The organism is Streptomyces sp. NPDC111516, from assembly GCF_055635345.1.
In genome coordinates, this window is sequence record NZ_JBVKBV010000003.1 from 224,465 (window position 1) to 339,807 (window position 115,343).

A 115,343-nucleotide genomic window follows, 5' to 3' on the forward strand; every position below is an offset into this window, starting at 1 on the left:
CAGCCGCACCGAGCGCGCACCGCACCGACCACACGCAGAAGGCCCGGTGTCTCCGAGGAGATACCGGGCCTTCTGCTGTCACTGTGGGGCTAACAGGATTTGAACCTGTGGCCTCATCCTTATCAGGGATGCGCTCTAACCAACTGAGCTATAGCCCCGCCGCGCTGCGCGCTGACTTCTGAAGATTAGCGCACGTCGGGGCCAGTCCCAAAATCGATACTCCGTGCCCTACTCGTCCTCGGCCAGCGTGAGCTCGACGCCGCCCACGAAACCTGCCGACAGGTTGTAGATGAAGGAGCCCAGCGTCGCCAGCGCGGTCGCCAGCACCACGTCGATCACCGCGATGACCGAGGTGAAGATGAGGACCCGCGGAAGCGACAGGAACGACTGGAGATCGAAGCCGCCGCTGTCGTTCGAACCGGTGGCCTCGCTGATCGTGCCGCCCACGGTCTCGAAGACGCCCATCGCGTCCATCACCATCCACAGCACCGCCGCCGCCACCACCGTGCAGATACCGAGCGCGATGGAGAGCAGGAAGCTCACCTTCATCACCGACCACGGGTCGGCCTTGGCCACCCGCAGACGGGCCTTGCGGGTACGCGGAGTCGTCCGCGCCCCCGTCCGCGGCAGCCGGGCCGCCTGCGCGGCGCCGGCGCCCTGCGCACCGCCCTGCGTGCCGTGCGGCCGGCCGCCCTGGGTCCCGCCCGCGGGCGAGGGGTACGCCTGCGGCGGGTGGTAGGGCCCGCTCGCCTGCCCCGCTGCGGGCTCGCGCTCACCGGGCAACGGCCCGGTCGCGTAACCCTCGTACTGGGGCTGAGGCCCCCGGGTGTCCGTCACAGTGCCCCCTTGGGAGTCCGTGGCAGGGCCACGGGCACCGTTCGCTCCAGCTCCGGAAGCGGCCGAACCGGCGCCCGTGGCTCCACTCACGCTCTACTCCTCGTGCTCCCCAGCCGAAGGCGAAGTGCCTTCGGCATTACCCTCGACCGTGCTCTCTGCAGCACCCGCCACCGCGGCCTCGGCGTCCTCGGACCCCTCGACCTCTTCGGCCTCACGACCGGCTTCGGCGTTGCGGGCGATACCTACGACGGCATCGCGCTTGCCCAGATTGATCAGTTGGACGCCCATGGTGTCACGGCCCGTCTCCCTGACTTCATTGACTCTCGTACGAATCACACCGCCGCCGAGCGTGATGGCGAGGATCTCATCCGTCTCCTCGACCACCAGCGCGCCGACCAGCGAGCCCCGGTCCTCCACGATCTTGGCGGCCTTGATGCCCAGGCCGCCACGGCCCTGAACCCGGTACTCGTCGACGGGAGTCCGCTTCGCGTACCCGCCGTCGGTGGCAGTGAACACGAACGTACCCGGCCGGACAACATTCATCGAGAGCAGTTCGTCGCCTTCACGGAAACTCATGCCCTTGACGCCCGACGTGGCACGGCCCATCGGGCGCAGCGCCTCGTCCGTCGCCGTGAACCTGATCGACTGGGCCTTCTTGCTGATGAGCAGCAGATCGTCCTCGGCCGACACCAACTCCGCACCGATCAGCTCGTCATCGGAGCCGTCCGCCGTCTCCCGCAGGTTGATCGCGATGACGCCACCGGAACGCGGCGAGTCGTAGTCCTTCAACGCGGTCTTCTTCACGAGGCCGCCCTGCGTGGCCAGGATCAGATACGGCGCGGCCTCGTAGTCGCGGATCGCCAGAATCTGGGCGATCCGCTCGTCCGGCTGGAAGGCCAGCAGGTTGGCGACGTGCTGACCACGGGCGTCACGGCCGGCATCCGGGAGCTCGTACGCCTTCGCCCGGTACACCCGGCCCTTGTTCGTGAAGAACAGCAGCCAGTGGTGCGTCGTCGACACGAAGAAGTGGTCGACGATGTCGTCTTCCTTGAGCTTCGTACCGCGCACGCCCTTGCCGCCGCGCTTCTGCGAGCGGTAGTCGTCCGTCTTCGTACGCTTCACATAGCCGCCGCGCGAGATCGTGACGACGATGTCCTCCTCGGCGATCAGGTCCTCGATGGACATGTCACCGTCGAAGGGCACCAGCTTGGAACGCCGGTCGTCGCCGAACTTCTCGACGATCGCCGCCAGTTCCTCGCTGACGATCTGCCGCTGCCGCTCCGGCGACACCAGGATCGCGTTGTACTCGTTGATCTTCGCCTGGAGCTCGTCGTGCTCGGCCGTGATCTTCTGGTGCTCCAGCGCGGCCAGCCGGCGCAGCTGCATCTCCAGGATCGCGTTCGCCTGGATCTCGTCGATCTCCAGCAGGCCCATCAGGCCCTCGCGCGCCACCTCGACCGTCTGGCTGCGCCGGATGAGGGCGATGACCTCGTCGATCGCGTCCAGCGCCTTGAGCAGACCACGCAGAATGTGCGCCCGCTCCTCCGCCTTGCGCAGACGGAACCTCGTACGCCGGACGATGACCTCGATCTGGTGCGTCACCCAGTGCCGGATGAACGCGTCGATCGACAGGGTCCGCGGCACACCGTCGACCAGCGCCAGCATGTTGGCGCCGAAATTGGTCTGCAGATCGGTGTGCTTGTACAGGTTGTTCAGAACGACCTTGGCGACCGCGTCCCGCTTCAGCACGACCACCAGACGCTGACCCGTACGCGACGAGGTCTCGTCACGGACGTCCGCGATCCCGCCGATCTTGCCGTCCTTCACCAGGTCGGCGATCTTCTGCGCCAGGTTGTCCGGGTTGGTCTGGTACGGAAGCTCCGTCACGACCAGGCACTGCCGGTTCTGGATCTCCTCGACCGCGACGACCGCACGCATCGTGATCGAGCCACGGCCGGTGCGGTACGCCTCCTCGATGCCCTTGCGGCCCACGACGAGCGCACCCGTCGGGAAGTCCGGACCCTTGATCCGCTCGATCAGCGCGTCCAGCAGCTCCTCGTGCGAGGCCTCCGGGTGCTCCAGGTACCACTGCGCACCCTCCGCGACCTCACGCAGGTTGTGCGGCGGAATGTTGGTCGCCATACCGACCGCGATGCCCGCGGAACCGTTGACCAGCAGGTTCGGGAAGCGCGCCGGCAGGACCGTCGGTTCCTGGTTGCGGCCGTCGTAGTTGTCCTGGAAGTCGACGGTCTCCTCGTCGATGTCCCGGACCATCTCCATGGACTGCGGCATCATCTTGCACTCGGTGTACCGCATGGCGGCGGCCGGGTCGTTGCCCGGAGAACCGAAGTTGCCGTTGGAGTCCACCAGCGGCATGCGCATCGACCACGGCTGTGCCAGTCGCACCAGTGCGTCGTAGATCGACGAGTCACCGTGCGGGTGATACGTACCCATGACGTCACCGACGACACGGGCACACTTGTAGAAGCCCTTCTCGGGCCGGTAACCGCCGTCGTACATCGCGTACAGCACCCGGCGGTGGACGGGCTTGAGACCGTCCCGCACGTCCGGCAGCGCACGCGAGACGATCACGGACATCGCGTAGTCGAGGTAGGAGCGCTGCATCTCCGTCTCGAGCCCCACGGGCTCGACACGCATGCCCACACCGGCGGCGGATTCCTCTTCAGGTGTTACAGGGGTGTTCTCGTCGGCCATTGCTGGTCAAAGTCCTTTCGAGCGGCGGCTTGCTGGTACGGCCGACTCAGATGTCGAGGAAGCGGACGTCCTTGGCGTTGCGCTGGATGAACGAGCGCCGCGCCTCGACGTCCTCGCCCATCAGCACCGAGAAGAGGTCATCGGCCTGCGCCGCGTCGTCCAGCGTGACCTGGCCGAGGACCCGGTGGTCGACGTCCATCGTGGTGACGCGCAGCTCCTCGGCGTTCATCTCGCCGAGACCCTTGAAGCGCTGGATCGAGTCTTCCTTGATCCGCTTGCCGTTCTGCTTGCCGAGCTCGACCAGGGCGTCGCGCTCGCGGTCCGAGTACGCGTACTCGAAGTCGTCCCGGCCCCACTTGATCTTGTAGAGCGGGGGGCGGGAAAGGTACACGTGCCCGGCCTCGACCAGCGGACGCATGAAACGGAAGAGGAACGTGAGCAGCAGGGTGTTGATGTGCTGACCGTCGACATCGGCGTCCGCCATCAGAATGATCTTGTGATAGCGGAGCTTCTCGATGTCGAAGTCCTCGTGGACCCCGGTACCGAAGGCCGAGATCAGCGCCTGGACCTCGGTGTTCTGCAGGATCTTGTCGACCCGGGCCTTCTCGACGTTCAGGATCTTGCCCCGGATCGGCAGGATCGCCTGGTACATCGGATTACGGCCGGACTTCGCCGAACCACCGGCGGAGTCCCCCTCGACGATGAAGATCTCGCACTTCGTCGGATCGTTGGACTGGCAGTCGCTCAGCTTGCCCGGCAGCGAGGCGCTCTCCAGGAGCCCCTTGCGACGGGTGAGATCACGCGCCTTGCGGGCCGCGACACGGGCCGTGGCCGCCGCGATGCCCTTGCGGATGATGTCGGCAGCCTCGTTCGGGTTCCGGTCGAACCAGTCCGTGAGGTGCTCGTGGACCACCTTCTGGACGAAGGTCTTCGCCTCCGTGTTGCCCAGCTTGGTCTTCGTCTGACCCTCGAACTGCGGCTCGCCCAGCTTCACCGAGATGATCGCCGTCAGACCCTCACGGATGTCGTCACCGGTGAGGTTGTCGTCCTTCTCGCGCAGCAGCTTCTTGTCCCGCGCGTACTTGTTGACCAGCGTCGTCAGCGCCGCGCGGAAACCCTCCTCGTGCGTACCGCCCTCATGCGTGTGGATCGTGTTGGCGAAGGAGTAGACACCCTCGCTGTACTGCGTGTTCCACTGCATGGCGATCTCGGCCGAGAGGAGACGCTCCTTGTCCTCGGCCTCGATGTCGATCACCGACTGGTGAATGACATCGCCCTTGCGGGAGTTGAGGTACTTCACGAAGTCGACGATGCCGCCGTCGTAGTGGTACGTGACCGTACGGGCCTGCTCCTCCTCGGCGACCTCGGCCACCTCGGCGACATCCGCACCCGCCGTCGCCTTCGCCGACTCACGCTCGTCGGTGAGCCTGATCGTCAGACCCTTGTTGAGGAACGCCATCTCCTGGAAGCGGCGCGACAGGGTCTCGAAGGAGTACTCGGTGGTCTCGAAGATGTCCCCGTCGGCCCAGAACGTGACCGTCGTACCCGACTCATCGGTGGCCTCGTTACGGGCCAGCGGAGCGGTCGGCACACCCAGCTTGTAGTCCTGGGTCCAGCGGTACCCGTCCCGGCTGACCTCGACGGAGACACGCGAGGACAGCGCGTTCACCACGGAGACACCGACACCGTGCAGACCACCGGAGACGGCGTAGCCGCCGCCGCCGAACTTGCCGCCGGCGTGCAGGACGGTCAGCACGACCTCGACGGCCGGCTTCTTCTCCGACGGCACGATGTCGACCGGGATACCCCGGCCGTTGTCGATCACACGGACCCCGCCGTCGGCGAGGATCGTGACGTCGATCGTGTCCGCGTGCCCTGCCAGGGCCTCGTCGACCGAGTTGTCGACGACCTCGTACACGAGGTGGTGGAGGCCCCGCTCACCGGTCGAGCCGATGTACATGCCAGGTCGCTTGCGGACCGCGTCCAGGCCCTCGAGGACGGTGATCGCGCTGGCGTCGTACGAGGGGGTGACCTCGCCGGAAACGGATGCCTCGGCCGAGGCGATCACCTCGCCGCTCTCACCGGGTGTAGACGGAATGTTCTCGTTGGGGTTGCCGGAATCGGCCACGAAGCGCCCTTTCTGGCACAGCACAGGCCGTTCTCCGGACAGTCGGGAGCGGCTGCGTCGTTCGGCTTGTATCGACGACTCCCGCAGCGGTGCGGGATTATTCACCAGTCTACCGGTAGCGCCGACACTAATGGGGGTTTGCCGGTACCTGAGTACGCATGTGCCGCCCTGGATGAGCGCCTGACGACTCCCCATATTCAGGACGGGCCCCCAAGAGGCTCACGCGGGCATTGAGCGCTTCGGCCTGTCAACCTTTCGCTACCGTGAGGGACGCCCCGCTCCCCCCGTACGGCTTCAACCGCCGCATACCCGCACAACACGGACGCGACGGACGGCATCACCGAGAAGACGGCACAGCACCCCGATCACCTCCCGAATACGCCCCCACACCCCTGAGGAACGCGAAAAAGCCCAGCTCAGACGCTCTCAGCCATATGTATCGCCAGGACCGGTACTCCCCGGCGCCCGCAGCGGGCCGAACCTGCGCTGCGGCCCCCCGGGCCCCAACACCTTGATCAACCGCACCGTGCCGTGCCCCAGATCCGCATTCAGCCGGGCCACCAGCTGCGGCGCCAGCAACCGCAGCTGCGTCGCCCACGCCGTCGAATCGCACTGCACTGTCAGCACCCGCTCGTCCGGATCCTCGTCGTACCGCAACGGGACACAGTGATTCGCCAGATCCTCACCCACGATCTGCGGCCAACGACCCATCACCCCACCCACCGCCGCAGGCGTCTCCCAGCCGTGCTCAGTGATCAGACGATTGATCGCAGCACCCAACGGCAGCGGATCCCGCCCATCCGCCCGCGCCCCCGAACGCAGCCCACCACCCCGCCTGGCCTGCTTCTTCTGCTGCGCCGCAGCACCACGCGCCCGCGCCTGCTCCTTCGCCGCACGCAACGCCACCCGCGCCAGATCCACCCCCGACGGCTCCGGCTGCTTCCCCTCCACCGGCCGCCCCTGCGTCGGCTCCCCAGGAACACCGGTGGTCCCGGACACCTCACCACGGCCGCTCACAGCCGCTCCACCTCACCCGCGGACACCGCATACCGCGCCCCCGCCAGAACCCCCGGAACATCGTCGTCCACCGCTGCCGTCACCAGCACCTGCTCACCCGGCGCCACCAACTCCGCCAACCGCTCACGACGACGCGCATCCAGCTCCGCGAAGACATCGTCCAGCACCAGCACCGGCTCATTGCCCTCGCTGCGCAGCAGATCGTACGAAGCCAGTCTCAGCGCCAACGCAAACGACCAGGACTCACCATGGCTCGCGTACCCCTTGGCCGGCATTCCCCGCAGCCCCAGCAGCAGATCGTCACGGTGCGGACCGACCAACGTCACACCCCGCTCGATCTCCTGCTTACGGACCTCCGCCAAGGCCGCGATCAGCTGCTCGTACAGCTCCTCACGCGTACGCGCCGAATCCACACCCGCACCGACCGAACTGCGGTACTCCAACGCCACCGGACCACCCCCCGGAGCCACATCCCCATACGCCTTGTCGGCCAACGGCTGCAACGCGGCAATCAGATCCAGCCGCTGCGCCAGCAGCTCCGCACCCACCCGGCCCAGATGCTGGTCCCACACATCGAGCGTGGACAGATCCATCGACCGGCCACCGTGCCTGCGCGCCATCGCCGCCGACTTCAGCAAGGTGTTGCGCTGCTTCAGCACGCGCTCGTAGTCCGAACGCACCCCCGCCATACGCGGCGAACGCGCCGTGATCAGCTCGTCGAGAAAACGCCGACGCTCCCCGGGGTCCCCCTTGACCAGCGCCAGATCCTCCGGCGCGAACAGCACCGTACGTATGATCCCCAGCACATCACGGGGCTTGACCTGGGACGATCTATTGATCCGGGCCCGATTGGCCTTGCCCGGATTGAGCTCCAGCTCGATCAGCTGCGAACGCTCGCCCTGCATGACAGCGGCCCTGACGACAGCCCGGTCCGCCCCCATCCGCACCAGCGGCGCGTCGGAGGAGACCCGATGGCTGCCCAGCGTCGCGAGGTAGCCGACGGCCTCCACCAGATTCGTCTTGCCCTGCCCATTGGCCCCCACGAAAGCGGTGACGCCCGGATCGAGAGGTACCTCGACCCGGGCGTACGAGCGGAAGTCGGCCAGCGAGAGATGCGTGACATGCATGGTGTACGCCGACCTTCCCGGCTTCCTGCTCCGTGCTCCGTGGTGCGGGTCGGACATGGCGGCCCGGCCCACTCCTCGTTGCGGTTACTTCGTGTTCTGCTTCTTGCTGATCAACTTCTTGTTGATCTACTTCTTGTTCTCCACCGCGTGGCCACCGAACTGGTTGCGCAGCGCGGCGATCATCTTCATCTGCGGGGAATCGTCCTGCCGCGAGGCGAAACGCGCGAAGAGCGACGCCGTGATCGCGGGCAGCGGCACCGCGTTGTCGATCGCGGCCTCCACCGTCCAGCGGCCCTCACCGGAGTCGGCGGCGAAGCCACGGAGCTTGTCGAGGTGCTCGTCGTCGTCCAGCGCGTTGACCGCCAGGTCGAGCAGCCAGGAACGGATGACCGTGCCCTCCTGCCACGAGCGGAAGACCTCGCGCACATCGGTGACGGAGTCGACCTTCTCCAGCAGCTCCCAGCCCTCGGCGTAGGCCTGCATCATGGCGTACTCGATGCCGTTGTGGACCATCTTCGCGAAGTGACCGGCGCCGACCTTGCCCGCGTGGACGGAACCGAAGTCGCCCTCGGGCTTCAGCGCGTCGAAGACGGGCTGGACCTTCGCCACGTTCTCGGCGTCGCCGCCGTACATCAGCGCGTAGCCGTTCTCCAGGCCCCAGACACCGCCGGAGACGCCGCAGTCCACGAAGCCGATGCCCTTGATGCCCAGCTCGACCGCGTGCTTCTCGTCGTCCGTCCAGCGGGAATTCCCGCCGTCCACGACGATGTCGCCGGGCGAGAGGAGACCGGCCAGCTCGTCGATGGTGGCCTGGGTCGGGGCGCCGGCCGGCACCATCACCCAGACGACCCGGGGGCCCTTCAGCTTGCCCACGAGCTCTTCGAGGCTGTGGACATCGGAGACGTCCGGGTTGCGGTCGTAACCGATGACGGTGTGGCCTGCGCGGCGGATGCGCTCGCGCATGTTGCCGCCCATCTTGCCGAGGCCGACGAGACCGAGCTCCATCAGAGATTCCTTAAGCGTTGTGCCGATTCGTACCCAAGGCCGAGCCTACGCCCGGCCGGGGACAGATCGACGGGCATGCTCGGCGCTGAGCGTGCCCGTCGGAAGCTGTCCATACGGGACCGATGGCCGGATCAGCCGGAAAGGCGGACCGGCATGATCAGGTACTTGTACGCCTCATCCGCGTCGGCGTCCACGGCCGGGCGACCGCTGAGCAGCGCGGGCTTGGTGGACGTCGTGAAGGAGAGCTGGGCGACCGGGGAGTCGATCGCGCTCAGCCCGTCCAGCAGGAAGGTCGGGTTGAAGGCGATCGAGATGTCGTCGCCCTCCAGCACCGCCTCGACCCTCTCCACAGCCTGTGCGTCGTCACTGGAACCCGCCTCCAGGATCAGCACACCCTGCTCGAAGCTGAGCCGCACCGGGGTGTTCCGCTCGGCAACGAGGGCCACACGCTTGACGGCCTCGACGAACGGAGCGGTCTCGATGACCGCGACCGAGTTGAACTCGGTCGGGAACAGCGTGCGGTACTTCGGCAGATCGCCTTCGAGCAGCCGCGTGGTCGTACGCCGGCCCGCTCCCTCGAAACCGATCAGGCCCTCACCGGCACCCGAGCCGGACAGCGCCAGCGTCACCGTGTCACCGCTGGTCAGGGCCTTTGCGGTGTCCAGCAGGGTCTTGGCGGGCACCAGCGCGACAGCCGACGCATCCGGGTTCTCCGGCTTCCAGAGGAACTCGCGGACCGCGAAGCGGTAGCGGTCGGTGGAGGCCAGGGTGACGGTCTCGCCCTCGATCTCGATCCGCACACCGGTCAGGACCGGCAGCGTGTCGTCACGGCCCGCGGCGATGGCGACCTGCGCGGCGGCAGAGGCGAAGACCTCACCGGGAACCGTGCCGGTCGCGGTCGGCATCTCGGGCAGCGCCGGGTACTCCTCCACAGGAAGGGTGTGGAGTGTGAATCGTGAGGAGCCGCAGACCACGGTCGCCCGTACACCGTCTGTGGAAATCTCCACCGGGCGGTTGGGAAGGGCGCGGCAGATGTCGGCGAGCAGCCGGCCGGAGACCAGCACCGTGCCGTCCTCCTCGACCTCCGCGTCCACCGAGACCCGGGCCGAGACCTCGTAGTCGAAGCTGGAGAAGCTGAGGGCGCCGTCCTCAGCCTTCAACAGAAGGCCTGCAAGAACGGGCGCCGGCGGACGGGCCGGGAGGCTACGGGCCACCCAGGCCACAGCCTCCGCGAGTACATCGCGCTCCACCCGGATCTTCACCGGAACCGCCTCCTGCTGTTGCTCGCTCGCCCTGCTGGCCTTCGTCGTCCGATCGCGTCTCTCGCCGATGACAGCGGGAGGACGCCGGGGACCAGTCTGACGTACGGCACCGACACTCGGTGCTGCTCGGGGTCAAGTCGCGACAAGAGGCTCGGAGCGCCTCGGCCCCGAGTTGTGCACAGGCCCCACTTCGAAGCGGATTCCGGGCTAACTATAGGTGGCAGTAGTAGTAGGGCCTGTGGAAACGGTGGATAACGTCGTTTTCGCAGGTCAGGCCCAGTTTTTTGTCCACCGACCCTGTGGGTGGCACCGGTGGACAACCCGGTGCTTCTGTGGACGGACGAAAGTTCTGCACACCCGGTACACAGGACAAGTGGGTTTCTCCCCAGGGCTGTCCCCAGCTTTACCCAGGTTCCCCACAGCCCAACCGACCCTCTCGGTGTGACGCCTTTCACTCGGCGCAGTGAAAGGCGTCGTTGCGTTGCCGAACAGTGGACAGGCATGTGGAGAAGCCCGATCAAGCTGGGGACAACACGGCCCGTGCTGTGGGCCACCGGTGGACAACATCATCGGCTCCCTGTGGACAAAGATTTTGTCCACAGGCTGTGGATCGCTGTTGACCACAAATCCCCAGGCCTTTGACCTGGCCTGATGGAGTATCGGCAGTCGCCCCTGTGGAAGCAATATGGAACAACTTCTGGGTCCCCAGGCTGTGGAGGAGAAAATCTCCCCAGATCTGTGGAGAACAGACGCCCAGCGGCATGTATTCGAACACCGCGACCACCCCGGAGCCGCGGAGTCCGGCTTCGGAGCGGCTTCCGAGCGGGTTTCGCAACGGTCTCGGAGGGGCTGGACGGACTCCGGACCGGCTTCGGCGGACCTCGGAGGGGCTTCGGCGCGGGGCTCCGGACAGCGAAGAAGGGCGCCCGCGGAACCCGGTGAAGGTTCCGCAGGCGCCCTTCCGACGCGTACGGGGCGTATGCGTGTCGGCGGCCGTCAGCCGTTCTTGATGCGGTTGGTGAGCTCGGTGACCTGGTTGTAGATGGAGCGTCGCTCCGCCATCAGCGCGCGGATCTTCCGGTCCGCGTGCATCACCGTCGTATGGTCGCGGCCGCCGAACTGCGCCCCGATCTTGGGCAGCGAAAGATCGGTCAGCTCCCGGCAGAGGTACATCGCGATCTGGCGGGCCGTCACCAGTACGCGGCTGCGCGAGGTTCCGCAGAGATCGTCCACCGTCAGACCGAAGTAGTCCGCGGTCGCCGCCATGATGGCCGTCGCCGTGATCTCAGGAGCCGAGTCCTCGCCACCCGGGATCAGATCCTTCAGCACATGCTCGGTCAGCCCGAGATCGACCGGCTGGCGATTGAGGCTGGCGAAGGCCGTGACCCGGATCAGCGCCCCCTCCAATTCCCTGATGTTCCGGGAGATACGGGAGGCGATGAACTCCAGTACCTCCGGCGGGGCGTTGAGCTGCTCCTGGACCGCCTTCTTACGGAGGATCGCGATCCGCGTCTCCAGCTCCGGCGGCTGGACATCGGTGGTCAGACCCCACTCGAAACGGTTCCGCAGCCGGTCCTCCAGGGTCACCAGCTGCTTGGGCGGCCGGTCCGAGGACAGCACGATCTGCTTGTTGGCGTTGTGGAGCGTATTGAAGGTGTGGAAGAACTCCTCCTGCGTCGACTCCTTGCTCGCCAGGAACTGGATGTCGTCGACCAGCAGGATGTCCACATCGCGGTAGCGCTTGCGGAAGGTGTCGCCCTTGCCGTCGCGGATCGAGTTGATGAACTCGTTGGTGAACTCCTCGGAGCTCACGTACCGCACCCGGGTGCCCGGGTAGAGGCTGCGCGCGTAGTGCCCGATCGCGTGCAGCAGATGGGTCTTGCCGAGTCCGGACTCCCCATAGATGAAGAGCGGGTTGTACGCCTTGGCGGGTGCTTCGGCGACCGCGACCGCTGCGGCGTGTGCGAACCGGTTGGACGCACCGATGACGAATGTGTCGAAGAGGTACTTCGGATTCAGCCGGGCCGCCGGCTCACCGGCGCCGGGCGTGGGGGCGGGCTGTGCGCCCATCGGCCCGGTGGCGCCGCCGGGCCGTCCGGTGCCGGCGCCGCCCTGCCGGTGCTGGGCCTGGGGGTCCTGCATGTCGTGGCGCTCGGGGCGCTGCTGTTCGTAACTCTGACGCTCGGGCGGCTGCGGCCGGTAGTCGTGCTGCGGCTGCTGGGGACGGCCGCCGGCGTACGGCTCCCGCCACTGTTCCGCCGAGGTGTCGCGGTCCTGGAATCCGCCGAGCCGGGGCTGCTGCCAGGAGAGGTCCTCCTGGCTGCGCGGCCACGCACCGGGGTCGCGGCGCTGCTGCTGGTAGTCGGGGTAGGCGGGCCGGGCGGTCGGCATGCCGTCGTCCGAGGGCCGGTGGCCGTATCCGTCGTACGCGTCGTCGTGCTGACGCTCATCGTGCTGCGGTCCCTGGTAGCGGTGCTGCTGGGGCTGCGGGGACTGGTGCATGGGGGGCGCGGGCGGGCTCGGAGGTTCGCCCGCGGAGTCGTCGACGGTGATCGCGATGCGGATCGGGCGGCCGCATTCGCGGCTCAGTGTCTCGCTGATGAGCGGCGCGAGCCGGCCTTCCAGTACGCGCTTGCCCCATTCATTGGGGACGGCGAGCAGCGCCGTGTCGGCGACCAGTGCGAGCGGCTGGCAGCGCTCGATCCACTGCTTGTCCTTCGGCTCGATGCCCTGCTGGCCCTCTCCGAGGAGTTGCTCCAGCACTCGTGGCCACACTGCGGCAAGATCGGCAGGTACGTCAGCCACAAAGCACGCTCTCTCGCTGGTCCCACGAATGTGTGGTTCTCGGGACGGGATGGTTCGGGATGGGTGAGGACCGGCGGGCAGGAAGAAAAAGAACCGGGGTTCAGCCACGGTAGTCAGGCCGACCCGCGTGGTTCAAGTTGTTGTCCACAGCCTGTGCATAGTGCGGGGTGCGGCAGAGGCGGTTTGACCGGGTGGTGTGGCCGCGCGTACCGTGGCCAGGTCGAGTTGTCGATGGCTGCTGCCGCCTGCCTCCGATGGGCAAAGATCACGATCTGTGATCGTGAAGCGGTGCACTAGAGCGTTTACGCGAGTCTCTCGTGGGCGCACGGTGACAGCCAGGCGATGTCCCGCCAACACACGAGTCATTTCTGGAGCCCCCGAGTGAGCAAGCGCACCTTCCAGCCGAACAACCGTCGTCGCGCGAAGACCCACGGCTTCCGGCTGCGGATGCGCACCCGTGCCGGCCGCGCGATTCTCGCGTCCCGCCGTGGCAAGGGTCGCGCCAACCTGTCCGCCTGATCGTTTACAGGTCATGACGTGCTGCCTACCGAGAATCGGCTGAGGCGGCGCGAGGACTTCGCGACCGCAGTACGTCGGGGACGCCGGGCCGGCCGCCCGCTACTCGTCGTTCATCTACGCAGCGGTGCAACGGACCCGCACGTGACTGGGGAGAGTGCTCCCCCGCCGCGTGCGGGTTTCGTTGTCAGCAAAGCTGTAGGTGGAGCGGTTGTACGCACAGCGGTGAAGCGCAGGCTTCGCCACCTGGTCCGGGAACGGCTGGCCCTGCTGCCCCCCGGTAGCCTGGTTGTCGTACGAGCGTTGCCCGGAGCGGGCGATGCCGACCATGAACAGCTGGCCCGAGACCTGGATGCCGCTCTTCAGCGGCTGCTGGGAGGGGGCGCGCGATGAAGTACCCGCTGCTGGCTCTCATCAAGTTGTACCAGTGGACGATCAGCCCACTTCTGGGGCCTGTCTGCCGTTACTACCCGTCGTGTTCCCACTATGGATATACGGCGATCGACCGGCACGGAGCGATCAAGGGAACTGCGCTGACGGCCTGGCGCATCCTGCGGTGCAATCCGTGGTCACCCGGTGGCGTGGACCATGTTCCACCACGCAAACGTCCGCGTTGGCACGAACTGCTGCGCAATGCCATACGCGGTGGCAAGGGCGGGGACTCCGCCGCTGACGTGCCTCCCGGGGGGTCGGTTTCCGAATCCCCGAGCCCGGCCGCAGAGACTTCGCCCAATGCTCAAGGAGCTTGATTAGTGGACACGATTGCCAGTCTGTTCAGCTTTATCACCTGGCCCGTTTCATGGGTCATCGTCCAGTTCCATACGTTGTACGGAGCGATTTTCGGCGATGACACGGGCTGGGCCTGGGGCCTGTCCATCGTGTCGCTGGTGGTACTGATCCGGATCTGTCTGATCCCGCTGTTCGTCAAGCAGATCAAGTCGACCCGCAACATGCAGGTGCTCCAGCCGAAGATGAAGGCGATCCAGGAGCGCTACAAGAGCGACAAGCAGCGTCAGTCCGAAGAGATGATGAAGCTGTACAAGGAGACGGGCACCAACCCGCTCTCCTCGTGCCTTCCCATCCTGGCGCAGTCGCCGTTCTTCTTCGCCCTGTATCACGTGCTCTCGGCCATCGCCTCGGGTCAGACGATCGGTGTCATCGACCAGCCGCTGCTCGACAGCGCCCGTAAGGCACACATCTTCGGTGCTCCGCTCGCTGCCAAGTTCATGGACAGCGAAGCGACGGTCCACGCACTCGGTGCCTCGCTGCTGGACGTTCGTGTCGTCACCGCGGTCATGATCGTGATGATGTCGGCGTCGCAGTTCTTCACCCAGCGCCAGCTGATGACGAAGAACGTCGACCTGACGGTCAAGACGCCGTACATGCAGCAGCAGAAGATGCTGATGTACATCTTCCCGCTGATCTTCGCCGTCATGGGCATCAACTTCCCCGTCGGTGTCCTCGTCTACTGGCTGACCACCAACGTCTGGACCATGGGTCAGCAGATGTACGTGATCAACCAGAACCCGACCCCGGGCAGCAAGGCGCAGGACCAGTACCTGGGACGTCTGCTGAAGAGCGTCACCGCTCACGGTGAGGTACGTGGCAGGACCAAGCGCAATACGGTCAAGCGGATCGTGTCCAAGGGGCCGGACCGCAACGACATCGAGCGGAAGTTCATCACAGGACTGGCCAAGCTGGGCTTCGCCGCCCAGGAGGACGGCACGGTGATCAAGAGCGACACGGCTGTTGCGGAGGCCGAGGGCGGAGCCGCGCAGCGGCGTCAGCAGCCCAAGCGCCAGACCAAGGCCCAGCGCCAGACCGCCGCCCAGCAGGCCAAGGAGACCGGTTCTGCCGAGCCGGAGTCCAAGACCTCCCTGGATAAGCGGGACGCATCGCAGGACGACAAGCCCAAGCCGGCGGGCAAGCCCGCGGCCGGCTCCTCACGCCAAGCCAAGTCCGGACAGCGCAAGGGCCCGCAGCGGCCCAAGCACCCGTCCAAGAAGTAAGAAGGAGTCCATCCGTGACGGAAGGCACCACCTCCACGGCCGCTGAGGGCAGCGACACCTTGACCCGCCTCGAGCAGGAGGGCGAGATCGCAGCGGACTACCTCGAGGGTCTGCTCGACATCGCCGATCTCGACGGCGACATCGACATGGACGTCGAGGCAGACCGGGCCGCGGTCTCGATCATCAGTGACTCGGCACGTGATCTGCAGAAGCTCGTGGGCCGCGACGGTGAGGTGCTGGAGGCACTCCAGGAGCTGACGCGGCTTGCTGTGCACCGGGAGACCGGCGACCGCAGTCGTCTGATGCTGGACATCGCGGGCTTCCGTGCCAAGAAGCGGGCGGAGCTCGCCGAGCTGGGTGCCAAGGCCGCGGACGAGGTCAAGAGCACCGGTGAGCCGGTGAAGCTGGACCCGATGACGCCGTTCGAGCGCAAGGTCGTGCACGACGCGGTCGCGGCCGCCGGTCTGCGCAGCGAGTCCGAGGGCGAGGAGCCGCAGCGCTTCGTCGTCGTTCTCCCGGCCTGACCGGACCCTTGTTCTGTCGGCCCCGTCTGTTCGCAGGCGGGGCCGATCTTTGTCAGCCTGATAGTCAGCCACCCACAGCGCGGTAAATGCGGTATGGAAGGACGGTTCCCGTGACGGCGGAAGTAGAGCTTCCCCAGGCGCCTGAAGGCGCGCGAGCGGTTTTCGGCGAGTTCTTCCCGGAAGCTGTCCGGTACGCGGAACTGCTGGCGGATGCCGGGGTGAAACGGGGGCTGATCGGTCCGCGTGAGGTGCCGCGGCTGTGGGAGCGGCATCTGCTGAACTGTGCCGTGCTCTCCGAGGTTGTGCCCGAAGGTGTCACGGTCTGCGACGTGGGCTCCGGTGCGGGCCTTCCGGGTATTCCGCTCGCGCTGGTGCGTCCGGATCTCAAGATCACTTTGTTGGAGCCCTTGCTTCGACGGACGAATTTCCTTCAGGAAGTCGTCGAACTGTTGGGGCTGAGCCATGTGACGGTTGTGCGCGGTCGGGCCGAGGAGGTTCTGGGGACCCTTCAACCCGTTCACGTCGTTACGGCTCGGGCTGTGGCGCCGCTCGACCGGCTGGCCGGCTGGGGCGTTCCGCTGCTGCGTCCGTACGGAGAGATGCTGGCGCTCAAGGGAGACACCGCCGAGGTGGAGATCGTTGGTGCGCGGGCGGCCCTGAGCAAGCTCGGTGTGGTGGAGACCGAGGTGCTGCATGTCGGCGAGGGCATCGTTGATCCCATGTCCACGGTGGTGCGTGTGGTGGTCGGGGAGAGCCCGGGCGGTGTGAGGTTCGCCGCAAAGAGGGCCAAGGCTGCGAGGACGAGCCGTACGAGGCGCCGCCGCTGACACGGTCCGGTCACGTTGCGGAATTGGCCGTTATGTACGGTTCGTGATGTCCGTTGGTGATGCTCCCGGTAAGCAGTCGTACGTGCCTCATGCGGAGTGTCGTGCCCCTGTAGCTTCGCTGCGGGGGCATCGTGTTTCACGTGAAACGTCGCTCTCTGCTGCATGGGATCATCAGCCGCGGTCGTGCGGCTGCCGCGCCGCGGCATCGCAAGCCCGTTAGGGCTATGGAGTTGTCCACAGAAGTGGATTCATCCACAGAAGAGCGGGCCTCGCTGGTTCACGACCCCGAAAGCATGGCAGGCTCTGTGCATTGTGAGCCTGAAGTCGAGGAGAGTGAATCCTTGCGGTCCGACGCCAACATCGCGGGACCGATGACCGATCCGGTCCCCGGTCCCCGAACCGAATCGGCGGGGGAGGGTGTTTCACGTGAAACACCGCCGCCGCCGATGGACGACACACCCATCGGTCGCGCGGCCCAACTGGCGGTCGAGGCCCTAGGCCGCGCCGGCGAGGGCCTGCCCCGTCCTGACCGGACTCGCGTCATGGTGGTGGCCAATCAGAAGGGTGGGGTGGGCAAGACCACCACGACGGTCAACCTTGCCGCCTCGCTCGCGCTTCACGGCGCACGTGTCCTGGTGGTGGACCTCGACCCGCAGGGGAATGCCTCTACGGCTCTGGGTATCGATCACCATGCCGAAGTTCCCTCTATCTATGACGTCCTGGTGGAGAGCAGGCCGCTCTCCGAGGTGGTTCAGCCTGTTCCGGACGTCGAAGGCCTCTTCTGTGCCCCCGCCACGATCGATCTCGCCGGTGCGGAGATCGAGCTGGTGTCGCTGGTGGCGCGGGAGAGCCGACTGCAGCGGGCGATCCAGGCGTATGAGCAGCCCTTGGACTACATTCTGATCGACTGCCCGCCCTCGCTCGGTCTGCTGACCGTCAATGCCCTGGTCGCCGGCGCCGAGGTGCTGATCCCCATTCAGTGCGAGTACTACGCGCTGGAGGGGTTGGGGCAGCTGCTGAGGAATGTGGACCTGGTGCGGGGGCATCTCAACCCCGACCTTCACGTGTCGACGATTCTGCTCACCATGTACGACGGCAGGACCAGGCTCGCTTCGCAGGTCGCGGAGGAGGTGCGCAGTCACTTCGGTAAGGAGGTGCTGCGGACGAACATTCCGCGGTCGGTGCGGATTTCGGAGGCACCGAGCTACGGGCAGACCGTGCTGACCTACGACCCGGGTTCGAGTGGGTCGCTTTCGTACCTCGAAGCGGCGCGTGAGATCGCGTTGCGAGGTGTCGGGGTGCAGTACGAGGCCCAGCATGCCCACACGGGCAGTGGGAACAGCCAGCAGAGCATTTCGGAGGGGATCCAGTGAGTGAGCGTCGAAGAGGGTTGGGGCGTGGGCTAGGTGCCCTGATCCCCGCCGCTCCGCAGGAGAAGCAGGTGCCGTCCACGGGGGTGGGATCGGCCTCTCCCGGGGCGGGTCCGGTGATGACGGCAGAGCGGGGGGTGGCCGCTGCGAAGGTGGCCGCCCTTGCGTCCGCTCCGGTCGTGCCGGAGCCGAGTGTGCCGGTTTCGGAGCCCGAGGCGGCCGTAGCATCGGTGGGAGCCACCGGGGCGTACTTTGCCGAGGTCCCTCTCGGCTCCATCACCCCTAATCCACGTCAGCCCCGAGAGGTGTTCGACGAGGATGCCCTCGCCGAGTTGGTTACCTCCATCAAGGAAGTGGGGCTTCTCCAGCCCGTTGTCGTGCGGAAGACGGGTCCGGAGCGCTATGAGCTCATCATGGGCGAGCGGCGCTGGAGGGCGTGCCGTGAGGCGGGTCTGGAGCGGATCCCGGCCATCGTCCGGGCCACGGACGACGAGAAGCTGCTCCTGGACGCACTTCTGGAGAACCTTCACCGGGCTCAGCTGAATCCGTTGGAGGAGGCAGCCGCCTACGACCAGTTGCTCAAGGACTTCAAGTGCACACATGACCAGTTGGCGGACCGGATCGGGCGTTCCCGTCCGCAGGTGTCCAACACACTGCGTCTGCTGAGGCTTTCGCCTCCGGTGCAGCGCAGGGTCGCGGCCGGGGTGTTGTCGGCCGGTCATGCGCGGGCGCTGTTGTCCGTGGACGACTCGGAGGAGCAGGACAGGCTGGCGCATCGCATTGTGGCCGAGGGGCTGTCGGTGCGTGCGGTCGAAGAGATCGTGACCCTCATGGGGACCAGGCCGACGAGTCCTGCCAAGTCCAAGGGGCCGCGGGCCGGCGGACGGGTGTCGCCGGCGCTGTCCGATCTTGCTTCCCGGCTCTCGGACCGCTTCGAGACCAGGGTGAAGGTCGACCTCGGGCAGAAGAAGGGAAAGATCGTCGTCGAGTTTGCGTCGATGGAGGATCTGGACCGCATTCTCGGCAGTCTGGCGCCGGGCGAGGGGCGGGTGCTGGACCGGGAACCGTCTGAGGACCCTGCCGAGGACGACGAGGGCTGACCTCTGCCGGATGAGCGGTAGGGCGGGCTGTGTTCCGATGGATACCGGAACACAGCCCGCCCTTTGCTTTCTCTCGGTGTCGGCTTCATCCCTGGGTGGATACGATGCGTTCTGGTATGGCACATCCGTTCTGAGCCATCTCGGTGGAGGGAGCGCCATGCGATCAGTGAGCCACAGCCGACTGGTGGCAGTGAGGCTGGGCCCGGGGGCGCTGTCGGAGGGTTCGTCGGCAGTCTGCTCCTGGAACGGAGTGCACTGACTGCCGCACGCGATGCGGCAGGCGAAGGAAGCGAGGAACAGCCTTCATGGGGCGTCGGCTCGTACCGCTCACACTGGACAATCTTTCCGATCTCCCGAGGCGCTGCCGCTCGTGTGTCTTCTGGGAGCTTGATCCGGTCAGTGGCGAAGCTGCAGTAAAGGCGGGAACGCCCGAGCTGGAGAAAGAGGCATGGATCTCGGCCGTTCTGCTGGAGTGGGGTTCGTGCGGCCGCGTTGTCCATGTCGACGATGTGCCGGTGGGCTTCGTTCTCTACGCACCACCGGCCTATGTACCGCGTTCGATGGCCTTTCCTACAAGCCCCGTCTCCCCAGATGCCGTGCAGTTGATGACTGCCTGGATCATGCCGGGCTACCAGGGGCAGGGACTGGGCCGAGTCATGGTGCAGACCGTCGCCAAGGACCTGCTGCGGCGGGGATTCAAGGCGATCGAGGCCTTCGGCGATGCCCGGTGGAAGGAGCCTGCCTGTGTGCTTCCCGCGGATCATCTCCTCGCAGTCGGCTTCAAGACCGTACGGCCGCATCCTGTCCATCCGCGACTGAGACTGGAACTGCGGACGACGCTCTCCTGGAAGGAAGACGTCGAGCTGGCACTGGATCGATTGCTGGGTGCCGTCCAGAAGGAACCGGCGCTGCGGCCGCTGTGATCCGAACGAACAGGACCATGTGAAACGGGTCCATCCCCTCGGGGGATGGACCCGTTTCACGTGAAACATCGAACCACGGCTCTACTCGCTGATGAAGCCTTCGAGGTCGCGGAGGAGCGCGGCCTTCGGCTTGGCTCCGACGATGGTCTTGGCGACCTCGCCATCCTTGTAGACGTTCAGGGTCGGGATGGACATGACGCCGTACTTGGCGGCCGTGGCCGGATTCTCGTCGATGTTGAGCTTGACGATCTCGATCTCGTCGCCGTGCTCGGCAGCGATGGCTTCCAGGGAGGGCGCGATCTGGCGGCACGGACCGCACCAGGCAGCCCAGAAGTCCACCAGTACAGGCTTCTCGCTCTTCAGGACGACCTCGTCGAAGGAGTCGTCGGTCACGTTCTTCAGGTCGCCGGCCACGGCGGCCTCCTTAACTTCTTAGGGGTGTGTGGGGTGAGAGGCGTGGGTCAGACGGTGGCCGCGGCGGCCTTCTCGTCGTCGGCGAGCGCAGCGAGGAAGCGCTCGGCGTCGAGAGCGGCCGAGCAGCCGGTACCGGCAGCGCTGATGGCCTGTCGGTAGGTGTGGTCGACGACATCACCGGCGCCGAAGACACCGGTCACGTTGGTGCGCGTGGAGGGAGCGTCGACCTTGAGGTAGCCCTCGTCGTCGAGTTCGAGCTGCCCCTTGAAGAGCTCGGTGCGCGGGTCGTGGCCCACTGCGATGAACAGACCGGTCACCGCGAGCTCGGACGTTGCGCCGGTCTTGGTGTTCCGAAGGGTCAGGCCGGACAGCTTCTGCTCGCCGTGGACTCCTGCGACCTCGCTGTCCCAGGCGAACTTGATCTTCGGGTCTGCGAAGGCACGGTCCTGCATGGCCTTGGAAGCACGCAGCGAGTCACGGCGGTGGACGATGGTGACGGACTTGGCGAAACGGGAGAGGAAGGTTGCCTCCTCCATCGCGGTGTCGCCGCCGCCGACCACTGCGATGTCCTGGTCCTTGAAGAAGAACCCGTCACAGGTCGCGCACCAGGAGACGCCGCGGCCCGAGAGGGCGTCCTCGTTGGGCAGCCCCAGCTTGCGGTGCTGGGAGCCGGTCGTCACGATGACGGCCTTGGCGCGGTGCACCGTGCCGGCGGTGTCGGTGACCGTCTTGATGTCGTCAGTGAGGTCCACGGAGACGACATCATCGGGAACGAGCTCGGCGCCGAAGCGCTCGGCTTGGGCGCGCATGTTGTCCATGAGCTCGGGGCCCATGATCCCGTCCTGGAAGCCCGGGAAGTTCTCCACGTCGGTGGTGTTCATCAGAGCACCGCCGGCGGTGACGGCGCCCTCGAACACCAGCGGCTTCAGCGAGGCGCGTGCGGTGTAAAGGGCGGCCGTGTAGCCCGCGGGGCCGGAGCCGATGATGATCACATTACGGACGTCGCTCACGGGTTTCTTCCTCGTCTCTGCAGACTGCCTACTGACCACGCCTGATGGGGTCGGTTCAACGACTCTCACCCCACCCAACGGATCCTACGGGGGATGCATTCCCGACGTGCCGGGGCGGCGTTCCGGCACGATTCTCAGGGGCGCGCGTAGGCGTGGGTCAGCAGTAGCTTCGCTTTGGCGTCGGGCTCGTCCCGGACGCAGGCCGCGTCGACGACATACGCCTGGACGCGGGTCGCGTCCGAGGGGTGTGGCAGGACGACGAGGAAGGCATCCGTGCCCTCGTAGGTGCCTTCTTCCACGGCGAGGGCCGCGGTCTTCCGCCCGATGCCCTGCTCCACACAGGGTGGGACGGATACAGCGGGTGCACGCAACGGCGTTCGGGGCGGCTCGGACCTGAGAGAGTCGCTCTTGGGCGTCGATTGCATGTCGACCGACGGCGGTGCCTGCTTCTCGGCGTCGGTACCGTCCGGACTCGATGATTTTGTGCCGGCGCTCAGAAGCAGCGCTTGGACCCGGCCCTCGAGGGTGGACGCCGTGAAGATTCCTGTGCCTTTTGCCGCGGAGCTGGAGCCGTGGTCCGCTGCCTTGAGGCTGGCATCCTCCTGGGGCGACTGGACGCTCTGCAGCATGAAGACGCTCACGCCGACCATGGCTGCGCCGAGGGCGGTGCCGAGCACGGCTGTGCGGCGGCGGCGCCGGGCCGATCGGCGGCCGGGGCCAGTGGCCGCCCGGGGATGCCCGGCAGGGCGGTCCGAGAGACCGGTCTCCGCGTCCGGCTTCTGCGCGACGGAAGGTTCTGTTTCACGTGAAACATGCGGCGCTGCGCCGACGGGCGCCGTGGTGCTGAGAGCCTCGACGGCGAGCGCTGCGTCGATGCGGTCCACGACATCGTCGGGCATGTGTTGAGGCGCGGGCACGGTGCCGAGCAGCTCGCGGATCTCCACGAGTGAGGCATGGACATCACCGCAGAGCTCGCAGCCGTCCACATGGCCGCGTACCTCTGCCGCACGTGACGGCGGGAGCAGTCCCTCCGTGAGATCGGAGATCTCCGAGACATCCGGGTGCTGGGTCGTTTCGGTCGTTGATGTCATGCGCGCCCACCTCCACCCTTCACTGCAGCAGGATCGCTTGTCCCCGTGTCCCTCGGCCTCGACGCGGGTGGGACGGATGCGCGCGGCGTCCGGTTCCTTCCCGCGGCGGGTTCCTCGGCTCCTGTGCCCTCACTGCGTAGGTGGGTGAGCAAAGGAGCCAGCCGGGCTCTGCCACGCGCGCAGCGGCTCTTCACGGTGCCTGTCGGTACATCGAGGATGCGTGCAGCCTCGGCCACGGGGTAGCCCTGCATGTCCACGAGGACCAGGGCGGCGCGCTGCTCTGCGGGGAGAGTGGCGAGTGCGGCCAAGAGCTCGCGGTGCAGGTCCCGGCGCTCCGCCGGGACCTCTGCGGACTCGTGCGGTTCGAGGAGCTGGTCGAACCGTTCGGTGTCATCGACCGGCGAAGTCTTGCGGGTGGCCGCCTTCCGGACCCGGTCCAGGCAGGCATTGACGGTGATGCGGTGCAGCCAGGTGGTGACGGCGGACTGGCCGCGGAAGGTGTGGGCGGCCCGGAAAGCGGAGACCAGTGCGTCCTGGACGGCGTCGGAGGCTTCCTCCCGGTCGCCCAGGGTCCGCAGTGCCACGGCCCACAGCCGGTCGCGGTGGCGTCGTACGAGCTCGCCGAAGGCGTCGGGTTCACCGGCCACATGGCGAGCGAGGAGGTCTGAGTCGCTGAGTGGTTCCGACGGCTCGGCGGCCACCTCCCCCTCCCTCCCTCTCTATGTCAAGGTGCGTCTGTCTATCACGATTCGAGTGGGCAGGGGCAGAGGGCGGAAGACGAACGGTATGAGATCGACCGGCGGGCCCGGACGGTGCGCGAAAGGCCGGTGGGAGTCCGCTCCCACCGGCCTTTCGCGTCAGCCAAGTACCGAGATCTCCGAGATTCCGCCACGGAAGCCGTCAGACGTTCCGTCCGACGGCAGCTCAGTGATGTGGATCAGTACGTAGCGAGTCCGTACAGGCTTGGCGAGAGACTCCTTCAGATCGCTCCCCACCGTTGCGAGCTTGGTGAGGCGCTGAGGGAAGTCCGAGAGGGACGACGGGGCTGAGGCGTTCGCGTCGGCTGCGAGCACTTCGGCCTTCTGCCCGCTGCGGAACATCTCGACATTGATGCCCTTGACGTCCTGGACACTGCCCAGATCGACGACGATGCCGCTGCCATCCCTACGGGGCGCGAGATTGCCGAAATTGGCGTAGCCCCGGTAGCGGAGGGTGACCCACGCGGTACTCGCCTTGCCGTCGATGGCGTTCGGCGCGTCCTCCTGCTTTATCCCTGAGCCGCTGGGCATGAACTCCGTAGCACCGGCTATCCGCAGCGGCTTGAGCGGGGCCGCAGGCTTGTTGTCGTCGTTCTCCGGGGTCGTCTGTGTGGTGTCGTCGTTCCCCGAGTCGTTGCTGCGGTCGAGGAGCGTCTCGGCGAGCTGCCAGCTGCCGAGGCCCAGTGCGGCGATGAGCAGCGCGGACACCGCCCACTTGAGGACCTTGCCGGTGCGGGTCTGGAGCGGGGCCGGGGGCACGGCGATCACGGGCTGCGTGGTGACGCCGGGGCCGGCGGGTGGGCGCCCGTAGGTGCCTTGCTGGTAGGTCGTGCGCTGGTACTCCGGGGGCGCCGTGAAGGTGGGCTCCGGAGGGCGGATGCGGGGCATCGCTGCGACAGCCTTGGCCAGTTCGTCCGGGGTGGTGCACGGCTGCTCCTGCCGGGAGGCAGTGGCGCCGTCATTGGCGAGTGCGCGCATGGCGATCTCGGACAGGCCACGGTGGACACCGGCCCGTACCTGGTCCGGGGCGATCAGCCCCACTCCCTTGGGCAGGCCGGACAGACCGTAGGCATCGGTCTCGTACGGCCAGCGCTGGGTCAGTGCGGCGTAGAGCAGGGCGCCGATCGCCTCGGTGTCCGCGCGCTGCGGGCCGTCGGCGGTGATCCCCCGCAGTGCGGCGTTCACCGCGAGGCCGCGGATCCGGTACTGCCCGGTCGAGCTGCGCAGCACCGCGCCCGGGGTCAGCCTCAGATGCGCGAGACCCTCTCGGTGCGCGGCCGCCATGGCCTGGGAGATCTGACTGACGAGTTGGTAGGCGTCATGCGCGTCCATCGGTCCCGCGGCCAGCAGCGAGGTGAGCTCGGTGGCATCGGGGAGCCATTCGTGGACGACGTAGACCAGGTCGTTCTCCTCGACCGCGTCGAGCACCTGCACGAAGCGAGGGTCGCCGAGCAGCGCGGAGGAGCGGGCTGCGGCCAGCACCGAACGGGCTCGGGGGTGGTCGGCGGGCAGCAGATGGACGCCGACCGCGCGGCGCAGCTTCTCATCGACAGCGCGCCAACTGCTGAACCCGTCCAGACGGGTGACGCACTCTTCGAGCCGGTAACGTCCGGCCAGTTTGTGCCCGCTGTGCAGATCAGGGGTCGGCAGAGTGGCCTCGGAGCTGATGCGCTCACCGTCCGTGTTCTGAGGCTCTGTGCCCGTTGTGTCCTGAGCTTTCGCCGTCCCGTCGGTCGTGGCCTCGTCCGCCTTGGCGGCCAGCGGTTCATCACCGCTGTTGTCGGCCACGTCGACGGCAGCCGTGCTACGTTCCGCCACCGTCGTTCCTGCCTCCCCATCCGTTGCGCGATGCCAGCCAGCCCTGCACAGTCACGCCAATTGTGCCCACACTCCGGCGCTATGCACGACACGCAAGGGGCGGTGATGGTTGTGCGACCACGATCCTCAGCGCCCGAGCCGTCCTCGGACCATGCCGACCATGCCGTTGATCTCTTCGATCCGCATCCGCTTGGCGGCGACGAAGAAGACGCCCAGCAGAACGGCGCCACCGCAGATCAGGGCGACGAGTGAACCGAAGGCGCCTTCACCGAGGCCCATGAGAACAGCGAAGCCGACTCCGCCGCCGAGCGCCGCTGCCGGGATGGCGGCCAGGCACAGGCGGGCGTAGGTGCGGACGACGTGGGCACCGTCCAGATCGCCGCCCAGCCGGTTGCGCAGCCGTCGCCAGGCGATGCCTACGCCGACGGCGTAGGCGAGTCCGTACGCGGCAGCCATGCCGACCACGGCCCACTGGGCCGGCAGGATCACGTAGCAGAGGGCCGAGGCGGCCGCGTTGACCGCGGCGACGATGACCGTGTTGTAGAAGGGCGTCCGGGTGTCCTCGTAGGCGTAGAAGCCTCGCAGCACCACGTACTGCACGGAGTACGGGATCAGGCCGAGACCGAATGCCATGAGGATGAAGCCCATGGACCGGGCCGCTTCGGTGCCCGCGGAGGCATACAGCAGGGTGCACATCGGCAGGCCGAGGGCGAGGAACATGAAGGCCACCGGCACGATCGCCACGGCCGAGTTCCGCAGTCCCTGGGAGATGTCGTCGCGGACGGCGCCCGGGTCGTCGTCGTGGGCGGCGCGGGAGATGCGGGGCAGCAGGGCCGCCATGACCGACACGGTGATGATGGCCTGCGGCATGCCCCAGATGAGCTGGGCGTTGGAGTACGCGAGGAAGCCGGTGCCGTCCTTGCCGGACAGCTTGCCCGCCGACGTCGCGAGCTGGGTGACGACGATCACGCCTGCCTGGTTGGCCAGCACGAACAGGACGGTCCACTTGGCCAGCTTGACCGTCTTGCCGAGCCCGTGCCCCTTCCAGTCGAAGCGCGGCCGGAAGCGGAAGCCGGCCTCGCGCAGATACGGGACCATGGCCAGGGCCTGGACGACCAGGCCGAGCAGTGTTCCGATGCCCAGGAGCCGGACGCCCTCCGGCGGGATCGTCTGGACCCCCATCTGGGACTCGGCGGAGGTGCCGTAGACCCAGATGAACATGCCGAACGTGAAGATCATGACGATGTTGTTGAGGACCGGGGTCCACATCATCGCACCGAACCGGCCGCGGGCGTTGAGGATCTGGCCCATCACGACGTGCACGCCCATGAAGAAGATGGTCGGCAGGCAGTACCGGGCGAACGTCACGGCGACGCTGTTGGCGGCCGTGTCCCTGGCGATCGTCGGCGACATCATGTGGATCAGCCACGGAGCGGCGAAGACCGCGATCGCGACGATCACACCGAGCGCGACCATCACCAGGGTCAGCAGCCGGTTGGCGTAGGCCTCGCCGCCGTCCTCGTCATCCTTCATGGAACGGACGAGCTGGGGAACGAAGACCGAGTTCAGCCCGCCGCCGACGGTGAGGATGTAGATCATCGTCGGCAGTGTGTAGGCGATGGTGAAGCTGTCGCCGAGGAGTGCCGCACCGAGCGCGGCGGTGATCACAAGGCTGCGGACGAATCCGGTGAGCCGGGACACGAGGGTGCCGGCCGCCATGACCGCGCTGGATTTCAGCAGGCCGGAGGCGCGGCCGCCGGACTTGGGCGGTGCGGGGGCCGGGGCCGGCTCGGGCTCGGCCGGGACGGGGGAGGGTCCTGCCGGGCCTTCCTGGTCCCGGAGCAGGTGGGCGAAGGCGTCCGGCTGCTCACGGTCGTGGGACGCCTGGCTGACGAGATCGTCGACGCCGACGAACTGGGTGGTCGCCGGGTTGTCGCCGTACGGCAGGTGCCGCGACGGTCCGTCGGGCTCGGGGGGCGGGGTCTGTGCCCAGATGCGCGGATCGGGTGGGTACTGCGCCGCGGGCGGCTGCTGGTAGAGAGGCTGGGGCTGCTGGTAGGTGCCAGGGGGCGGCGGCGGGTGCGCGGCGCGGTCGTACAGCGCCTCGGTCACCGGGTCCTGGACGGACAGGTCCTGCGCCCGGTAGGGGTCGTAGTCGTACGCGGACTGCAGGTACGGATCGGGGGTCGGCGGAATCTTGTCCGGTGCGGGAGGGACCGGGGGCCCACCGGAAGGCCCGGCTCCGCCCGCACCCTGACCGCGGTCACCGTCGTACGGCGCGTTCATCGAAACCCCACCTCATCGTCCCCGGCCGACCGGCCACGACAGACATCGCTCAACGTTCCACTTTCTCACCCGGGTCCGACGGTGCCCCGCTTTCCGGACCGGTGTCCGGCGTCGGGTCACTCGGCTGCTCGGGATCGCTGCCGTCGCCGCCGGCCGCGCCGTCGGCGTTGGCCCGCTTGCGCTGGGTGTACATCCTGATGCCTGCGAGGACCAGAAGCAGCAGCCCGCCGGCGATCACCAGCAGCACGGTCGGGGTGAGCTCGGAGACCTTCACGGTGAAGGTCATCTCTCCGCCGTACGGCGTGCCGTCCTCGGTGTAGAGCTGTGCGGTCATCTGCACCTGGCCGTTGATATTGGCCGCGGCGTCGAACTTCACGGACTGGCTGTGACCGCCGGCGATCCGGATCGGCTGCTCCGCCACGGCCCCGCCGTCGTTCAGCTTGAGCCGGGTCGCGTTCTCCGACTTCAGCCGGAGGACCAGGTGGTCCACGCCCTGCAACAGCCTGTTCTGCACGGTCACCGGGATCGTGGCGCTGCGGCCGGACAGGGTGACGTCCGATTTCGAGATGAGCTGGACCTCGTTGATCAGGCCCTGCAGATAGGTGCGTACCGAGTCCCGGTACTGCTGGGCCTCCAGCGGGCTGCCGCGCCACGACGTCGACATGGACCGGTTGACCGCGTTGCCGAAGGGGGTCACCACCCGCTCCGGCCGGTCGAGGATGACCTGGAAGTTGTTGAGCGAGGTCTGGATGGACTTGATGTCCTGGAACGCCTGGGTGGGCAGCTCCTGGCTGCGGAGCCGCTTCGGGTACTGGGAGGAGCCGGGGACGCTGGTCGTCGCCTCCGCGTCGGGCTTCGCCTCGGCCGCGTCGACGAGCCCGAGGGGCTGGGTCCAGCGTTCGTCGTCGAGGGAGTGCAGAGCGGCGGCCATCGACTGGGCCTGGGCGACCGTCGGCATCCGCTGCGGCGCGACGACGATGCTCCGTTCCTCGTCCGTCTCCTGCTCGGTCAGGGCGAGGGTCTGCGCGAGGAACTTCTGAACGGCGAGGGTGGATTTCCCCGCCTTCGACATATCGCCCTGGAAGGCCGTGGAGAGCCGGGCGTCGGCGACCACGGCGGTGGTGCCGCCGCCGATGGGACGGGCCGAGGTCGGCGTGTACGGCAGACGGCCGGTCTCCTGGAGGCTGTCGCTGCGGGCGATCACGTTGTGCGCGCCGGCTGAGGTGGCGACGTCGACGATCGACGGGTCGACCGCCCCGTCGACGGGCCAGGCGAAGTCGGTCGACGGCTTCACATGCAGGATGGTCTGCACCGTTGTCCCGGCGACATCCGTGGCGGTCTGCAGGTGGCTGAGGGTGCCCGACACGTTCTTGCCGCGGTGTGCGAGGGATGCCAGATCGGGGTCGGCGAACGGCAGCGCGATGACCTTGCCGTCCGACACCGCGGCTTCCAGCGAGGTGAGCCACTCCTTGGCGACGGCCTGGTTCTTCCCGGCGACGGTGGTGTCACCGGATTTCACGCGGTAGTTCCGTGCCATCGCGTCGACGCTGGCCAGCAGATCCGGGTCGATGACCCACGTCACAGGCAGCTGGCTGCCCAGCGAGACCAGCTGTTCGAGGCGCCCGCCCGGCGCGAGTTCGGCGGCAAGGTCGTCATCCGCGAACACGGGTGTCTGCTGATCGTCGGAGCCGGTTTCGGCGGTGACGTGGGGCGACGCGATGAGCGGCCAGAGATAGGTGACCTTCGTCCTGGAGGCACGCGCTTCCTTCTGCCAGGGCAGGAAGGTGCGCTGGATCCCCAGTACGTGGTCGTACCGGGCCCGGGAGGTCTGCCCCGACAGCGAGACACCGAGCTGGTAGACGCCGTCGTCGCCGAGCCCCAGCTTGTCGACCGGGACGGACAGCGTGAAGTCCTGGCTGATTCCGGAAGAGAGCTTCGCGAACTTCACCGTGTACTTGCCGCCGAGCGGGGCGGGATCGCTGCCGGGGACGTAGCCGGTGCGCTTGGCCGCGGTGTCGATCGACATCCTGCCGTAGAGCCTCGGACCCACTCGCAGGTCGACCTCCGCCTGCGTGATCGTCTCCTTGCCCCTGTTGGTCACGGTGCCGGAGACGGTCAGCGTGTCCCCCTTCACCGGTGCGCTCGGAGCGAGAGTGTTCAGGGACACATCGACCGTCTCGGAGCCGGTGGCGGCCTTGGCGGTCCCGCCGGCCTCTGCGGCGGACGCGGTCGGTCCGACCAGCAGCACGGCGATGAGCGGTGCCCCGATGATCGTGGCGGCTGTGCGCCGCAGCCACCGGCGGGCAGGAGAGGGACCGATCCCCTGGATGTCTGCCGCCTCGGCCACGCGCCTACCCGTCCCTCGTCGTCGTCAGCTGGTGTCGATGGTTGTCGGTTGCTGCGTCCCCGCATGGTAACGATGTGCGTGGGTGCCCAGTGCTGGGGAGTCCGCTACATGATCGGAAGAGTCTCGCAGGGCGGGACGAAACCAGGACGACCGGGCCGGTCCGGGCACGTACCCTTTTCTGTTGTGTCGAACGCCAATGAAGACAGCTCCCGTGCCCTGACCCAGGTGCAGCACCGCGCAGTCAGCGAACTGCTGCGGGTGTCGCCGGTCGCCGACGATCTCGCCCGCCGTTTCCAGGATGCCGGATTCAGTCTCGCTCTGGTCGGCGGCTCGGTCCGGGACGCGCTTCTCGGCAGGCTCGGGAACGACCTGGACTTCACGACGGACGCCCGCCCCGAGGCCGTACTGAAGATCGTCCGGCCGTGGGCCGACTCGGTGTGGGAGGTCGGGATCGCCTTCGGCACCGTGGGTGCCCAGAAGGACGGCTACCAGATCGAAGTCACCACATACAGGTCGGAGGCGTACGACAGGACCTCACGCAAGCCCGAGGTGTCCTATGGCGACTCCATCGAGGAAGACCTCATCCGTCGTGACTTCACGGTCAATGCCATGGCCGTCGCGCTTCCACAGAAGGACTTCGTCGACCCTCATGGCGGTCTTGAGGACCTGGCCCGCCGCGTGCTGCGCACCCCCGGAACGCCCGAGGAATCCTTCTCCGACGATCCGCTGCGCATGCTGCGTGCTGCTCGCTTTGCCGCGCAGCTGGACTTCGACGTCGCCCCCGACGTGGTCACGGCGATGACGGAAATGGCCGGGCGTCTCGAGATCGTCTCCGCCGAGCGGGTCAGGGAGGAGCTCAATAAACTGCTGCTCTCCGCCAACCCTCGCAAGGGTCTGGCGCTGCTCGTCGACACGGGCCTGGCGCAGCAGGTGCTGCCGGAGCTTCCCGCTCTGCGTCTGGAAAGTGACGAGCATCACCGGCACAAGGATGTCTACGAGCACTCGCTGACCGTCCTGGAGCAGGCGATCGACCTGGAGGAGGACGGGCCTGATCTGGTTCTGCGCCTTGCCGCTCTGCTCCATGACATCGGCAAGCCGAGGACACGTCGCTTCGAGAAGGACGGGCGCGTCTCGTTCCATCACCATGAGGTGGTGGGCGCCAAGATGACCAAGAAGCGGCTGACCGCGCTCAAGTACTCCAACGACACGGTCAAGGACGTCTCGAAGCTCGTGGAGCTGCACTTGCGTTTCCACGGTTACGGTGACGGCGAGTGGACCGACTCCGCGGTGCGCCGCTATGTGCGTGATGCGGGCCCGCTGCTGGAGCGGCTGCACAAGCTGACCCGCTCGGACTGCACCACACGGAACAAGCGCAAGGCCGCCGCCCTCTCGCGAACCTATAACGGGCTCGAGGAGCGCATTGCGCAACTGCGGGAGCAGGAGGAGCTGGATGCCGTCCGGCCCGACCTGAACGGCAACGAAATCATGAAGACGCTGGGTGTCGGTCCTGGGCCGGTGATCGGCAAGGCCTACGCGTTCCTGCTGGAGCTGCGGCTGGAGCACGGGCCGATGGGGCATGACGTGGCGGTCGAGAAGCTCAAGAAGTGGTGGGCCGCGCAGAGCTGAGGCCACTGAAGGCCTGATCGGCAGGAGATCGGAAACGGGTGCGGTCATGTTTCACGTGAAACATGACCGCACCCGTTTCCGTGAGGGGCGCTGTTTCACGTGAAACAGCGCCCCCCGCCGCAGCACCTCTCACGCACGCCGGGACGCCCTTTCGGCACGGCTCCACCGGAACAGCGGCACGGCGACGACCGCATAGAGCACGGCCACCCCGATCACCACGACGAACGACTGCCCGTCAGGAGGCAGCATCAGGGCGCAGGCCGCGGCAGCGCCCACGAACGCCACGTTGAACAGCACGTCGTAGAGGGAGAAGACCCGGCCGCGGAAGGCGTCATCCACCGAGGTCTGCACCACGGTGTCCGTCGCGATCTTCGCCCCCTGAGTGACAAGCCCGAGGACGAATGCCGCGACGAGTATCGGCGCGGGGACGAACCACAGCCCCAGTGCGGGTTCGAGGACGGCGGCCGCCGCCGCGCACACCGCCATCCAGCGGAGCCGGCCGAGCCGCCCCACCGCCCACGGTGTCACCACGGCCGCCGCGAAGAACCCCGCGCCGGATATCCCCACAGCCAGCCCGAGGAGGGCCAGGCCTTCGGATTCGCTGTCGGACCAGGCGTACCGGCTCAGCATCAGCACCATCACGGTCAGCGCCCCGTAGCAGAAGCGGATCACGGTCATGGCGGCCAGCGCGCGGGTGGCCTGCTTCCGCTCCGCCAGATGGCGCAGCCCGTCGGCGAGCCCCCGAGCCGTGATGGCCAGAGCCTTCCGCAGCCGGATGCGGCGCCCGTCCTGATCCGGTCCGAGGAGGCCGGTGGCCAGACTCAGGGAGGCCAGTGCCGAAGTGAGGTAGAGCGCCGCGCCCAGCAGCACCACCGCCGCGTCGGAGTCGGCGAGCAGCAGCCGCACGATGAAGGCGAGGCCGCCGCCGGCCGTGGCGGCGAGTGTGCCCGCGGTCGGCGAGAGCGAGTTGGCCAGCACCAGCCGGTCCCTGTCGACGACACGCGGCAGCGCGGCCGAGAGCCCGGCCAGCACGAAGCGGTTGACGGCGGTGACGCACAGCGCCGAGACGTAGAAGAGCCAGTCGGGTGCGGCGCCGAGGATCAGGAATGCGGTGCAGCAGGCGAGTGCGGCGCGCAGCAGGTTGCCGTACAGAAAGACCTGACGGCGTGGCCAGCGGTCCAGCAGGACGCCGGCGAAGGGGCCGATGAGCGAGTACGGCAGGAGCAGCACGGCCATGGCGGAGGCGATGGCCCCTGCCGATGCCTGTTTCTCCGGGGAGAAGACGACATGCGCCGCCACTGCGACCTGATACACGCCGTCCGCCGACTGGGAGAGAAGCCGTACGGCGAGCAGACGACGGAAGTTCCGAAGGCGCAGGAGTACGCGCAGATCACCTACGACGGGCATGTGATCAAGGGTCACATACGTTGAGGGTCCCCGGGTGGATGACCCGGGGACCCTCAACGGTGCGGAAAGGAAGGAGCATTGCTGCTCATCACCGAGCCGCGTCGACGCGCCGTGTCCGGTCGCGTCAGTTGGCGGCCTCGCCCTTGATGAACTTCTCGACGTTCTCGCGGGCCTCGTCGTCGAAGTACTGGACCGGCGGGGACTTCATGAAGTACGAGGACGCGGAGAGGATCGGGCCACCGATGCCGCGGTCCTTGGCGATCTTCGCGGCGCGGACGGCGTCGATGATGACACCGGCGGAGTTCGGGGAGTCCCACACCTCGAGCTTGTACTCCAGGTTCAGCGGAACGTCTCCGAAGGCACGGCCCTCGAGGCGCACGTAGGCCCACTTGCGGTCGTCCAGCCAGGCCACGTAGTCCGACGGGCCGATGTGGACGTTGTCCGCACCGAGCTCGCGGTCGCGGATCTGGGAGGTGACGGCCTGCGTCTTGGAGATCTTCTTGGACTCCAGGCGCTCACGCTCGAGCATGTTCTTGAAGTCCATGTTGCCGCCGACGTTCAGCTGCATCGTGCGGTCCAGGATGACGCCCCGGTCCTCGAAGAGCTTCGCCATCACGCGGTGCGTGATGGTGGCGCCGACCTGCGACTTGATGTCGTCGCCGACGATCGGGACACCGGCCTCGGTGAACTTGTCCGCCCACTCCTTGGTGCCGGCGATGAAGACCGGGAGAGCGTTGACGAACGCGACCTTGGCGTCGATGGCGCACTGCGCGTAGAACTTCGCGGCGACCTCGGACCCGACGGGCAGGTAGCAGACGAGGACGTCGACCTTGCGGTCCTTCAGGACCTGGACGATGTCGACCGGGGCCTCGGCCGACTCCTCGATGGTCTGGCGGTAGTACTTGCCCAGGCCGTCGTGGGTGTGGCCGCGCTGGACGGTCACGCCGGTGCTGGGAACGTCGGCGATCTTGATGGTGTTGTTCTCGCTGGCACCGATGGCGTCCGCGAGGTCGAGGCCGACCTTCTTCGCGTCGACGTCGAAGGCGGCGACGAACTCGACGTCCCGCACGTGGTAGTCGCCGAACTGGACGTGCATCAGGCCGGGCACCTTGCCGGCCGGATCGGCGTCCTTGTAGTACTCGACGCCCTGGACCAGCGAGGCGGCGCAGTTGCCCACGCCGACGATGGCTACGCGAACCGAACCCATTCCGGTTGCTCCCTGTGTGTAATGGATGTTCCCGATGAAGCCCCGCGGATCTGCGGGGACCTCACTTTGAGGTGTCGTCGGACGGATCCGGCAGGGTGTCACCCCGGTGCCGGGGCAGGCCGTCCGTCTCTCCTGCTGTGTTCTGCTGAGCTTCGCCCCCGGGCGAGGATCGTCGCTGATCCCGTCCCGACCGCTCGCTCTCGATGAGCTCGTTCAGCCAGCGCACTTCGCGCTCCACGGACTCCATGCCGTGTCGCTGCAGCTCAAGTGTGTAGTCGTCGAGGCGCTCGCGGGTGCGGGCCAGAGAGGCCCGCATCTTCTCCAGGCGTTCCTCCAGCCGGCTGCGCCGGCCTTCCAGCACCCGCATCCGCACCTCGTGCTCCGTCTGCCCGAAGAAGGCGAAACGGGCCGCGAAGTGCTCGTCCTCCCAGGAGTCGGGGCCGGTGTGCGAAAGCAGCTCCTCGAAGTGCTCCTTACCTTCCGCCGTCAGCCGGTAGACGATCTTGGCGCGGCGCCCGGCCAGTGAGGAGGCGGGGGCGACCGCACGGCCGGCGGCGGGCGGAAGGACGGCCGGGGCTGTTCCCGGCTCCTCGATCAACCAGCCGTTGGCGACCAGCGTCTTGAGGCAGGGGTAGAGGGTGCCGTAGCTGAAGGCGCGGAAGATCCCCAGCGACGTGTTGAGACGTTTGCGCAACTCGTACCCGTGCATCGGGGATTCGCGGAGCAGACCGAGAACGGCGAATTCGAGGATGCCGGAGCGTCTGCTCAACTTCGCCTCCTCCTTCTCCGAGTGCTCTCGCGGAGCCCTGTGCCGAGCTGATGTACCGAGCCGATGTATCGGCTCGATACATCATGACGATAGATCGGTCGTCGCCCTGCGACAAGAGGGGGCATCGTGAACGGCGTCACATCGTGAATTCATAGGCACCGACTTGCGTTGTTTGGGGTGAAGTTCGGCCCTAGGAGGGTTTTGACCGTGCGTAGTCTGTGCGGCATGCAGACCACCGGGAACCGTGAGACGGCCGAGCGCGTCAGTCTTCGCGGACCAGTTGGAGGTACTGCGGATGAGCCTGTCGCAGGGCTGGTCCGTCATTCGGGGGGACCGGATCTCAGCCGCCGCTTCCAGGCGTTCTTGCCTGCCCGAGGAGTAGTCGTTCCATGAGCGAGCACCGTCGCAAAACGCCCCAACCGCAAGGTGGCGGGCGGGCAGCGGCCAGACGAGCCGCCCAGCAGTCCTCAGGACGCCGAGCCGCTCCGTCACGCGGAGTAACGTCCGAGTCACATTCCGAGTCGCCTTCCGGTTCGCGCGGCGGGGACAGCCCGTACGGCGGGCGCGCGGCGGCCAGACGGGCCGCCCAGCACGGCGGCCGTGGTGGCAGCGGTGGCGGTGGTCGTCGTCGCGGTGGTGGCGGCGACGGCGGACACGAGGGCCCGGGACGGGGGCGCGGCCGCGGTGGCCAACGTCCCGTCAAGAAGCGCTTCATCGACTACCCGCGCGCCGGGAAGTACGGCGTGCGGCGCTGGGTGCCGTCCTGGAAGCTCGTCTCCAGCCTCTGTATCGGCTTCTGCGGCCTGCTCATGGGCCTGGCCGGGATCGCGTACGCCATGGTCACCACGCCCAAGGTGAACGAAACCGCGAAGGCGCAGAACAACGTCTATTTCTATGACGACGGCACGCAGATGGTCGCCACGGGCGGTGAGGTCAACCGTCAGATCATCGGTTACGAGCAGATCCCCGAAGCCATGCGGAACGCGGTCATCTCGGCCGAGAACAAGTCCTTCGAGCACGACAGAGGCATCGACCCCATGGGCATCGCCCGTGCTCTGTACAACATGGCGACCGGTGGCCAGACCCAGGGTGGGTCGACGATCACCCAGCAGTACGTGAAGAACTCCTACCTGTCCCAGGACCAGACCCTGAGCCGGAAGTTCCAGGAAATCTTCATCACGCTCAAGGTCACCAACGAGATGGACAAGAACCAGATCATCACCGATTACCTCAACATCTCGTACTACGGGCGAGGTGCGTCGGGGATCCAGGCGGCGGCCCGTACGTACTTCGACAAGGACGCCAAGGACCTGGACCCGAGCGAGTGCGCGTTCCTGGCCACGCTACTCAAGGGTGCGACCTACTTCGACCCGGCGGGTGTTCCCGAGGTCGATGAAGTGCAGGCCACCAAGGCGAAGAACACCGATCGGGCCAAGAAGCGGTGGAAGTGGATCCTCGACGAAGAGGTGAAGGACAAGCGCCTCTCGGCGGAGGAGCGCGCCAAGTACACCGAGTTCCCGAAGCTCAAGCCGCCGAGGAAGGACGCCCAGTTGGGCGGTCAGACCGGCTACCTGGTCGACCTCGCCAAGAAGTACTTCCTCAACAACAACACCAAGCATGTGACGGCGGAGCAGCTCGCCCAGGGCGGCTACGAGATCCACACCACCTTCAACAGGGAGAAGGTCGAGGAGCTCGATGCCGCGGTCAAGAAGGTCTACGACAACAAGATCAAGCCGAAGCAGCGCCCCAAGACGGACACCCACGTCCAGTTCGGCGGTGGGTCGGTGGATCCCAAGACCGGTGCCATCGTGGCGATCTACGGCGGTGAGGACGCGACAAAGCACTACACCAACAACGCCGACCCCACGGGTGCGCAGGTCGGTTCGACCTTCAAGCCGTTCGTGCTGGCGGCGGCGATGGAGTACGGCAAGCGCGACCCCTTGGGCGGGCCGGACCAGGGTTTGTCGGAGCGCGAGAAGGTCTCGCCGCTGAGCATCTACAACGCCGACGACAAGCTGAAGATCAAGAAGTACAACGGCGAGATCTGGACGGACGAGAACGGCAAGGAGTGGCTGCAGGCCAACGACGGCGGGGAGTCGAAGGGCAACATCACCCTTCGTGAGGCGATGCAGTGGTCCGCCAACTCCCCGTACGTACAGCTGGGCATGGATGTCGGCACCGACAAGGTGAAGGACATGGCCATCGCCGCGGGGCTCAAGGACGACAACAACATGGCTGATTCGAATGTGCCGTCGTTCTCCATCGGTACGTCCTCGCCCAGCGCGATCCGCATGGCCGGTGCGTATGCGACCTTCGCCGCCAGCGGCATGCAGCGCGAGCCCTACTCGGTCGAGGAAGTGAAGTACGAGGGCAATGTCATCTACCAGCACAAGGACGCCCCCAAGCGAGCCTTCGGCAATGACATCGCCGACAACGTCACCGATGTCCTGAAGAACGTCGTCGAAAAGGGAACCGGAACTCCCGCGCAGCTCCCCGGCCGCGACGTGGCGGGCAAGACGGGTACGACGGACGAGAACAAGTCGGCCTGGTTCGTCGGCTACACCCCGCAGCTGTCGACGGCCATCAGCATGTACCGGCTCGACGACAACGAGAAGAACGCGGACCGCAAGTTCGAGAAGATGTACGGCACGGGTGGTGAGAAGACGATCCACGGTGCTTCGTTCCCGGCCCAGATCTGGCACGACTACATGGCGGATGCGCTGAAGGGCCAGAAGGCCCTGAGCTTCCCGCCGCCGACGCCGATCGGTGAGAAGGTCTACGGCGGCGGCGCCCAGAGCCCCAAGCCGACGCCCACCGCCGTGGAGTCGCCCTTGCCGTCCACCTCGCCGTCCGAGTCGCCCTCGATGAGCCCGTCCTCGCCCGCTCCCGACCCCAGCGACACCTGTAGCGCATGGGACCGGAACTGCCGGAACAGCAATGGCGGAACCAATAACGGAGGTGCGAACGGCGGAGACATCGGCGGTCCCAGTACCAGCCCGTCGACGACCGCCTCGCCACCGGGCGGCGGTAACGGCAACGGCAACGGCAACGGCAACCCGAATGGTGGCGGGATCTTCGGAGGTCCGGGCGGCTGACGCCCGTCCGGCCGCGCAGGCCGGCGACCAGGCCTGGTCATGAGGGCCGCCGCACCACACGGTGCGGCGGCCCTCGTCGTTCCCACAGTCCCGTACGGCAGGATGAGCGGCATGCCAAGCGCAGAAGAGACGAGTGTGCACGAGGAACGGCCCGTCGTACGGCCCACGCACCAGGACGAGATCGCCGAGGCCGGCAGCGAGCTGATCGGCGGGCGGTCAGGGCGCTGGACACGGCTCGGCAGCACGGCACTCACTCCCGTGGGCGTCATCGCGCTGACGGCCCTCGGGATGTTCGCGCTGGGCATGGTGCAGAAACTGCCCTGCTACAACTGGGCGTGGTTCAGGGGTGCCGGCTCGCAGTACACGCACGCCTGCTACTCGGACATTCCGCATCTCTATGTGGCACGTGGCTTCTCCGAGGGCCTCGTACCGTACTTCGACCGGCTGCCCGGCGACATGCAGTACCTGGAGTATCCCGTTCTGACGGGCGTGTTCATGCAGATCGCGTCCTGGCTGACGCCCGGCGGATCAATTCAGCACCGTGAGCAGATGTACTGGATGGTCAACGCGGGCATGCTGATGATCTGCGCCGTGATCATCGCCGTCTGTGTTGCCCGTACGCACCGGCGTCGCCCCTGGGACGGGCTGCTCGTCGCCCTCGCGCCGGCCTTCGCGCTCACCGCGACGATCAACTGGGACCTGCTGGCCGTCGCGCTGACGGCCGCGGCGATGCTCATGTGGGCCCGGGGACGGGCAGTGGCGTTCGGCATCCTCATCGGGCTCGCCACGGCTGCCAAGCTCTATCCCGTGCTGCTGCTGGGGCCGGTCTTCGTGCTGTGCTGGCGGGCGGGCAAATGGCGGGAGCTCGGCTTGGCGGCGCTCGGGACGGCGGCGTCCTGGCTGGTGGTGAACCTGCCTGTGATGGCCCTCGCGCCCGAGGGGTGGAACAAGTTCTACACATTCAGTGAGGAACGGGGCATCGACTTCGGCTCCTTCTGGCTGATCATCACCCAGCGCACCGGCATCACGATCGAGGTCTCGACCGTCAATCGCCTGTCGATCCTGCTGATGTTCGTGCTGTGCGCGGCCATCGGGGCGCTGACGCTGATGGCGCCGCGCAGGCCTCGTTTCGCGCAGCTCGCTTTTCTCGTCGTCGCCGCGTTCATCCTCGTCAACAAGGTCTACTCGCCGCAGTATGTGCTGTGGCTGCTCCCCCTCGCCGCCCTCGCCAGGCCGCGCTGGCGCGACTTCCTGATCTGGCAGGCGTGCGAGGTCATGTACTTCCTGGGCATCTGGATGTACCTCGCGTACACGACGAGCGGGGACAAGCACCAGGGGCTCCCCACGGAGGGGTACCAGCTGGCGATCATCCTGCATCTGCTCGGCACGCTGTACCTCTGCGCCGTCGTCGTACGCGACATCCTCATGCCGGAGCGGGACGTCGTACGACGCGACGGGTCGGACGATCCGTCCGGCGGGGTGCTCGACGGCGCCCAGGACGTGTTCGTACTGCGGCGGGCGGCGCATCCGCCGCGCCAAGCCGTGCCCGCCGTGGAGGGGCCGCGGGTGGAATGGGGCGCGGCGCACGGTCCGGTCGCGGACTGAGACGGGGCGCTCTCCGGATTCCCGGACAGCGCCCCGGCCTGATCAAACGAGCGGCCCTAGCGGTCGACGAGGCGGTCGAACTGGGTGGTCGTGTGGCGCAGATGGGCCACCAGCTCATCGCCCACCTTCGGCTCCTGCGCGTCCGAGGGGACGAACAGGATCGACACCTGCATGTGCGGCGGTTCGGCGAACCAGCGCTGCTTGCCCGCCCAGACGAACGGGGACAGGTTGCGGTTGACGGTGGCCAGGCCCGCGCGGGCGACGCCCTTGGCGCGCGGCATCACGCCGTGCAGGGCCTTCGGGGCCTCCAGGCCCACACCGTGCGACGTCCCGCCCGCGACGACCACCAGCCAGCCGTCCGAGGCGGCCTTCTGCTGGCGGTAGCCGAAACGGTCGCCCTTGACGACGCGTGTGACGTCCAGAACGGCGCCCCGGTACTCCGTCGCCTCGTGGTCGCCGAGCCAAAGGCGGGTACCGATGCGAGCGCGGAAACGGGTCTGCGGGAACTGCTGCTGGAGCCGGCCCAGCTCCTCGGCGCGCAGATGGCTGACGAACATGGTGTGCAGCGGCAGCCGGGCCGCGCGCAGCCGGTCCATCCAGCCGATGACCTCCTCGACCGCGTCCGAGCCGTCCGTACGGTCCAGCGGCAGATGCAGGGCGAAGCCTTCGAGGCGTACGTCCTCGATGGCGGCGTGCAGCTGCCCCAGCTCCTCCTCCTTGACCCCGTGGCGCTTCATCGAGCTCATGCACTCGATGACGACCCGCGCGCCCACCAGGGCGTGCACGCCGTCCACGGAGGAGACGGACCGGATGACCCGGTCGGGCAGCGGCACCGGCTCCTCGCCCCGGCGGAACGGGGTGAGGACCAGCAGATCACCGCTGAACCAGTCCTTTATGCGGGCCGCCTCATAGGTGGTGCCGACGGCGAGCATGTCGGAGCCGAAGCGGATGGCCTCGTCGGCGAGGCGCTCGTGACCGAAGCCGTATCCGTTGCCCTTGCAGACCGGGACGAGGCCGGGGAACTGGTCGAGGACGGATTTCTGGTGCGCCCGCCAGCGCGCGGTGTCGACGTAGAGGGAGAGCGCCATGGCCGGTCCGGAACCCTTCTGGTGGCTGCGGTGTGTGGGAGGTGTACGGAGTCGAAGTCCCCATTGAAACCAATGAAGCCGGTTTCGTCAGTGGGACGACGCGTATCAGCGGCGCGACATGTAGATGTCGAGCGCCTTGTGCAGCAGCTTGTTGAGCGGGAAGTCCCACTCGCCGAGGTACTCGGCAGCCTGCCCGCCGGTGCCGACCTTGAACTGGATCAGGCCGAAAAGGTGGTCGGTCTCGTCGAGCGAGTCGGAGATGCCGCGCAGGTCGTAGACGGTGGCCCCCATGGCGTACGCGTCGCGCAGCATCCGCCACTGCATCGCGTTCGAGGGCCGGACCTCGCGCTTGTGGTTGGCGGACGCGCCGTACGAGTACCAGACGTGCCCACCGACGATCAGCATGGTCGCGGCCGCGACGTTCTCGCCCTCGTGCCGGGCGAAGTACAGCCGCATCCGGTTGGGGTCCTCGTTGTTGAGGGCCGTCCACATGCGCTCGAAGTAGCCCAGCGGACGCGGCCGGAAGTGGTCGCGTTCCGCCGTGATCTCGTACAGCCGCTGCCACTCGGCGAGCTCCGCATAGCTGCCCTGGACGACCTCGACGCCGGCCTTCTCGGCCTTCTTGATATTGCGTCGCCACAACTGGTTGAAGCCCTTGTGGACGTCTTCGAGCGAGCGGTTCGCCAGCGGCACCTGGAAGACGTAGCGGGGCTGTACGTCACCGAAACCGGCGCCGCCGTCCTCGCCCTGCTGCCAGCCCATCTTCCGCAGCCGGTCCGCGACTTCGAAGGCACGCGGTTCGATGTGGGTGGCCTCGACGTCGCGCAGCCGCTTCACGTCCGGGTCCTGGATGCCCGACTTGATGGCGGCCGCGTCCCAGCGACGGATGACGACCGGCGGGCCCATCTTCACGGAGAAGGCGCCCTGTTGCTTGAGATGCGCCAGCATCGGCTGCAGCCAGTCGCTCAGGTTCGGGGCGTACCAGTTGATGACCGGGCCCTCGGGCAGGTAGGCCAGATAGCGCTTGATCTTGGGCAACTGCCGGTAGAGCACCAGGCCGGCGCCGACGAGCTGTCCGTTCTTGTCGAACCAGCCCAGGCTCTCCGAGCGCCACTCGGCCTTCACGTCTGCCCATGCCGGGACCTGCATGTGACTCGCCGCGGGCAGATTCTGGATGTATGCCAGATGCTGCTCTCGGCTGATGGTCCTCAGGGTCAGGCTCATGCGGGGCGCTCCTCGGCAGGTGTGTCCCCATCGGTCAGGGGCTCCGGCTCTCGCGCCGAAGCCTACTGTGACCGGGGAGCGCCCCGTCTGGCCCTATGGGGCCTTGCCGGTCCGTCCCGGGCTGGAAGGGACAGACCGGCAGGGCCCTGTCCCTTCCTTGCGCCGGGCCTCGCGTTACCGGCTGTGTCCGGTTGTGTCTGGTTGTGTCTGTCTCGGATCAGCCCACTACGCCGCCGAAGAGGCCGCCGTGGGCCATGCCCAGGAAGAACCCGATGGCGCACGCGCCCATGCCGATGATCAGGGGGAACCGCTCGCGTGTGGTCACCGAGATGTACTGCCCGTACGCCGCCGTCAGGATTCCGATGAGTCCGGCCCACGAACTGACCAGATGCAGGTTGTGGAACATCGCCGTCACGAAGGCGAGCGCCCCGAGGACGAGCGTCACCGCCACCAGGGTCGCCTGGAGCGGATGGGGCCTGCCGTCCGTGGCGAGAAGAGAAACCCGGGGACGGGGACGGGATCGTATGTCCTGTGCCATGGAGACCTCCTGGCCGGAAGGTGGCGCGTTGTGGCGCCACTCACACCCGATGTGTCCAGATTGCGTCTCCTGGGCACCGGATTTCAACCGGAAGCCGGTGTGCGGGTACTCTGTACGGTCTGCACCGGTGTCTGCCCAGGCCAGCATCTCAGCCCCTCTCGATGGAGGGCGTTGTCAGTGGCGGCTGTTTTACTCGGAGACACCGATGCTTACGCATCACGACCCTCCTGCCACGGAACGACCGTGGCCGCTGAGTCCAAAGGAGGTGGGTTCCACATGCGTCACTACGAGGTGATGGTCATCCTCGACCCCGATCTCGAGGAGCGCGCTGTCTCCCCGCTGATCGAGAACTTCCTCTCCGTCGTCCGTGAGGGCAACGGAAAGGTTGAGAAGGTCGACACCTGGGGCCGTCGTCGTCTCGCTTACGAGATCAAGAAGAAGCCCGAGGGCATCTACTCGGTCATCGACCTGCAGGCCGAGCCTGCGGTCGTCAAGGAGCTCGACCGCCAGATGAACCTGAACGAGTCGGTCCTCCGGACCAAGGTCCTCCGTCCCGAGATCCACTGAGCGTCTAGCTCAGCGGTCATCGGGTTCGAGTAGCAGCAAGCAGCCAGAAGCAATCCCCGCCGAGAGGTTCACCCATGGCAGGCGAGACCGTCATCACGGTCGTCGGCAATCTCGTCGACGACCCCGAGCTGCGCTTCACCCCGTCCGGTGCGGCGGTCGCGAAGTTCCGTGTCGCGTCCACTCCCCGCATCTTCGACCGGCAGACCAATGAGTGGAAGGACGGCGAAGGCCTGTTCCTCACCTGCTCGGTCTGGCGGCAGGCGGCGGAGAACGTCGCCGAGTCGCTTCAGCGAGGCATGCGCGTAGTCGTGCAGGGCCGGCTGAAGCAGCGGTCGTACGAAGACCGCGAGGGCGTCAAGCGCACGGTCTACGAGCTGGACGTCGAGGAAGTCGGCCCCAGCCTCAAGAACGCCACGGCCAAGGTCACCAAGACCACCGGTCGCGGTGGTCAGGGCGGCCAGGGTGGATACGGCGGTGGCCAGCAGGGCGGCGGCAGCTGGGGCGGCGGTCCCGGTGGCGGTGGCCAGCAGGGTGGCGGCGGCGCTCCCGCCGACGACCCTTGGGCCACGAGCGCGCCGTCCGGCGGTCAGCAGGGCGGGGGCCAGCAAGGTGGAGGCGGTTGGGGCGGAAGCTCCGGCGGCTCCGGCGGCGGCTACTCGGACGAGCCTCCCTTCTAGGGCGGCTCGTACCCCCACTTCTTGATCACACAGGAGAAACACCATGGCGAAGCCGCCTGTGCGCAAGCCTAAGAAGAAGGTCTGCGCGTTCTGCAAGGACAAGACCCAGTACGTGGACTACAAGGACACGAACATGCTGCGGAAGTTCATTTCCGACCGCGGCAAGATCCGTGCCCGCCGCGTGACCGGCAACTGCACGCAGCACCAGCGTGACGTCGCCACGGCAGTCAAGAACAGCCGTGAGATGGCGCTGCTGCCCTACACGTCCACCGCGCGATAAGGGAAGGGTGACCGAATCATGAAGATCATCCTCACCCACGAGGTCTCCGGCCTCGGTGCTGCGGGCGACGTCGTCGACGTCAAGGACGGGTACGCCCGTAACTACCTGGTTCCGCGGGGCTTTGCCATCCGCTGGACCAAGGGTGGCGAGAAGGACGTGGCGCAGATCCGCCGCGCCCGCAAGATCCACGAGATCGCCACGATCGAGCAGGCCAACGAGATCAAGACCAAGCTCGAGGCCGTGAAGGTCCGTCTGGCTGTTCGCTCCGGCGACGCCGGCCGTCTCTTCGGCTCCGTGACCCCGGCCGACATCGCCTCGGCGATCAAGGCTGCCGGTGGCCCCGACGTCGACAAGCGGCGCGTCGAGCTCGGCTCGCCGATCAAGACGCTCGGCGGACACCAGGTGTCCGTGCGTCTGCACCCCGAGGTCGCTGCTCAGCTCGGCATCGAGGTCGTTGCTGCCTAAGGGCACAGCTCACCAGAGCAGGTGAAGGGCCGTACCCCGCGGGGTACGGCCCTTCACTGTTTCACGTGAAACGGGGCGTCGCCCGCTGGCTCAGCGGGTGGCGCCGGTGACGATCCACCGGCCCGACCGGGTGCGCAGCCAGAGCGTGGCCATGCGGACGGTCATCATCAGGGCCATCGCCCACCACAGCGCGGTCAGGCCGCCGCCGAATACCGGTACCAGTAGAGCTACCGGGGCGAAGACGGCCAGTGTGATGAGCATGGCCCAGGCCAGATACCGCCCGTCTCCGGCGCCCATCAGTACTCCGTCCAGGACGAAGACCACGCCCGCGATCGGCTGGGACAGGGCCACCACCAGCAACGCCGGGAGCAGCGTGTCCTGTACGGACCGGTCGCCGGTGAACAAGGGGACGAACAGTGGCCGGGCAAGGACGATCAGTGCCCCGAACACCAACCCGGAAGCGATGCCCCACTGCACCATGCGGCGGCATGCCTCGCGTGCCCCCTTGGCGTCATCGGCTCCCAGATAGCGGCCGATGATGGCCTGCCCCGCGATGGCGATGGCGTCGAGAGCGAAGGCCATCAGGCTCCAGAGCGAGAGGATGATCTGGTGCGCGGCGATCTCGGCGTCGCCGAGCCGGGCGGCGACGGCTGTGGCGATCAGCAGGACGGCGCGGAGCGACAGCGTACGGACCAGCAGCGGAACGCCCGCCTGGGCGCTGGCCCTGATGCCTGCGGCGTCGGGACGCAGCGAGGCGCCGTGCCGCCGCGCTCCACGTACCACCACGACCAGGTAGGCGGCGGCCATGGAGACCTGTGCGATCACGGTGCCCCAGGCCGACCCGGCGATGCCGAGGCCGGCGCCGTAGACGAGTCCCGCGTTGAGGGCTCCGTTGGCCGCGAAGCCTCCGACGGCGACATAGAGCGGGGTTCTGGTGTCCTGGAGGCCGCGGAGTACGCCGGTCGCGGCCATCACGATGAGCATGGCCGGTATGCCGAGGCTGGAGATCCTGAGGTACGTGGTGGCATAGGGTGCCGCGCGGTCGGAGGCGCCGAAGATGTCCACGAGCCAGGGTGCCGCGGGGAGCGCGAGGGCGATGACGACGATGCCGAGCAGGAGGGCAAGCCAGATACCGTCCATGCCCTGGCGGATCGCGGAGGCCAGATCGCCCGCACCGACCCGTCGCGCCACTGCCGCGGTGGTGGCGTACGCGAGGAAGATGAAGACGCTGACGGCGGTGGTCAGCAGAGCGGCGGCGACGGCCAGACCAGCCAGCTGCGGTGTGCCGAGATGGCCGACGATGGCACTGTCGACCATCACGAAGAGCGGCTCGGAGACGAGTGCGCCGAAGGCAGGGACGGCAAGCGAGATGATCTCGCGGTCGTGCCGTCGACGGCTGGGCGGAGAGGTTGCCGGGGCCTGGGTCATGGGGGTCAATCTAATCTTCCACAGGTAATGGATGCAATGAAGAAGCAGTCCTTACATTTACTCACGGTCGGCGTTCTCCGGTGCGCTGTTTGTCGTGATCTTGTGCCGACTCGGAAAGTTTTTCTCCCCCACAGCCCGTGGACGGAGAAAGTCCAGGTCAGAGCCTTGCTGGTGCGGGTGCTATGAGTTTGTCCACAGCGCTGTCCCCCGTTCCGTGCACAGGTTCTGCGGAGTTCTCCACAGCATCTGGCCGGTCGTCCACATGCCCTGTGGATAACCAGATTGGCTGACGGTGCTGAGCGGCCTAACGTGGTCCGGCGCCCGCACCCCGTTTCGGCCTTGGAACCCGCAGAACTCGTCGCGCCGGAACCGGAGTCGGGCGTCTTGTTTGTCGGTGCTGTGCCGTAAGAAAGAGTGGCACGGCGAGGTCCGCGGAGCGGACGGGAGGAGGCGGCCGGGTGAGCATTCCCGAGCCTTTGGACGACCCCTGGGCCGACACCGGTCCCAGCGACCGTCTGCCCGTCACCCGCCAGCGCCGCGGCGAACGCAGGGACCGCACGGAACAGCATGAACGCGGCAGGGAGAGCGGTGGATGGGAGGGCGGCTCCCCCGGTTTCGAGCGGGTCCCGCCCCAGGACCTCGATGCCGAACAGTCGGTCCTCGGCGGCATGCTCCTGTCGAAGGACGCCATCGCCGATGTCGTGGAGATCATCAAGGGCCACGACTTCTACCGCCCCGCGCACGAGACCGTCTACCAGGCGATCCTCGACCTCTACGCCAAGGGCGAGCCGGCCGACCCGATCACGGTGGCCGCCGAGTTGGTCAAGCGTGGTGAGATCACCAAGGTGGGCGGAGCTCCCTATCTGCACACCCTCGTCCAGTCCGTGCCGACCGCGGCCAACGCCTCGTACTACGCGGAGATCGTCCACGAACGCGCTGTCCTGAGGCGGCTCGTCGAAGCCGGGACGAAGATCACGCAGATGGGATACGCGGCCGACGGCGATGTCGACGACATCGTGAACTCCGCGCAGGCCGAGATCTACGCCGTCACCGAGCAGCGCACCAGCGAGGACTACCTGCCGCTCGGCGACATCATGGAGGGCGCTCTCGACGAGATCGAGGCGATCGGTTCGCGCAGCGGCGAGATGACCGGGGTGCCGACCGGCTTCACCGACCTCGACGCCCTGACGAACGGCCTGCACCCGGGCCAGATGGTTGTCATCGCGGCCCGCCCGGCCATGGGTAAGTCCACGCTGGCGCTGGACTTCGCGCGGGCCTGTTCGATCAAGAGCAACCTGCCCAGCGTGATCTTCTCCCTCGAAATGGGGCGCAACGAGATCGCGATGCGACTGCTGTCGGCCGAGGCACGGGTGGCGCTGCACCACATGCGTTCCGGCACCATGACCGATGAGGACTGGACGCGGCTGGCCCGCCGGATGCCGGATGTCTCGGCCGCCCCCCTCTACATCGACGACTCCCCGAACCTTTCCATGATGGAGATCCGGGCGAAGTGCCGTCGCCTCAAACAGCGCAACGACCTCAAACTCGTGGTCATCGACTATCTGCAGCTGATGCAGTCCGGCGGATCGAAGCGCGCCGAGAGCCGCCAGCAGGAGGTCTCGGACATGTCCCGAAACCTCAAGCTGCTCGCGAAGGAGCTGCAGCTCCCGGTCATCGCGCTCTCCCAGCTGAACCGTGGCCCCGAGCAGCGCACGGACAAGAAGCCCATGGTCTCCGACCTGCGTGAATCCGGGTCCATCGAGCAGGACGCCGACATGGTGATCCTGCTGCACCGCGAGGACGCCTACGAGAAGGAGTCCCCCCGCGCCGGCGAGGCCGACCTGATCGTGGCCAAGCACCGTAACGGCCCGACGGCGACGATCACCGTGGCCTTCCAGGGCCACTACTCGCGATTCGTGGACATGGCACAGACCTGAGCGCGGCCTCCTTGCCGAGGAGCACCTCGGACAGGGGCCGATGGGCTCACACCCACAAGATCCGCCTTCGCCCTCTCGCGGCGCAGGAAGCCACCGCACCGAGCAGGCAAGGCCGCACCCCTGCCGTCCTGCGGACGACTGGACCTGAGTGGCTCAGGACGGCGGGATGACACGCGTGACCACCAGCTCCACCAGCCGGTCCACCGTGGCTTCGGGCCGGAAACCGCTCTCGGGGCCGGTGAGAACGGCGGGCAGGGTGAAGTGCTCCAGCAGCAGGCCCGTCATGGCCAGGTACAGGACCAGGAAGGCGTCCGCGTCGCCCGGCAGGCCCGCCGCCCGGTGGAACCGGGCACTCTCGTCGACGTTGGCGCGGACGGTCTCCGTCAGACGGTCGCGGAGCGCCGGCCGACGGGTTGCCTCCAGGCGGAGTTCCAGCATGGCGAGGTAGCCGGTGCGGTCGTCGCCCATGCGCTGCACCAGCCAACGCATCAGGTCGGCGACCAGCGCACGCGAGGGCGCCGGGCGCATGGCCTGCTCGACCTTGGCCGGATCGGGTGTCATGCGGACGGTGATACGGGCGGCCGCCTGCATGAACAGGTCGTCGCGGTTGGCGAAGTAGTTGGACGACGTGCCCACGGGGACGCCGGCGCGTGCATCGACGGCGCGGAACGTGAGCCCCCGCGCCCCCTTGTCCGCCAGCACTTCGATGGCTGCATCGACGAGCGCTGTTCTGCGCTCGGGGTTTTTGGCCATGCGTGGGCCTCCCTCATCTTCTCTTCGGATCTTTCCCGGAAAGGGATTGCGTAACCACTACGCATGGAGCACTCTAGGTGAAGTGGTCGTGGCTCCGATACGCCGCGACGGAACGGGGATCCTGTGCGAAAGCTGACCTACTACATCGCCTGCTCCATCGACGGTTTCATCGGAGATCCGAGCGGAGACGCGTCGTCCATGCTCCAGTTCGTGGGCGAGGAGTTCCTGGAATTCCTGAAGACGCACTATCCGGAAACGATCTCGGCCGAGGGGCGCGCCGCGCTCGGTTGGCACGACGTCGAGAACCAGCGGTTCGACACCGTGATCCAGGGGCGGGCCAGTTACCAACTGGCATTGGACGTCAACATCACCAGCCCGTACGCCCAGCTGCGCGAGCTCGTGGCTTCGCGGACCCTCAAGGAGTCACCCGACCCGAACGTCGAGCTCGTGTCCGACGACGTGGTCGCAAGGGTCCGGGAACTCAAGGCGGAGGACAGCGAGCTCGGAATCTGGCTCTGCGGCGGCTCCCGGCTCGCCGGAGAGCTGATCGACGAGATCGACGAGTTGGTGATCAAGACATACCCGATCGTCTACGGTTCGGGCATGCCGATGTTCGGCTCGGATTTCGCGCCCACCGCGTTCGCGCTGGACTCGGTTCGCGTCTTCGACAACGGCACCCTGGTCAGGACCTACAGCCGGACGCGCTGACAGGGCGGTATGGCTGTGACGGCGGCGGTGGCGGGGCATGGTTCAGGTGCTGTGAAATGCGTTCGCCACAGCCCGGGTTCTGCGGGTAGTTGTTGAACATGACTTCCCCATCTGAACAGTTGCTCCCCGGTACGCAGCGTGCTCTGCTGCACCGCATCGCCACCGCGCAGTCGGAAGGCCGCGCGCCCTCGCTCGTCGCCGCGGTGCAGAGGCGGGGGCAGACCGTCTGGAGTGGCTCCCGCAGCTGCGTGGACGACCACGCCCCCGACGCCGACACACAGTTCAGGATCGGCTCGATCACCAAGACGTTCACCGCGGTGCTGGTCCTGCGGTTGCGCGACGAGGGACTTCTGGACCTGGGCGACCCGCTGGAGAAGCATCTGCCCGGCACGGGCGTCGGTGGAGTCACTGTTCACCAACTCCTGGGCCACAGCGCGGGACTGGGCGCCGAGTCGCCCGCCCCCTGGTGGGAGAGGACCCCGGGTGCGCTGCGGCCCGAGCTCGCCGACGTACTCGGTGAGCAGACGAGGATGCACGCCCCGGGCCGCCGTCACCACTACTCGAACCCTGGCTACACCCTGCTGGGCGCGCTGGTCGAGAAGGTGCGCGGGGCGAGCTGGGTTGAGGTGCTGCGACGCGAGATCCTGGAACCGCTCGGCATGCACCGTACGAGCCCCCAGCCGCAGGCACCGCACGCAGGCGGCTGGGCAGTGCACCCCTGGGCCGATGTCATGCTGCCTGAGCCGACCGAGGATCTCGGGCTGATGGCCCCGGCCGGTCAGCTCTGGTCCACCACCGGCGACCTTCTCCGCTTCGCGGCCTTTCTCGCCGAAGGAGACGACCGGGTGCTCTGTACCGCCTCCGTGGAACAGATGCGTGAACCGTCCGCACCGACCGAGTCCGGCGACTGGGAGTCGCATTACGGCCTGGGTCTTCAGCTTGTGCGGACGGGCGGCCGCACGCTCTTCGGGCACACGGGCTCGCTGCCCGGCTTCCTGGCGGCGTTGTGGTTCAGTGTCGAGGACGATGTGACGGCCGTCGTTCTCACCAACACCACGTCCGGGCCGATGATCGGGGGTGTTGCCGCCGACCTCGTGAAGATCGTCGCCGAGGCCGAGCCTCGCATTCCGGAGCCCTGGCGCCCCCTGCCCGGGGCGGACGCGGAGCTTCTCGCGCTGACCGGTCCCTGGTACTGGGGCACGCACGCGAACGTCGTGCGACTGACCTCGGACGGTGGGCTGGAGCTTCAGCCCCTGCGAGGCAATGGCCGGGGTGCCCGTTTCACCGCACGGCCCGACGACACTTGGGTCGGTCTCAACGGCTATTACGCGGGGGAGACGCTGCGCGTCGTCCGGAACGACGACGGCAGCGTGAACCATCTCGATCTCGGTTCGTTCGTCTTCACGCGGGAGCCGTACGACCCCGCGGCGGCCATTCCCGGCGGTGTGGACGAAGCTGGCTGGCGAGGCCTCGGAGCCTGAGCGCCACGCCACTTGAGAACGTCGCGTGGCCTGAGTACCACGCCCCCGGCCCCTGCCGTTTCACGTGAAACGGCAGGGGCCGAGGGCGTCAACCCCCGTTCCAATGGGGTGCGGAAGCGCGGCGTGATCCGTGCACGCGGCCGGTCCCGGCGGATGCGGCCTTCGGCTGCCAGGATCCGGATGACACGGGAGGCGACACCCTGCACTCCCTCGCACTTCTTGCCGGGGAACACGGTGATGTCGGTATGCGGCCACGGAGAGTTCGCTGCGAATCGTGGGTCAGGCCGTAAGCGCGGCAAGGGTCTGCTGTTCGGCGTCGGCGAGCCGTTGCTCGTCCAGCCCATGGCCGTCGTCCGCCAGGTGCTTGAGGAAGGTGCGGCGTCTGGCCGCGGTCAGAGCGCGAGCTTGAAGCCCACGTGGCTGGCGGTGAAACCGAGCCGCTCGTAGAAGCGATGAGCATCGGTCCGGGTCGCATCGGAAGTCAACTGGACCAACTGGCAGTGCCGGCGCCGGGATTCGTCCACGGCCCATTCGATCAGCCGGGTGCCGAGACCGCTGCCGCGTTCGTCGGCGTGGACGCGGACGCCCTCGATGACCGAGCGGGTCGAGCCACGCCGGGAGAGTCCGGGGATCACGGTCAGTTGCAGGGTTCCGACGACGCGGTCCCCGCGCACGGCGACGACCAGGTGCTGGTTCGGGTCGTCCGCCAGCCGCCGGAACGCGGTGCGGTACGGGGCGAGGTCGTCCGGTGACTCACGCTGTGCACCGAGTGGATCGTCGGCGAGCATGGCCACGATCGCGGGGATGTCGGTGAGGGCCGCGAGGCGTATTTCCAGATCACTCATGATCAGCACACTACGCAGCCCATGAGCATGGCGCGGCGATTCTCCGGCCTGTGCGGGGACCGGTCACGGTTGCGCGGCGACTCACGCGACGGATGCGGGGGCCTTGAGCTCTTCGACAGCCCGGACGAGCGGGGACAGCTCGGGGTTCCTGGCGGCTTCGTCGAGTGCGGCGCGCAGCGCGGTGTCATTGGTCGACCGGGCCTCTGTGAGCAGGGCGAGGCCGGCCTCGGTGACGTCGGTGTAGATGCCGCGGCGATCGGTGTCGCAGAGATACCGGGTCAGCAGTCCGCGGTCCTCGAGCCGGGTGACCAGGCGGGTGGTGGCGCTCTGACTGAGGACGACGGCGTCCGCGACCTGCTTCATCTGGAGATGGCCACCGGGGCCGCTGTGCTGCCGGCTCAGGACGTCGAGCAGGGAGTACTCCCGCACGCTGAGCCCGTGACCGGTCTGCAGGGCACGCTCGATACGGGCCTCGATCTTCCCGTGGAGCAAGGAGAGCGCGCACCAGCCCTGGGACAGGGCGGTCAGCGCGGGGTCTGTCGCTGTCATGAAGTCTCTCCTCCGTCTCGGAGCTGCTTGTGTCCAGGATAGGCGACCCCTGCAATAGCACGCGCTTGCAGGTAAAGAGCGTCTGCAATTATTGTCAACGCTTGTAACACGCAGACACAATGACGGAAGTGACACCCATGCCGCTCGCGCTCCTCGCCCTTGCCATCGGGGCTTTCGGTATCGGAACCACCGAGTTCGTGATCATGGGGCTGCTCCCCGAGGTTGCCTCGGACTTCCAGGTCTCGATCCCGACCGCAGGATTCCTCGTCACGGGATACGCCCTCGGGGTCGTCCTCGGCGCCCCGCTGATGACGGTTCTCGGCACCCGCGTCACCCGCAAGCGCATGCTCATGCTGTTGATGGGGCTGTTCATCGCGGGCAATGCCGTCTCCGCCGTTGCCCCGGTCTTCGGCGTGATGCTCGCCGGCCGCGTGATCGCCTCACTCGCCCACGGTGCCTTCTTCGGCATCGGATCGGTCGTGGCCGCCGATCTGGTCGCCCCGCAGAAGAAGGCCGGCGCGATCGCCATGATGTTCACCGGCCTCACCGTCGCCAATGTCGTCGGCGTACCGCTGGGCACCTACATCGGACAGAGCGTCGGCTGGCGGATCACGTTCTTCGTCGTCGCCGCGCTCGGAGTCGTCGGTCTTCTCGGTGTGGCCGCACTCGTCCCCGAACAGCCCCGGCCCGAAGGCGTACGGCTCCGCCACGAGTTGGCCGCGTTCCGCAATGTGCAGGTCCTGCTCGCCATGGCGATGACCGTGCTGGGCTTCGGCGGAGTCTTCGCCGCGATCACCTACATCACCCCGATGATGACCGGGATCGCCGGATACTCGGCGTCCTCCGTCACCTGGCTGCTGGTCCTCTTCGGGCTGGGCATGGTGGGCGGCAACCTGCTCGGCGGCAGGTACGCAGACCGCCATCCGCTGCCGATCCTGTACGTGTCGCTGGGCGCCCTTGCCGTGGTCCTGGCCCTGTTCACCCTCACCGCCCACAACAAGATCGCGGCGGCCGTCACCATCGTGCTGATCGGGGGCCTGGGCTTCGCCACCGTGCCGCCGTTGCAGAAGCGGGTGCTCGACCAGGCCTCCGGTGCTCCGACCCTCGCATCCGCCGTCAACATCGGTGCCTTCAACCTGGGCAACGCGCTGTCGGCCTGGCTCGGCGGCCTCGTCATCGCAGCCGGCCTCGGCTACACCGCGCCCAACTGGGTCGGCGCCGCGCTGGCCGCTTCCGCCCTGGTTCTCGCGGTCGTCTCCGGCGTTCTGGAACGTCGCACGGTCACCCGCAGCCGACTCGTCGCCCAGCACAGCCAGGAACCACTTGCGGCAACCGCGGCCCACCGCTGACCGCTGTCGCACCGCCCCTACGCATCAGGGCCCCGCCCGTACCGCACCGCGTCGCGCCACGGAGTCACCCCTTGAGCACCCTCACTGTCCCGGCCACCCGCTGACGTTCCCGGATGCGGCAGTGCTCAAAGCGGCGGCCCTCAGCCCGTCGATTCGCCGAGCCGGGTGCGTCAGCCCGTCGCCACGGTCAGCGGAGCGTAGCGACGGGTCCAGTCGCCCGGCAGGTCCGAAGTCCCATACGTCATCACCGTGGTTCCGGAGCCCGCCTGCAGACCGCACTCCTTGAACCAGGCGAGCAGATCCGCATGGCGTGTGTCGATGTCCGCGCGCAACGGCAGATCAGTCGCCTCGGCCAGCGAGGTGACGAGGGCCTGAGCCGTGGCGGTGTCGGGGGCGACCAGCGGGCCGACCACATGCGTACGGTCGCTCGGCCAGGTCGCCGCGTAACCGATGAGCTTTCCGCCGTCCTCCGCGATTCGGATGTGGTCGGCATACGCGGGCAGCCGGGCGAGGACATGTGTCCGGTCCGTGCCGAAGACATCCGAGTCCAGCCGGACGATGGCTTGCAGGTCCTTTGCCGTGGCCGGGCGTATGACCGCGGCGCACGCTGCGTCGCCGTCCGGCCGGAAGAACCCGGTGACCCGCTCGACGCGGCCCACGACGGAGAACCCGAGCTGTTCGTAGAGGGGTTGCCCCGCAGGTGTCGCGTACAGGCTGAGGGGCGTGTCCGCGGCCCGGTCGATCACATGACGCATCAGCTGCCGGGCCACCCCCTGCCGCGCGTAGCGCTCGGCGACGAGCAGCATGCCGATGGCAGCCAGTCGCGGTCCGTAGGAGGTCACCACACAAGTGGCCATCAGTCCCTCGCCGCCGGGATCGTCCAGGCCGTAGCCGGTTCCTGCGGAGAGCAGCAGGCCCCATCGGTGCTCATCGCGTGGCCAGCCCCGGTTCTCGCAGAGGTCGGCGCAGGCGACCAGGTCGCCCAGGCTGAGACGTCGGACAGGTGACGCGGCGAGTGGACGGGACTGCGGGACGCTCATGAGGGCCAGGCTGTCCGATGCGGTGATCGCTCGTCCACCCCTTTACCCGCTCCGGCTTCATGGTGTCGACATCAATACGGTGGGTTTTCCGTACAGCGCCACACGGCCACGGCGTACCGAGCGCCAGGACGAGACCGCTGAGCAGGAAGCGCCGCCCCGGCCGACTCGCCTGGCGGGACCCGCATCGCAGGCGCCGTCCGTCCCACACGGTGATCGGAACGAAACGGCCCAGCCCCCGCGTACAGTGCGTGTCCCTCTGCGGCCGTCCCGGCGTGGGCGGTCGGTCCGTGTCCCGGGCAAGGCATGCTGGGGCGAGGGACCGTGGTCGGGCGACGGCCGATGACCGCAAGCAGAAGCAGAACCCGACTGCGCCCGCAGGCGGGGACAGCGGGCCGCGTGGGTGCGTAAGGCCACCAGAAGACGTTCGAGGCGAGGCACAGCATGGATGCTCCGGCCACCAGGTGGACCGAAGACGGAACGGGCAGATCTCCCGACGCGACCTTGATCCACCGCACGCTGACCGAGGTCGCGCCCGTCGCGGACCAGGCAACCTCGTACTTCTACGCCCTGCTCTTCATCCGGCACCCCGATCTGCGTGCCCTGTTCCCGGTCGCGATGGATGTCCAGCGCGATCGCCTCTTCCGTGCGATCCTCACCGCTGCCGACCGGCTGGACGACCCTCGCGCGTTGGCCGAGTACCTCGGTGAACTGGGCCGGGGCCACCGCAAGTACGGCACACGGCCCGCGCACTATCCCGCAGTGGGCGAGGCGCTCCTCGGGGCGCTGAGCCGCTACGCGACCATCACCTGGGACGCGGAGGCCGAAGCGGCGTGGGTCCGTGCCTACACCGCGATATCGCAGATCATGATCGATGCGGCAGCCGAGGCCGAGCTGTGGGCTCCCGCCCGGTGGCGCGCGGAGGTCGTCTCGCACGACCTCAGGACCCGTGACATAGCGGTTTTCACGGTCCGTCCCGACCAGTCCTACCCCTTCCTCGCAGGCCAGTACGCGGCGATGGAGACCCCCTGGTGGCCCCGGAACTGGCGGCACTACTCCTTCGCCTCGGCGCCCCGCCCGGATGGTCTGCTCACCTTCCACGTCAAGGCGGTCCCGGCCGGCTGGGTCTCCAACGCGCTGGTGCACCGGGCTCGCCCCGGCGACATCCTGCGCCTCGGCCCGCCCACCGGTTCGATGACGGTCGACCATTCCACCCACAGCGGTCTGCTCTGCCTGGGCGGTGGCACGGGCATCGCGCCCATCAAGGCGCTCGTCGAGGACGTCGCCGAGCACGGCGACCGGCGTCCCGTGGAGGTGTTCTACGGGGCGCGCAGCGATCACGATCTGTACGACATCGACACGATGATGCGGCTCCAGAAGACCTATCCCTGGCTCGCGGTGCGGCCGGTGGTCTCCACCGGCCCGGGAACGGAGGGCGGTCTGAAGGGGCTGCTGCCCGAGGCGGTGCGCGCGTGCGGGCCGTGGCACGAGTACGACGCGTATCTCTCCGGCCCGCCCGGCATGATCCGCAGCAGTGTGGACGTGCTCAGGGGCATCGGCATGCCGGCCGAGCTCATCCGGCACGACTCCGTCGAGGAACTGGCGGCCCCCGGCCCCGCCTGATTCGATGAGCAGCGACCGACCCACCGGCCTCGGCCACGACGAGCGGCAGCCGGTCAGCCCAGGTCAGGGGCGTGCATCGCTCGTACACCCTCGATATTGCCGTCCAGGTAGTGCCGCAGCGACAGCGGTACGAGATGAACCGCAGCGATCCCCATCCGGCTGAACGGCACCCGTACGACGTCGTAGTCCCCGCAGGGATCGTCGATCTCCGGGCCGTGGCGCCGGGACAGGTCCATGGACTCCAGCCGGCAGACGAAGAAGTGCTGGACCTTCACGCCCTTCACTCCGCCGCCCTCGATGTGCTCCACGGTGTCGACGAAGCAGGGGACCACATCGGTGATCTTGGCGCCGAGCTCCTCGTCCAGCTCGCGGTGCAGGGCGTCGACGACGGTCGCGTCCTCGGGCTCGACCCCGCCGCCCGGTGTGAGCCAGTACGGATCCACCCCGGGCTTGGTGCGCTTGATAAGGATGAGGTCGTTGCCGTCGAGCAGGATGGCGCGTGCGGTGCGCTTGACCACGGGACGTTCGGTCATGGCAAGAGAGTGGCCCACGGAACCGGTTCTGAAACACCTGACCCGCGCCGGACCGCCCTGCGCTCACCAGTCGGCGGCAGCGCGCAGCAGCCACTCGTGCGCCCGCGCGATGTGCGGCAGTGCGAGCGTGCCGGTCCGCACGGCCAGGAAGTAGGTGCGCAGCGGAGGCACGGGAGGATCGAGGAGCGCCACCACCTCGCCCCGTTCCAGCGCCCCCACGCACAGATAGCGCGGCAGTACGGCGAGCCCGGCACCCGCCGCCGTGCATTCGAGGACCGCCCGGAGATCCGGTGCGATGACGGTTCCCGCGACGGCGGGCCGGCTGTCGAACACGGCGGCCCAGTAGCGGGAGACCAGCGGCAGACTCTCGTGCACCTCCACGATCGGCAGCTGGTTCAGCACCACGGGCCCTTTGTGCCGCAGGGTCCCGGGTCCCAGGCGCCCGGCCCAGCGCGGCGCGGCGACCAGTACATGCTCCTCGTCGCAGAGCGGCGTCGCGGTGAGCAGCTCACCGCGCGGACGGGCCGTGGCAATGGCCAGGTCATGGTGGCCGGCGGCCAGCCCCTCCAGCGTCTCCTCGGCGTCGGTGAAGAACGAACTGCGCAACGCCAGGCCCTGGGCGATGAGCGGGGTGAGTGCCGGCAGGGCGCGCGCCGACGTGAATTCTGGCGGTCCGGCCAGATGCAGGGTCCGTACGCCCGATTCCTCGTCGAGCTCGGTCTCGGCGATCTCGATCAGCGCGTCCAGATGGGGAGCTGCCCGGTGCGCGAGTTCGTCGCCGATGGTCGTCGGGGTCACGCCGCGGGCCCGGCGCAGGAAGAGCGGGCGGCCCAGCTGCCGCTCCAGGGTGCGGATCTGTGAGGTGACCGCGGGCTGGGAGAGGCCGAGCAGGGCGGCGGCCCTGGTGAAGGAGCCGGCTCGGTGCACCGTGACGAAAGTGCGCAGCAGGGCCAGGTCCATGTCCTGTCCCCTCCCGCCCTTGCGACGCTTCGGTCCCGTACAACTATAAATATGTCGATAGGTCGCTGTCGCTACTGTGATTGGACACTGACGGAGAGTCAATTAGCCTTGTTCAGGCGGTTCTTCGTATGGAGAACCGGGACGGTCCGAGCCACGAGGGGGGAGGCTCGGACCGTTCGTACCGCCGTGCCGGCTCAGCTCTCGCCGAGCGCCGCGTCCAGGGCCCGTGCCACGTCGGCCACCAGGTCGTCCGGGCTCTCGGCACCGACCGAGAAGCGGATGAAGCCCTCCGGTACGGCGTCACCGCCCCAGCGCGCCCGCCGTTCCGCGGTGGAGCGCACGCCGCCGAAACTCGTCGCGTCGTCGACCAGGCGCAGCTCGGTCAGGAAGCGCTCGGCCCGCTCACGGTCGGGCAGCACGAACGACACCACGGAGCCGAAGCGCCGCATCTGCCGTACGGCGTTCGGATACGAAGGGTCGGTGGGCAGCCCGGGATACCGCAGACCGGTCACCCCCTGGCGCTTGCCGAGCGCCTCGGCCAGGGTCAGGGCGGTGGCGCACTGCCGGTCGATCCGCAGCTCCAGCGTGGCCAGCGAACGGTGCGCGAGCCAGGCCTCCATCGGTCCAGGGATCGCGCCGACGACCTTGCGCCAGCGCCGTACCCCGGCTGCCAGCTCCGGATCGCGGCAGGTCACATGGCCGAGCAGGATGTCTCCGTGCCCGGTCATGCCCTTGGTGTCACTGGCCACGGAGAAGTCGGCCCCCAGTTCCAGTGGGCGCTGGCCGAGCGGTGTGGCGAGGGTGTTGTCGACGGCCACCAGCGTGCCGGCCGCGTGCGCGGCCCCGACGAGCCGACGTACGTCGCAGACATCGAGCCCCGGATTGGACGGCGTCTCGATCCACAGCAGCTTGGCGCCGTCGAGGACCGCCAGCTGGGCATCGCCGCCGGTAGGTGCGGTCCGTACCTCGACGCCGTACGCCTCCAACTGCTCACGCACCAGCGGCAGCGCCTGATATCCGTCGTCGGGCAGCACGACCACGTCGCCGGTGCGCGCCTGGGACAGCAGCACCGCCGATACCGCCGCCATTCCGGAGGCGAACACGGTCGTCTCGACCGGCTCGCCCGGCGCCTCCAGCTCGCCGATGGCGCGCTCCAGGTGGGTCCACGTCGGATTGGTGTCCCGACCATAGGTGTACGGGCCGATCGGTTCACCGGAGAGATGGAAGTGTGCGGCGAAGGCCGGCCCGGGCAGCGTCGGCTCGAACTGCTCCGGTTCGGGCAGCCCGGCCCGTACCGCTCGGGTTCCGTCACCCAGGGCGCTCATACCGTTCCTCACTTCTCTCCCCGGTGCGCCATCGGTCCGCACTGCACTGTCGCCACAGGTGTCGGGTCAGTCCTCGTCGGGCAGGACGACGTTCAGCGCCCACGACACGATCGAGATGATCAGGCCGCCGAGTACGGCGGTCCAGAAACCGTGGACGTGGAAGCTCAGGTTGAACTGCCCGGCCAGCCAGGAGGTCAGCAGCAGCATGAGCGCGTTGACCACCAGGGTGATCAGACCAAGCGTGAGGATGAAGAGCGGCAGGGTGAGCAGTTTCACGACCGGCTTGACCACGAAGTTCACCAGGCCGAACAGCAGGGCGACCACGATCAGCGTGAGTACCTTGCGCCCGGTGCTGCCGCCACTCAGCGTGATGTCCGGGAGCAGCCAGATGGCCACGGCCAGCGCACCCGCGTTGGCGATCGTCTTGACTACGAAATTCTTCATGTGTCTGATCGTGGCAGACAGCATCGGTGGCGGACACCGGCGGGACAGAGGCAAGGGGCGGACGGGCCATGAAGGCATTCAGACTGGACGAGCTGGAGGCGGAACGGGCCGCGAACGACGGCGCGTATCTGCAGTTCGTGAAGGAACGGAACATGTCCGTCGGCCTGTACGCACTCGACGCCGGCGATCTCGACCCGCAGCAGCCGCACAAGGAGGACGAGGTCTACTTCATCGTCAGCGGCCGTGCCTCGATCACGGTCGGCATGGAAACCACACAGGTGGGAAGAGGGAGCGTGGTGTACGTCCCCGCCGGGGTGGCCCACAAGTTCCACCACATCACCGAGGACCTGCGGGTCATGGTGGTCTTCTCGCCGCCGGAGAGCTGAGCCGCGCTCCCGGAGGACCGGGCTCCGGTATCAGGGATCCCTAGGGGGTCGATCAGGGGACTTCAAGGGCTGCGGTTCCCCCGCCGACCCCCTCCGCGCCTCTAGCATCGAGGTATCGAAGCAGCGCAACAGGAACTCACAGAGATGAGGCAAGGACGATGGCCGTGCGGGAGATATTCGCGGGGATGCCCTGGTGGGTGAAGTGGATCGCGGTGCCGGTCATCGCGATCATCGTGTTCGGCGGCCTGATCGCCAGCGTGGTCGGGTTCGTGATCGGTCTGCTCTTCAAGGTTCTCGTCTTCGTGATCCTGGTCGGCGGACTCGTCTTCGTCGTACGCAAGTTCATGTCGTCGTCCTCCTCGCGCGGCGACTGGTAGGACGATCGGAAGGCGGCCGGGGCGATTAGCCCAGCCGAGCTAAAACAGAAGACGAAACGACCCTCCTCGCGGATGCGGCCGATATGGTGGCAGTCCGCCGCCACCACCTGGGAATCTACTGTCCGTCACCAACCTCACCAGTGGTTTGCACGGCGTTCGGTCCCCGAACCCCAGTCATGCGGCGGTCTGTGGGGGCGGCCCCCACAGGCGGGCTGACCGCCCGTCACCATGCCTGGGGGTGATCGTTGACCACGGCATCGAGCACTGCTGTCCCGACGTTGATCGGTTCGGTTCAGCGAGCGCTGAGGCTGCTGGAAGCTGTGGGTGCCCACCGAGACGGGGCGCCCGCGAAGCAGTTGGCCAGGGAAGCGGGCCTTCCCCTTCCCACCGCCTACCATCTGCTGCGCACCCTGGCCCATGAGGGCTATCTACGCCGGGAGAACGGCGTGTTCCTCTTCGGAGCCGCCGCTGAGCGCCTGGCCGGTGAAGGTTCCGTGCAGAATCGGCGCAGCAGAATGACGGAGTCGCTGAGCCGCTGGCGCGACACCATCGGCGCACCGGTGTACTGCGCCGTCTACCGCGAGGGCGAGATCGAACTCGTCGCCGTCGCCGAGACCCCAGCCATCCCCGCGGTGGACGAGTGGGCATCCTTCCGGGAGACCGGGCACGCCCATGCGATCGGTCAGTGTCTGCTGAGTCAACTCGACGAGAAGGCCCGCGAGGATCATCTGGACCGGCATCCGGTACGGCCGCTGACCCGCTACTCGGTGAGGGACCGCGTGACGCTCCTTGAGCGGTTGCGGTCGCTGGAACGAATGGAACCTGTCATCGAACGACAGGAGTACGCCCTGGGGACGGTCTGCGCGGCCATCCCGATCACTGCCGGTTTCACCGCCGCCGCGATGGCCATTTCGGTCCCCCTGGAGCAGGAAGACCGATTGCTCCCCGCAGTCGAACAACTACGTGGCGAAGTGGCCAGCCTCTTGCGTTCGTTCGTGTTCTCTATCAGTATCTGAAAAATCACTCCTTGTGATCTGCTATCGCGTGCACCACGATGGCGTCAATAGGGCCATGGGGGATCATTCCTGGCCAGATTCATCTACTGCGGGGTTGGACGATGCGCGAGTCGGTTCAAGCTGAGGTCATGATGAGCTTCCTCGTTTCCGAGGAGCTCTCTTTCCGGATCCCGGTGGAGCTCCGGTACGAAGTGTGTGATCCGTATGCGATCCGGATGACCTTCCATCTGCCCGGCGACGCCCCCGTCACCTGGGCATTCGGCCGTGAGCTGCTGCTCGACGGCCTCAACAGCCCCAGTGGCGACGGCGATGTGCACATCGGACCCACGGAGCCCGAGGGGCTTTCCGATGTGCATATCCGGCTTCAGGTGGGCGAGGATCGCGCCCTCTTCCGGGCTGGTACCGCGCCACTTGTTGCCTTTCTCGATCGGACGGACAAACTCGTGCCGCTCGGGCAGGAGTGCACGCTGGGTGACTTCGAGGGCAATCTGGAAGAGGCACTGGGCCGGATCCTCGCCGAGGAACAGAACGCCGGCTGAAGAGCACGGGGTCGCAGACCGGCCGGCAGGTCGAACGCGACACCCGCCGAATGGGTGAATCGCTCTCCGTGGTGGGGGGCGTTCAAGGCTTCGCCCTGCGACGGCGGCCTCTCCCGGTCCGTACGGGTGCTGAAGCTTCGGCTTCCGCGCCGAGCCCTGTGCGGTCCGCGGAGACGACCAGCGCGGCGAGCACCGTCGTCACCGGCACCGAGGCGACCAGTCCGATCGAGCCGACCAGCGTTCGCACGATCTCCTCCGCCACCAGCTCGCTGTTGGCCACCGTCCCCACACTGCTCTGGGCGATCGAGAACAGCAGCAGCAGCGGCAGCGCCGCGCCCGCGTAGGCGAGCACCAACGTATTGACGACCGAGGCGATGTGGTCGCGCCCGATCCTGATCCCTGCCCTGTAGAGCCCCCGCGCACCCATCGTCGGGTTCGCCTGGTGCAACTCCCAGACCGCCGATGTCTGGGTGACCGTCACATCGTCGAGGACCCCCAGCGAACCGATGATGACACCGGCCAGCAGCAGGCCGCTCATGTCGATGTGCGGGTACAGGCCGTGGATGAGGCCGGTGCTGTCGTCGGTGTTGCCGGTCAGGCCGGCCCAGCCGATGAAGAGCGATCCGAGCAGCCCGATCAGCAGGAGCGAGATCAGTGTGCCGATCACCGCGACCGAGGTGCGGGCGGTCAGGCCGTGGCACATGTAGAGCGCGATCAGCATGATCGCACTGGCCCCGATCACCGCGACGAGCAGGGGATTCGAGCCCTGGAGGATGGCCGGGAGGATGAACAGGGTCAGTACCGCGAACGACACGGCGAGCGCGACCAGTGCCATCACTCCGCGCATCCTGCCCACCGCGACCACGACCAGGGCGAAGATCCCGGCCAGCAGCGCCATCGGGAACTTCCGGTTCACATCCGTCACCGAGTACTGCAGATCGTGGGGCGCGTCGGGGGCGTACGCCACGACCACGCCCTGGCCCTGGCGCAACTGACGCGGTGCGTCGGGCTGGACGATCTCGACGAAGGTCCGGCCCTTGTCGTGACCGGTGGTCACCTCGACGGTGGCCTTCTCGCACAGTCCCGGCCCGCTCCCCGACGGCGGGGTGGTCCCGCCGCTGGTGGGCATCTGGGCGGCGTTCACGTCCTTGCAGTCCACCTTGTCGACCCCCACCACCTTTGCCTGCTGGGTCTGCCGGTCGAAACCGACCCCGGTCCGCTCGTGCGGGGGCGCACCGCCCGGCCAGAGCGCCACCAGCCCGACGACTACCGCGGTGGCGAACGGGATGAGCACGGCCGCGATGACCTTGCGCAGATGCTTCGAGACGGGCGCGGCAGGGCCATGGCTGTGCGAGTGGCCGTGCTGATGGCCTCGCGGTTCGGAGTCGATTTGGGGGGACGTCACCGGCCGATCATCGCAAGAAGAGAGGGCCCTCTGTTCATTACGCCGGACAGGAGGCTAGCGTGGAGGAACCTTTGCACACGCGGGAGCTCGGAGCACCGGGCTGAGAGGGCGCTGATATCCGTACATCCGTACGGGACAGGCTGCGCCGACCGCCGAACCTGTTACCGGGTAATGCCGGCGTAGGGAGTAGGTCTCATGACCACATCGGACGCACGCACGCCTGCCTCGAACCAGAGCGACGAGGCCGGGAAGTCCATCGGCTGGCACAAGGGATACGTCCAGGGCTCACGCCCGGACCTCCGGGTGCCGGTCCGTCAGGTGCACCTCACCAACGGCAAGGACGTGACGCTGTACGACACGTCGGGGCCGTACACCGATCCCACCACCGAGACCGATGTCCGTCGCGGGCTCGCACCGCTGCGGGAGAACTGGATCACCGCGCGCGGCGACACCGAGGAGTACCCGGGACGCCCCGCGCGCCCCGAGGACGACGGGCTCAAGCACACCTCGCCGCGAATGGGGTCTCCCCTGCTCGAGCGAAGCCGAGAGCTTGGGGAAGGGCTGCGCAACCTCGACGCGGTCTTCCCCGGCCGGCCCCGGCTGCCCCGCCGGAGCCGGGACGGGCAGCCGGTGACCCAGCTCGCGTATGCCCGCCGGGGTGAGATCACCCCGGAGATGGAATACGTGGCGATCCGGGAGAACGTCGAGCCCGAGGTGGTGCGCGAGGAGATCGCCGCGGGGCGGGCCGTACTGCCGGCCAACGTCAACCACCCCGAGATCGAACCGATGATCATCGGGAAGCGGTTCCTGGTGAAGGTCAATGCCAACATCGGCAACTCCGCGGTGACGTCCTCCATCGAGGAGGAGGTGGAGAAGATGACGTGGGCGACGCGCTGGGGCGCCGACACGGTCATGGACCTTTCCACCGGCCGCAACATTCACACCACCCGTGAGTGGGTCCTGCGCAACTCCCCCGTGCCGATCGGCACCGTTCCCCTCTACCAGGCGCTCGAAAAGGTCGACGGCCGGGCCGAGGAGCTGACCTGGGAGATCTACAAGGACACCGTCGTCGAGCAGGCCGAGCAGGGCGTCGACTACATGACGGTCCACGCCGGCGTACGCCTGCCGTACGTCCCGCTGACCGCCCGGCGCAAGACCGGCATCGTCTCCCGCGGCGGTTCGATCATGGCGGCGTGGTGCCTCGCGCACCACAAGGAGTCGTTCCTGTACGAGCACTTCGAGGAGCTCTGCGAAATCCTCGCCACGTACGACGTGACGTACTCGCTGGGCGACGGGCTGCGCCCCGGCTCGATCGCCGACGCCAACGACGAGGCCCAGTTCGCCGAACTGCGCACGCTCGGCGAACTGAACACGATCGCCAAGCGGCACGGCGTCCAGACCATGATCGAGGGCCCGGGCCACGTCCCGATGCACAAGATCAAGGAGAACATCGACCTCCAGCAGGAGATCTGCGAGGAGGCGCCGTTCTACACGCTCGGCCCGCTGACCACCGATGTCGCTCCGGCGTACGACCACATCACCTCGGGCATCGGCGCGGCGATGATCGCGTGGTGGGGCACGGCGATGCTCTGTTACGTCACGCCCAAGGAGCACCTCGGCCTGCCCAACCGCGACGATGTGAAGACCGGCGTCATCACGTACAAGATCGCGGCCCATGCGGCGGACCTCGCCAAGGGGCACCCCGGGGCGCAGGACTGGGACGACGCGCTCTCCGACGCCCGTTTCGAATTCCGCTGGGAGGACCAGTTCAATCTGGCTCTCGACCCGGTCACGGCGCGGGAGTTCCACGACGAGACGCTGCCCGCCGAACCGGCGAAGACCGCGCACTTCTGCTCGATGTGCGGGCCGAAATTCTGTTCGATGAAGATCTCCCAGGACATCCGCCGTGAACACGGCGGATCAAAGGCGGAGATCGAGGCGGGCATGGCGGAGAAGTCCAAGGAGTTCGCGGCAGCCGGCAACCGGGTCTATCTGCCGATCGCGGACTGATCCGTCCGACCCGTGGCCGAGTGGCGAAGACCGCGGCAGGCCTTCGCCACTCAGCCGCTGCTCTCCGCATGCGCACGGCAGGTTCCGGACGCTCGGTGCCGAAAAGCAGGTGATCAGGGCGGATGCGTGTCCGTAGGATCCGCGCATGAGCGATAGCGCGGCGGAGACGAACGAGGCGGACCGGAAGCCGTGTTGGCGAGGGCGGAAAGTCGCCTTCGTTCCCGTTGAAGTCGATGACGCCGAACTGCTGCAGGAGTGGCGGTCCGATCCGGCAACCGCTCATGCGATGGGCATCTGGCCACGTGCGATCACGTCGCTGCGAGAACGCATCGAGCGCGACCACGACGACCAGGACCGTGACGATTTCGTCGTCGTGCTTTCCGACGGCACGCCTGTCGGCCATGTGGCCCTGACCGAACAGGATGTCGCCGACGGTACGGCCGACGTCGAACTGATGCTGGCTCCGCAGCACCGCGGTCACGGATACGGCACGGACGCACTCGACGCGCTGACGGACCTGGCATTCGGCGAGTTGCCCATGTACCGCCTTCAGGCGGTCACCCACACGGACAACGCGGCCGCGCTCGCCGTTCTCGTCAGGTCGGGATTCGTCCAGGAGGGGATACGGCGATCCGCGTGTCTGCACCGGGGGCGCCGTCACGACGTCGCGGTGCTCTCACTGCTCCGTCCCGAGTGGGAGGCGCTGGCGCGCCCGAAGGCATGGGACCGCTGACCGACGCCGGTCCCGGCGCGCGGGCCGTTGGCCGACGCGGTGTTCCTGGTGGAGTTTCCCCGGACCCGGTCAGTCCGGCTCATGTTCCGGGCCGCCGAAGTCGGGGCTGGTGAAGTCCGGGCTGGTGAAGGTCGGGCGAGGGCCCGCCGCCGGGCCGTCGTCGGGGCTGGTGAAGTCCGGCCGGCTGTAGCCGATCCTCGGGATGCGGTTCTCCGAGCGGTGCGGGGTACGTGCCGCGGGGCCGGCCTCGGGGTCGGCGAGCGCGTCCCTGAGAAACGGCAGGATGCCACGCTCCAGCAGGGCGTGGCGCCATGCCTCCCTGGCACGCGCCACGTCCTCCGGAAGCTCGCTCCCGGGCTCCTCGGCGGGCTGCGACGTCGACCCGTTGCGCAGTGCGGTGACGAGCAGTCCGACGGCGGCGGCCAGGATGGCGGCGGCCATGACCGCCGCGAAGAACCAGCCCGCGGCGACCATGGTGGAGGCGAAGGACGGCGGCGGGCTGAGCAGTTTCAGCAGATAGCCGGCCAGCAGGAATATGAACGCGGCGGTGCCGGCGAGCACGGGCGCCAGGACCGTGACGACGGCTCCTATGCCGGCGCCCGACTGGCTCTGACGGTTCATGCCTGACCCGGGGCCGGTGTCCTCGTCCGTTCCTTCGTCCGGTCCGCGCAGCTCTTCGCGGGCCTTCACATAGTGCTCGTACTCGGTGGCGGCCGTCGCGGTGATCAGCGCCGTGGCGTCCAGCGCCATGGTGCGCAGCTGCACGGCGTTGAGCCGCTCGCCGACCGCGGCCAGATCCGGTCGTTCATGGGCGTGGCGCAGTGCGTCGTCGAGGATCCGCTCGTACTCGGGGCGGTCCTCGGCCAGCAGGTGCGGAGCGCTGTTCATGTGCATCCCCCGATGCTCCGTTGGGCCTGAATGCCCGCTCGGACCGGGCAGTTGGGCGGAAACGGAGGAGAGCCTGCTACTGATACGCCGATGGTAGAGCGCCCACGGCACGGGGTGACAGGGGGTTTCCGTAAATAGGCCCGGTGGTCGGCGTGGTCAGGTCGTGGAGCGTCTTCCCTGATGGACGTCAGTCATGCAGGGGCAGTTGGACGACCAGTAGTTTTCCGGCCATGGTCACTCCGCCGTCCATGGCGATGGCGAGTCCGTCCGCGTACACGTGCGGGCCGTCGACCACCGGGCCGGAACCGTCCTCTCCGTCCTCCGAGCCGACCTCGCCGAGGAGGTACGGAATGGGGCTGTGACCATGGACGATGCGTTGTCCGCCGTAGGTCGACAGCAGCTCCCGTACGGCCTGCGGCCCCGCCTCGTCGCGGAAGGCGAACCGCTTCGTGAGCTTCCGGAAGAGGTCCCAGCACTCATCGGCGTCGTTACGCGTGAGAATGGCGTGCACGGTGTCGTTGACGTCCTCGATGGTGCTGCCGTAGTCGAGGTATGCCGTCGTGTCGGAGTGCGTCAGCAGATGCCCGTCCTCCTCGACGATCGCGTCGAGCCGGGACATCCACTGGAGGTGGACGTCCTGGAGCCGCTCCATGTCGTTCTTCTGGCCGCCGTTGAGCAGCCAGGCGGCCTGGAAGGTGGCGGTGCCGGCGCCTGAGTTGACCGGGGTGTCGCCGAACCGCTTGGCGCCGATGAGCAGCAGTTCGTGATTGCCCATCAGGGCCTTGCAGTAGCCGCCCGCGGCCGCGGCCTCGGCGGAGAGGCGCATCACCAGGTCGATGACGCCGATGCCGTCGGGTCCCCGGTCGGTGAAGTCGCCCAGGAACCAGAGTCGGGCGTTGCCCGCGGACCAGTTGCCCTCGGCGTCGATGAGGCCCTGCTCGGCGAGGGCGGCGCGGAGCTCGTCCAGATAGCCGTGGACGTCGCCGACGACGTACAGCGGTCCGAGCCCCGGCTCCGCGGCGGGCCGCGGGTCGGGGACGGCCCGCACCTGGACGGTGTCACCGCGGTTGATCACCGGAAGGTCGCGTGCGGTGGGGGTGTACCCCTCCGGCAGCCCGTCTCCCGGAACGGCGTTGCCCGGGTGTGGCGGTGAAGGCGGCACCGGAGTCTGCGCATAGGGCGGGACGCGGAAGTCACGCAACGTCGCAGTCCGCACCACGGGTTCCTGACCGGCCCCCTGTGTCATCGACCCCTCCACCACCGTCGCGCCGCCGTACACCTGACGGGCCCTGCTGGTCGGGGCGGTCCGCGGTGTCGTGCGCCCATCATAGGAATGCGAATCGTGCTCTGTGACGCACCAGGGGTGGTGAATCCGGGCGCACGTCAGGTTCACCGGCCGATTGGTCCGAAATCACCTGATCAATCCCTGGTGGGGGAGCGGGGTGCACTGACCGTGGTGCGGGGTGGACGGCGTTGCGAGGACGTCCGGACGATGAGCTCCGTCGGTACGACCCGCTCCACCGGCCCGTCGTGTTTCACGCCTTCGATGGCATCGATCAGGAGTTGGACGACCGCCGTGCCGATTCTGCGCGGCTTGAGCGAGAGGGTGGTGATGGAGGGCTCGGTCGTCGCGTACACGGTGGACTCGCTGCAGCAGACCAACAGCAGGTCCTCGGGGACGCGCAGACCGTATCGGCGGGCGGCGGCCAGTAGATCGGTGCCGTTGGGGTCGAAGAGCCCGTAGACGGCGTCGGGCCGGTCCGGGCGTGCGAGCAGCCGGTCGGCGGCGACCGCGCCCGCGCACGGGTCGTGGGCGGGGTAGGACTCGTACACCGGCTCCTGGCCCACGCGCTCGCACCAGTGGAGGTACGCGGTGGTGGAGAGACGGGTGTACGTGTCGGTGGTGGTGCCGGTGAGCAGGCCGATGCGGCGGGCTCCGGCGGCGGCGAGATGATCGAGGAGGTCGAGCACGGCGGCCCGGTGGTCGTTGTCGACCCAGGCGGTGACGGGAAGGGAGCCGGCCGGCCGCCCGTCGGAGACGACGGGCAGCCCCTGGCGTACGAGTTCCGTGACGACCGGGTCCTGGTCGGAGGGGTCGATCACGACGGTGCCGTCGAGAGCGACGTTCGACCAGACGTCGTGGCGTGAGGTGGCGGGCAGGATGACGAGGGCGTAGCCGCGGGCGAGCGCGGCGGAGGTGGCCGCTCTGGCCATCTCGGCGAAATAGGCGAACTCGGTGAAGGTGAAGGGTTCGTCCCCGTAGGTCGTCACGGTCAGGCCGATGAGGCCGGACTTGCCGGTACGGAGGGTTCGGGCCGCGGCGGAAGGGCGGTAGCCCAGGCGCTCTGCGACCTCGCGGACATGGCGGCGGGTGGCGTCCGGGAGCCTGCCCTTGCCGTTGAGCGCGTCGGAGACGGTCGTGATGGAGACGCCGGCGGCGGCGGCCACATCCCGGATTCCCGCTCGCCCTTGCCGACCGCCGCGCCGGGGTGTCTCCGTCCGGCTCACCTGGTGCTTCCCTGCTGCTGTCATGGCGAGCCGATAGTAGGGCTCGGAAGGGAGGTTGGACCGGCCGCATATTCACTCGTTGGCAGGCACGTTTCTGCATGATCATTGAGCATCAAATGCCTTGAAAACCAAGGGCGTTGGCGAGGTTGACCGTAGTGTGTCATGCGCCGAACCCGATGGGCCTACTAAATGGTCGATATCTCGAAGAGGTCTCATCTCACCTCTTCGAGGGACGCGCGCCACGGAGTGAGCCACCGGCGCGCGTCAGGGAGGGAAGCGCTCCCCCCGTCCCCGGCCGCACGGGACGAGGGGAAGCTCCGATCCCGGCCGCGCGGGGCGTTCGGGACGCTCCGGCCATTCGCAGCGGAGCCCAATCCTCATAAGGTGAGCAGTATTGATGTGTACAGACGGTCTAGGAGGACCTGCGGTGAGCGAGACGAGCCCCAAGCTGCGCGCCGAGCTGGACGGCGTCCCCGCCTATGTGCCGGGCAAGCCGGCTGCTGCCGGTGGACCGGTTGCGTTCAAGCTGTCCTCCAACGAGAACCCCTATCCCCCGCTGCCCGGGGTGATGGAGACCGCACTGGCCGCGGCCGCGAACTTCAACCGCTACCCGGACATGGCCTGCACCGGCCTGATGAACGAGCTGGCCGACCGTTTCGGTGTGCCCGTCTCCCACCTCGCCACCGGAACCGGCTCGGTCGGGGTGGCGCAGCAGCTGCTCCAGGCCACCTCGGGTCCGGGGGACGAGGTCATCTACGCCTGGCGTTCCTTCGAGGCGTACCCGATCATCACGCAGGTCAGCGGCGCGACCTCGGTGAAGGTCCCGCTGACCGAGGGTGAGGTGCATGACCTCGACGCGATGGCGGACGCGATCACGGACCGCACCCGGATGATCTTCGTCTGTAACCCCAACAACCCGACCGGGACCGTGGTGCGCCGGGCCGAGCTGGAGCGATTCCTGGACCGCGTGCCGGGCGATGTCCTGGTGGTGCTCGACGAGGCGTACCGGGAGTTCATCCGCGATGCCGAGGTGCCGGACGGCATCGAGATCTACCGGGATCGGCCCAATGTGGCGGTGCTGCGGACGTTCTCCAAGGCGTACGGCCTGGCGGGTCTGCGGGTCGGTTTCGCCGTGGCCCACGAGCCGGTGGCGGCCGCGCTGCGCAAGACGGCGGTGCCCTTCGGGGTCAGCCAGCTCGCACAGGACGCGGCGGTTGCCTCGCTGCGTGCCGAGGACGAACTCCTGGGGCGGGTCGGCTCCTTGGTGTGCGAGCGGGACCGGGTGCAGCGGGCGCTGGCGGACCAGGGGTGGACCGTTCCCCAGTCCCAGGCGAACTTCGTCTGGCTGCGGCTCGGGGACCGTACCGCCGACTTCGCCGCGGTGTGCGAGCGGGCCGGCGTGATGGTCAGGCCGTTCGCGGGCGAGGGGGTGCGGGTCTCGATCGGGGAGGACGAGGCGAACGACCTGTTCCTGAAGGTCACGGAGTCGTACCGCAGGGAGCTGTAGAGCGGAGCAGGCCGCCTGCGCACCGGAAGCCCCAGGGCCCCGTACCTCGTTCCGCGAGGTACGGGGCCCTCGCGTTCTGGGGTCGGGAGGTGCCCGGACCGGGACTGTTCCGGGGTGTCTGCTTCGGGGGGATTGATCGGAACATCCCAAGAGGGGTACCCCGCCCGAACGTCCCGAAAGTCCGTGCGCCATAATTGCTTGTGAATGTGAACGCGTTCACAAGCCTGTCCTGTTTCCTCCCGTGATCAGTCTGATTTAAAGGGCAAACTGCCGGTGTGACTACGGCGACGTAAGGAGAAGACGACGTGGAGCTAGCTCTGGCGCCGGAAACCCTGGCGCGATGGCAATTCGGTATCACCACCGTCTACCACTTCCTGTTCGTCCCCCTGACGATCTCTCTCGCTGCGCTCACCGCCGGCTTGCAGACCGCCTGGGTGCGGACGAACAACGAGAAGTACCTCAGGGCCACGAAGTTCTGGGGGAAGCTCTTCCTCATCAACATCGCCATGGGTGTCGTCACCGGCATCGTCCAGGAGTTCCAGTTCGGTATGAACTGGTCCGACTACTCGCGGTTCGTCGGCGACATCTTCGGTGCCCCGCTCGCGTTCGAGGCACTGATCGCCTTCTTCTTCGAGTCCACGTTCATCGGGCTGTGGATCTTCGGCTGGGACAAGCTGCCGAAGAAGATCCATCTCGCCTGCATCTGGATGGTCTCCCTCGGGACCGTCCTGTCCGCCTACTTCATCCTGGCGGCCAACTCCTGGATGCAGCACCCGGTCGGCTACCGGATCAACAAGGAGCGTGGCCGGGCCGAGCTCACCGACTTCTGGCAGGTGCTCACCCAGAACACCGCGCTCGCCCAGTTCTTCCACACCATCACCGCCGCCTTCCTGGTCGGAGGCGCGTTCATGGTCGGCATCGCCGCCTTCCACCTGGCGCGCAAGAAGCACATCCCGGTGATGCGGACCTCACTGCGGCTCGGACTGATCACCGTCGTGATCGCCGGACTTCTCACCGCCGTCAGCGGTGACCGGCTCGGCAAGGTCATGTTCAAGCAGCAGCCGATGAAGATGGCCGCCGCCGAGGCGCTCTGGGAGGGGCAGGACGGGGCTCCCTTCTCGATCTTCGCGGTCGGCGACGTGGCCAAGGGCCACAACACCGTGGAGATCTCCATCCCGGGGGTACTGTCCTTCCTCGCGGACGACAGCTTCACCTCGCACGTCCCCGGCATCAACGACATCAACAAGGCCGAGCAGGAGAAGTTCGGCCCCGGCGACTACCGGCCCAACATCCCGGTCGCGTTCTGGAGCTTCCGCTGGATGATCGGCTTCGGGATGGCGTCCTTCGCCCTCGGCCTCCTCGGACTGTGGCTGACGCGACGGAAGTTCATGCTGCCGCCGGCGATGCGGACCGGTGAGGACGAGGTTCCCCATCTGGTCCTCTTCAAGAACAAGGCGCTCAGCCCGAAGCTCACCAAGTGCTACTGGATCGTCGCGCTCTGGACGCTGCTCTTCCCGCTGATCGCCAACTCCTGGGGCTGGATCTTCACCGAGATGGGCCGCCAGCCCTGGGTCGTCTACGGCGTGTTCCAGACCCGCGACGCGGTCTCCCCCGGCGTTTCGCAGGGCGAGGTGATCACCTCGTTGATCGGCTTCACCCTGCTCTACGCCGCGCTCGCAGTGGTCGAGGTCAAGCTGCTCGTGAAGTACATCAAGGCCGGACCGCCGGAGCTCACGGAGGCCGACCTCAAACCGCCCACCAGGATCGGCGGCGACGACCACGACGACGCCGACCGGCCGATGGCCTTCTCCTACTGAGAGCAGAGGAGCTGAGAGATGGAACTCCACGACGTCTGGTTCGTGCTCATCGCCGTCCTCTGGACCGGCTACTTCTTCCTGGAGGGATTCGACTTCGGGATCGGTGTCCTCACCAAGCTGCTGGCCCGGGACCGCAAGGAGCGGCGGGTGCTGATCAATACGATCGGCCCCGTCTGGGACGGCAACGAAGTGTGGCTGCTCAGCGCGGGCGGTGCGACCTTCGCCGCCTTCCCCGAGTGGTACGCCACCCTGTTCTCCGGTTTCTACCTGCCGCTGCTGATCATCCTGATCTGCCTGATCGTGCGGGGTGTCGCCTTCGAGTACCGGTCGAAGCGGCCCGAGGAGAAGTGGCAGACCAACTGGGAACACGCGATCTTCTGGACCTCGCTGATCCCGGCACTGCTCTGGGGCGTGGCCTTCGGGAACATCGTGCGCGGCGTGAAGATCGACGCCGGCATGGAGTACGTGGGCAACTTCTGGGACCTGCTCAACCCGTACGCCATCCTCGGCGGACTGGTCACGCTCACCCTCTTCACCTTCCACGGTGCCGTGTTCGCGGGGCTCAAGACGGTCGGGGACATCCGGGAGCGGGCGCGCAAGCTGGCGCTGAGGCTGGGACCGGTCACCGCGGTGCTCGCCCTCGGCTTCCTGATCTGGACCCAGATCGACAACGGCGACGGCTGGAGCCTGCTGGCGATGATCATTGCCGCGGTGGCACTGATCGCCGCGATCGGCGCCACCGCGGCGGGACGCGAGGGCTGGGCGTTCGCGCTCTCCGGCGTGACCATCGCGGCCGCGGTCGCCATGCTCTTCCTGGCGCTCTTCCCGAACGTCATGCCGTCCTCGCTGAACGACGCCTGGAGCCTCACGGTCACCAACGCCTCGTCCACTCCGTACACGCTGAAGATCATGACCTGGTGTGCGGGGATCGCCACCCCCCTCGTCCTGCTCTACCAGGGCTGGACGTACTGGGTGTTCCGCAAGCGCATCGGTACGCAGCACATCGCCGAAGCGCACTGAACGCACCCGGGGCCTGTCCGGGCCCGAACCGCCGGACAGGCCCCGGCCCACCGACCGAGTTCGCTAGGGGCTGTTTCACGTGAAACCGATCGACCCGCGCCTGCTCCACTACGCGCGCGCCACCCGCCTCTTCCTGGCAGCCGTGGTGGGGCTCGGAGTCGTCGGGGCGGCGCTGGTCATCGCCCAGGCGATGCTCGTCGCCGAAGTGGTGGTGGGCGGGTTCGAGGACGGGGTGACCGTCTCCGGGCTGCGGACCCCGCTGATCCTGCTCGCGGCGGTGGCGCTCGGGCGGGCGTTGGTCTCCTGGCTGACCGAACTGGCCGCGTACCGGGCCAGCGCGGCGGTCAAGTCCGAACTCCGCGGCCGACTGCTGGAGCGGGCCGCGGAGCTCGGGCCCGGCCTGCTGAGTGACCGGCGCACCGGCTCCCTGGTGACGCTCGCCACCCGGGGTGTCGACGCGCTCGACGACTACTTCGCGCGTTATCTGCCACAGCTCGGACTCGCGGTGGTCGTGCCGGTGGCCGTCCTTGCCAGGATCGTCACCGAGGACTGGGTCTCGGCAGCGATCATCGTGGTCACGCTGCCGCTCATCCCGCTTTTCATGATCCTCATCGGCTGGGCCACCCAGTCACGGATGGACCGCCAGTGGCGGCTGCTGTCCCGGCTCTCCGGGCACTTCCTCGACGTGGTCGCCGGACTGCCGACGCTGAAGGTATTCGGCCGTGCCAAGGCACAGGCCGAATCCATTCGCGCCATCACCTCGCAGTACCGGCGGGCCACGCTGCGGACCCTGCGGATCGCGTTCCTGTCGTCCTTCGCTCTGGAGCTCCTGGCGACCCTGTCGGTGGCCCTCGTCGCCGTCACCATCGGCATGAGGCTCGTACACGGTGAACTCGACCTCTACACCGGTCTGGTGGTGCTCATCCTGGCCCCCGAGGCCTATCTGCCGATCCGCCAGGTCGGAGCGCAGTACCACGCGGCCGCCGAGGGGCTCTCGGCCGCGGAGGAGATCTTCTCGGTCCTGGAGACCGAGCCCCGGCGGGGCGGCACGGCGGCTGTCCCGGAGTCGCTGCGGCTGGAGCTGGAGGGTGTGACCGTACGGCACGAGGGCCGCGACGCGCCTTCGTTGGACCATGCCTCGCTGGTGGTGGACAAGGGGGAGACCGTTGCCCTGGTCGGCCCGAGCGGCGTCGGGAAGTCCACCCTTCTCGATGTGGTGCTGGGCTTCACGGCACCCGACGAGGGACGTGTGCGGGTCGGCGGCGTCGATCTGGCGACCCTGGACCCGGAACGCTGGCGGGAACGGATCGCCTGGGTCCCGCAGCGCCCGTATCTTTTCGCGGGCACGATCGCGGAGAACGTACGGCTGGCCCGGCCGGACGCGGACGACGGCGCGGTGACGGCGGCGTTGCGGGACGCCGGAGCGTACGACTTCGTGGCGGAACTGCCGGACGGTGCGCAGACGCTCCTCGGCGAGGACGGCGCGGGCCTCTCCGCCGGTCAGCGCCAGCGGCTCGCACTCGCGCGCGCCTTCCTCGCCGACCGCCCGCTGCTGCTGCTCGACGAGCCGACCGCGAGCCTGGACGGCGAGACGGAAGCGGGGATCGTCGAGGCGGTACGGAGACTGGCGGAGGGGCGGACCGTGCTGCTGGTCGTGCACCGCCCGGCGCTGCTTCCGCTGGCCGACCGGGTGGTGAGACTCGAACCTGGAGTGATACCCCGACCCGTGAAGCCCGAGGAGTCCGCCGCGGGGCCACGTCCTGCGGACGCACCCGCCGCAGGACGCGCCGCGGCGCCGGAGCCGGAGGCGCTGCGGGACACCGCGGGCCGCCCCGGACGGGTCCTCGCCCGGGTCCGGGAGGCCGCCGGGGCGCAGCGCGGACAGCTGGCACTCGCGCTGCTGCTGGGAAGCCTCGCCCTGGGCTCGGCCATCGGACTCATGGCCGTCTCCGGCTGGCTGATCTCCCGTGCCTCCGAGCAGCCTCCGGTGCTTTATCTGATGGTCGCCGTGACCGCGACCCGCGCCTTCGGCCTCGGACGGGCCGTCTTCCGCTACGCCGAGCGCCTGGTGTCGCACGACGCGGTGCTCAAGATGCTCGCCGAGCTGCGCGTCGCGGTCTACCGCGGGCTGGAGCGCATAGCGCCGGCCGGTCTGCGCCGAACCCGGCGCGGGGATCTGCTTTCCCGGCTCGTCGCCGATGTCGACGCCCTGCAGGACTACTGGCTGCGCTGGCTGCTGCCCGCCGGGACCGCCGTCGTCGTGGGAGCGGCGACCGCCGGGTTCATCGGCTGGCTGCTGCCGGCGGCGGGCGTCGTGCTGGCCGCCGGACTGCTGCTGGCCGGAGCGGGGGTGCCGCTGGTCAGCGGCGCCTGCTCCCGCCACGCGGAACGCCAACTGGCTCCCGCACGTGCCGATCTGGCCACCCGGATCACGGATCTGCTCGGCGGGACCGCCGAACTGACCGTCGCGGGCGCCCTGCCCGCTCGCAAGGCGCGGACCCGGGAGGCCGACGGCGTCCTGACCCGCATCGCCGCCCGCGCGGCGAGCGCCACAGCGCTCGGCGGCGGCCTCATCGCCCTGATCGGTGGCCTCACCGTCGTCGCCACCGCACTCGTCGCCCTCCCCGCCGTGCACGACGGGCGGCTCGCGGGTGTGGAGCTCGCGGTGGTGGTGCTCACGCCGATGGCAGCCTTCGAGGCTGTGATCGGTCTGCCGCTCGCCGTGCAGTACCGGCAGCGGGTCAAGCGCAGCGCGGAGCGGGTGTACGAGGTGCTGGACGCCCCGCTGCCCGTGCGCGAACCGGACAGTCCGGCCGGGACGCCCGGATCGCCCTTCCCGCTGGAAGTCCGGGGGCTGTCCGCCCGGTACGCGGGAGCGGAACGGGACGCCCTGGACTCCGTCGATCTCCGCCTGACGGCAGGTCGGCGGATCGCGGTGGTCGGGCCTTCCGGCTCCGGGAAGACGACCCTCGCGCAGGTCCTGCTCCGCTTCCTGGACGCTCGGAAGGGGACTTACCGGATCGGCGGAGTCGAGGCCTGTGCACTGGAGGGGGACACAGTGCGGGGTTTCGTCGGGCTGTGCGCCCAGGACGCCCACATCTTCGACAGTTCCATCCGGGAGAACCTGCGGCTGGCCCGTACCGGCGCGACGGACGAGGAACTGCGGGCCGCCCTCGACAGGGCACGGCTGCTCGACTGGGCCGAGGCGTTGCCCGACGGGCTCGACACCCTCGTCGGCGAACACGGCGCACGTCTCTCCGGCGGCCAGCGCCAACGCCTCGCCCTGGCCCGGGCGATCCTGGCCGACTTCCCCGTACTCGTTCTGGACGAGCCCGCCGAACACCTCGACCTGGCGACCGCGGACGCCCTGACCGCGGACCTGCTGGCCGCCACCCGGGGGCGTACGACGGTGCTGATCACCCACCGCCTCCAGGGGCTCGAAGCCGTCGACGAGGTGGTGGTGCTGGAGGCCGGGCGGGTCGTGCAGCGGGGCCCGTACGCCGATCTCGCCGCCGAGGAAGGCCCATTGCGCCGGATGCTGGAGCGCGAGCGGGAGACCGAAGGGGTGGCTGAGGAGGCGATGGGCGTGCGGGTGTGAACGGGAGAGCGCAGGGGTTCCGAGGGAGCCGTCGGCGTGCGGGTGTGAGCGGGGCGGCACGACAGCCGACTTTCCTCACTAATAGGGACTAACTAGTCTCGGGGTATGCCAGAGCAGGACCCGAAGGACTCACTCGAAGCCGCGACCCGGGTGACCCGCAGCCTGCAGGGTCTGTCCACCGAACTCACCGCCCGGGTACCGCAGCTGCTGGAAGCCATGCGTTCCGTCGGCACGGGCCTCGAACTGCACTCCACCCTCGACCGGATCTGCGAGACGGCGGCCGAACTCGCCCACTCCCGCTACGCCGCCATCGGCGTCGTCGACCAGGAGGGCGAGGGGCTCTCCGATTTCGTCACCTACGGAGTGCCGGACGAGGTGGCGCACGAGATCGGCCGCCGCCCCGACGGGCACCGCGGACTGCTCGGCGCGCTGATCCACGATCCTGTCCCGGTGCGGCTCGCCGACCTGACGGCCGATCCCAGGTTCGCCGGATTCCCGCCCGGCCATCCCCCGATGCGCACCTTCCTCGGCGTCCCGATCCGGGTCCAGGGAGAGATCTTCGGAAATCTCTATCTGGCGGAGAAGGACGACGGGGGCGAGTTCAACGACTACGACCTGCACATGCTGCGGGTGCTCGCCACGGAGGCCGGGATCGCCATCGGCAACGCCCGGCTGTACGAGGCGGCACGCCAGCGTGAGCGGTGGATCGACGGGTCGGTGGCGGTGACCACCGCCCTGCTCTCCGGCGGTGACGCCGATGACGCGCTCTCCGTCGTCGCCGAACAGGCCCGCCATCTCGCCGCGTCCGCCGCCGGGATCGTGCTGCTGCCTGCCGAGGAGGGCGGCTTGGAGATCGTCGCCGTCTCCGCGGAAGACTCCTGCGCCCCGCTGGGGGTGATCATCGGGCCGGAGAGCCCGGTGGTGGCGAGCTTGCTGAGCGGCGAGGCGGTCTTCATCGACGACTCGGCCACCGATCCCCGCATGATCAGCAGGCTGGCCCAGCACTTCGGCCCGAGCATGCTGCTGCCCCTGCACAGCGGCGGCCGGGTGCTGGGCGCGCTCGCCACCCCTCGCGCTCGGGGCGACCGGCCGTTCACGGAGACGGAACGGACCCTCGCCAACCAGTTCGCCTCACAGGCCGCGCTCGCGTTGATGATGGCCGAGGCGCAGCGGGACCGGGAGCGGCTCGCGGTGTACGAGGACCGCGACCGGATCGCCCGCGATCTGCACGACCTGGTCATCCAGCGGCTGTTCGCCACCGGAATGATGCTGGAGAGTGCCCAGCGCCGGTCGGTCGTGCCCGAGGTACAGACGGGTGTCGGCCGGGCGGTCGACGAACTGGACGTGACCATTCAGGAGATACGTACCGCGATCTTCGCGCTGCAGCAGGAACCCGCCGAGGCGCCGTCCGGGCTGCGCACCCGCGTACTGCGCGAGATCAACATGGCGGCGGTCCCGCTGGGGTTCAAACCCTCGCACCGCTTCCTCGGCCCGGTGGACTCGCTGGTCGGCGAGCTGACTGGTAAGAACCTGATCGCGGCGCTGCGTGAGGCGCTCTCCAATGCCTTCCGGCACGCGGAGGCCTCGTCGATCGATGTGGTCGTCGACGCGACCGGCGCACTGCCCGACGGGAGGGACGCGGTGCGGCTGTCGGTCGCCGACGACGGGGTGGGCATCCCGCAGGGCGGTCGGCGCAGCGGCCTGCGGAACCTGGCGCGCCGGGCGGAATCGCTTGGTGGCGCGAGCTGGTTCGGGCCCGGCATCGGGGAGGACGGGGGCGGCACGACGGTGGTGTGGCAGGCGCCGATCTGAGGCCGCCGGGAGCTCAGCGGCCCGGCCCCGCAGGGGCGTCGGGGCTTGGGCCTCAGCTGTGCGCGTCAGCGTGGAGCGTCGGGAGCAGCGCGCCTCAGTGTGGGGCGTCCGTCGTCCGGCGCTCGGCGAGGATGCGTTCGATGACGACCGCGACGCCGTCGTCGCCGTTGGTGGCGGTCCGGCCGGACGCGGCGGCGAGCGCGGCCGGGTGGGCGTTGCCCATCGCGTACGACGTGCCCGCCCAGCTGAGCATTTCCACGTCGTTGGGCATGTCGCCGAAGGCCACGACCTCGGCGGGCGAGATGCCGCGCTCGGCGCAGCAGAGCGCCAGGGTGCTGGCCTTGGAGACGCCCGGGCCGCTGACTTCCAGCAGGGCCGTGGGGCTGGACCGGGTGAAGGAAGCCCGGTCGCCGGCTGCCGTACGGGCCAGGGCGAGGAAGTCGTCCGGGGCCAGTTCGGCGTGGTGGGCGAGGAGCTTCAGCACGGGGGCGCCGGTGCCGGGCGTCTCCTCGTGGAGCAGCTTCTCGGCGACGGCGACGGTGGCACCCGGGTCCAGGTGGAAGGGCGGGTAGGCCGGCTCGTAGTGGATGCCGGTGGTCAGCTCTACGGCGAAGGTGGTGCCGGGGGCGGCGGCACGCAGGGTGTGCACGACGTCGAGGGCGATGTCGCGTGCCAGCGGGCGGACCTTGACCAGCTTGCCGTCCGCGTGCAGGTCGGCGACCGCGGCGCCGTTCGCGCAGATTGCCAGGCCGTGGCCGTGGACATGCTCGCTGACGACGTCCATCCAGCGCGCCGGGCGTCCGGTTACGAAGAAGACCTCGATGCCGGCCTCCTCGGCGGCGGCGAGCGCGGCGACCGTACGGTCCGAGACGGTCTTGTCGTCGCGCAGCAGGGTGCCGTCCAGGTCGGTGGCGATCAGCCGGGGAGCGGCAGGCGAAGGCGAGTCGGTAGCTGAGGTCACACGGCCATTCTCGCGTACGACGGTGCACGGGCGTGCAGAGGGGCGCGCATATGGGGATGCGCGCCCCCTGACCGGCGAACATGCCTGACGCACATGCCAGCGGGTCCGGTCCGAGCGGTCCGAGCGCTCTGTGCTGGGTTCGCGGGCTGGTCCGCCCAGGCCGGCCCAAGCCGCCCGAGTCGACCCGTGCTGATCCGCTCGTGCCGGTCCGGGTGTCCGGTCAGCGGCCGAGCTGGGACAGGCCCTCGGTGGCGATGCGCTCGAAGATCTTCTCGTCCGCGGCGAAGTCGGAGTCGGGGATCGGCCAGTGAATGACGATCTCCGTGAAGCCCAGCGCGAAGTGGGTGCCCGCGAAATCCACGAAGGCGTCGAAGGACTGCAGCGGACGGCCCGGCGTGAAACCGGTGAGAAGGATCTTGTCCAGCCCGGCGACATCCCGGCCGCTGGACTCGCAGGCCGCTCCCAGCTTGGTGAGCTGTCCGCGAATGGCCTCCACGGACTGCTCCGGGGTGCCCGCTTCGTACAGCTTCGGGTCGCCCGTGGTGACCCAGGCCTGGCCGTACCGTGCGGCGAGCTTCATCCCGCGCGGGCCGGTGGCGGCCACCGCGAAGGGCAGCCGCGGCCGCTGCACACAGCCGGGGATGTTCCGGGCCTCGTTCGCAGCGTAGAACCGGCCTTCGTGCGTCACCGAGGGCTCGCGCAGCAGCTGGTCGAGCAGCGGTACGAACTCGTCGAAGTGATCGGCCCGTTCGCGCGGCGTCCAGGCCTCCTCGTCGCTCCGGCGCAGCGTCGTGGCGTCGAATCCGTTGCCGCCGGCGCCGATGCCGAGGGTGACGCGTCCCTGGGAGACGTCGTCCAGCGTGATGAGGTCCTTGGCCAGCGTGACGGGGTGCCGGAAGTTGGGGGAGGTGACGAGGGTGCCCAGGCGCAGCCGCTGGGTGGCCGCGGCCGCGGCGGTGAGGGTCGGTACCGCACCGAACCACGGCCCGTCGCGGAAGGTCCGCCAGGCCAGGTGGTCGTAGGTGTAGGCGGAGTGGAACCCAAGATCCTCGGCACGCTGCCAGAGCTTTTTCCCCTCGCTCCAGCGGTGGATCGGCAGAATTACAGTGCTCAGACGCATGGCTACGACCATACGGGTCCGAAAACAGATGGTCCGCCTCCGCGGAAGCGCACAGGCCTCGGCGTCCCGGTCGCCGGATCAGCCGCGGGAGCGCAGGAATGCGGGCGGCACGGCAGCGGTGAGCCAGACTCCGTTGGCGCTGACGTAGAAGGTGTGGCCCGCGCGGTGCAGGGCGCCCGCGTCCACGGACAGGACCACGGGGCGGCCGCGCCGGGCCCCGACCCTGGTAGCGGTCTCACGGTCGGGCGAGAGATGGACGTGCGTGCGGTTCATGGGCCGCAGGCCCTCCCTGCGGATTGCGTCCAGCGCGCTGCCCACCGTGCCGTGGTAGAGGTATGCGGGCGGTTCGGCCGGCGGGAGGGCGAGGTCCACCGGGACGGTGTGGCCCTGGCTGGCGCGAATACGGCCGTTCTCGACGGCGAAGCGCTGTTTGTCGTTGACGGCGACTACATGGTCGAGCTCGCTCCGGGTGATCGGGAAGTTGTTGCGGGTCGTGGCGCGCAGCAGTTCGCCGATCGGTACCCAGCCGTTGGCGTCGAGCGTGATGCCGATCCGCTCCGGCTGGTGCCGCAGGTGTTTCGAGAGGTACTTGGACACCTTGATGGTGCGTCTTTCGTCCATTCCGTCAGAGTGCCCGCGGCGGTCGCTCACGCGCATCCGGATTTCACCTCGATTCACTAAAGTAATTTTATTCGCTGTAGCAATTTTCGTCCACAGGTTTGATCCACAGCCAACTCAAGTTATCCACAGGCTAATTGGAAAGTCTGTGGACAAGTCCACTAAAAATCAACCGTTTTGAGTAATACTCTTTATTTCGCCAGTAGATGAGGCAAGTGCGTCCAATGTCCTTGACTGCACCTCACGTTCCGCCGCTGCCGCGACGAAGGCGGACACGTTCTCCGACCCAACCAGGCGTTGTACGGAACGAATTGTCTCCGCCGGCAGATCCACCTGGCACGTCGCGGATGGCGAGGCAGCCGAGGTGAGCGGCCTGTCCGCGCCGAGGTGGTGTTGCAGATGCCGGGTGGCGAACACCCGCATCGCACGAGCCAGTTCGGCGTCAACCGTCTGCTGGGCGAGCGGGCGCAACTTGCGCACCATCGTGGCCGCTTCCGCCGCGTCCGAGTCCGTCGGCGGGCGATGGCCGAGATACCGCGCGAAGACGTGCTCGGTGGTGAACTCCAGGAATCTTGAGGCGATGTGCTCGACCTGGCCGCGAAGTTCCCTGAGATGACCGGAGATTGCGCTGAGCGGTACGCCGGCGGCGTTCAACTCGACTGCTGCAGCCAGCTCTTGCGGGCTCGGGACCAGGAACTCGTCATCCCGCCCCGGGACGCGTTCCAGCACGCCGAGGTCCACCGCCTCGGCGACCGCCTCGTCGTCCGGACTGCCGCCGAACCTGCTGTTCAGCTCGGCCCGGCTGATCCGGTCGGCCTGCTCGTCCGTCCAAGGGCCGTGCACCTCGGCGACGAGCCCCAGCACCCCGCCCAGGCCGCGGCCCGTGTCCCAGGCCTCCAGGAGTTCCTTGATGCTGGCCAGGGTGTAGCCGCGATCCAGCAGATCGGCGATCTGCCGGAGCCGCGAGAGATGGGTGTCGCGGTAGACGTTGGCCCGGCCGCGTCGTTCCGGCGTCGGCAGCAGGCCGCGGTCCTGGTAGGCGCGGATCGTCCGGACCGTGGCGCCGCTCGCATGCGCCAGGTCCTCGATCCGGTACTCGGCGGCGGACCGGCCGGCCGCCGCCGACGACTGCCCGCGGCCGCTCACAGCGGCGGCTTCAGGCGGGCGATCCCGCGCAGCGCACCGGGGCTGAAGCGGGACAGGAACCGGGCGCCGCGGGCCTCCGGCGTCACCGGCACGACGGCCTGGTTGCGCACCACCGCCTTGAGGATCGCGTCCGCGACCCTCTCCGGCGGATAGTTGCGGAGCCCGTACAAGCGGCTGGTCCGCTTCCGCAGCCGCTTCTCCTCCTCGGCGTCGGCACCGGCGAAGTGTGTCGTCGCGGTGATGTTCGTATTGACGATGCCGGGGCAGATCGCGCTGACCCCGATCGACCGGTCGGCGAGTTCGGCCCGCAGGCACTCGCTGAGCATCAGCACGGCTGCCTTGGAGGTGCTGTAGGCGGGCAGCGCCCGGGAGGGCTGATAGGCGGCGGCGGAAGCCGTGTTGACGATGTGGCCGCCCTGGCCGCGCTCGGCCATCTGTCTGCCGAAGATCCGGCAGCCGTGGATGACACCCCACAGATTGACATCGAGGACGTTCTTCCAGTCCTCGCTCGTCGTCTCCAGGAAGGAGCCGGACAGGCCGATCCCGGCGTTGTTGACCAGGACGTCGACGACGCCGTACTCCCCGGCGACCTTCTCGGCGAGCTTCTCCATCGCCTGTTCGTCGCTGACGTCGACCACTTCGCCCCAGGCGGCCGGGGAGCCGATCAGGCGGGCCATCTCCGCCGTCCTGGCCGCCCCCTCCGCGTCCCGGTCGACGGCCACCACCCGGGCACCCGCCTCGGCGAAGGCGAAGGCGGTGGCCCGGCCGATGCCCCCGGCCGCCCCCGTCACGAGGACGAGTTGTCCGCCGAACCGGTCCGCGTAGGCCCCGGTCGGCGCGGTGTCCTGCATCGGTCGACCCTCCGCCCGCGCCGACTCGTTGGCGGCGACGAACTCGCTGATCCAGGATGCGAGCCGGTCCGGTCTGGTGCGCGGCACCCAGTGCTGGCCGGGCAGGGAACGCCGTACCAACTGCGGTGCCCACAGCTCCAGTTGGTCGTACAGGTGTTCCGAAAGGAAGATGTCGCCGGTCGGTGTGATCAGCTGGACAGGTACATGCGCGTAGGCGTCGGTACGGGGTCTGCGCAGGCGAGCCCGGACGTTGTCACGGTAGAGCCAGGCGCCGTGAGCCGCATCGCTGGGCAGGGAGGACGTCGGATAGTCGCCCGCGGGCACCTTCTCCAGCCGCTGGAGGATCCGCGGCCACTGCCTGCCGAGCGGGCCGCGCCAGGCGAGCTCGGGCAGGACCGGCGTATGCAGCATGTAGACATACCAGGACTTGGCGCCCTGTCCGAGCAGTTGGCCGACGCGGCGCGGGGTGGGTCGGGTCATCCGCTGCTTGATCCAGTGGCCGAAGTGGTCCAGGGAGGGCCCGGACATCGAGGTGAACGAGGCGATCCGGCCCTCGGTCCGCTCGACCGTGGCGAACTCCCAGGACTGGACCGAGCCCCAGTCGTGTCCGACCAGATGCACCGGCCGGTCCGGGCTCACGGCATCGACGACTGCCAGGAAGTCATCGGTGAGCTTCTCCAGGGTGAAGCCGCCGCGCAGCGGCGTCGGTGCTGTGGACCGGCCGTGCCCGCGTACGTCGTACAGCACGACGTGCCACTGATCGGCCAGCTGCCTCGCCACGTCCGTCCAGACTTCCTTACTGTCCGGGTAGCCGTGGACGAGGACGATGGTCGGCCGTGAATCGTCGCCCAACTCGGCGACGCACAGCTCGATTCCGCCCGTACGAACCCGGCGCTCGCGCGCCCCCGGCAGACTCATGCCGCCACCCTCTCCTCGGCCCAGCGCCGCACATGCGGCAGATCGTCGTCCAGCCAGAAGGCGCTCTGTTCGGGGTCCTTGGAGTCGGTGACCACCAGGATCTCCTCGAACTTGGCGCCCGTACCCCGGAATCCGAGGTGGGGTTCGACGGCCCACAGCCCGCGCTGCGGCGGATGGTCGGAGAAGCGGTACGGACTCCACAGCGGCGACCAGCCGTCCCGGTGGCCGTGCAATGCGTCGCTCACAAGTCCCTTGAGCGACTGGGTGCCGAAGCCGAACACATGCGGGGACCAGCGGTGCTCGGTGACGCGGTCGACCTTGTGGGCGATGACTCCGAAGGGGTACGCGCGATGTCTGTTGGCGTACCCCTGCTTGATCATCAGGCGTTCGACGTCCTCGTAGATCTCGCGCAGCGGACGCCGCTCCCGCACCTCGCGCAGAATCAGCTCGCGGTGGACTTCCAGATCGGCCAGGAGCTTGTCGTGCAGCGGGCTGAGACCGAGGCAGCCGGAGTAGCCGATGTCCGCCGTGAAGCCCTTGTGAACCGGGGCCATGTCGAGGATGAACGGCATCCCCGGCTCCAGCTTCCGATGGGTCGGGAAGAACTGCAGGGGCACCTTGAAGCCGGCGAAGGCCGTGCGGTCCCCGAACCAGGCGAAGGGGAGGTGGAACCAGTCCCGCACCCCGCGCTCGCGCAGCCAGTCACGCTGCATCCGGGCCGCCTCGCGCTCGGTCACCCCCGGCCGGAGCCGGGCGGCGACCGCCTCTGCGCAGTCGTACGCGAGACGCTGCACCTGTCTGAACCCCCGCAGCTCCGGGGCCTGTTCGTCCTTCACCGCCGAGGTCATGCCACCGTCCGTTCCTGCTGTGTGCGGTACGTGTCCGTAACGTGACACTGATGAATGTGACAATGGCCGGCGACTACGTCAAGGGGCGTGCGGAGACCTGTGGACAACCCCGGCCCTCGCCCCCGCCCCGACTCCGGAACTCCTACCTCGTGGTGGCCCCCTACGGGTCCGTACGCCTGGAGTCTGATGCGGATCCAGCCGCCTGGGCTGACGCCCGCTGTGGCCCGCGCCACTATCTTCGAAGACGTGACTGTGATCGCGACCGAAAGCCTGAGCAAGCGGTTCCCCCGGGTGACCGCGCTTGACCGGCTCTCCTTGGACATCGGGCCCGGTGTGACCGGCCTGGTGGGTTCCAACGGGGCCGGCAAGTCCACATTGATCAAGATCCTGCTGGGTCTGTCCCCCGCCACCGAAGGCCGGGCCGCGGTGCTTGGGCTCGACGTCGCCACCAGTGGCGCCGCCATCCGGGAACGGGTCGGCTACATGCCCGAGCACGACTGCCTGCCACCGGACGTCTCGGCCACCGAGTTCGTCGTCCACATGGCGCGGATGTCCGGACTGCCACCGACGGCGGCGCGCGAGCGCACCGCCGACACACTGCGCCACGTCGGTCTGTACGAAGAGCGCTACCGCCCCATCGGCGGCTACTCGACCGGCATGAAGCAGCGCGTGAAACTGGCCCAGGCGCTGGTCCACGACCCGCAGCTGGTTCTGCTCGACGAGCCGACCAACGGCCTGGACCCGGTCGGCCGCGACGAGATGCTGGGGCTGATCCGCCGCGTATACACGGACTTCGGCATCTCGGTCCTCGTCACCTCGCACCTCCTGGGTGAGCTGGAACGCACCTGTGACCACGTCGTCGTCATCGACGGCGGCACACTGCTGCGCTCCAGTTCCACCAGCGACTTCACCCAGACCACCACCACCCTCGCGGTCGAGGTCACCGACAGCGACACCCACCCGGACGGCACCGACGCGTTGCGCCAGGCCCTCACCCGGGCCGGCGTCAAGCTCGTGGGCCACGACGGTCTCGACGGGCAGGGGCTGCCCGGTGCGGGCCACATCCTGCTGATCGAGGCAACAGGCGAGGAGACGTACGACATCGTGCGTGACAGCGTCGCCGGGCTCGGACTCGGTCTCGTACGGATGGAGCAGCGGCGTCACCATATCGCCGAGGTCTTCCGTACCGAAGGGGAACCGCAGGCCGCAGCCGTGGCACAGACCGCGCCCGCGGTCGTCGGGGCCGTACAGCAGAAGGGGAGCGGTCGGTGATGAGCACTGAGACCGGGGCCGTGAGCGGGAGCGAGACCTCCCGGATCCACAACATCGGGTACCGCTCCTACGACGGCGCGCGGCTGGGCCGCGCCTATGCGCGGCGCTCGCTCTACTCGCAGTCTCTGCGGGGTTCCTTCGGACTGGGGCGGTCCGCCAAGTCCAAGGTGCTGCCGATGCTGCTCTTCGGTGTGATGTGCATGATCGCGGCGATCATCGTCGCCGTCGCCATCGCCACCCCGGGGAGCACGGCTCTGCCGATCAAGTACACGGCGTTCGCGATCTATCTGCAGGCCGTCATCGGCCTCTTCCTTGCCGCGCAGGCACCGCAGTCGGTCTCCCGTGACCTGCGTTTCAAGAGCGTGCCGCTGTATTTCTCGCGGCCGATCGAGCGGGTCGACTATGTTGTCGCGAAGCTCGCGGCCATGGCGTCCGCGCTCTTCATTCTCACCGGGGCGCCGCTCGTCATCCTCTACGTGGGCGCGCTGCTCGGGAAGTTCGACTTCGCCGACCAGACCAAGTGGTTCGGACAGGGGATGGTGTCGGTGGCGCTGCTCTCCGTGCTCTTCGCCGGACTGGGCCTGGTGATGGCCGCGCTGACACCGCGCCGCGGTTTCGGTGTCGCCGCGGTGATCGCAGTGCTGACCATCTCCTACGGCGCGGTCTCCACGGTCCAGGCCATCGCCTGGCAGACGGGTTCCGCAGGTGCCATCGAGTGGCTGGGGCTCTTCTCCCCCATCACGTTGATCGACGGTGTGCAGACCGCCTTCCTCGGGGCCAATTCGGCCTTCCCCGGAGGGGAAGGCCCGGGGGCCGGGGCCGGCGTGGTCTATCTGATCGTTGTTCTCGCGCTCATTGCCGGTTCGTACGCCGTACTGATGCGCCGCTACCGGAGGGTCGGGCTGTGACCACCATCGAGATCGACCACACCTCGCGCTGGTTCGGCAATGTGGTCGCCGTCAACGACGTGAGCATGACAGTGAGCCCCGGCGTCACCGGGCTGCTCGGCCCCAACGGCGCTGGGAAGTCCACGCTGATCAACATGATGGCCGGCTTCCTCGCCCCGTCGACGGGCACCGTCACGCTCGACGGCCAGACGATCTGGCGCAACGAAGCCGTGTACAAGGAGATCGGGATCGTGCCCGAGCGGGAAGCGATGTACGACTTCCTGACCGGCCGCGAATTCGTCGTCGCCAATGCCGAATTGCAGGGGCTGGGTGCCGCGGAGGCGCAGAAGGCGCTGGCCACGGTCGAGATGGAGTACGCGCAGGACCGAAAGATCTCGACGTACAGCAAGGGCATGCGCCAGCGCGTGAAGATGGCGTCCGCCCTGGTCCACGAACCATCGGTACTGCTGCTCGACGAGCCGTTCAACGGGATGGACCCGCGCCAGCGGATGCAACTGATGGAGCTGCTGCGACGCATGGGGGCCGAGGGCCGTACGGTGCTCTTCTCCTCCCACATCCTCGAAGAGGTCGAACAACTCGCCTCGCACATCGAGGTGATCGTGGCGGGACGGCACGCGGCGTCCGGTGACTTCCGGAAGATCCGCCGACTGATGACGGACCGCCCGCACCGCTACCTCGTACGTTCCAGCGACGACCGCGCACTCGCCGCCGCGCTCATCGCCGACCCGTCGACGGCCGGTATCGAGGTGGACCTGGGCGAACAGGCCCTGCGTATCCAGGCAGTCGACTTCGGACGCTTCACCGAACTGCTGCCGAAGGTCGCACGTGAACACGGAATTCGCCTTCTGACCGTTTCGCCGTCCGACGAGTCCCTCGAATCGGTCTTTTCCTATCTCGTAGCGGCCTGAGTAGTGGCCTGAAAGGAGCTGTGAAGCGTCATGTACGACCCCACAGTCGCCCGGCTCACCTACCGGGCCCTGCTCGGCCGGCGCCGGGCCGCCATCCTCTTCGTCCTGCCGGCCCTGCTGGTGATCATCGCCGTCGCGGTACGGACGTTCGCCGGAGCCGATGACCAGGTCGCCTCGGATGTGCTGGGCGGCTTCGCCATTGCCACGATGGTGCCGCTGATCGGCGTGATCGCCGGAACCGGAGCCATCGGTCCCGAGATCGACGACGGATCGATCGTCTATCTGCTGGCCAAGCCGGTGAAGCGGCCGACGATCATCTTCACCAAGCTGATCGTGGCCATCGCCGTCACGATGGTCTTCTCCGCGCTGCCCACGCTGATCGCGGGACTGATCCTCAACGGCAACGGCCAGCAGATCGCGGTGGCGTACACCATCGCCGCACTGGTCGCCTCGATCGCGTACAGCTCGCTGTTCCTGCTGCTGGGCACCGTCAGCCGGCACGCGGTCGTCTTCGGCCTCGTCTATGCCCTGGTGTGGGAGGCGCTGTTCGGCACCCTGGTGCCGGGGGCACGCACGCTCAGCGTGCAGCAGTGGTCCCTCGCGGTCGCCGAGAAGGTCGGCGGGGCGGGCACGATCACCTCCGACGTCGGGCTGCCGGTCGCGACCGTCCTGCTGGCGGCGGTCACGGTGTTGGCGACCTGGTACGCGGGGCAGAAGCTGCGCGCGCTGAAGCTGGCCGGGGAGGAGTGACCGGGAGTTTTCCGCCGGACGCCTCTCCCGCGCTCTGCGGCTGATCACTTCGATCTTCGTCAACCCTCGCCTCCTGGGCGGGGGTTGACGCATTTCGGACAGTAGTACGCGTAACTGTACGGTTATCGGTTCGTTGTGCAGGGCGCGTGGAGGCAACTGGAATCTGTGGCGTCGTAGCTTTCGTGAAACAGGGATTGCCGATGCCGGTGTGGGAGCACCCACCGGGTCGGTCGTTGAGCGAGTGGCAACCGTGAGCGTCCTCCGCCCCTCAAGCCCGGGAAGGGCTGTCCATCGTCGGTTTCGCGATCGGAAGGCATGCCCATGCCCACGGAAGTCGCACTGCTCGAATCGCGTGCGCTGCGCGTCGAGCAGATGGGGCGCGTCGACGCCCTCGACAAGGTCAAGAGTCTTGTCATGCTCCCGGACGGAATTCACCTTCGCACAGAGGATGTGGCCCGCTACTTCGAAGTATCCACAACCGCCGTCAGGAGGCTCACCGACCGCCATCAGAACGAGCTCGTGGAGAACGGGATGCGAGTACTGCGCGGCTCTGAGCTGCGCTCCTTCCATAGCGACATGCTGTCGCTATGGGCAGGTGAGGTGCCGGAAAGTTATCCACAGGCGGCGACCCGGCTCAGGCTCTACACCCGCAGGACCGTACTCAATGTCGCGATGCTTCTTCGCGACAGCGACATCGCCCGATGCGTCCGTACGTATCTGCTCGACGCCGAGCAGGACCTGCGCGCGGGCTACGCCTCGCTCGAACATCGGGTCACCCGGGTCGAGAGCTGCCTCGCCGGAGTGGGCAGTGCGCTTCAGGAGCTCGGGCCCGTCCTCAACCGGATGTCGCTCCGGCTCGACAGCCTCGACCGGAGGCTGGACGCCACCCATCAGGTCGTCGGCGCCATGAGCGTGCGGCTGGGGCACGTGTCCGAGGACCTCGTCCGTATCGACGGCAGGATGGATGATTTCGCCCGCCACCTTAAGGATCTGAACCGCCGCAACAAGCAGCGCTGATCCGAAGGTTGTGCACAGCCTTTCGGCGTCACCCGATAAATGAATGGCACCGAAAGGCCGTGCCGGGCACAGTGGTTGGTGCAGCACGTGCCGAATCGGCGCAGCAGGCGCTGGAATCGGCGCGGCATGCCCGGACAACAACAGCCGCATGCCGACATGGACGCCACAGGCCGGGAGAGGAGCGCGACGATGACCGAGAGTCCGAGTCCGTCGAGTTCCCAGCAGGGCGGGCCCGAGCCGGCACCGGAGTAGTCACCGACGACTCCGCCGTGCCGATCGGAGCGGGACGCCCGGGGCGGCCCTGCCTGCGCATCGCGCGGCCGCCCTCCCGGAGGATTGGCAGAGTGGTAAGGCAGCGGCTTGCTAAGCCGTCGTCGGGGCTGTGAACCCTGCGCGCGTTCGATCCGCGCATCCTCCGCAGCAGCAGTGCCGGATACGGCTGCCGGAATCGGTACGGCCGGACAGATCTTCCCGCCTCCCCGCAGCCGTAGTCCAGCTGTACGGTTAAAGCAGCTGCTCGAGTACCACAGCGATGCCGTCGTCCTCGTTGGAAGCGGTGATCTCCTGGGCAACGGCCTTCAGGTCCTCATGCGCGTTGGCCATCGCGACGCCCCGTTGCGCCCAGGCGAACATCGGGATGTCGTTCGGCATGTCGCCGAAGGCCAGAGTGTCCGCGGCCGTCACGCCCAGCCGGCGCGCGGCCAGCGAGAGTCCGGTCGCCTTGCTCAGCCCCAGCGGCAGGATCTCCACCACGCCCGGACCGGCCATGACCACGTCCACCAGATTCCCGACAGCTGCTCGCGCGGCCTTCGCCAGTGCGTCGTCGTCGAGATCGGGGTGCTGGATGTACACCTTGTTCAGGGGAGCCGACCACAACTCGGCCGGGTCCTCGGCGAAGACGGCCGGAAGGGGGCCTTCCTGTACGCGGTAGCCGGGGCCGACCAGCACATCGCCGTCGAGCCCGTCGCGGCTCGCCGCCAGTGCCAATGGGCCGACCTCGGCCTCGACCTTGGACAGCGCGAGACCGGCGAGCCGGCGGTCCAGCGTCAGCGAGGTCAGCAGCTTGCGTTCGCCCGCGTGGTAGACCTGCGCGCCCTGGCCGCAGACCGCGAGTCCCTCGTAGTGCAGGTCCTCCAGGATGTGCCGGGTCCACGGGACCGCGCGGCCGGTGACGATGATGTGTGCGGCACCGGCCGCGGTGACCGCGGCCAGCGCCGCACGCGTGCGCTCCGAGACCGTGTCGTCGTTACGGAGCAGCGTGCCGTCGAGATCGGTCGCGATGAGCTTGTACGGAAAGGTCACTTGGCGACCGGTTCCAGAACCTCGCGCCCGCCCAGGTACGGCCGGAGCACCTCCGGCACCCGCACCGATCCGTCGGCCAACTGGTGGTTCTCCAGGATCGCCACGATCGTGCGCGGTACGGCGCAGAGCGTGCCGTTCAGAGTGGCCAGCGGCTGGAGAACCTTCTTGCCGTCGCGGGTTTCGCGCATCCGGACGGACAGGCGGCGCGCCTGGAAGCTGTCGCAGTTCGATGCGGATGTCAGCTCGCGGTACTTGCCCTGTGTCGGGATCCACGCCTCGCAGTCGAACTTCCGGGAGGCCGAGGCCCCCAGATCGCCGGTGGCGACATCGATCACCTGGAAGGGCAGCTCAAGAGCGGTGAGCCACTGCTTCTCCCAGTCCAGGAGCCTGCGGTGCTCGGCCTCGGCGTCCGCCGGGTCGACGTACGAGAACATCTCGACCTTGTCGAACTGGTGGACGCGGAAGATGCCTCGGGTGTCCTTGCCGTACGTACCGGCCTCGCGGCGGTAGCACGGCGAGAAGCCCGCGTACCGCAACGGCAGCTTGTCGGCCTCGATGATCTCGTCCATGTGGTACGCGGCGAGCGGGACCTCGGAGGTGCCGACCAGGTAGTAATCGTCCTTCTCCAGGTGGTACACGTTCTCCGCGGCCTGGCCGAGGAAGCCGGTGCCTTCCATGGCGCGCGGGCGGACCAGCGCCGGCGTCAGCATCGGGACGAATCCGGCCTCGGTGGCCTGCGCGATCGCCGCGTTGACGAGGGCGAGCTCCAGCAGCGCGCCGACACCCGTCAGGTAGTAGAAACGCGAACCGGAGACCTTGGCTCCACGTTCCATGTCGATGGCGCCGAGCATCTCGCCGAGCTCCAGGTGGTCCTTGGGCTCGAAGCCCTCGGCCCCGAAGTCACGGATCGTGCCGTGTGTCTCCAGGACGACGAAGTCCTCCTCGCCGCCGATCGGCACGTCCTCGTGGACGATGTTGCCGAGCTGGAGCATCAGGCGCTTGGCCTCTGCGTCGGCCTCGTCCTGTGCCGAGTCGGCCGCCTTGACGTCGGCCTTCAGCTGCTCGGCCTTCTTCAGGAGCTCGGCGCGCTCCTCGGGCGAAGCCTTGGGGATGAGCTTGCCGAGCGCCTTCTGCTCGGAGCGGAGTTCGTCGAAGCGGACACCGGACGACCTGCGCCGCTCGTCGGCGGAGAGAAGGGCGTCGACGAGCTCGACGTCCTCTCCACGGGCGCGCTGGGAGGCGCGAACACGGTCGGGGTCCTCACGGAGCAGGCGAAGGTCAATCACCCCTCCAGGCTACCGGTGTGTGCTTCTCCAGCTCGAACCGATATTGCCAAGCGTGTCATTTTGCCCGAATTGCCTGAATTGGTAATGCTGGCGGATATTGCATTGGCTGGACTTGATCCCGCTCGAGCGCGGCTGATCCCGACCGTTCTCGGTCGTTCTCGGCTGTCAATAAAGAAGAGTTTATTCCCCTAAATGGGGCGGAAGGTGTCAGCCGCCTTGACGTATCTGCCGTGCGCGGGAGGGGAGTTGGCGCTCGCTTGTCCACAGGTGTGGGCGCTTCTCGAAGTTATCCACAGGCTGTGAAGAAGGGTTGTGGATACCGGAGGAGATCGTTCCGAAAGTTGCTCCAGGGCTCACGGATTACCCGTTCAAACCCACTTCAGACGCTCGTTCGGGTGGGAATTCTCCATCCTGAAGAGTTGATCAACGGAATTGGGGCGACATAGGGGTGACCTGCGTGGCCCGTCGTCCTGTGGATGCATCTGGGGCAACTGGAGCGATATGTCGACCATGTCGCATTGAGGCGTCGCCGGATGTCGACTTGTCCCCAGGTCGAGAGCCACCCCTGTGGATAACTCTGTGGATACCGCTCCGTGGATACCGAGTATCGGTGGATACCGAGTATCGGCAGAACGGATCGGCGGATTCGCAGATCGGCAGATAGTAATGGTGGCCGTGCGGACGCGCTACGGCCGGACCGTCAGCCCCGGCCGTCCAGATTGCGGGCCAGCCAGTCGGAGGCCTCGGTGAACTCCGCGTCCGACGTACCCGCCCGCAGCGGCCGTACGTCCTCCCGCGCCACCCCGGCCCGTGGGTACGACCCGAGGAACCGCACCTTCGGGCAGATCCGCTTCAGCCCCATCAACGCCTCGCCGACCCGGCGGTCCGCGATGTGCCCCTCGGCGTCCACCGCGAAGCAGTAGTTCCCGATTCCGGCCCCCGTCGGCCGCGACTGGATCAGCATCAGGTTCACCCCGCGCACCGCGAACTCCTGGAGCAGTTCGAGCAGCGCGCCGGGGTGGTCCTCGCCCAGCCAGATGACCACCGACGTCTTGTCCGCACCCGTCGGCGCCGCCGGCCGGGCCGGGCGGCCCACCAGGACGAATCGGGTCTGCGCGTTCACCGCGTCATGGATCTCGGTCACCAGCGGTTCGAGACCGTAGGTCGCCGCCGCGAACTCACCGGCGAAGGCGGCGTCGTACCGCCCCTCCTGCACCAGCCGGGCGCCATCGGCGTTGGAGGCCGCGGACTCCCACACGGCGTCCGGGAGATGGGCGGCCATCCAGTTGCGCACCTGCGGCTGCGCGGCCGGGTGCGCGGTGACCGACTTGATGTCCGACAGCTTGGTACCGGGCCGCACCAGCAGCGCGAAGCTGATGGAGAGCAGCACCTCGCGGTAGATCATCAACGGTTCGCCGGTGGTCAGCTCGTCGAGCGTCGCGGTGATGCCGCCTTCCACCGAGTTCTCGATCGGTACGAGCGCTGCCGCGGCCTCGCCGTTGCGCACCGCGTCCAGAGCCACCGGTACGGAGACCATCGGGACGAGTTCGCGGGTGGCGGCTTCCGGGAGCGTACGGAGGGCGACCTCGGTGAAGGTGCCTTCGGGGCCGAGATATGCGTAGCGCGTGGCGGACATACCGTCACCCTAATGCGCCCCGGTCGCTCAGGACTCCAGGAGCCGCTGCCCCACGTACTCGCCGTCCGCCGCACCGCCCGGCACCGCGAACAGGCCGCTGGCCTCGTGCCGGATGAACGGCGACAGGGCATCGCCCCGGTCCAGCTTGCGTTGCACCGGAACGAACCCCCGCAGCGGATCCGCCTGCCAGCAGATGAACAGCAGCCCCGCGTCCGGCGTGCCGTCCGCCGCGATGCCGTCGTGGTACGAGAAGGGGCGCCGCAGCATGGCCGCGCCGCTGTTCTTCTCGGGGGAGGAGATCCGGGCGTGGGCGTTGTCCGGGATCAGGAGCTTGCCGTCGGGGCCCGCCTTGTCCAGGTCCATCGCGGTGGTCTCGGTGCCGCCGCTCAGCGGAGCGCCGTCCTTCTTGCGGCGCCCTATGACCTGTTCCTGCCGTTCCACCGGGAGCTTCTCCCAGTCGTCGAGCAGCATCCTGATCCGGCGTACGACGGCGTACGAGCCGCCGGCCAGCCAGTCGTACTTCTTGTCCGTCCCGTCCGGGACGAAGATGCGCCGGTCGAAGTCGCTCTCGGCGGGCTCGGGGTTGCCGGTGCCGTCGATCTGGCCCATCAGATTGCGGGCGGTCATCGGCCGCGCCGTGGCGCCGGGGCTGCGGTTGAAGCCGTTCATCTGCCAGCGGACCCTGGCGGCGGGGACGGCCTCCTTCTGCACCGCACGCAGCGCGTGGAAGGCGACGAGTGCGTCGTCGGCGCCGATCTGTACCCAGAGGTCACCGTCGGAGCGCTTGGCGTCGATGTGGTCGGAGGAGAACGGCGGCAGCGGGTCGAGCCCCGGCGGCCGGTGGCCGACCAGGCCCGTGCGTTCGAAGAAGGTGCGGCCGAATCCGAAGGTGACGGTCAGCGAGGACGGTCCGGCGTCCAGCGCGATCCCGGTGTCATGGGCCGCGCCGTCCGCAGCACCGCTGTCGGCGGGTTCGCCGGCCATCAGCCGCCCGGCCACGGCCGACCACCGGCGCATCAGGGCTGCCGCTTCCTTCCGTCCCGCGCCGGGCGCCAGATCGAAGGCGACGAGATGGCCGCATGCCTGAATCGGAGTGGTGATCCCCGGTTGATGTTTCCCGTGAAACACCACCTGGGTGGAGCCGACCGCGGTCAGCGCGGTCGGCTTGTCGGGCCTGGTCGCGGCATAGCCGGTCGCACCGCCCGCCATGCCCAGGACCAGCCCGGTCGCACCGGCCGCGCCGGCGCTGCCGAGCAGCCGCCGCCGGGAGATGGCACCGTTGCCGGGGGCTGCGCCGTCCCTGCCGCCTGTGGAGGGCTTGCCGTTGCCGGGGGAGGTCCTGCGGCTGTTTCCGCCGACGCCGCCGACGCCGCTGTTTCCGCTGTTTCCACTCACGACGCTGCTCAGCCGATCTTCACGTTCTTGTCGATTGTCTTCTGATCGATGTCCGACGTACGTACGGTCACCGCGACCTTCCAGTTGCCCGCCATCGGGATCTGGACGCCGCTCGCGGTCCAGTGGCCCTCGGTGAGCCGAACAGGGGTGACGGGAAGCGGGCCGATGTCCTTGGACTCCAGAGTGAAGGCGAGCTTCAGTTCGGGGACGTCCATGGCCTTGCCGTCGGTGCTGTCGACCCAGATGTGGATCTCATTGGCGCCGGTACGGGCGGGCTCGATGTCCATCCGTACCGTTCCCTTGCCGTTCTCGCCGCCCGTGTCGAAGGGCAGCGTCAGATTGACCGGGCCTTCGGCTGCCGGGGCGGATGTCGCCGTCGAACTGCGGGCCGCTTCCTCCTCGGTACGTCCCGGCTCGGTCGAGGTCAGTACGGTCGTCACGGCCAACAGCGCCACGGCGACCCCGACTTCCGCCAGTACCGAGCGGCGCAGCCCGGACCGGTCGGGGTCGGCATCGCGGACCCTCTTCTTCTCGGCGGTGGCCACGGCGGCCCGCTGCCGGGCGAGCTGAGCCGCCCGCGCGGGGTCCTCGACGGCGGACGACGGCGTGGCCGGGGTCCGGGACTCCTCGACCGCGACTTCGGCCGCGGCCTCCGCTCCCACCGCGTCGGCTCCGTTCGTGACCAGCCGTGCGGTCCAGCGGCGCGAAATCCAGGCGATCCCGATCAGGACGGCGACGAGCCCCACCTTCACGAGCAGCAGCTGCCCGTAGCGTGTGCCGGTCAGCGCGGACCAGGTGCCGACCTGGCGCCAGGACTGGTAGATCCCGGTGGCGGCGAGCACGAGCACGCTGCCGAACGCGACACGGGAGAAGCGCCGTACGGCCGCCGCTCCGATGTCCGGCGTCCGGTACAGCGCGACCAGCAGGGCCGTCAGCCCGCCCAGCCAGGCGGCGACGGCCAGTAGGTGGAGCACGTCGACCGGCATGGCGATGCCGGGCTGGAGCCCGGTCGAGGCATGTTCGGCGAGCGCCCAGGTCCCGGCGATCCCGGCGGCGATCACGGTGCCGCCGATGGCCAGTCCGAAGGTGAGGTCCTTCTTCTCGCGCTCGTCCTCACGCTTCGCGTACGCCCCGAACAGCACGGCGATGAAGAGCGCGGAAGCGCCGAGCAGCAGCAGCCGGGATACGAGTGCCGCCCCGGGCTTGGTGTCGAGCACGGCCTTCAGGCCGTCGAGGTCGAAGGCGTCCGCCAGTTTCCCGGAGCCGGTGTAGGGGTTGCGCAGGAGCAGCATGGCCAGCGTGGCCACGGTGAGGGTCATCCAGCCGCGTACGACCAGGCGTTGCAGCGGGCGTGCGCCGGCCCCGCGCTGCCAGCAGGCCAGCACGAAGGCCGCGCCCCCGGCCAGCAGGATGAAACCGGCGTACGCGGCGTAGCGCGCGATGCCGTAGAGGGTGCCGACGAGGCCGCCCCCGGCCTCGTTCGTGGGGAGGGCGACGGTGGTTTTGGAGGGCGCTCCGATGGAGAAGGTGAAGGCGCCCGAGACGGGGTGGCTGTCCGCGGAGACGGCCTGCCAGGCGACGGTGTACGTGCCGTCGGGCAGTCCACTGTGCAGCGAAACCCCGTACTTCACGGTGGAGCCGCTCTGCAGATCACGTGGTGCGGCGCCGGTGTCGGCGCGTTTGCCGTCGGGGTCCAGGACCCTGACGGAACTGTCGCTCATGGCGACCTGTTCGGAGAAGGTGAGCGTGACCTGCTCGGGCGCGGTGTCGACCACCGCCCCGTCCTGCGGATCGCTCCCGGTGAGCGCGGCATGCGCGGACGCGGGGCCCGCGCTGCCCAGCAGCAGGCCGAACACCATGCCGACGAGGGCGGCGAGGAGTGCGGCCGCGGCGAGCGGTCGGCGCAGTGCGGGAGCGGCCGGGGGCGGTCCGAAGTGCGGGGCGGTGGTGGCTGTCATGACGAGTCAGTCCCTCACTGCTTCTTCGGGTTGTAGGTGGTCTCCTTCACGGGAAGGTCGACCTTTATCGGATCGGCCTTCTCGAAGTGCAGCTCCACGGGCACGCTCTCGCCCCGCTTGGGTTGCTGCTTGAGCTTCATGAACATGATGTGGCTTCCACCGCGTTCCAGATCCAGTTCGCCGTCCGCGGGCACCTCGAAGGACGTCACCATGCGCATCGTCTGGTTCTTCGTCTCGTGGATCGTGATGTCGTCCGAGAGAGAACTGGTGACCGAGGTGAGCCGGTCGGAGGTGCCGCCGCTGTTCCGTACGACGAGGAAACCGGCTGCCATGTCGCCGACGGGCTGCGGCATGAACGCGCCGGTCACCTTCAGTTCGGGCTTGCTGTCCGATGACGAGCACCCCGCCAGCGTCAGCCCGGTGGCGAGGGCGACGACGCCGGCGAGGGTGGCGCGGCGGTTCACGGGGTCTCCCCCTTGACGATCTTGGGGAGGTCCTTCGTGTAGTCGTCGGGCGAGGTGTCCTCGCTGTACACGAGGTAGCCCTTGTCGGTCTTCGGCGAGAACGCGATGACCTGGGACCCGTGCATCGAGACGATCGTGCCGTTCTTCTCCTTCTTCGGCGCGTCGATGCCGATGCCGATCTGGCGTGCGCCCGCCTGGATGGTCGGGAAGTCGCCGGTGAGGCCGATGAAGGAGGCGTCCTGGGACTTGAGCCAGCTGCCGAGCGAGGACGGGGTGTCCCGTTCGGGGTCGGTGGTCACGAAGACGACCTGGAGCTTTTCCTGGTCGGCCTTGGGAAGCGACTTCTTGGCGATGGCGATGTTGCTCATGATGAGCGGACAGACGTCGGGGCAGTTGGTGTAGCCGAAGTAGATCAGCGTCGGCTTGCCCTTGGTCCGCTCGCGGAGGTCGTACTTCTTGCCGTGGGTGTCGGTGAGGACGAGGTCGGGCTTGGTGAACGGCTGGTCGAGTACCGTCGCGGCCTTGGTCTTGGGCTGGACGGACACATCGGCGACGGGCTTCTTCGCGCTGCTGTCGTCGCTGCTGCCGCAGGCGGACAGGGTGAGTGCGGCCGCGGCGACGAACGCCGCGGCCAGCACAGTTTTCTTACGCATGGAGCACTGATTCCTGATGGGTCGGTGGGGCTGTGGGGCTGCGTGGGACTGGTGGGATTTTGGTCAGGCGGCGCGGCGTCGGCCTGCGAGGACGCCGAAGGCGACACCCGCGGCGCCGATGACGATGCCGACGATGCCGAGGACGCGGGCCGTGGTGTCGCTGGAGGACGCGGCCGCCGTGGCCGTCGTCTGCTTGTCCGCGGTCTGCGCGGTGGCGTCGGCACCGCTCTTGTCTTCGGCGCTCGCGCCGTGCTCGCCGGTGCTCGCCGCGGTCAGCTTGAGGACCGGTGCCGGGCTCTCGGGCTCGTCGGCCCCGTCCTTCTGCTCCTCGATCCAGCGGACGACTTCCTTGTTGTCGTACGTCTGGATGGCCTTGAACACCAACTGGTCGGCGTCCTCGGGGAGCTGGCCGATGGAGAGCGGGAACTGCTGGAAGTCGCCCGGGCGGATGCCGCGGTCGTTCTTGTCGCCCGTGGCGGTCCAGGTGACCTTGGAGACGGCCTCGTTGATCTTCTGGCCGTGCATGTCCAGCGGCTTGGCCAGCTTGCTCTTGGTGACCTGGATGTCCCAGCCGGGCACGGCCTGCGGCATGACGGAGGCCAGCGGGTGGTCGGTCGGGAAGTTGACTTCGACCTTGGTCGTCGAGGCGTTGTCGCGCTCGTTGGGGACCTTGAAGTTGACGGTGGCGTAACCGCCCTTGGCTGCCTCGCCCTGCGGCTGCACGCTGACGTGCGCGGAGGCCGTACCGGCGAGGATAAGCACGGTGGACGCGGCGACGCCGCTGACGAGGGCGATGCGGGAAACGTTCATGACAGGGATCACTCCGCGGAAGCAGGAAGGAAAGGTGGTCCGGCGCGCGGGTGCGCGACGGCATCGCGACACCTCTTCCCCGCATGCGGCGTGCGTGCACGACGTGTACGGCACCGACTTGTGCAACACCGGCTCATACGCGCCGGGTGGTCCGTGCGTCGAGTGGTGCGTGCGTCAAGTGGTGCGTGCATCGGGCGGAGGGTGTCGCGTCAGGCTGCGAGTGCGTATGCGGGTGGCGGCCCGCGCCTGATCACCAGGTGCTGCAACGGGTCCCCGGTGGCGGGGGACGGGGCGTCGGCCGCGGTGCGGAGGGTGCGCGGCCCGGTCGCCGGGCCTCCGGGAAGCCCGGCGCGCAGTGCGTTCACGAGCGCGAGCGCGGCGCGCAGCGCACGCAGCCGGGCCCCGGCCGCGATCTGTTGGGCACCGTGTGCGGACAGCCGGGCCAGCCGGAACAGGGCGATCTCGCCGTGCCGCAGCAGCCAGCCGCTGGCCACGGCGGCCAGCACGTGGCCGAGCAGCATGGGCAGGCTGGGCAGCAGACCGGCGAGGCCGGCCGGGTCCGAGACCGCCGCGGAGGCCATGTGCTGGTGGCCCCGGTCCGCCACCGACGCCGGGTCGATGCCCGCGGTGGTGACGATGCGGTGCGCTTCGGCGGCGTTCAACTGCGCCGGGCCCATGCCGCACACGAGGCTTGCCGCGAACCGGATCAGCGGGTCGTCGCCCGCTGCGGTGTCCGTCGGGGCGGGGTGTGTCCCCACGCCGAACAGGGTGTGCAGGGCGACCTGTCCGCCGGCCAGCGCGGCGACGATGAACGGCAGCGAGCGCTCGCGTCCGGCGAGCGGTGCCACGATCGCGAAGACCCCCAGGAATCCGGCGAGCAGGGTCCACCAGGGGACGGCCGCGCAGGAAGCCAGGGAGTGACCTGCCGCGGACAGCGTGATGCAGACCGCGGTGAACACCGCGGTCCTCAGGAGCCGCAGACCGGCTCCGGCGCGTGCGACAGGCATAAACATGGCGGGGCCATCATCGCACCGCGCCCCGGGCCTCCGTACGGCAGGTCCGGAAGGTCGCCTTCCATCCGATTGGTTGCGGCCGGGGCTGCTGTGGCGGGGTTCGGACACCGGGTGGGGAGATCGGCCGGGTTCGGCATACACGGGTGTACGGAGTGCTGGTATCCGCCGAATGAGCGGTCTCACATCCGGTCTGTGCTTACGAACGCTCCTGCGCGGCAATACGTATCGGTATGTCGAGCCGCAGCCAGGAGGCTGGAGCATGAGCATCTGGTGGTCCCTCCATTTGCGGCGCGAGGCTGCGAGCGTTCCGCTCGCCCGTCGTTTTCTGCTGGGCACGATGGAGACCGCGGGCGTGGATCCGGAGATCTCCTTCGACCTGTCGGTCGCGCTCACCGAGGCCTGCGCGAACGCCGTTGAGCACGGCGGCGACCACAGGGTCCAGGGCGAGCGGAGCGATGACCGGGATCCATGGGACGTATGGGACGAGCTGCCCGGGACGGCCTCCGGGCAGTACCGGGTCACCGCCTATCTGGACGGCGAGAAGTGCCGTATCGAAGTCGTCGATTCGGGGCCGGGTTTCCCCGCCAGGCGCACGCTGCGCACGTCCGCGCAGCAGCGCGATCCCCTGCAGTACCCGTCGCTCGCCGCGGAGGACGGCCGGGGGCTCTGTCTGATCGAGCAGCTCGCCGACCATGTGCACTTCGGCAACCGTCCCGGCCGCGGAGCCGTGGTGAGCTTCGACAAGGTCCTGAAATGGCGGAAGGACGCCCTGCTCATGGTGTCTTGAGCGGGGCGCCCTTCGACGCGTGAAGACGGCGACCGGGCCTGCCGGACAGGCCGGGCCCTTCGGATCAGCCCTTGAGCTGAGCCATCCACGCCTCGACCTCGTCGGCCCGGCGCGGCAGCTTGTCGGAGAGGTTCCGGTTGCCGTCCGCGGTGACGAGGATGTCGTCCTCGATCCGGACGCCGATGCCCCGGTATTCCTCGGGCACGGTCAGGTCGTCGGTCTGGAAGTACAGACCGGGCTCGACCGTGAGGCAGACGCCGGGCTCCAGCGTTCCGTTGACGTACGTCTCGGTGCGCGCGGCGGCGCAGTCGTGGACGTCCATGCCGAGCATGTGGCCGGTGCCGTGGAGCGTCCAGCGGCGCTGCAGGCCCAGCTCCAGGACCTTGTCCACGGACAGGTCGCCCAGCAGGCCCCATTCGACGAGCTTCTCGGCGAGTACGCGCTGTGCCGCGTCGTGGAAGTCGCGGTAGTCGGCACCGGGCTTGACGGCCGCGATGCCGGCTTCCTGGGCCTCGTACACGGCGTCGTAGATCTTCCGCTGCAGCGGCGTGAACGTGCCGTTGATCGGAAGGGTGCGCGTCACGTCGGCGGTGTAGAGGTCGTTGGTCTCCACACCGGCGTCGAGCAGCAGCAGCTCGCCGGAGCGCACCGGGCCGTCGTTGCGCACCCAGTGCAGCGTGGTGGCGTGCGGGCCGGCCGCGCAGATCGAGCCGTAGCCGATGTCGTTGCCCTCGATGCGGGCGCGCAGGAAGAAGGTGCCCTCGATGTAGCGCTCGCTGGTGGCCTCGGCCTTGTCGAGGACCTTGACGACGTCCTCGAAGCCGCGTGCGGTGGCGTCGCAGGCCTTCTGCAGTTCGGCGATCTCGAAGGCGTCCTTGACCAGTCGGGCCTCGGAGAGGAAGACGCGCAGTTCCTCGTCGCGCTCGGCGGTGACCTTGTCGGTCAGCGCGGCCTCGATGCCGGCGTCGTGGCCGCGGACGTTACGGACGGGGCCGGTGGCCTCGGTCAGCGCGGCCGGGAGTTCGCGCACGTCCTTCGCCGGGATGCCCAGCAGCTGCTCGGCCTCGGCGAGGGAGTGACGGCGGCCCACCCAGAGCTCGCCCTGGCCGTCGAGCCAGAACTCGCCGTTCTCGCGGTTGGAGCGCGGCAGCAGGTGGATGGTCGCCTCGTGGCCGTCCTCGGTCGGCTCCAGGACGAGGACGCCGTCCTGGGTCTGGTCGCCGGTGAGGTACGCGTACTCGGTGGAGGCACGGAAGGCGTACTCGGTGTCATTGGAGCGGGTCTTCAGGTTGCCCGCGGGAATGACCAGACGCTCACCGGGGAAACGCGCGGAGAGCACGGCGCGACGGGCGGCGGTGTGCCCGGCCTGGGCGATCGGTTCGAGGTCGTGGAGTTCCGTATCGGCCCAACCGGACTTCATGTTCGCGGCGAGTTCATCGGAGACGCCCGGGTAAAGGCCGTTCTTCCGCTGCTTGACCGTCTCTTCTTCCTCGGTCTCCGGGGTCTCCGGGGTGAGCTCCTCAGCCACGACTTGTCTCTCCTTGATACGACATTGGACCCCGTCCATCGTACGGGCGTACGGAAGGGGGCACAGGGCCGGAAGACCTGTTGCACAGAGTCTGGCCCCGGGGCGGCCGTACGAGTCGGCCGGGGCGGGCCCTATCGTGGGGGAGGTTGTAAAAGGAGCTCACAAATTGGGCGCCCGGCTCGCGCTCCCGTTTTGCGAGCTCCGCCAAAGCTCTCAGTCGAAGCGCGCGGCCAGAATGACCACGTCCTCCGCGCTGTCGTCCCGGTCGAGCGCGTCGGGCAGGACGGTCCGCAGTACGTGGTCGGCGACGGATCCGGCGTCGTCTCGCAGCGCCTTCGGTACGCGCGCCGCCGCCGAGTGGAGCCGTGCGAACGCCCGGTCCATCGAGTCGCCGGTACGGCGCAGCAGTCCGTCGGTGTAGAGGAGTACGGTCTCGCCGGGCGCCGGGGTGATCTCCACGCTGGGCGCCTCCCAGCAGGCGAGCATGCCCAGCGGCGCGGAAACCGAGGTCTCGATGAACTCGGTGCGCCGGTCGCCGATCACGAGCGGCGGGGTGTGGCCAGCGCCGGCCAGCAGGATCGTGCGACGTGCGGGTTCGCAGTAGGCGAACAGGGCGGTCGCGGAACGGGCGGGTTCGGTCAGCCGCAGCAGCAGCTCCAGATCGGAGAGCACGGCGACCGGATCCTCGCCCTCCATCACGGCGTACGCCCGCAGACCGGCGCGCAGCCGGCCCATGGCGGCCAGGGCGCTCGGCCCGGAGCCGTTCACCGAGCCCACGGCGAGACCGAGTGCGCCTTCCGGCAGTGCCAGCGCGTCGTACCAGTCGCCGCCGCCCTGCGGTGCCGTGCGACGGCGGGCGGCCAGCTGTACGCCGGGGATCCGGGGCAGCCGGGTGGGCAGCAGTTCCTCCGTGACGGTGGCGACATCGGCCCTGGCCCGCTCCAGCTCCAGCAGCCTGGCCAGATGCTCGCCCGCGTGTCCGGCATAGAGGTCGAGGAGATGGCGTTGGCGTTCCAGCGGTTCGGCGGGTTCGTCGTACAACCAGACGGCGGCACCGAGCCTGCCGGTCGCTTCGGCGGTGAGCGGCAGGGCGTGGCTGGCGGCGTATCCGAGCCGGGCGGCGACCTCGCGGCGGCGGGGGTCGAGGCTGCTGTCGCCGAGCAGATCGGGGGTGCTCAGCGCGCCTTCGGTGTCCGGGAGCCCTTCCAGGATCCGGCCGTAGGAAGTGGCGCTGCGCGGCACCGTCTCGATGTGTCCGAGCTCGGCATGGGCGAGTCCGAGGCCGATGGTGCTGACGGGGCCGCGGCGGTCGGACGGTTCGAACACGACCAGTCCGCGACGGGCGCCGACGAGGGCGGCTCCGGCGTCCAGCAGTTCGTGCAGGGCGTCGTCGAGTGTGCTCGTTCTGGCCAGTCGCTCGGTGAGTTCGTGGAGCGTGGTGAGATCGGAGATCCAGGCGGCCAGCCGGTCCTGGATGAAGGCTCCGGGGGCGGCCGGTACTCCGGACAGAGAACCGGCAGCGTGCGCTGAAACAGGAACCATGGGATCGATTCCAGCCATTTTCGGCAGGTGCGGGGCGCTCATGGCAGTCGGCTTTCCCACCGGTGCGATTCGTCGAATAGCATCGCAAACCCCCATGTCATTCTGCGCCGCTATCAGTGCATCCGCGTGTACACGTAGCATCCACATGTACACGCACAAGTAAGGCGATGTCCAGCATTGTCCCTGCGGGATTTATGGTGTCCAAGCTACTGTCAAGTTGGCTGAAAAGTGCACCCTGTGGCGGCTATTTGCGGTCGACTGGGTGTGCTCGACAAGGGGTGTTCTCGGGGCGAAGTCCCGGAGGGAGCATCGCTTCGGGCATGCTGGGTACGTAATCGATGGTGACCAGGGGCAGTTCCGATCGCCCCGGAACCCGGCAGCGGGCCCGGACGTCCTCTCTTGTGACGGCCGCGCCCCACCCCCGAGTGGCGGGGTCTGCACCGTGGGACGACAGGCGCGATACGTGCGCCGCTCCTCGCCATGATCGTGTCCGGACCCGTCTCGCCCCTGCTCGACCAGGCTCGGCCCATGCTCGGTACCGACGACCCACCCGTACCGCAGATTTGAAAAGCATGTACGCAAAGTGAAGTGATGAACGCGTGTTGTGACGTGCACGCGGTGTGATGTGGACCCTCGGCGTTCAACGGAAAGGAACGAGCGCTCATGCGCGAGATCCTCGGTAGGCGACGCAGGCTCCGGCGCAGGGGAAGGCCCGCCCAGCTCGACGCGGTCCTGACCTGTGCCACCGCATGGCAGTGGCCCGTGCTCCCCGGAGTGGGACCGGAGGCGGCCGGTGGCCGCGGTGACCGCGGCCGTGGCTGCGCCTGTCCCGATCCCGAGTGCGTCGTACCCGGCGCACACCCCTTCGATCCCGGTCTCCTCGCGGCGACCACCGACGAGCGCATGGTGCGCTGGTGGTGGACGAACCGCCCGACCGCTCCGATCGTGCTGGCCACCGGCGGCCGTGCCCCGTGCGCGCTGAGTCTGCCGGCCGTGGCTGCCGCCCGGGCGCTGGCCGAGCTGGACCGGATGGGCGCACGGCTCGGCCCCGTGGTGGCGACGCCGACCCGGTGGTCGCTGCTGGTCGCCCCGTACACCCTCGAACGGCTCGGCGAGTTGCTGCACGCCCAGGACTGGGTGCCCAGTTCGCTGCGGTTCCATGGCGAGGGCGGCTATCTCGTTCTTCCGCCGTCCGAGGTGGGGGCGGGGCAGGTGCGCTGGGAGCGGGCTCCCGCAGCGGGCCCCCGGCCGCGCTCGAACCAAAGAGCCGCCGTCCCCCTCCCTGCGCCCGCCGCGCCGTGGCTGCCGGATGTGGGCGCGGTGCTCGACGCGCTGGTCGAGGCGAGCAACGGAGCTCCGGACGGCGGCAGCCGGCTCGCCTACTGACGGGTGGTCGGCTCACTCATTCGGGCGTGAGCCGACCCGAGCCACCGTGACAAAAGGGGCATGCGAGGCCGGGTGTTCATATTCCGTCGACATCCCCGTCAGGCCGTCAGGAATTCGGGCGGAACCGATACCTGTCGCCAGTGGCGACAGGTATCCACGGGGTCCATGGGGGGCGACGGTGTCTGCGGGTGAGGCAAGGCCGTGCGACTTTTCCGGACCCTCTCTCCGCCCCGGTTCTCTCCACCCTGGTTCTCGTGTCGGCCCATGCAAAGTCTGCCGCTGCAAAGTGGGTCGGCGCAGGACCTTCTGATGGATCTTCCGAATCCCCCTGGAAGGATTCTTCGAAAATGCATTCGAGTAACTCTGTGGAAGGCTATTCGCGAAGCATTTCCGGGTGTTCGGCCGCCGTGAAGGCGGACGTGCTGTCAACCCGGGCTCCGGCGTGCCGGGTTGACGGCGGCACGCAGGTGCTGGGAAGCCGGGGGCCGGTCGTGGAGGGAGGGGCTCGGTCGCCCGTGGCGTCCGTACCGGTGGGGTGGTCGTGCTCCGCGTCGTGCGCGGTGCGCGCCGTATCCGGAAATGAGGATGCCCGGTCGCTGGCGACGGGGGATGCACCAGCGACCGGGCTTCTAGAACGGTAACAAGAGATCTGTCGTTCGCAAATTCGATCTCACGTATTCGGACAGCGATTTACCTCCGAGCACGGGGAGTTGTGACGTGTATCACCGCACGGCCCGAGGAATCGTCACTGTCAGCTGAGCGTCACTTGGCGGTTGGTGAGCCCGCCGCGGGCCCGCCGCTCCTCGGCGGTGAGCGGAGCGTCCGAAGCGAGCGCCGCAGTCAGCCGCTCGGCGAGCTCGGCCGCGGGCTTCTCGCACTCCGCGGCCCCCATCGCACTCGGCAGATCCCAGACCGGGACCATCAGCCCGTGCGCCCGGAAGGAGCCGACCAGCCGTGTCCCCTCGCCCAGCGACGAGGTGCCGGCGGCGTGCAATCGGGCGAGCGCGTCGAGGAGCTGCTCCTCGGGGTGGGGCATGACCCAGCGCAGGTGGTTCTTCTCCGGGGTCTCGCACCAGTACGCGGCGTCCACTCCGGAGAGCCGCGACGTCGGGATCGCCGCCTCGTTCGCACGCTCCAGGGACGCGGACACCTCGGGCGTGGCGTTCTCCGCGTCCGGAACCCAGAACTCGAAGCCGGAGTGGACCACGGGCCCGAACGCCGCGCCGGGGTCGAGCAGGTCCTGCAGTCGCGGACCTTCCGCCGGTGCGCGCCGGGCGGCCACGGGCGAACCGGGCTCGGCGGCCAGTGCCCGCTGCAGCGTGTCCGCGAGGTCACGGCTGAGGTCACCGGACGGGGTGTCGTTCTGCAGGGCGAGCAGCACCGAACCGTCGTCACGGCGGAGCGCCGGCCATGCCATCGGAAGGACGGTCGCGAGCGTCACCGAGGGCACGCCCTCGGGCAGCCCGCCCTTCAGCGTCAGCTCGACCGTGGCTGCGGGCACCAGCTCGCGCAGAGCGACCCAGTCGCACTCACCGGCCAGCCCCTCGAAGGGCCGGTGGACGAGCTCGGTCACGGCCTGGGCGGCGGCGCGGCCGTGGCACGCCTTGTAGCGGCGGCCCGAACCGCACGGGCAGGGCTCGCGAGCCCCCACCACCGGGATCTCGCCATCCTTGAGCTGCTGCTTCCCGGCCTTGGTCTGAGGGCGCTTCTTGGCCATGGTGGGCTTTCTCCCGATTGCGACAGTGCGGTCTGGGCCGCGAGCCTAGCGGCCCGTGTCGCGTCCGGGGCACATGCGCCCGCACGCCGGGCGGTTGTGGAGGTACGGAACGCCCGCGCGAACGCCGCCCGACCTGGCCGCCTGTACGTCCGTCCACCGATCCGTGTGCCGGTGCGACTGCTCGTACTGCAGTCGTCGCACACTCCCGTACTCGTGCCCGTGCCCGTGCGGGAACGTCAGCCCACGTCGTCGAAGGCGTCCGCGAAGCCCGGACCGTCGAGCCCTGACGCACTCGGTACTCCGGACACCCGCCCGTGCCCCTCGCTGACGAGGACCCACACGGTGACTTCGCCGGAAACACTGTCGCGTACGCCCCACTCCTCGGCGAGCGCGCTGATGATGTTGAGCCCGCGGCCGCCGCGCGCCGTCACCGATGGTGTGGCCGGAATCGGTCGGGTCGGACCGCCTCCGTCCGTCACTTCGACGGTCAGCCCGCCCGTTCTGTCCACGCGCCATGCGGCGCGGATGTCGCCGTCACCCACATCCGTGTGTCGACCCAGTGGCCTGCCGTGACGGCAGGCGTTGCTGAGTAGTTCGGAAAGGATCAATACAGCATCGTCGACGACCGAATCCGGCATCCCGTAGCTGCGCAATTGCTCACGCATCCGGTGCCGCGCCTGACCCACGCCCGCAGGGCCATGGGGTACGGCCATGCTCGACGACGTCAGCACTTCCTGTGCCACCACCAACGCCACCCCCGAGACCTCCTTTGCCCCACGCCACGGAGTGGATGCCCCTCCGGACTGGACCGGAAACCGGCCAATCGCCTGCCAGTGACGCACTTGCAACGATCGAGTACGGTTCGAATGCGCCGGTGTACTCCCTGTAACTGATGTTAAGAGCGTCCCAGTTGTGACAGAACCTGTTTCGGGCGGTTCGTAATGATTGCGTCGACACCGAGATCGATGCAGAGCTCCACGTCCTCCGGTTCATCGACGGTCCAGACGTGTGCGCGATGGCCCGCACGGTGCAGGCGTTCGATGTAGCCGGGGTGGCTGCGTACGATCCGCATCCCCGGGCCTGCGATCCGCGCCCCGGCCGGCAGCCGTCCGTCACGCAGACGTGGTGAGACGAACTGCATCAGATAGACGGTGGGCAGGGTGGGTGACGCGACCTGGATGCGGTGCAGGGAGCGTGCCGAGAAGCTCATGATCCGCACCGGTGACGGGCCGCCGGCCGGCGGCGCGTCGAGTTCGAAGCGCTTCAGCAGGTGCAGCAGCCGCTCCTCGACCTGGCCCGCCCAGCGGGTGGGGTGCTTGGTCTCGATGGCCAGCTGGAGCGGGCGCCCGGCGGCTCGCGTCTCGGTGACCAGTTCGAGCAGCCGTTCCAGGGTGAGTACGGAGGTGAGCTCTCCCGGCACCGGATCCCAGTCCGGGGACTCCGACTCCTCGCGGTCCTTCCAGGAGCCGAAGTCGAGGGCGGCGAGCGCGGAGAGCTCCAGTGTGGAGACGGCACCGCGGCCGTTGGAGGTGCGGTTCACCCGGCGGTCGTGTACGCAGACGAGGTGACCGTCGGCGGTGAGCCGTACATCGCACTCCAGGGCATCGGCGCCGTCCTCGATCGCCTTCCGGTAGGCGGCCAGGGTGTGCTCGGGGGCGTCGTCGGACGCGCCCCGGTGGGCGATGACCTGGATGGGAGGTTGGGTGGATTGCTGCCGTGCGTGGGTCACTGCGTCATGGTGTCACCGAGGAGGGAGTGCTGGGTACAGCTCGCGCCGCGGCCGCGCGCGCCTCGCAGGGGGGGCCGTTTTGCCGGATGTAAGGATTGGCGTGCGGATGCACAGGTCCTGCTTACAGTGGCCTGACGTGTCGTGGGAAAAGCTGTCTCGGGACACGTACACAGCGGATCTCTTACCGAAAATGATGTGGAACCGAGGAGTAAAAAGCTGTGAGCACAGAGAACGAGGGTAACGAGGGCACTGCGGGCGAGGCCGTTCCGCCCGTTCCGTCCGCACCTCCAGTGCCGGCCGACGCTCCTCAGGGGTCGCCCGAGAGCACGCCCGCGTCCCCACACGGACCCACGCCCGCCCCGGCGCACCCGGAGGCGCCGGAAGCGGCAACCGCGCGGCAGCCGCTCCCCCCGACGGGCGAACCGGCGGACGCGACCGCGCACACGGCTCCCATTCCGGCCACGCCTCCCCCCGGGTTCCGGTCGGCCGCCGAAGCCAACTGGCCCCCGCCCCCTCCCGCCGTCCCGGCGTACGCGCACCACGGCGCGGACGGCGGCGGCGGTCCGGTCTGGGGTGCCCCGGCTCAGCTCCACTCTCCCGAAGGCCCGCGCAAGCGGGGCACGGGCGGCGGCCTGGTGGCCGCGGTGGTGGCGGCGGCGCTGGTCGCCGGCGGTATCGGCGGCGCCCTCGGCTTCTGGGCGGCCGACCGGAACGGCGGCTCGACCACGGTCTCGGCGTCGACCGGTCCGCAGGACCTCAAGCGCGATCCCGGCACGGTCGCGGGCGTGGCCGCCAAGGCGCTGCCCAGCGTGGTCACCATCGATGCGCAGGGCGGTGACGGCGAGGGCGGTACAGGCACCGGCTTCGTGTACGACAAGGAAGGCCACATCCTCACGAACAACCACGTGGTGGCCTCCGCGGCGGACAGCGGTCAGCTCACTGCGACCTTCTCCAACGGCAAGAAGTACGACGCCGAGGTGGTCGGCCGGGCGCAGGGCTACGACGTCGCCGTTCTGAAGCTGAAGAACCCGGCGTCGGGGCTCACCCCGCTGTCCCTCGGCAACTCGGACCGGGTCGCGGTCGGCGATTCGACGATCGCGATCGGCGCCCCGTTCGGTCTGTCCAACACGGTGACCACGGGCATCATCAGCGCCAAGAACCGGCCGGTCGCCTCCGGTGACGGTTCCGGTGGCAGCAACTCGTACATGAGCGCCCTGCAGACCGACGCCTCGATCAACCCGGGCAACTCCGGCGGCCCGCTGCTCGATTCGCGCGGCGCGGTCATCGGCATCAACTCCGCCATCCAGTCGGCCGGCAGCAATGTCGGTCAGACCCAGGCGGGCTCCATCGGCCTCGGCTTCGCGATCCCGATCAACCAGGCGACGAACGTCGCCCAGCAGCTGATCAAGACCGGCCAGCCGGTCTACCCGGTGATCGGTGCCACGGTGGTGATGGACGGCAAGACCGGCGGCGCGGTCATCTCCGACCAGGGCGCGGGCGGTACGGCAGCCGTGTCGAAGGACGGCCCCGCGGCCAGGGCCGGCCTCCGGGCGGGCGATGTCATCACGAAGTTCAACGACACCGTGATCGACAGCGGTCCGACGCTGATCGGCGAGATCTGGACGCACAAACCCGGCGACCGGGTGACCGTGACCTACAAGCGCGACGGCAGGACGGCAACGACCGAAGTCACCCTGGGGGAGCGCAAGGGCGACAGCTGACGGACCGGCCGGATACCCCCGACGCTGATCCCGCGTCCACCCGGGCGATGACCGGTCGCCGGACCAATGGGGATGCCGGAGCGTCTCAACCAGTGGGCCGGGCCTCGGCGCCGGCCGGCGGAGAAGGACATGGGTGCCTTTGCAGCACTCCCGGTGCGGACCGTCGGGGGCGTGGCGGCGGTCCTCGAGAGGCCCGTGACCATCCTCTGTGCAGGATTCCCCGGCGGAATCAATGAGCCGGTACTCTGTAGGCGCTCCGCCGCAGGTGGCCGGGGCAGGGGTGGGTTGCCCGAGCGGCCTAAGGGAACGGTCTTGAAAACCGTCGTGGCGCGAGTCACCGTGGGTTCAAATCCCACACCCACCGCAGCAGGTCAGAGAACGTACTGATCAGAAGGGGTGTCCCGACCGAGGGGGCACCCCTTCGTCATGGGTCCTGTCTCACCTTGACCCTCCCCTGTACCCCTTTGGATCACGGTGTGTGGACCAGGCGTGGACCAAGCAAGCCGTCTGTGGCGCAGCGGTCAGGCAGGAGAAAGACCTCGTGATCCACGCGGCGACCCGGTATGAAGGCTCAACTAGCGAGCATCAGCAGGGGAGTGTGGAGTGGGCTGGGCCAAGAGGGACGGCAAGCAGTTTGCGCTTCAGGGCGCTGGCCCGGCGCAGAGCGACACACTGGTGCACTTCACCAGCCGCGGTGAGTATGCGAGCTTCACGCTTAAGGTGTCTGAGGAGTTCCGCCAGATGACGGCCCAGGAGCGGCTGGACTCCAGCCTCGGCTCCGGCCGGCTCTACGGGTATCCCCCGTTTGGCGCGCAGCAGGCGTTTCGTCTGTTTCTCTGAGAGCCCGCCAGATCATCTTGCCCATCTAATCGCCGATCGAGGGTTCGGCCCTTGGGGTGTAGTTGTCACCCGGGCTGGCGTACTCAGCCACGACGGTGGAGCCGTCGCCTATGTGACCGAAGACGTGTACGAGCGGTTCGCCGATGCTGGTCTTGGGCACTGGGCCGTACCCATACGCGAGAACTCCCAGCGGATGCACGAGCGTGAGTGGAGAGCGCCGTTGTGCGAGGAAACGGACGGAAAGATCAAGCAGTACAGCTGCTTCTCGATGACTAGGGCACACGCGATTCTCATTGGAGACCCGAACTGGCGTCCTACGCCCATCACCACGGGGTACCGAAACGGGTACAACGGTGAACAGGCGTACGCTGACGACCCCGCTGCCATCCCCGTGACGGAACTTCCGGAGATGTGGCGCAAGAGCGATGTTTGGGTTTGGAATCGCGAAACGCGATCGATCGACAAGTATCCAGCCGGCGTCCTTGCCTGAGAGGGCGATTCCGTCTGGGAAGCGAAATCCGCCTACTATCTCTGGGGGGAGGCGGATTTCGGTACGGCGCGCGTCTTGCTATTGAAGGGGATCGTGGTTCTATGTCTTACTCGACCCCTATGCTGCGCACATAGCGATCGTTAGTGTCGGTCGATTGCCTCGCGTGATCTTGCCAATAGCGCCAGCGCTCCGAAAGGTATGTGCGCCGTTCTTCGCTCATCATGACGGACCGTGCCAGAGCGCCGTCCGGGTCTCCCAGCAGCAAGGCCCCAGCGCCGACGAAGGCGCTCGTCCCGTAGACGGGTGAGAAGGCGAAAAGTTCGGGCCCCTGCGACGTCATGGTCAGGGTCATAGACCCAGAATGGTCGTATCGCGGGCGCAATGCGTCGAACGTCATGAACGTTTCGCTGCTTCCTCTCTGCTGATCCCGCTTGTATCTCAAGGCGTTTGGGTTCGCATGGCCTCCACCCACCCTGAATTCCGACTCCCGCCCGTAGGTCAGCACATACTGTGGTTCAAGTGGTCGGTCGAGGTAGTGATCTCCGAGGAAAAGGAACTTCTCGCGAAATATCGCTTGGTTCCCTTCGCGTGCGAACCAGGAGCGCCAGTCGTTGAGTTGGTCGCGGGCCTCAGTGAACTCGCTGGTTGGTCGACCGTTCTGCTTGAACCAGCGCTTTGAGGGCTTCTCGATCTCAATCAGGATGGGTGTGACAAGTCCGGACGACCGTGTGATCCACATGAAGTCCGGTTCGAATGATCGGCCAGCTCCCTCCAGCCTTGGGCGACGGAAAACCGCACCCATGTCGGATCCGTGATGACCTCCGGGGCCGACATCGCCGCTTCCTCCCGGGATCATAGACGGATGCAATTCTAGAAAGGACTGAATGGCGTCTTCCTCGGGGTCTTCGCTGAGGAGCGTGTGCCACTGTGCGAGTGCCTTGTCCGAATACTTCTCCCATGGGAGCGGCATGGGGCGTGAGGGGTCGGTGTCCGGCCCGATTGTGCGAAACGGTCTCCCGGGTGAACTTGTGTTTTCCACCGGTTCAGGGTACTGGTCAGACGCTTGGGTTGTTGCCCCTTATTGGAACTCCTAATGGAATGATCTTTCGCGTCAGGAGTCGAAGTCTGGCGAGGAAGCAACACGGCTGGCCCTGAGCACCTGGGCGAGGGTCGAAAGCGCTTCGAAGACACCAAGGACCTCGCTGAGGAACTCGAGATACGTCATCCCGAAGGGGCTCTCATCACTGACGATGCGGCCTGTCTGGAGGCCGTGATGTGCTGTCGCGTGCCCAATCGTGTTCCGGCGGCGATTATTGAGAAAGCTCTCGAATGACTCCCATCCTGGCACTTGTGCCACATATGCGATCTTGTAGGCATTGGATAATTTGTCGAACTTATCGAGGTTCTTGGGGCGCTGCTTATCGGGTACGCGGTCGGGGTGGACGTTGCGCGAGTTGCCGGGCCAGCGTACGGCCCCCTGAACATGCCCGACCCCAACCCGAACAGGACACCGGCCAAAGCCGCTCCGGCCGACCGCTCGGTCGGCTTCCCCGAGGGGAGCGTTCGGTTCAACCGACTTCGCGGTGTGCGTGCCAGGCGGTCGCGGCGGTCGCGAGGCGCAGGGTCCACGGGTCGGGATCGGCGGTGCTGATCTCGGACCAGACGTTGGCGTTGGCGGCGCCGAAGGCGGTGATGCCCTCGGCGGGGGCGGTGCGCCAGGAGGGGATCTCGGCGGCCCAGCGTTCGGCTGACGTGGGGGTGTGGCCGGAGGCGATGAGCCAGATGACCCAGTAGCCGGCGTCGAGCCAGGCCGCTCCACGGGTCGCCCAGGCCCAGTCGACCAGGCAGGCTCGGTCACCAGAGATGGCGTGGTCGTCGACGAGGACGTTGGCGTTGTTCAGGTCGGTGTGGAGGAGATGGCTCCCGGCGAAGAAGCGGAGGTCGTCGGGGCGGGCGGCGTAGTGCTCCAGGCGCTGCTCGGCATGGCGGAGCTCGATGCCGGGGCAGGGGGTCTCGCCGAGGCGGCGCAGGAGGGCAGCGACCTCGGGGAGGTCGGGGGAGCCGGGGGAGTAGTCGGCGTGGTGGCCCCCGAGGGCTTCGAAGCCGAGGAGGTCCCAGCCGGCGGTCTCGACACGCCAGAGGAGAGCGGGGGCCAGGCCGGTGAGGAAGGGGGCGACGACGGCTTCCCGGCGCTGGGTCCAGGCGCGGGGGTGGTCGGTGCGCAGACCTTTGACGTGCCAGGTACCCGTGGCGGAGGTGACGCGGGCCGCGATCTCGCTGTTGAACCCCTCGGCGGCCTCCGCGACGGCGAGAAGAGGGCCGGTGTGTTCTTCGACGGCGGCGCGGGCGGCGGACGGCAGCCGGTCGAGGCCGATGCGGGTGGTCGCCATGGGGCTTCACTCTTCCACGGGTGCGGGCATGTGGGTGCTCAGTGGTGCGGGGGCTTCGGGTGGATGAACGTCCCGAAGCCCCTGCGGTTCTGTCCGGCCCGGTGTCTACCGGTACGGGTTGTCGTCGTTGCAGCCCGGGATGGCTCCCTCGGCCAGCACCTCCAGGTCGTCCAGGAGGACAACCCCCTCGGGCTCCTCCGTGGCCGGCGGCCGGGGGCTGATTTCCACCATGACAGCGGTCATGACGCTTCCTCGCTTCCGTGTTGGCAGTAGGTGTTCAGTGGTGCCTTCGCCTCCTGGTACGCCTTGGCGAGCGGTCGGCAGACCCGGCAGGTGCCGGAGAGCTGACAGCCG

At 68.2% G+C, this 115,343-nt stretch carries 100 protein-coding genes and 3 tRNA genes (1 of these 103 cut by a window edge); 44 read left to right on the forward strand and 59 right to left on the reverse strand.

Features of this window, described 5'->3' with window-relative positions; translation table 11 throughout:
- Positions 1–84: 84 nt before the first annotated feature.
- The 9 genes from ACZ7L9_RS09000 to dnaA all read right to left on the reverse strand — a co-directional run bounded on the left by ACZ7L9_RS09000 (position 85) and on the right by dnaA (position 12,896).
- Positions 85–158: transfer RNA gene (locus tag ACZ7L9_RS09000), tRNA-Ile, on the reverse strand.
- Positions 159–228: 70 nt separating this feature from the next.
- On the reverse strand, positions 229–837 hold the full coding sequence (locus ACZ7L9_RS09005; RefSeq protein WP_471413828.1) for a DUF3566 domain-containing protein: 609 nt from the start codon (positions 835–837) through the stop codon (positions 229–231).
- Between the two features lie 93 nt (positions 838–930).
- On the reverse strand, positions 931–3,552 hold the full coding sequence (gene gyrA / locus ACZ7L9_RS09010; protein WP_471413830.1) for a DNA gyrase subunit A: 2,622 nt from the start codon (positions 3,550–3,552) through the stop codon (positions 931–933).
- Positions 3,553–3,598: 46 nt separating this feature from the next.
- Positions 3,599–5,704, reverse strand: coding sequence for a DNA topoisomerase (ATP-hydrolyzing) subunit B (gene gyrB, locus ACZ7L9_RS09015; protein ID WP_471413831.1), 2,106 nt, complete (start codon positions 5,702–5,704; stop codon positions 3,599–3,601).
- A gap of 402 nt (positions 5,705–6,106) precedes the next feature.
- Positions 6,107–6,679 (reverse strand): DciA family protein, encoded by a 573-nt coding sequence (locus ACZ7L9_RS09020; RefSeq protein ID WP_471413833.1) that lies wholly within the window; start codon positions 6,677–6,679, stop codon positions 6,107–6,109.
- A 14-nt stretch (positions 6,680–6,693) separates the two neighbouring features.
- Entirely contained in the window at positions 6,694–7,824 is a 1,131-nt protein-coding gene (recF, locus tag ACZ7L9_RS09025) for a DNA replication/repair protein RecF (RefSeq protein ID WP_471413835.1), read from the reverse strand.
- 126 nt (positions 7,825–7,950) lie between these two features.
- Positions 7,951–8,829, reverse strand: coding sequence for a phosphogluconate dehydrogenase (NAD(+)-dependent, decarboxylating) (gene gnd, locus ACZ7L9_RS09030; protein ID WP_093895043.1), 879 nt, complete (start codon positions 8,827–8,829; stop codon positions 7,951–7,953).
- A 131-nt stretch (positions 8,830–8,960) separates the two neighbouring features.
- A complete protein-coding gene (gene dnaN, locus ACZ7L9_RS09035; RefSeq protein WP_471413837.1) occupies positions 8,961–10,091 on the reverse strand; it encodes a DNA polymerase III subunit beta in 1,131 nt (376 codons plus the stop codon).
- 996 nt (positions 10,092–11,087) lie between these two features.
- Complete coding sequence (gene dnaA, locus ACZ7L9_RS09040; protein WP_471413839.1) at positions 11,088–12,896, reverse strand: chromosomal replication initiator protein DnaA; 1,809 nt, start codon at positions 12,894–12,896, stop codon at positions 11,088–11,090.
- A 381-nt stretch (positions 12,897–13,277) separates the two neighbouring features.
- On the opposite strand from dnaA, the gene rpmH reads away from it, so the two are divergent.
- The 9 genes from rpmH (at position 13,278) to ACZ7L9_RS09085 (ending at position 20,165) form a co-directional block, all read left to right on the forward strand.
- Positions 13,278–13,415, forward strand: coding sequence for a 50S ribosomal protein L34 (rpmH, locus tag ACZ7L9_RS09045; protein ID WP_030930485.1), 138 nt, complete (start codon positions 13,278–13,280; stop codon positions 13,413–13,415).
- A gap of 18 nt (positions 13,416–13,433) precedes the next feature.
- The gene (rnpA, locus tag ACZ7L9_RS09050; RefSeq protein WP_266747316.1) at positions 13,434–13,805 is read left to right on the forward strand and encodes a ribonuclease P protein component; all 372 of its coding nucleotides are present in this window, start codon (positions 13,434–13,436) and stop codon (positions 13,803–13,805) included.
- On the forward strand, positions 13,802–14,161 hold the full coding sequence (gene yidD, locus ACZ7L9_RS09055) for a membrane protein insertion efficiency factor YidD (RefSeq protein WP_389984455.1): 360 nt from the start codon (positions 13,802–13,804) through the stop codon (positions 14,159–14,161). Before rnpA ends, yidD begins: the two co-directional genes overlap by 4 nt.
- A gap of 3 nt (positions 14,162–14,164) precedes the next feature.
- A complete protein-coding gene (gene yidC, locus ACZ7L9_RS09060) occupies positions 14,165–15,421 on the forward strand; it encodes a membrane protein insertase YidC (protein WP_471413842.1) in 1,257 nt (418 codons plus the stop codon).
- 14 nt (positions 15,422–15,435) lie between these two features.
- On the forward strand, positions 15,436–15,945 hold the full coding sequence (locus ACZ7L9_RS09065; RefSeq protein ID WP_114245516.1) for a Jag family protein: 510 nt from the start codon (positions 15,436–15,438) through the stop codon (positions 15,943–15,945).
- Positions 15,946–16,055: 110 nt separating this feature from the next.
- Positions 16,056–16,772 (forward strand): 16S rRNA (guanine(527)-N(7))-methyltransferase RsmG, encoded by a 717-nt coding sequence (gene rsmG, locus ACZ7L9_RS09070; RefSeq protein WP_471413843.1) that lies wholly within the window; start codon positions 16,056–16,058, stop codon positions 16,770–16,772.
- Positions 16,773–17,065: 293 nt separating this feature from the next.
- Entirely contained in the window at positions 17,066–18,145 is a 1,080-nt protein-coding gene (locus ACZ7L9_RS09075; RefSeq protein WP_471414122.1) for a ParA family protein, read from the forward strand.
- Positions 18,142–19,242 carry a ParB/RepB/Spo0J family partition protein gene (locus ACZ7L9_RS09080; RefSeq protein WP_471413845.1) on the forward strand — a complete coding sequence of 367 codons (1,101 nt, stop codon included), beginning with the start codon at positions 18,142–18,144 and terminating at the stop codon, positions 19,240–19,242. The genes ACZ7L9_RS09075 and ACZ7L9_RS09080 overlap by 4 nt, the downstream gene beginning before the upstream one ends.
- A gap of 305 nt (positions 19,243–19,547) precedes the next feature.
- Positions 19,548–20,165, forward strand: a complete 618-nt coding sequence (locus ACZ7L9_RS09085; protein WP_471413847.1) for a GNAT family N-acetyltransferase — start codon at positions 19,548–19,550, stop codon at positions 20,163–20,165.
- Positions 20,166–20,246: 81 nt separating this feature from the next.
- Here the strand turns inward: ACZ7L9_RS09085 and trxA are convergent, their stop codons facing one another.
- The 7 genes from trxA to ACZ7L9_RS09120 all read right to left on the reverse strand — a co-directional run bounded on the left by trxA (position 20,247) and on the right by ACZ7L9_RS09120 (position 29,889).
- Entirely contained in the window at positions 20,247–20,579 is a 333-nt protein-coding gene (trxA, locus tag ACZ7L9_RS09090) for a thioredoxin (protein WP_389984440.1), read from the reverse strand.
- A gap of 47 nt (positions 20,580–20,626) precedes the next feature.
- Positions 20,627–21,589: a thioredoxin-disulfide reductase gene (trxB, locus tag ACZ7L9_RS09095; RefSeq protein ID WP_471413850.1), complete on the reverse strand. Its 963-nt coding sequence runs from the start codon at positions 21,587–21,589 to the stop codon at positions 20,627–20,629.
- A 134-nt stretch (positions 21,590–21,723) separates the two neighbouring features.
- Positions 21,724–22,680 carry an anti-sigma factor family protein gene (locus ACZ7L9_RS09100; protein WP_471413851.1) on the reverse strand — a complete coding sequence of 319 codons (957 nt, stop codon included), beginning with the start codon at positions 22,678–22,680 and terminating at the stop codon, positions 21,724–21,726.
- Positions 22,677–23,381: an RNA polymerase sigma factor SigM gene (gene sigM, locus ACZ7L9_RS09105; protein ID WP_471413852.1), complete on the reverse strand. Its 705-nt coding sequence runs from the start codon at positions 23,379–23,381 to the stop codon at positions 22,677–22,679. The genes ACZ7L9_RS09100 and sigM overlap by 4 nt, the downstream gene beginning before the upstream one ends.
- A gap of 156 nt (positions 23,382–23,537) precedes the next feature.
- Positions 23,538–25,256 (reverse strand): protein kinase family protein, encoded by a 1,719-nt coding sequence (locus ACZ7L9_RS09110; RefSeq protein ID WP_471413853.1) that lies wholly within the window; start codon positions 25,254–25,256, stop codon positions 23,538–23,540.
- Positions 25,257–25,382: 126 nt separating this feature from the next.
- Entirely contained in the window at positions 25,383–27,542 is a 2,160-nt protein-coding gene (gene murJ, locus ACZ7L9_RS09115; RefSeq protein ID WP_471413855.1) for a murein biosynthesis integral membrane protein MurJ, read from the reverse strand.
- Positions 27,543–27,591: 49 nt separating this feature from the next.
- Entirely contained in the window at positions 27,592–29,889 is a 2,298-nt protein-coding gene (locus tag ACZ7L9_RS09120; RefSeq protein WP_471413857.1) for a DUF6049 family protein, read from the reverse strand.
- A 183-nt stretch (positions 29,890–30,072) separates the two neighbouring features.
- On the opposite strand from ACZ7L9_RS09120, the gene ACZ7L9_RS09125 reads away from it, so the two are divergent.
- Positions 30,073–31,515: a CCA tRNA nucleotidyltransferase gene (locus ACZ7L9_RS09125; RefSeq protein ID WP_471413858.1), complete on the forward strand. Its 1,443-nt coding sequence runs from the start codon at positions 30,073–30,075 to the stop codon at positions 31,513–31,515.
- A gap of 129 nt (positions 31,516–31,644) precedes the next feature.
- Here ACZ7L9_RS09125 and ACZ7L9_RS09130 read toward each other — a convergent pair whose 3' ends face one another.
- The 3 genes from ACZ7L9_RS09130 to ACZ7L9_RS09140 form a co-directional block, all read right to left on the reverse strand.
- A complete protein-coding gene (locus tag ACZ7L9_RS09130; protein WP_471413859.1) occupies positions 31,645–32,922 on the reverse strand; it encodes an MFS transporter in 1,278 nt (425 codons plus the stop codon).
- 124 nt (positions 32,923–33,046) lie between these two features.
- A complete protein-coding gene (locus ACZ7L9_RS09135) occupies positions 33,047–34,129 on the reverse strand; it encodes an inositol-3-phosphate synthase (protein ID WP_471413861.1) in 1,083 nt (360 codons plus the stop codon).
- Positions 34,130–34,190: 61 nt separating this feature from the next.
- Complete coding sequence (locus ACZ7L9_RS09140) at positions 34,191–34,898, reverse strand: PadR family transcriptional regulator (protein WP_384463575.1); 708 nt, start codon at positions 34,896–34,898, stop codon at positions 34,191–34,193.
- 389 nt (positions 34,899–35,287) lie between these two features.
- On the opposite strand from ACZ7L9_RS09140, the gene ACZ7L9_RS09145 reads away from it, so the two are divergent.
- Positions 35,288–37,993, forward strand: a complete 2,706-nt coding sequence (locus ACZ7L9_RS09145) for a transglycosylase domain-containing protein (protein WP_471413863.1) — start codon at positions 35,288–35,290, stop codon at positions 37,991–37,993.
- A 111-nt stretch (positions 37,994–38,104) separates the two neighbouring features.
- Positions 38,105–39,598, forward strand: a complete 1,494-nt coding sequence (locus ACZ7L9_RS09150) for a glycosyltransferase family 87 protein (RefSeq protein WP_471413865.1) — start codon at positions 38,105–38,107, stop codon at positions 39,596–39,598.
- Positions 39,599–39,654: 56 nt separating this feature from the next.
- On the opposite strand, the gene ACZ7L9_RS09155 is transcribed toward ACZ7L9_RS09150, so the two are convergent.
- From ACZ7L9_RS09155 to ACZ7L9_RS09165, 3 genes are all read right to left on the reverse strand, one after another.
- Positions 39,655–40,686: an alanine racemase gene (locus tag ACZ7L9_RS09155; protein ID WP_093895066.1), complete on the reverse strand. Its 1,032-nt coding sequence runs from the start codon at positions 40,684–40,686 to the stop codon at positions 39,655–39,657.
- 105 nt (positions 40,687–40,791) lie between these two features.
- Positions 40,792–41,910 carry a lipid II:glycine glycyltransferase FemX gene (locus ACZ7L9_RS09160; RefSeq protein ID WP_471413868.1) on the reverse strand — a complete coding sequence of 373 codons (1,119 nt, stop codon included), beginning with the start codon at positions 41,908–41,910 and terminating at the stop codon, positions 40,792–40,794.
- Positions 41,911–42,127: 217 nt separating this feature from the next.
- The gene (locus ACZ7L9_RS09165) at positions 42,128–42,448 is read right to left on the reverse strand and encodes a hypothetical protein (RefSeq protein WP_471413870.1); all 321 of its coding nucleotides are present in this window, start codon (positions 42,446–42,448) and stop codon (positions 42,128–42,130) included.
- Between the two features lie 276 nt (positions 42,449–42,724).
- Here ACZ7L9_RS09165 and rpsF point away from each other — a divergent pair, with 276 nt between their 5' ends.
- From rpsF to rplI, 4 genes are all read left to right on the forward strand, one after another.
- A complete protein-coding gene (gene rpsF, locus ACZ7L9_RS09170; protein WP_015609864.1) occupies positions 42,725–43,015 on the forward strand; it encodes a 30S ribosomal protein S6 in 291 nt (96 codons plus the stop codon).
- Between the two features lie 74 nt (positions 43,016–43,089).
- Positions 43,090–43,692, forward strand: coding sequence for a single-stranded DNA-binding protein (locus ACZ7L9_RS09175; protein WP_471413872.1), 603 nt, complete (start codon positions 43,090–43,092; stop codon positions 43,690–43,692).
- A 43-nt stretch (positions 43,693–43,735) separates the two neighbouring features.
- Positions 43,736–43,972, forward strand: a complete 237-nt coding sequence (rpsR, locus tag ACZ7L9_RS09180) for a 30S ribosomal protein S18 (RefSeq protein WP_003967857.1) — start codon at positions 43,736–43,738, stop codon at positions 43,970–43,972.
- Between the two features lie 18 nt (positions 43,973–43,990).
- Entirely contained in the window at positions 43,991–44,437 is a 447-nt protein-coding gene (rplI, locus tag ACZ7L9_RS09185; protein WP_266747338.1) for a 50S ribosomal protein L9, read from the forward strand.
- A 90-nt stretch (positions 44,438–44,527) separates the two neighbouring features.
- On the opposite strand, the gene ACZ7L9_RS09190 is transcribed toward rplI, so the two are convergent.
- Positions 44,528–45,865: an MATE family efflux transporter gene (locus ACZ7L9_RS09190; RefSeq protein ID WP_471413875.1), complete on the reverse strand. Its 1,338-nt coding sequence runs from the start codon at positions 45,863–45,865 to the stop codon at positions 44,528–44,530.
- 476 nt (positions 45,866–46,341) lie between these two features.
- Here ACZ7L9_RS09190 and dnaB point away from each other — a divergent pair, with 476 nt between their 5' ends.
- Positions 46,342–47,802, forward strand: coding sequence for a replicative DNA helicase (gene dnaB, locus ACZ7L9_RS09195; protein ID WP_471414124.1), 1,461 nt, complete (start codon positions 46,342–46,344; stop codon positions 47,800–47,802).
- Positions 47,803–47,955: 153 nt separating this feature from the next.
- Here the strand turns inward: dnaB and ACZ7L9_RS09200 are convergent, their stop codons facing one another.
- Positions 47,956–48,555, reverse strand: a complete 600-nt coding sequence (locus ACZ7L9_RS09200) for a TetR/AcrR family transcriptional regulator (RefSeq protein ID WP_471413876.1) — start codon at positions 48,553–48,555, stop codon at positions 47,956–47,958.
- 123 nt (positions 48,556–48,678) lie between these two features.
- On the opposite strand from ACZ7L9_RS09200, the gene ACZ7L9_RS09205 reads away from it, so the two are divergent.
- Positions 48,679–49,263 (forward strand): dihydrofolate reductase family protein, encoded by a 585-nt coding sequence (locus ACZ7L9_RS09205; protein ID WP_471413878.1) that lies wholly within the window; start codon positions 48,679–48,681, stop codon positions 49,261–49,263.
- 98 nt (positions 49,264–49,361) lie between these two features.
- On the forward strand, positions 49,362–50,744 hold the full coding sequence (locus ACZ7L9_RS09210) for a serine hydrolase domain-containing protein (protein ID WP_471413880.1): 1,383 nt from the start codon (positions 49,362–49,364) through the stop codon (positions 50,742–50,744).
- 392 nt (positions 50,745–51,136) lie between these two features.
- Here the strand turns inward: ACZ7L9_RS09210 and ACZ7L9_RS09215 are convergent, their stop codons facing one another.
- Both ACZ7L9_RS09215 and ACZ7L9_RS09220 read right to left on the reverse strand, forming a co-directional pair.
- Complete coding sequence (locus ACZ7L9_RS09215; RefSeq protein WP_471413882.1) at positions 51,137–51,589, reverse strand: GNAT family N-acetyltransferase; 453 nt, start codon at positions 51,587–51,589, stop codon at positions 51,137–51,139.
- Between the two features lie 81 nt (positions 51,590–51,670).
- Positions 51,671–52,138, reverse strand: a complete 468-nt coding sequence (locus tag ACZ7L9_RS09220) for a MarR family winged helix-turn-helix transcriptional regulator (RefSeq protein ID WP_471413883.1) — start codon at positions 52,136–52,138, stop codon at positions 51,671–51,673.
- 137 nt (positions 52,139–52,275) lie between these two features.
- Between ACZ7L9_RS09220 and ACZ7L9_RS09225 the strand changes: the two genes are divergently transcribed.
- Positions 52,276–53,487 carry an MFS transporter gene (locus ACZ7L9_RS09225; protein WP_471414125.1) on the forward strand — a complete coding sequence of 404 codons (1,212 nt, stop codon included), beginning with the start codon at positions 52,276–52,278 and terminating at the stop codon, positions 53,485–53,487.
- 170 nt (positions 53,488–53,657) lie between these two features.
- Here ACZ7L9_RS09225 and ACZ7L9_RS09230 read toward each other — a convergent pair whose 3' ends face one another.
- Positions 53,658–54,527 (reverse strand): GNAT family N-acetyltransferase, encoded by an 870-nt coding sequence (locus ACZ7L9_RS09230; protein ID WP_471413885.1) that lies wholly within the window; start codon positions 54,525–54,527, stop codon positions 53,658–53,660.
- A gap of 441 nt (positions 54,528–54,968) precedes the next feature.
- On the opposite strand from ACZ7L9_RS09230, the gene ACZ7L9_RS09235 reads away from it, so the two are divergent.
- Positions 54,969–56,147 (forward strand): globin domain-containing protein, encoded by a 1,179-nt coding sequence (locus ACZ7L9_RS09235; RefSeq protein ID WP_471413886.1) that lies wholly within the window; start codon positions 54,969–54,971, stop codon positions 56,145–56,147.
- 53 nt (positions 56,148–56,200) lie between these two features.
- On the opposite strand, the gene ACZ7L9_RS09240 is transcribed toward ACZ7L9_RS09235, so the two are convergent.
- The 4 genes from ACZ7L9_RS09240 to ACZ7L9_RS09255 all read right to left on the reverse strand — a co-directional run bounded on the left by ACZ7L9_RS09240 (position 56,201) and on the right by ACZ7L9_RS09255 (position 59,409).
- Positions 56,201–56,680, reverse strand: coding sequence for an NUDIX domain-containing protein (locus ACZ7L9_RS09240; protein WP_471413888.1), 480 nt, complete (start codon positions 56,678–56,680; stop codon positions 56,201–56,203).
- Positions 56,681–56,743: 63 nt separating this feature from the next.
- On the reverse strand, positions 56,744–57,640 hold the full coding sequence (locus tag ACZ7L9_RS09245; RefSeq protein ID WP_471413890.1) for a LysR family transcriptional regulator: 897 nt from the start codon (positions 57,638–57,640) through the stop codon (positions 56,744–56,746).
- 194 nt (positions 57,641–57,834) lie between these two features.
- Entirely contained in the window at positions 57,835–58,965 is a 1,131-nt protein-coding gene (locus tag ACZ7L9_RS09250; protein WP_471413891.1) for a cystathionine gamma-lyase, read from the reverse strand.
- Between the two features lie 66 nt (positions 58,966–59,031).
- Positions 59,032–59,409, reverse strand: a complete 378-nt coding sequence (locus tag ACZ7L9_RS09255) for a phage holin family protein (protein WP_471413893.1) — start codon at positions 59,407–59,409, stop codon at positions 59,032–59,034.
- 68 nt (positions 59,410–59,477) lie between these two features.
- On the opposite strand from ACZ7L9_RS09255, the gene ACZ7L9_RS09260 reads away from it, so the two are divergent.
- From ACZ7L9_RS09260 to ACZ7L9_RS09275, 4 genes are all read left to right on the forward strand, one after another.
- Positions 59,478–59,795 carry a cupin domain-containing protein gene (locus ACZ7L9_RS09260; RefSeq protein WP_266747350.1) on the forward strand — a complete coding sequence of 106 codons (318 nt, stop codon included), beginning with the start codon at positions 59,478–59,480 and terminating at the stop codon, positions 59,793–59,795.
- Positions 59,796–59,959: 164 nt separating this feature from the next.
- Complete coding sequence (locus ACZ7L9_RS09265; protein WP_471413895.1) at positions 59,960–60,172, forward strand: DUF5326 family protein; 213 nt, start codon at positions 59,960–59,962, stop codon at positions 60,170–60,172.
- Between the two features lie 245 nt (positions 60,173–60,417).
- Entirely contained in the window at positions 60,418–61,188 is a 771-nt protein-coding gene (locus ACZ7L9_RS09270; protein WP_471413897.1) for an IclR family transcriptional regulator, read from the forward strand.
- A gap of 101 nt (positions 61,189–61,289) precedes the next feature.
- Positions 61,290–61,727, forward strand: coding sequence for an SsgA family sporulation/cell division regulator (locus tag ACZ7L9_RS09275; RefSeq protein ID WP_266747352.1), 438 nt, complete (start codon positions 61,290–61,292; stop codon positions 61,725–61,727).
- Between the two features lie 82 nt (positions 61,728–61,809).
- Here the strand turns inward: ACZ7L9_RS09275 and ACZ7L9_RS09280 are convergent, their stop codons facing one another.
- A complete protein-coding gene (locus ACZ7L9_RS09280; RefSeq protein WP_471413898.1) occupies positions 61,810–63,132 on the reverse strand; it encodes a YibE/F family protein in 1,323 nt (440 codons plus the stop codon).
- A 195-nt stretch (positions 63,133–63,327) separates the two neighbouring features.
- Here ACZ7L9_RS09280 and thiC point away from each other — a divergent pair, with 195 nt between their 5' ends.
- Positions 63,328–65,142, forward strand: coding sequence for a phosphomethylpyrimidine synthase ThiC (gene thiC / locus ACZ7L9_RS09285; protein WP_471413900.1), 1,815 nt, complete (start codon positions 63,328–63,330; stop codon positions 65,140–65,142).
- 145 nt (positions 65,143–65,287) lie between these two features.
- The gene (locus ACZ7L9_RS09290) at positions 65,288–65,875 is read left to right on the forward strand and encodes a GNAT family N-acetyltransferase (protein WP_471413901.1); all 588 of its coding nucleotides are present in this window, start codon (positions 65,288–65,290) and stop codon (positions 65,873–65,875) included.
- Positions 65,876–65,944: 69 nt separating this feature from the next.
- Here the strand turns inward: ACZ7L9_RS09290 and ACZ7L9_RS09295 are convergent, their stop codons facing one another.
- The 3 genes from ACZ7L9_RS09295 to ACZ7L9_RS09305 form a co-directional block, all read right to left on the reverse strand.
- Complete coding sequence (locus tag ACZ7L9_RS09295) at positions 65,945–66,769, reverse strand: hypothetical protein (RefSeq protein WP_471413903.1); 825 nt, start codon at positions 66,767–66,769, stop codon at positions 65,945–65,947.
- Between the two features lie 181 nt (positions 66,770–66,950).
- Positions 66,951–68,024, reverse strand: a complete 1,074-nt coding sequence (locus tag ACZ7L9_RS09300; RefSeq protein WP_471414126.1) for a metallophosphoesterase — start codon at positions 68,022–68,024, stop codon at positions 66,951–66,953.
- Positions 68,025–68,182: 158 nt separating this feature from the next.
- A complete protein-coding gene (locus tag ACZ7L9_RS09305) occupies positions 68,183–69,295 on the reverse strand; it encodes a LacI family DNA-binding transcriptional regulator (protein WP_471413905.1) in 1,113 nt (370 codons plus the stop codon).
- Between the two features lie 403 nt (positions 69,296–69,698).
- Here ACZ7L9_RS09305 and hisC point away from each other — a divergent pair, with 403 nt between their 5' ends.
- The 5 genes from hisC to ACZ7L9_RS09330 all read left to right on the forward strand — a co-directional run bounded on the left by hisC (position 69,699) and on the right by ACZ7L9_RS09330 (position 79,025).
- The gene (gene hisC / locus ACZ7L9_RS09310) at positions 69,699–70,778 is read left to right on the forward strand and encodes a histidinol-phosphate transaminase (RefSeq protein WP_471413907.1); all 1,080 of its coding nucleotides are present in this window, start codon (positions 69,699–69,701) and stop codon (positions 70,776–70,778) included.
- A gap of 305 nt (positions 70,779–71,083) precedes the next feature.
- Positions 71,084–72,595 carry a cytochrome ubiquinol oxidase subunit I gene (locus ACZ7L9_RS09315; protein WP_471413908.1) on the forward strand — a complete coding sequence of 504 codons (1,512 nt, stop codon included), beginning with the start codon at positions 71,084–71,086 and terminating at the stop codon, positions 72,593–72,595.
- A gap of 18 nt (positions 72,596–72,613) precedes the next feature.
- Positions 72,614–73,615: a cytochrome d ubiquinol oxidase subunit II gene (gene cydB, locus ACZ7L9_RS09320; RefSeq protein WP_471413910.1), complete on the forward strand. Its 1,002-nt coding sequence runs from the start codon at positions 72,614–72,616 to the stop codon at positions 73,613–73,615.
- A 79-nt stretch (positions 73,616–73,694) separates the two neighbouring features.
- Positions 73,695–77,213: a thiol reductant ABC exporter subunit CydD gene (gene cydD, locus ACZ7L9_RS09325; RefSeq protein WP_471413911.1), complete on the forward strand. Its 3,519-nt coding sequence runs from the start codon at positions 73,695–73,697 to the stop codon at positions 77,211–77,213.
- Positions 77,214–77,318: 105 nt separating this feature from the next.
- Entirely contained in the window at positions 77,319–79,025 is a 1,707-nt protein-coding gene (locus ACZ7L9_RS09330; RefSeq protein ID WP_471413913.1) for a GAF domain-containing sensor histidine kinase, read from the forward strand.
- 94 nt (positions 79,026–79,119) lie between these two features.
- Here ACZ7L9_RS09330 and ACZ7L9_RS09335 read toward each other — a convergent pair whose 3' ends face one another.
- The 6 genes from ACZ7L9_RS09335 to ACZ7L9_RS09360 form a co-directional block, all read right to left on the reverse strand.
- On the reverse strand, positions 79,120–79,986 hold the full coding sequence (locus ACZ7L9_RS09335) for a Cof-type HAD-IIB family hydrolase (RefSeq protein ID WP_471413914.1): 867 nt from the start codon (positions 79,984–79,986) through the stop codon (positions 79,120–79,122).
- Between the two features lie 220 nt (positions 79,987–80,206).
- Entirely contained in the window at positions 80,207–81,118 is a 912-nt protein-coding gene (locus ACZ7L9_RS09340; RefSeq protein WP_471413915.1) for an LLM class flavin-dependent oxidoreductase, read from the reverse strand.
- A gap of 66 nt (positions 81,119–81,184) precedes the next feature.
- On the reverse strand, positions 81,185–81,727 hold the full coding sequence (locus ACZ7L9_RS09345) for an RNA 2'-phosphotransferase (protein ID WP_471413917.1): 543 nt from the start codon (positions 81,725–81,727) through the stop codon (positions 81,185–81,187).
- 165 nt (positions 81,728–81,892) lie between these two features.
- Positions 81,893–82,870: a MerR family transcriptional regulator gene (locus tag ACZ7L9_RS09350; RefSeq protein ID WP_471413918.1), complete on the reverse strand. Its 978-nt coding sequence runs from the start codon at positions 82,868–82,870 to the stop codon at positions 81,893–81,895.
- Positions 82,867–84,639, reverse strand: coding sequence for an SDR family oxidoreductase (locus ACZ7L9_RS09355; RefSeq protein ID WP_471413919.1), 1,773 nt, complete (start codon positions 84,637–84,639; stop codon positions 82,867–82,869). Before ACZ7L9_RS09355 ends, ACZ7L9_RS09350 begins: the two co-directional genes overlap by 4 nt.
- Complete coding sequence (locus tag ACZ7L9_RS09360; RefSeq protein ID WP_471413920.1) at positions 84,636–85,487, reverse strand: M24 family metallopeptidase; 852 nt, start codon at positions 85,485–85,487, stop codon at positions 84,636–84,638. The genes ACZ7L9_RS09355 and ACZ7L9_RS09360 overlap by 4 nt, the downstream gene beginning before the upstream one ends.
- Before the next feature lie 219 nt (positions 85,488–85,706).
- Between ACZ7L9_RS09360 and ACZ7L9_RS09365 the strand changes: the two genes are divergently transcribed.
- From ACZ7L9_RS09365 to ACZ7L9_RS09390, 6 genes are all read left to right on the forward strand, one after another.
- Positions 85,707–86,759, forward strand: a complete 1,053-nt coding sequence (locus tag ACZ7L9_RS09365) for an ABC transporter ATP-binding protein (protein ID WP_471414129.1) — start codon at positions 85,707–85,709, stop codon at positions 86,757–86,759.
- Positions 86,759–87,667: an ABC transporter permease gene (locus ACZ7L9_RS09370; RefSeq protein ID WP_471413921.1), complete on the forward strand. Its 909-nt coding sequence runs from the start codon at positions 86,759–86,761 to the stop codon at positions 87,665–87,667. The genes ACZ7L9_RS09365 and ACZ7L9_RS09370 overlap by 1 nt, the downstream gene beginning before the upstream one ends.
- Positions 87,664–88,575: an ABC transporter ATP-binding protein gene (locus ACZ7L9_RS09375; RefSeq protein WP_471413922.1), complete on the forward strand. Its 912-nt coding sequence runs from the start codon at positions 87,664–87,666 to the stop codon at positions 88,573–88,575. Before ACZ7L9_RS09370 ends, ACZ7L9_RS09375 begins: the two co-directional genes overlap by 4 nt.
- Before the next feature lie 30 nt (positions 88,576–88,605).
- Complete coding sequence (locus ACZ7L9_RS09380; RefSeq protein ID WP_471413923.1) at positions 88,606–89,325, forward strand: ABC transporter permease; 720 nt, start codon at positions 88,606–88,608, stop codon at positions 89,323–89,325.
- A gap of 321 nt (positions 89,326–89,646) precedes the next feature.
- Positions 89,647–90,342: a hypothetical protein gene (locus ACZ7L9_RS09385; RefSeq protein WP_471413924.1), complete on the forward strand. Its 696-nt coding sequence runs from the start codon at positions 89,647–89,649 to the stop codon at positions 90,340–90,342.
- Positions 90,343–90,672: 330 nt separating this feature from the next.
- Positions 90,673–90,760: transfer RNA gene (locus ACZ7L9_RS09390), tRNA-Ser, on the forward strand.
- 86 nt (positions 90,761–90,846) lie between these two features.
- Here the strand turns inward: ACZ7L9_RS09390 and ACZ7L9_RS09395 are convergent.
- From ACZ7L9_RS09395 to ACZ7L9_RS09435, 9 genes are all read right to left on the reverse strand, one after another.
- Entirely contained in the window at positions 90,847–91,644 is a 798-nt protein-coding gene (locus tag ACZ7L9_RS09395) for an HAD family hydrolase (RefSeq protein WP_471413925.1), read from the reverse strand.
- Positions 91,641–92,930, reverse strand: coding sequence for a serine--tRNA ligase (gene serS / locus ACZ7L9_RS09400; RefSeq protein WP_471413927.1), 1,290 nt, complete (start codon positions 92,928–92,930; stop codon positions 91,641–91,643). The genes ACZ7L9_RS09395 and serS overlap by 4 nt, the downstream gene beginning before the upstream one ends.
- Positions 92,931–93,630: 700 nt before the next feature.
- Positions 93,631–94,566 carry a prephenate dehydratase gene (gene pheA, locus ACZ7L9_RS09405; protein ID WP_471413928.1) on the reverse strand — a complete coding sequence of 312 codons (936 nt, stop codon included), beginning with the start codon at positions 94,564–94,566 and terminating at the stop codon, positions 93,631–93,633.
- A gap of 27 nt (positions 94,567–94,593) precedes the next feature.
- The gene (gene efeB, locus ACZ7L9_RS09410; protein ID WP_471414131.1) at positions 94,594–95,838 is read right to left on the reverse strand and encodes an iron uptake transporter deferrochelatase/peroxidase subunit; all 1,245 of its coding nucleotides are present in this window, start codon (positions 95,836–95,838) and stop codon (positions 94,594–94,596) included.
- Between the two features lie 131 nt (positions 95,839–95,969).
- The gene (locus tag ACZ7L9_RS09415; RefSeq protein ID WP_471413929.1) at positions 95,970–97,919 is read right to left on the reverse strand and encodes a copper resistance CopC/CopD family protein; all 1,950 of its coding nucleotides are present in this window, start codon (positions 97,917–97,919) and stop codon (positions 95,970–95,972) included.
- Positions 97,920–97,933: 14 nt separating this feature from the next.
- Positions 97,934–98,383, reverse strand: a complete 450-nt coding sequence (locus tag ACZ7L9_RS09420; RefSeq protein WP_471413930.1) for a copper chaperone PCu(A)C — start codon at positions 98,381–98,383, stop codon at positions 97,934–97,936.
- A complete protein-coding gene (locus ACZ7L9_RS09425) occupies positions 98,380–99,036 on the reverse strand; it encodes an SCO family protein (protein ID WP_471413931.1) in 657 nt (218 codons plus the stop codon). Before ACZ7L9_RS09425 ends, ACZ7L9_RS09420 begins: the two co-directional genes overlap by 4 nt.
- Positions 99,037–99,099: 63 nt before the next feature.
- On the reverse strand, positions 99,100–99,846 hold the full coding sequence (locus ACZ7L9_RS09430; protein WP_471413932.1) for a YcnI family copper-binding membrane protein: 747 nt from the start codon (positions 99,844–99,846) through the stop codon (positions 99,100–99,102).
- Between the two features lie 209 nt (positions 99,847–100,055).
- On the reverse strand, positions 100,056–100,859 hold the full coding sequence (locus ACZ7L9_RS09435; RefSeq protein ID WP_471413933.1) for a hypothetical protein: 804 nt from the start codon (positions 100,857–100,859) through the stop codon (positions 100,056–100,058).
- A gap of 259 nt (positions 100,860–101,118) precedes the next feature.
- Here ACZ7L9_RS09435 and ACZ7L9_RS09440 point away from each other — a divergent pair, with 259 nt between their 5' ends.
- Complete coding sequence (locus tag ACZ7L9_RS09440) at positions 101,119–101,646, forward strand: ATP-binding protein (protein ID WP_471413934.1); 528 nt, start codon at positions 101,119–101,121, stop codon at positions 101,644–101,646.
- A gap of 64 nt (positions 101,647–101,710) precedes the next feature.
- On the opposite strand, the gene ACZ7L9_RS09445 is transcribed toward ACZ7L9_RS09440, so the two are convergent.
- Both ACZ7L9_RS09445 and ACZ7L9_RS09450 read right to left on the reverse strand, forming a co-directional pair.
- Positions 101,711–103,174, reverse strand: a complete 1,464-nt coding sequence (locus tag ACZ7L9_RS09445; RefSeq protein WP_471413935.1) for an aminopeptidase P family protein — start codon at positions 103,172–103,174, stop codon at positions 101,711–101,713.
- 213 nt (positions 103,175–103,387) lie between these two features.
- A complete protein-coding gene (locus tag ACZ7L9_RS09450) occupies positions 103,388–104,734 on the reverse strand; it encodes a PP2C family protein-serine/threonine phosphatase (protein ID WP_471413936.1) in 1,347 nt (448 codons plus the stop codon).
- Positions 104,735–105,379: 645 nt separating this feature from the next.
- Here ACZ7L9_RS09450 and ACZ7L9_RS09455 point away from each other — a divergent pair.
- Complete coding sequence (locus tag ACZ7L9_RS09455) at positions 105,380–106,102, forward strand: bifunctional DNA primase/polymerase (protein WP_471413937.1); 723 nt, start codon at positions 105,380–105,382, stop codon at positions 106,100–106,102.
- A 751-nt stretch (positions 106,103–106,853) separates the two neighbouring features.
- On the opposite strand, the gene ACZ7L9_RS09460 is transcribed toward ACZ7L9_RS09455, so the two are convergent.
- From ACZ7L9_RS09460 to ACZ7L9_RS09470, 3 genes are all read right to left on the reverse strand, one after another.
- Positions 106,854–107,819 carry a DUF5926 family protein gene (locus ACZ7L9_RS09460; RefSeq protein WP_471413939.1) on the reverse strand — a complete coding sequence of 322 codons (966 nt, stop codon included), beginning with the start codon at positions 107,817–107,819 and terminating at the stop codon, positions 106,854–106,856.
- Positions 107,820–108,055: 236 nt separating this feature from the next.
- On the reverse strand, positions 108,056–108,661 hold the full coding sequence (locus ACZ7L9_RS09465; RefSeq protein WP_471413940.1) for an ATP-binding protein: 606 nt from the start codon (positions 108,659–108,661) through the stop codon (positions 108,056–108,058).
- A 53-nt stretch (positions 108,662–108,714) separates the two neighbouring features.
- A complete protein-coding gene (locus tag ACZ7L9_RS09470) occupies positions 108,715–109,548 on the reverse strand; it encodes a glycerophosphodiester phosphodiesterase (RefSeq protein WP_471413941.1) in 834 nt (277 codons plus the stop codon).
- Positions 109,549–109,766: 218 nt separating this feature from the next.
- On the opposite strand from ACZ7L9_RS09470, the gene ACZ7L9_RS09475 reads away from it, so the two are divergent.
- The 4 genes from ACZ7L9_RS09475 to ACZ7L9_RS09490 all read left to right on the forward strand — a co-directional run bounded on the left by ACZ7L9_RS09475 (position 109,767) and on the right by ACZ7L9_RS09490 (position 112,599).
- Entirely contained in the window at positions 109,767–111,269 is a 1,503-nt protein-coding gene (locus ACZ7L9_RS09475) for a S1C family serine protease (RefSeq protein WP_471413942.1), read from the forward strand.
- 279 nt (positions 111,270–111,548) lie between these two features.
- Positions 111,549–111,633 (forward strand) — tRNA-Ser (locus ACZ7L9_RS09480).
- 239 nt (positions 111,634–111,872) lie between these two features.
- Positions 111,873–112,109, forward strand: coding sequence for a hypothetical protein (locus tag ACZ7L9_RS09485; protein WP_471413944.1), 237 nt, complete (start codon positions 111,873–111,875; stop codon positions 112,107–112,109).
- 112 nt (positions 112,110–112,221) lie between these two features.
- Entirely contained in the window at positions 112,222–112,599 is a 378-nt protein-coding gene (locus tag ACZ7L9_RS09490; protein WP_471413945.1) for a hypothetical protein, read from the forward strand.
- A gap of 106 nt (positions 112,600–112,705) precedes the next feature.
- Here ACZ7L9_RS09490 and ACZ7L9_RS09495 read toward each other — a convergent pair whose 3' ends face one another.
- The 4 genes from ACZ7L9_RS09495 to ACZ7L9_RS09510 all read right to left on the reverse strand — a co-directional run.
- Positions 112,706–113,569: a Shedu anti-phage system protein SduA domain-containing protein gene (locus tag ACZ7L9_RS09495; RefSeq protein WP_471413947.1), complete on the reverse strand. Its 864-nt coding sequence runs from the start codon at positions 113,567–113,569 to the stop codon at positions 112,706–112,708.
- Between the two features lie 598 nt (positions 113,570–114,167).
- Positions 114,168–114,989 carry an aminoglycoside phosphotransferase gene (locus tag ACZ7L9_RS09500; protein ID WP_471413949.1) on the reverse strand — a complete coding sequence of 274 codons (822 nt, stop codon included), beginning with the start codon at positions 114,987–114,989 and terminating at the stop codon, positions 114,168–114,170.
- A 105-nt stretch (positions 114,990–115,094) separates the two neighbouring features.
- Entirely contained in the window at positions 115,095–115,232 is a 138-nt protein-coding gene (locus tag ACZ7L9_RS09505) for a hypothetical protein (protein ID WP_471413950.1), read from the reverse strand.
- Positions 115,229–115,343, reverse strand: the 3' end of a protein-coding gene (locus ACZ7L9_RS09510; protein WP_471413952.1) for a radical SAM protein. It continues 1,004 nt past the right edge of the window; only the last 115 of its 1,119 coding nucleotides appear in the window; its start codon lies beyond the right edge, outside the window — the gene reads right to left on this strand; it ends in the stop codon at positions 115,229–115,231. Before ACZ7L9_RS09510 ends, ACZ7L9_RS09505 begins: the two co-directional genes overlap by 4 nt.

What these genes read in the sequence shown, in the direction of transcription:
- gyrA (WP_471413830.1), bottom strand. Translation starts at nt 3,552, where the DNA reads ATGGCCGACGAGAACACCCCTGTAACACCTGAAGAGGAATCCGCCGCC.
- recF (WP_471413835.1), bottom strand. Translation starts at nt 7,824, where the DNA reads ATGCATGTCACGCATCTCTCGCTGGCCGACTTCCGCTCGTACGCCCGG.
- gnd (WP_093895043.1), bottom strand. Translation starts at nt 8,829, where the DNA reads ATGGAGCTCGGTCTCGTCGGCCTCGGCAAGATGGGCGGCAACATGCGC.
- yidD (WP_389984455.1), top strand. Translation starts at nt 13,802, where the DNA reads ATGAAGTACCCGCTGCTGGCTCTCATCAAGTTGTACCAGTGGACGATC.
- ACZ7L9_RS09075 (WP_471414122.1), top strand. Translation starts at nt 17,066, where the DNA reads ATGGCAGGCTCTGTGCATTGTGAGCCTGAAGTCGAGGAGAGTGAATCC.
- ACZ7L9_RS09085 (WP_471413847.1), top strand. Translation starts at nt 19,548, where the DNA reads ATGGGGCGTCGGCTCGTACCGCTCACACTGGACAATCTTTCCGATCTC.
- ACZ7L9_RS09100 (WP_471413851.1), bottom strand. Translation starts at nt 22,680, where the DNA reads ATGACATCAACGACCGAAACGACCCAGCACCCGGATGTCTCGGAGATC.
- murJ (WP_471413855.1), bottom strand. Translation starts at nt 27,542, where the DNA reads ATGAACGCGCCGTACGACGGTGACCGCGGTCAGGGTGCGGGCGGAGCC.
- ACZ7L9_RS09130 (WP_471413859.1), bottom strand. Translation starts at nt 32,922, where the DNA reads ATGCCCGTCGTAGGTGATCTGCGCGTACTCCTGCGCCTTCGGAACTTC.
- ACZ7L9_RS09135 (WP_471413861.1), bottom strand. Translation starts at nt 34,129, where the DNA reads ATGGGTTCGGTTCGCGTAGCCATCGTCGGCGTGGGCAACTGCGCCGCC.
- ACZ7L9_RS09145 (WP_471413863.1), top strand. Translation starts at nt 35,288, where the DNA reads ATGAGCGAGCACCGTCGCAAAACGCCCCAACCGCAAGGTGGCGGGCGG.
- ACZ7L9_RS09150 (WP_471413865.1), top strand. Translation starts at nt 38,105, where the DNA reads ATGCCAAGCGCAGAAGAGACGAGTGTGCACGAGGAACGGCCCGTCGTA.
- ACZ7L9_RS09155 (WP_093895066.1), bottom strand. Translation starts at nt 40,686, where the DNA reads ATGGCGCTCTCCCTCTACGTCGACACCGCGCGCTGGCGGGCGCACCAG.
- ACZ7L9_RS09160 (WP_471413868.1), bottom strand. Translation starts at nt 41,910, where the DNA reads ATGAGCCTGACCCTGAGGACCATCAGCCGAGAGCAGCATCTGGCATAC.
- ACZ7L9_RS09165 (WP_471413870.1), bottom strand. Translation starts at nt 42,448, where the DNA reads ATGGCACAGGACATACGATCCCGTCCCCGTCCCCGGGTTTCTCTTCTC.
- rpsF (WP_015609864.1), top strand. Translation starts at nt 42,725, where the DNA reads ATGCGTCACTACGAGGTGATGGTCATCCTCGACCCCGATCTCGAGGAG.
- ACZ7L9_RS09175 (WP_471413872.1), top strand. Translation starts at nt 43,090, where the DNA reads ATGGCAGGCGAGACCGTCATCACGGTCGTCGGCAATCTCGTCGACGAC.
- rpsR (WP_003967857.1), top strand. Translation starts at nt 43,736, where the DNA reads ATGGCGAAGCCGCCTGTGCGCAAGCCTAAGAAGAAGGTCTGCGCGTTC.
- rplI (WP_266747338.1), top strand. Translation starts at nt 43,991, where the DNA reads ATGAAGATCATCCTCACCCACGAGGTCTCCGGCCTCGGTGCTGCGGGC.
- ACZ7L9_RS09190 (WP_471413875.1), bottom strand. Translation starts at nt 45,865, where the DNA reads ATGACCCAGGCCCCGGCAACCTCTCCGCCCAGCCGTCGACGGCACGAC.
- ACZ7L9_RS09200 (WP_471413876.1), bottom strand. Translation starts at nt 48,555, where the DNA reads ATGGCCAAAAACCCCGAGCGCAGAACAGCGCTCGTCGATGCAGCCATC.
- ACZ7L9_RS09210 (WP_471413880.1), top strand. Translation starts at nt 49,362, where the DNA reads ATGACTTCCCCATCTGAACAGTTGCTCCCCGGTACGCAGCGTGCTCTG.
- ACZ7L9_RS09215 (WP_471413882.1), bottom strand. Translation starts at nt 51,589, where the DNA reads ATGAGTGATCTGGAAATACGCCTCGCGGCCCTCACCGACATCCCCGCG.
- ACZ7L9_RS09220 (WP_471413883.1), bottom strand. Translation starts at nt 52,138, where the DNA reads ATGACAGCGACAGACCCCGCGCTGACCGCCCTGTCCCAGGGCTGGTGC.
- ACZ7L9_RS09225 (WP_471414125.1), top strand. Translation starts at nt 52,276, where the DNA reads ATGCCGCTCGCGCTCCTCGCCCTTGCCATCGGGGCTTTCGGTATCGGA.
- ACZ7L9_RS09230 (WP_471413885.1), bottom strand. Translation starts at nt 54,527, where the DNA reads ATGAGCGTCCCGCAGTCCCGTCCACTCGCCGCGTCACCTGTCCGACGT.
- ACZ7L9_RS09235 (WP_471413886.1), top strand. Translation starts at nt 54,969, where the DNA reads ATGGATGCTCCGGCCACCAGGTGGACCGAAGACGGAACGGGCAGATCT.
- ACZ7L9_RS09240 (WP_471413888.1), bottom strand. Translation starts at nt 56,680, where the DNA reads ATGACCGAACGTCCCGTGGTCAAGCGCACCGCACGCGCCATCCTGCTC.
- ACZ7L9_RS09245 (WP_471413890.1), bottom strand. Translation starts at nt 57,640, where the DNA reads ATGGACCTGGCCCTGCTGCGCACTTTCGTCACGGTGCACCGAGCCGGC.
- ACZ7L9_RS09250 (WP_471413891.1), bottom strand. Translation starts at nt 58,965, where the DNA reads ATGAGCGCCCTGGGTGACGGAACCCGAGCGGTACGGGCCGGGCTGCCC.
- ACZ7L9_RS09255 (WP_471413893.1), bottom strand. Translation starts at nt 59,409, where the DNA reads ATGAAGAATTTCGTAGTCAAGACGATCGCCAACGCGGGTGCGCTGGCC.
- ACZ7L9_RS09260 (WP_266747350.1), top strand. Translation starts at nt 59,478, where the DNA reads ATGAAGGCATTCAGACTGGACGAGCTGGAGGCGGAACGGGCCGCGAAC.
- ACZ7L9_RS09275 (WP_266747352.1), top strand. Translation starts at nt 61,290, where the DNA reads ATGCGCGAGTCGGTTCAAGCTGAGGTCATGATGAGCTTCCTCGTTTCC.
- thiC (WP_471413900.1), top strand. Translation starts at nt 63,328, where the DNA reads ATGACCACATCGGACGCACGCACGCCTGCCTCGAACCAGAGCGACGAG.
- ACZ7L9_RS09290 (WP_471413901.1), top strand. Translation starts at nt 65,288, where the DNA reads ATGAGCGATAGCGCGGCGGAGACGAACGAGGCGGACCGGAAGCCGTGT.
- ACZ7L9_RS09295 (WP_471413903.1), bottom strand. Translation starts at nt 66,769, where the DNA reads ATGCACATGAACAGCGCTCCGCACCTGCTGGCCGAGGACCGCCCCGAG.
- ACZ7L9_RS09305 (WP_471413905.1), bottom strand. Translation starts at nt 69,295, where the DNA reads ATGACAGCAGCAGGGAAGCACCAGGTGAGCCGGACGGAGACACCCCGG.
- cydB (WP_471413910.1), top strand. Translation starts at nt 72,614, where the DNA reads ATGGAACTCCACGACGTCTGGTTCGTGCTCATCGCCGTCCTCTGGACC.
- ACZ7L9_RS09330 (WP_471413913.1), top strand. Translation starts at nt 77,319, where the DNA reads ATGCCAGAGCAGGACCCGAAGGACTCACTCGAAGCCGCGACCCGGGTG.
- ACZ7L9_RS09340 (WP_471413915.1), bottom strand. Translation starts at nt 81,118, where the DNA reads ATGGTCGTAGCCATGCGTCTGAGCACTGTAATTCTGCCGATCCACCGC.
- ACZ7L9_RS09345 (WP_471413917.1), bottom strand. Translation starts at nt 81,727, where the DNA reads ATGGACGAAAGACGCACCATCAAGGTGTCCAAGTACCTCTCGAAACAC.
- ACZ7L9_RS09355 (WP_471413919.1), bottom strand. Translation starts at nt 84,639, where the DNA reads ATGAGTCTGCCGGGGGCGCGCGAGCGCCGGGTTCGTACGGGCGGAATC.
- ACZ7L9_RS09360 (WP_471413920.1), bottom strand. Translation starts at nt 85,487, where the DNA reads ATGACCTCGGCGGTGAAGGACGAACAGGCCCCGGAGCTGCGGGGGTTC.
- ACZ7L9_RS09370 (WP_471413921.1), top strand. Translation starts at nt 86,759, where the DNA reads ATGAGCACTGAGACCGGGGCCGTGAGCGGGAGCGAGACCTCCCGGATC.
- ACZ7L9_RS09380 (WP_471413923.1), top strand. Translation starts at nt 88,606, where the DNA reads ATGTACGACCCCACAGTCGCCCGGCTCACCTACCGGGCCCTGCTCGGC.
- ACZ7L9_RS09385 (WP_471413924.1), top strand. Translation starts at nt 89,647, where the DNA reads ATGCCCACGGAAGTCGCACTGCTCGAATCGCGTGCGCTGCGCGTCGAG.
- pheA (WP_471413928.1), bottom strand. Translation starts at nt 94,566, where the DNA reads ATGTCCGCCACGCGCTACGCATATCTCGGCCCCGAAGGCACCTTCACC.
- ACZ7L9_RS09415 (WP_471413929.1), bottom strand. Translation starts at nt 97,919, where the DNA reads ATGACAGCCACCACCGCCCCGCACTTCGGACCGCCCCCGGCCGCTCCC.
- ACZ7L9_RS09425 (WP_471413931.1), bottom strand. Translation starts at nt 99,036, where the DNA reads ATGCGTAAGAAAACTGTGCTGGCCGCGGCGTTCGTCGCCGCGGCCGCA.
- ACZ7L9_RS09430 (WP_471413932.1), bottom strand. Translation starts at nt 99,846, where the DNA reads ATGAACGTTTCCCGCATCGCCCTCGTCAGCGGCGTCGCCGCGTCCACC.
- ACZ7L9_RS09435 (WP_471413933.1), bottom strand. Translation starts at nt 100,859, where the DNA reads ATGTTTATGCCTGTCGCACGCGCCGGAGCCGGTCTGCGGCTCCTGAGG.
- ACZ7L9_RS09440 (WP_471413934.1), top strand. Translation starts at nt 101,119, where the DNA reads ATGAGCATCTGGTGGTCCCTCCATTTGCGGCGCGAGGCTGCGAGCGTT.
- ACZ7L9_RS09450 (WP_471413936.1), bottom strand. Translation starts at nt 104,734, where the DNA reads ATGGCTGGAATCGATCCCATGGTTCCTGTTTCAGCGCACGCTGCCGGT.
- ACZ7L9_RS09455 (WP_471413937.1), top strand. Translation starts at nt 105,380, where the DNA reads ATGCGCGAGATCCTCGGTAGGCGACGCAGGCTCCGGCGCAGGGGAAGG.
- ACZ7L9_RS09460 (WP_471413939.1), bottom strand. Translation starts at nt 107,819, where the DNA reads ATGGCCAAGAAGCGCCCTCAGACCAAGGCCGGGAAGCAGCAGCTCAAG.
- ACZ7L9_RS09495 (WP_471413947.1), bottom strand. Translation starts at nt 113,569, where the DNA reads ATGCCGCTCCCATGGGAGAAGTATTCGGACAAGGCACTCGCACAGTGG.
- ACZ7L9_RS09500 (WP_471413949.1), bottom strand. Translation starts at nt 114,989, where the DNA reads ATGGCGACCACCCGCATCGGCCTCGACCGGCTGCCGTCCGCCGCCCGC.
- ACZ7L9_RS09505 (WP_471413950.1), bottom strand. Translation starts at nt 115,232, where the DNA reads ATGACCGCTGTCATGGTGGAAATCAGCCCCCGGCCGCCGGCCACGGAG.